The sequence below is a fragment of the Bacillus sp. sid0103 genome, from assembly GCF_019219025.1.
In genome coordinates this window covers 57,672-157,926 of sequence record NZ_JAHUWN010000014.1, presented here as the reverse complement: position 1 = coordinate 157,926, position 100,255 = coordinate 57,672, and the positions used below count along the sequence as shown (strand labels likewise).

The following is a 100,255-nucleotide window of genomic DNA, read 5'->3' as shown; positions in this document are numbered from 1 at the left end:
CCAACAGGAGCAAGCTCCTATTGATTCGCTCGACTTGCATGTATTAGGCACGCCGCCAGCGTTCGTCCTGAGCCAGGATCAAACTCTCCAAGAAAGTTGATTAGCTCATTTTGTTACGTTGGCTTAGTTTCGTAATCGAAACTAAAAGTTATTGTTTGTTTGCACGATTTTGTTTGTTTAGTTTTCAAAGAACAAATCTAGTATTCTTCTTCACCAACCAATCAAGTGATTAGCAACATTTTTTTATTTTAACATAACGTTTATTGGATGTCAACTTCATTCAAAACAATTTAATTAAATCTCTTTAACTAAGTTATTTCGTTTCAGCGACAATGAATATCATACTACCCTCTCACCCATTCGTCAACTATTTCATTTCTATTTTTTATTAATTAAGTAACACTATATTAAACTTTCAGTAATCAATGATAATATAATTCATTCTCGCCTTTTGACTTTAGAGTAAAAGGTGATTTAACCATGAATTGCTGGACTTGCATTAATCATCAATAATTACATACCTATAGAAAAAGATTAAAAATAGGTTTAGATTCCTTTGTATAGGAAAAAATACATTTGTATTTGTGTAAGCAAAAAGGAGATGACACCTGCGTGAGTATGGATTATAAGAAAAGAGAAGATGAAAATATCATTACTCCTGTAGATCATGAGCAATTAAATCAATCGGTTTTGGATGAGAAATTGCCTGAGTTTGATGTAATTGGCACAGCCCTTAACGATGTTTAATTCGTAAAAAACCCTTTGCAAAAAGAGGCATCCTCTCTTTATGCAAAGGGTTTTTTCATCTTTTAATTGCTTTTAAAACGACAGCTTCACCTTGAAATGAGATGACTTGGTCATTAACGATAGAGACCTTAAATTTCTCCTTTATTTTCGGGGATGCATTTTTGATGTAAACGGAAAGGTTCTCTTTTTCACTTTCAGGTAAGTTCATTCGGTTACACCATGATTCATATTTAAAGGTTTTTTCAAAGCGGTGCAATTCATATATTTCAAACCCATTCATTTCAAGCATTCTGAGCCACTCACTCTTTTTCCAAGCTCGAAAATGACTGTAATCCCGACATTTTTCAACTGAATTATAAAAAAGGTCATAGTCATCTTCTTCTGGAACCACATTATCATCAAGTAAAAACTGACCCGATGGCTTTAGAACGCGATACACTTCTGCAACAAACTTATTCACATGAGGGAAATGGTGGGGAGCAATCCGACAAGTGACAATATCAAATAGTCCATCTGAAAACGGAAGATTTTCAGCATCCCCTATTTTAAACTCGACATTTTGATGACCATTCCCTTGAATGAAATGTTTAGCTGCATTTAACATTTCAGGTGTTAAATCCAAGGCAGTAACTTTTTTCACCAACCGAGCAAAAGCATTGGCTGTATGTCCTCCACCCGTCGCAACATCGAGCAGTTCTTCATGGCCGTTGATTGTTGTCATTTGAATAAGCTTTTGTAGGTCTTCCCCATCTTTATGAATTGCACTGCTTACATATGAATTTGCGCTTTTTCCAAACTGTTCCTTCACATCTTTTTTAATATCCATGTCATTTCCCCCTTCGTAAACTTCTATATAATTAACTATAACGGGGTTATTCCATTAAGAAAATGACAGGTATTTTATGATTTACAATAAGAAAAACTAATCGACTTGAACGATCAATTGATTTCAAGAAGAACCGGACAATGGTCGCTTCCCATTACATCGCAATGGATATCCACATTTTTGAGACGTTCACGCAATTTTTCCGATACGATAAAGTAGTCAATTCGCCAGCCAATATTTCGCTCCCGAACTTTAGCCATATATGACCACCAAGTATAAGCACCTTCTTGATCCGGATAAAAATGACGGTAGCTGTCAAGATAGCCAGCAGCAAGTAAAGAGGTCATTTTTCCCCTTTCCTCTTCCGTAAACCCTGAATTGCCAAGATTGGATTTGGGATTACGCAAGTCAATTTCCTGATGGGCGACATTCAAGTCACCACAAAGGACGACGGGTTTCTGTTCATCTAATTCCTTCAAATGCTGAAGGATCCGATCTTCCCAGTCCAGACGGTAACTGATTCTCGCTAAATCCCTTTGTGAATTAGGGGTATAGACATTTACCAAGTAAAAATCGTCAAACTCTAAGGTAAGAATTCTTCCTTCGTCTTGAGAATCATCTGTCCCTACCCCATATCGAACAGCAAGCGGCTTGATTTTGGTAAACACCGCGGTCCCGGAATATCCTTTTTTAATGGCATAATTCCAGAATTGATGATACCCGTCCAACTCCAGAGTAATTTGTCCTTCTTGTAATTTCGTTTCCTGCACACAGAAGATGTCTGCATCCACTTCTTGAAAATAATCGAGAAACCCTTTTTTGACACACGCCCTAAGGCCATTGACATTCCAAGATACTAATTTCATCGTGACAATTCCTTCTCCCTAATTGACAATTTTATTAATTGTTTTTGGAGACATTTTATCAGTAAAGGAGGATTTGGGAAAGTAATATGAATACGTGTTAAAAGGCAGTAGTTAGCTGCCTTTTTTAAATGGTATAAAAAACTTTTCTGCTGATTTTCCGGAAAACAGGTTAGAAGCAGGGACTATTTTTATTTTTCGTTTTTTGAATTCGTCCATAGAGTGGAATACTCCGATTGAACATACCTTCCCTGTTACACCGACATGCCCGATTGCAATTCCTGTTCCTTTGATTTCAGTAACCTTCGCTAGTCTGAGCATTTGTTGCTGGACATGGGAAGAGGAGGAGATATCGTCTAGAAATATATCTCGTTTGAGGATAGGGACACCTAACTCTTTAGCTATTTCCGGAAATTTTGTCTGTGGACTCGTGGCGCTATCGATTATATATAATCTATTTTCCTTAGCCACTTCCACGATTGCACGAACGATTTGTTCATTTTCAACAGCCAGTGAACCCATATGGTTATTGATACCGACAGCATATGGAACATCCTTAATTGCATCCTCGACAATTTGTTTCACTTCAGAAGGTGAAAGATCTACCGTAATGGGCCTTGGTCCTAGCCAGGATCTTTTCCCTTTTTTTGGTTCCATTGATAAATGTATCATCACTTCGATGCCATATTTATGCGCCCATTCCGCATGTTCAGTAGAGTTTTCTTGAAAGGGCATAACAGCTGCAGTAATCGGGATGTTTCCTTCGAGGAAGTCCCGTACTCCACCCATACCTCCACCAAAATCATCAATGATTATCGCAGCCTTTAGTTCTTTAGGTGCCATTTTTTCGGCCGAAGTCGGTTGTTGAAACAATAACATACATACTAGAAATGGAATGAGCAATGAAACATATTTTTTCATAATGACCCCCAACTTGAGTTATTTGAGGTTAAGTTGCCCTATTGAATCTTAATTTAGACAAAAAAAAGAGAGCTGCAAGAGCCCTCCTTAGTTACCTATTCTTCGTCAAATACCTTAACTTCTTCCATTTTATCGCCGTTGCGCATTGCTTTAGCTGTTTCAAGTCCTGAAGTTACTTGACCAAACACAGTATGAACACCGTTAAGATGTGGTTGTGATTCATGAACGATGAAGAACTGGCTGCCACCTGTGTTTCTTCCTGCATGCGCCATTGATAGGGAACCAGGAACATGTTTGTGAGGATTTCCTTCTGTTTCACAATTAATTGTATAACCAGGACCGCCCATTCCAGTACCTGTTGGATCTCCACCCTGACTTACGAAACCAGGAATAACACGATGGAATACGACTCCATTGTAAAAACCTTCATTCGCTAATTTCTCAAAATTTTCTACCGTACCAGGTGCTTCATTTGGGAATAAATCAAATTCAATTTTTTCGCCATTTTCCATTTTTATGTATCCTTTTTTTGCCATTAAAAAACACTCCTTTATGTAAAAATCATTTTTATCATACACTTTTCAATGAAGAAAATAAAGTTTGGCACACCATTTTGTGTCGATTGGTATATTTCTGCCTTGGCTGTGATACTATAATAGTACCCCTTCCGACATTCGCTTGTTGCGGGACACTTAACCACTGTACGGACGGAAGGGGCAAGGTGTAACGAATGATTACATCGCAAAAAGCCGAGATGAAAATCTCGGCTTTTTGTTGTTAACCCTTTCGTTTTCCTATCCAGAAGTAAAATACATAAATCGTCGTTAAAAATAGCAGATACCCAAAAAATGAATAAAGATGTTCCCAGTTTTCCGAGTGTTTAAACAAGCCCATCACTTCTGCTAATTTTTCCATAATCGGCACTAAAAGACTGATAAAAACAATTAAGCCTGCCTTCCCCCATTTATTTACCTGGTCCATAACCCAAAGAAAAACAAAAACCAAAACGGGCAGGACCACTAGAGTAAATGCAATATTAATCGAGAAAATCGTTGGCAGTGGCCTCTTCGGAAATTGATAGAGATGTTTCCCTACGAAAAATAGGTCTAAGTAAGTAGCTAGCAAACTAGCTAAAAACACTGTAGCTAGGGTTGGGTTAGTCCAAAATGGAGATCGCTTTTTTGGCGATGGCTGCAAGTTCGAGTCGTTCAAGTGTTTTACAGTATTCATTTTTTATCTCCCCGTCCATTTTTTCATGGTCCTCAAGTAAATAATCCACTACCCGATCATTTTCAAACCAGTCGCCTTTTTCAGCTTCCGGTTGACTGACATTTTTCCAAGCGTTTTCAAGGCTTGGACTATAAATCTTCCCTGCCCGCGGCCTAAGTTGACATGCTTTAAGACGGGGTTGATAGGCAAACCCTGGAATCCCTTCGTTGATGTTATTAAAAATATGCGGCCAGTAATCCTTCCTTGATCCCGTATGTGGATGCGTTCTAGCCCAATCTACTACATCCATTAAACGCTCCTTTTTGTTAAATAAGATTGTATATAATCTTTTTCCTAGTAAAATTCGTTGATGTAATGACTCAAACTGATGCAGGGTTTGCCCGGCAAGGTTTCTTTTTCCATACGGAAAGAGGATATGATTAAAGGACAGCAGGTCCTGAAGGAGAAATTCAAATTTAGTAAAGACTCCTTTTTGATAAAGTGGATTTTGAACTACACGTTTCTCCAAATAACTTTGTTCATTGACAACGAGCGCGATTGCAAGGATGTAGGGTTCATGATTGAACCAAAATTGATTCCAAATCGTTTCCATAAAGGTAGAAATGCCTAGACAAGCACATAAATGAAACAGTGGTTTATTTTGCTTTAAACTTTCCCTGTACAGCAAAAATTGCGGATAAACATCCTGAAAAATCAGCCAATTGCCTCGTTCTAAAAAAGCAAAAAACATTTCTCTTTCTTTTTTCGAGAGCAAACGGGGGAGGAATTCTCCCTTTAAATCGGTCATATTCCATCCTCCATTGCGAGAGACCATGTGTCCAAGAAACGCCCAATGGATTTCAGGATGAAGAAGGTAAAATTCGAGGTAGGCTTTTGTTCTTGTGACATTATTTAAATTATGCTCCTTGGTCTCTGTTCTGATTTTTTTTAACAGTGCCCCTTCTGCTTTCGTAAACTTTAAAGGCAAATCAGATAGTTTGCTCTTTTTCTTTAATTGTTCCCTAATCGTTTCGAGTGGGGCCTTCTCTCGATTTCTCGTAAAAAATATGGCACATTACCTCCTTTACGAATTCTCCTTCCACCAATGGAATATGTATGAATGTGAATAATTTACTGGGAGAGGAATGAGAACTTACTTATGATCAATACTAGCAATGGCATCGATTGGCTTATTGATAGGCTTCGAACAGATCAAACTCCCGACGGTTCTTGGAACTACCCCTTTGAAACAGGTCTGTCAACAGATGCCTATATGATCATTTTATTGCGGACCTTGGAATTAAATGATGAAGATTTAATTAAAGGCTTGGTTGCGAGAATCTTTAGTAAACAAGAGAAGAATGGGGCTTGGAAGCTCTTTTATGATGAAGGAGACGGTAATCTAAGTGCGACAGTGGAAGCCTATTACGCTTTGTTATATTCGGGGTATGCCAAGAAAGACGACAAACGTTTGCGAGCAGCGAAAAGATTTATTTTATCGAAAGGCGGCTTAGAGGAAGTAAGTATCTTTACAAAAGTGATGCTTTCTTTAACTGGCCAATATGGGTGGCCAGATTTTTCTCCTCTTCCGATTGAATTTATCCTCTTGCCTCGCTATTTTCCAATTAATTTCTATTCCTTTTCGGTCTTCGGCCGGGCCAATCTAACGCCAATTATTCTACTTGCCGACAAAAAGTTTTTTATCAAGACGGTGAAAAGCCCGAATCTTTCAGAGTTACATATACACCGTCATCTGGATAGCGAGTGGTTTCGTTCATCTGAATATCGTTCATTATTTTCGTTTATCAAGGATGGTGTCAAAAAATTAATGGGCCTACCAGAACAGCTCCATCAGTTAGCGGTGGAGCGTGCTAAGAAATATATGCTCAATCACCTTGAACCTGACGGCACCTTTTATAGTTATTTCAGCTCGACTTTTTTGATGATTTTTGCCCTGCTCTCACAAGGATATAAGAAAACAAATCCGGTGATTACAAAGGCCGTGAATGGATTGCTCGCAATGAAATGTGAAATCAACGGTTATCCCCATATGCAGTACACCACGGCAAATGTTTGGAACACTTCATTAATTGGTTATGCCCTTCAGACCGCGGCTGTTGCCACAGACGACCCGATGGTGACGAAAGCCAATCATTATCTGTTAAACCGGCAGCATCACAAATTTGGGGATTGGGTGATTCATAATTCGATGACTTTGCCAGGAGGTTGGGGATTTTCTGATGTAAATACGATGAATCCCGATGTCGATGATACCACAGCGTCACTTAGATCTATTTCAAGAATTATTCCACCTGAACGAAATGCCTGGGACCGAGGAATTGACTGGCTTTTGTCGATGCAAAATGATGACGGCGGCTGGGCGGCATTTGAAAAAAATACAGATACAAACTTATTTGAATTCCTTCCGCTTGAAAAAGGGGAATTTTTACTGACAGATCCCTCTTGTGCAGACCTTACAGGGCGAACCTTAGAATTTTTGGGGAATTACACGAATTTATCAAGGGACCATAAAGCGATTAAGAAAGGGGTCAACTGGCTGCTAAAAAATCAATTGAAGGATGGTTCTTGGTATGGAAGATGGGGGATTTGTTATCTTTATGGAACGTGGGGAGCAATTACCGGGTTAATGGCAGCCGGAATCCCTGCCAGTCATTCGGCCATTCAAAGGGCTGCGACCTGGTTAAAAAGGATTCAAAATGAGGATGGCGGCTGGGGAGAGTCATGCCATAGTGATAGTGAAAAAGTATATGTGCCCTTACAATCAAGCACTTTAACACACACTGCCTGGGCACTTGATGCTCTGATTGCTGCTTCAGAAAAACCTACATCACATATCCAAAAAGGGATCACTTATTTATTATCATCACTTGAAAAAGAAGATTGGACTACCGCTTATCCCAAGGGGCAAGGGATGGCCGGTGGTTTTTACATTCACTATCACAGTTATCGCTATATTTTCCCACTTATAGCCCTTTCCCACTATAGGAATAAATTCGACTCGTGAAAAAATAAAACATCGTTGGGCGGCAAATAAACCCGTCGATGTTTTATTCTGATAGAAGTGGGACAAGCCCTTTATAGATGTCGATAATTTCCTCCATCTTCATTCGAACCAGACCACTCGATGATGGAGCAACGAAGTCAATAACCCCAGGGATAACGCCATTGGTTTGCCTTCCCCACTGAATTACTTTTAACCCGCTGTATTGCTGATAAACTCCCTTTCCAACAAAGCAGACAACCTTAGGCTTAAACTGATCGACCTTCCTCTTTAAGATTTCTCTTCCCTCCGTAAACTCTTCTTTCGTAATTTCATCCGCTGCCTTTGTCGGCCTTTCAACAATATTAGTAGATCCAAATCCTAAATCTAAAAGCTTCGCATCTTCCATTGCTTCATATTTCCGTGGCGTTAACCCTGATTCGTACAATATCTTCCAAAAATGATTGTTTGGACTTGCATAATGATGCCCAAGTTCACTAGAGCGAATGCTTGGATTAAAACCAACAAATAAAACCTTTAAATTTTCCTTGAGATGATCTCTGAGAGGTTTCATCGTATATCTCCTTATTGACTAGCCTTTTTATACTTACCCATTTTACCACTGATATGTAATATTTACTTTATTACATTCTGCTCACTGTACCTAGTGGTAATCAGACTTGCCATTAGTCCCACAATCGCAACGATGACGAGCGAATAAAAAAGTTTCACATCTTGTAGCAGGAACAAACCGGTAATAATGATAACAACATCCATCACAAACATAATCACCCCAACATTCACTTTAGACCATTTGGCGATTAGTAATGCAAGCAGGTCCATACCGCCTGGACTAATATGATTTCGGAGCATTACCCCAACCCCACTCCCAATGATAACTGCACCGACAATTACACTGCTGATAATGGACATATGAACCATTCCATTTAAGGGTTTGAAAAGTTCAATCATAAGACCAGAACATATTGCCCCAATGACACCGTTAATAAAATAAACGGGGTCCGTTTTAAATGCAAACATGTAAACAGGGGTACTCAAAACTATAAAACTGATTCCCACTTTAAAGTCCCATAAATATTTTAACAGCAAACTAATCCCTAAAAACCCTCCATTAATTAGATGCAAAGGTAGAATAAATGCGTTTATACCAATTGCAATCATCGTACTTCCGAATCCGATTACCGCCAATTTTTTCAGCATGTGATCATCCCTTGTCCCAATTCTTTATTACCACATATATGAAAGAATAAGGATCTTCATTCGAAGCATTTCAACTTGTACTACAAAAAGCTTAAAAACGGAGCCACAATGGACTCCGTTTTTTTAAACGATTGCTGTTCGTTTTTCTTTCGATTTTCGAGCTTGTTTTACCAAGGAAACAAGCATAGTTAATAACGGTAAGATCCATAAAAACAGCGCATAGGGCAGATAATTCATGATTGGTATACCGACGATTGTACTGCACATGATGGCAAGGACACTCCATGGTACCACCCCTGGAAATAGCATAGTCGTATCCCCCATGACTCTTGCTAACTCTTCTTTTCCATATTTACTAGACCAATGAGGAAGGAAGGACCTCCCAGTGAGAATGATAGGAAGCGTTTGATTTGCCGCTATTAACGTGATCAAAAAGGTGGCCAGCATCGTTTTAAAGGTGTCACCAGTTAGAGATCTAGATGATTGTAACCACTTATCTAAATAAGGCTGAATGACATTCATTTCTTCCAAAAGACCATTATATGCTCCTGCCAGTGCTAAAAACAGGAGCAATTCGTACATGTGAAGGAACCCACCGCCAAGCCCCTCGACACCATGCCACAATGAGAAAGCGAGTTTTGGCCCTGTTGTTCCGCTGAAAAGAGCAATGACTGCTGCAGACAGAATACTAGTTATAAAGGCATAAACGATACTGATTCTCAAAAGAACAAATGTGATTAAGATGACTGGCGGGATAAATTTAATGACTGAAAGTTCCTTCCACCTGACTTGTTGCTGATTAGAAGCACCTGTTTCAGTGACCAGATAGTCCGCAACTCCATAAAAACAAAAGCAAAGAATAATGGCCGCCAGCGTAGTAAAAAGCATCGCCTTCCATTGTCTTTTTATTGGTAATTCAACCGTATGGGACAAAAGTTGATGGGCACTTGAAAATGGAGAGGTCCGATCGCCAACAAATGCTCCTGAAACCAAGGCGCCAGCCACCATGTCAACTGGAAGCCCGAGAACGATGGCAGTCCCAATTATGGGTATGCCAATTGCGCTTAATGTCCCAACAGTTGTTCCAAGAAGCATCGAAAAGATCATTGCGCTGAGAAAGGATAAGAGAATGAAATGCTCTGGACTAATAAAATGCAGGGCAATTTTCACCATTTGCTGAATGGTACCTGCTAAATACCAAGATGGGAGTAAAAAACTCACTAAGAACAGGATTAAGATGACGATCTTAGTTTTGTTAACACCCATTATACTTATATGTAGAATCTGTTTTATCGTTAACTCTTTACTCTTTGCCAACAAAACAAGCACGAGGTAGCCTGGAAAAAATCCGGCCACAAGCGGATGTTGAAAAATAACGGACCAAACCACCCCTGTTAATGTTATAAGCAAAAGCAACAACACTTGCCTTAGTGAAAAATGAAAATCCATAAGAACCCACCCTTTGTTTACGAAACATATTAATTATAAGGAAAAGTTCCCCTTTCGAAAAGCCAAAGTTTACACACAAAGAGCCGCAAACGGGCGGCTCCATTTTTTATTGCTTTATATTCTATTCCTAAGAGTGGGTTGGTGATATCGTTTTTATGAAGAACGCTAAGTACATCGGAAAGCTATTAGATGATTTCTTCTAGTTGTTGGTAGAGACGGTCACGTTTATTTTCCTGCAGCTCCAATTCATGATAAATTTTTTGAAGCAATTCAAGTTCGATTTTTTCTCCAAGCTTTTGTTTCAGCAGTTGAATTTCTGCTTCAATTTGCTCAATTTTTTCCCCAATCACATCTGCCCCATCTTCTTCCACTTTCGATACTTTTGGCAGGGAATCTTTGGTCAACGTCGGCTTTTCCGTTTGTTTTATCTCAATCGTTGCAACCAGCTTCCCCTTTGCCCAATCATAGTTACCATCGAAGTAATGAACTGTCCCATCTTGGAGCCAGTAAATTTTCGTAAAAAGCTTATTGAGAAAATAGCGGTCATGCGACACAGCTAAAATGGTACCATTAAACTGTTCCAGCGCTTCCTCTAACACTTCACAGGAATCAATATCAAGGTGATTGGTCGGTTCATCCAGAATCAGAAGATTGATATCCTGGTACATTAACTGGGCAAGCCTAAGTCTCATTCTCTCCCCGCCGCTAAGTTGACTTACTTTGCGGAATACCGCTGGGCCGTAGAATAAAAACCGGGCTAAGATATGACGTGCCTCTCCTTCATTGACGACTACCTCAGACCGAAATACGTCAATCAGCTGTTTATCGCCAATATCCGTAAAGACATGCTGTGACAGATAGCCGACTTTTACATTGCTCCCAACCTTTACAACACCTTTATCAGGCTCGATTTCCCTAAGAAGCATTTTTAATAGCGTAGATTTGCCAGTGCCGTTATCCCCGACAATTGCTGTTCGGTCCCTATATTGAACAAGCAGGTTTACTTGGTCAAACAGAGTCCTGTTTCCAAAGCTCTTCGCAATATCCTCCATGACGATCACGTCTTTACCTCTTCGATCATTGGCTTCGAAATCAATCGCCATTTTTTTGACATCTATCTTTGGGCGTTCCAGTTTTTCAATCCGATCCAGTGCCCTTTGCATATTGGTCGCCCGTTTATGAAGGGATGCACTTGGTGGATTTGCGCGGTTTGCCCAGTCACGGAGTCGCTTAATAGCTTCTTTCATCTTTTTTATTTTCTTCTGCTGTTCTTGATATTCCTGAAATTCTCTTAAGAGCCGCTCTTCTTTCTCTTTCACATAGCCACTAAAATTCGTATGGTACAAATCAATATCTCCATCTTCCATTTCCAGCACTTTCGTGACCACCTCATCTAAAAAGTAACGGTCGTGAGATATGAGAATAATCGTTCCCGTATAATCCTTAAGGAAGGCGCCTAGCCATTCAATCGCCTTCAAATCTAAATGGTTGGTCGGTTCATCAAGCAACAGAAGTTCTGGATTTTTCAATAAACTCAAGCCCAGTCCAACTTTGGTTTTCTCTCCGCCGCTTAATGATGCGAAGGTTTTATCAAGCAGATCTGTAATATTCAAGCCGTTTGCAATCCGGTCCAATTGGGCATCCATTTCATAGCCGCCGTTTAAGATAAACTCATCTTGGAGCTTTCCATATTGATCCATTAATCTTTGGAGGGCACCCGGAGCAATTTCTTGTCCCATTTCAACTTCTAAATACTGAAGTTTGGTTTCGGTTGTTATTAATTGCTCAAAGGCTGTTTTTAAAACTTCTTTACTAGTTAGCTCTTTGAAATCAGGTATCTGGGCCAAGTATCCGATCTTTAGCCCCTTTTTCCAATGGATAACCCCTTCATCAACTGTTTCCTGATTGGCGAGTAACTTCAATAACGTCGTCTTACCGCCTCCGTTCCGGCCAACCAGACCAATCCTGCTCCCTTCCTGTACTTCAAAGGATAAATCTTCAAATATACTATTTCCGCCAAATGATTTAGCAATATGATTAACGCTGCAAATGATCATGTTCATTCTCCTTCTTAATAAAAATTAAAATGAACACTCTCTTTAACACATAAATAGCCGCGGGCATCTTTTACGACCCGCGGCTTTTTAAATTGGGCATGAAAAAAGAGTGCAAAAGGTGCACTCTCTTCCTGCCTATTTATAGTGGGTAAAGAGATGTGTTATTGTTCAATATTCATTTTGTAATTTTGAAAAAAGGGCAGACTCCCCCCTTTGAAAACTACACCATGAAAAATTGCACGATAAATATTAAGTGCTTCCAGCCAAAGTAACCGTGCAAAAATAGAACGTTTCATCTCTTCCCCACCTCCGTTTCAAATTAGTTATTTTAATTGTAAATATTTCTAATAACGATTGCAAGCCTATTTTTTCTGATTAATCTAAAAGTTGGGAATCAATCACGCCGATTGGAGCAGGTATTCCGCCAACTCCCGGGTGAATTCCACCAAAACTATGGATTATTCCGCTACACTTCAAAATTTTTCGCCAACTTGTCACTTTTTTCCGCCAACACGCTTAATGAAGGTACATTTTTCGAGAACCCAGCCTTTTGCGGTAGACAAACTTTCTAAAATCATCCTCCTTTAAATTCCCATCGTAGATTAAAAAAAGTAAGGATTGGTATTCAGGGTACCGCTCCATGACAAAAAGGGCGAACTCCTTCCGTTCACCCTTTTGTTTCAATTTAAACTCTACTTGGTTACTAATTTCTTCAATTTTCTTTTCATAATAGGCTTTCGTATCTTCCCACTTTTCCTTGCGCTTCTCCAACACATCTCGAGCATACTCAGGTAATTTCTCAATCACAAGATCAATATAACCTTCTGACCACATAATCATTTTATCTTTTTCAGGGAGCTCAAAGACCATATTCATTAATTCAAGATCATCTACTGTCTCATTTGCTGCAAATTTTCCGACCTTGTTCATCTTTCCACCTCAAGACCAATTTGGAATGGTCTTATCTTACCTCAAATCACGCACCACTATTATTCATTATTTTTGCAGTTAACGTCATCCGCTTTCCATCACGGTAAACTTCAAATTTAATTTCATCCCCTGTCTTAACCTTCGAGTATAAATATTTTCTTAGTTCTGAGGAATTAGCAATGTCAGTGCCATTCATTGATACGATGACATCCTTCGGTTGGAAACCTGCTTTAGCAGCTGCTGAGTCAGGGTCTATATTCATGACCAAAACACCTTTTTTGATATTGTTGGGCAAGTTTTGCCAGTACATTTGCGGAACTTGATCAAGATCGGCAAGTCCTACCCCGAGATATGGACGGTCAATCTTACCATTCTCTATTAATTGATTCACAATTGGAATCAGGTCATTACTTGGAATGGCAAAGCCTAATCCTTCGATACCACTTTCAGAAATTTTTAAACTATTGATCCCAATCACTTGTCCTTGAGGGTTAATTAAGGCACCCCCACTGTTCCCAGGATTGATTGCTGCATCTGTTTGAATAACATTGGTATCCCAGTTTCCAGCAGAGGTTGTAATGGCAATACTACGGTTCGTGGCACTCACAATCCCTTGAGTAACTGTTCTTGAAAGATCGAGTCCGAGCGGGTTACCAATTGCATAGACCTGATCACCCGGACGGAGTGTAGATGAATCACCAAAATTAGCTGTTGAAGTTACGTATTTGGCATCAATTTTTAAGACAGCAAGATCAGTTAAAGCATCAGTACCAACCACTTCAGCTGTCGCCTTTTGACCGTCAAACAAAGAGACTTCAAGTTTCGAGGCACCTTCGACTACATGGTTATTAGTAACAATATAAGCAGAGTCATTATTTTTTTGAAAAATAACCCCCGATCCCGAACCGCTTTCCACACTTTGTGAAGAGTTAGGATTACCATTGAAATTATTCTGTTGTTGCTGATAATTGACAATCCCAACAATGGCTTTAGATACCTTTTCAACCGTATCCGCAATCGAATTAGCAGATGCTGCTGTAGGCTGAGCCACCACTGGTTTGACAGAAGTTCCTTGTTGAGAGATTGCCTCTTGATTCTCTTCTGTCGGGAAATGGTTTTTAATGTAGTCTGTGTGAGGCAGAATCGCTAATGTTAGGACAGACCCAATAACCCCTGCAGCAAGTGTAGACGCAAATCCTTTTGCTTTTCGTTTTTTCGTATTCCTTTCATCCACCTGATGAGTTGTCCGTGCTTGTTCCATTTCTGAAGCTAAACTTGCTTCTCTTGTCGTTTCGAAATCAGTTGTTTCATCTCGAACCTCACGATCCTGATAACTATTTGTTTCTACTGTCAGCGTCGCATCGACTGCATGTGTATTTATTTCAGTATGGCTGACACTGATGGTATCCAATGATGGTTCTTCTGCTTTTATATTTTTAGTCATCTCGGATGAATTTGATTGACTTGTTTCGAATTCCTTTTCATTTTTAAATTCCATCACATTCGATCTCCTTTATGCATGTTTTATCTTGTCTTTACTTTAACGGGTAAATCTTAAGAAATTATTAACAAACTATAACGACTTAAAGAAATAACTGCGAAATTTTGTCCTTTTCGCACAAAAAAGCTGCAGGCACCAGCCCGCAGCTAAAAATTGATTTTTATAGTTTAATGACGAATTTTGTTCCTTTGCCCTCTTCACTGAATACATTAATTTCACCATTATGAAGGAGAACCAATTGCTTAACGATCGATAAACCTAACCCAAATTCACCATAAGGGTTACTAGTCCTTGATATATCAGCCTTATAGAAACGGCGCCAGATGTTTTCTATGTCACTCGGATCGATGCCAATCCCAGTGTCTTCCACTTCGATTATGGTTGACTGGGCCTCAGTTCTCCCTCGCAGCCAAATGGTTCCATCCGTGGTAAACTGAATGCTATTTTTGGTGATGTTAATTAATATTTGAATCAAACGGTCATAGTCAGCATTGACCATGACCTCTGGTTCAGCCTCAATTACAAGTTGATTATTTTTATCCTCTGCTTGTGGCATTAATTGTTCCTGAATAATTTCAAATAACTCCAAGAGCTGAAATTCTTCTCTGTATAACTGTATTTGGTTGGACCGTATTTTGTCATAATCCAAGTTTTCATTAACAAGACGAATCAGTCTTTTTGCTTCTTGACTCACTAGATTTATGCCACGTTCTTTATCTTCTTCTGGTATCATGTCATTTTTCAAACCTTCGATTACTCCGCTAATAGTCGTCAGCGGGGTCCTCATCTCATGAGAAACATCCGATAAAAATTGTCTCCGTCTATTTTCTAGACTTTCAATCTCCTCCATCGAGGTATTAATTTTATCGACCATGTGATTAAAATCATTCGCTAATTCACCAATTTCATCAAAATTGGAGGAAGAAACGTGGACATGATAATTCCCAGACGAAACTAGGGACGTTGCTTCGCGTAGACGTTTAATCCGGTTCACATGAATCCTCGATAAAAACCAACTTAGTAGAAACGACACTCCGAGTGCAATCAATATCGTGTACAAAATAAACTGATTGACACGGTGAATCATTGCACTTGAACCACTAATCGGCGAGGTTAACAAAATCCCACCAATAAAATGTCCCTTTTCAAGATACGGCAATACAACAAAGGTAACCCCTTCTTGGCCGAACCGTTTAAAATCACTATTCACTACCAAGGTTCGACCTTTTGAGATCCGATCCCAATCTTTGTCGGATAAGCCTTGAATAGCCGGGCCCTCTTTTCCGACTGAGTAAAGATTCCCATATTGGTCAAACATACTAAAGCTCATTTTTCTGGTCGCTAAGACAGAACTATAGCGATTAATAATGGACTCCGTTGCTTGCGGCCTTTGTTCAATCTCTGCCAGGATAGACTTTCCATAATTAATCAATTCGTCAGCTTTGTTCTCATAGACTAAATTCTCAACATAATGAGCAAATAAAAGACTCAATACTAAAAAAGCCACAATAATAATACTGATATGACTGAAAAACTGTTGGTAAATGTATCTAAACTTCATCGGTTTTGATTGACTCATCAAACTTATATCCTACCCCCCATACGGTATGGAAGAATGGCTGTGCGGTTGTTTCAACTTTTTTCCGAAGCCGTTTAATATGAACATCGACTGTTCGTTCGTCACCATAGAACTGATAACCCCAAACCCTCTCCAGCAATTGCTCTCTTGAAAACACTTGACGGGGATGTTCAATCATATAATAAAGTAAATCAAACTCTTTTGGTGTTAAGTTTGTAACGGGGGTTCCGTCCACTATCACTTCCCGCGTATTTTTACTGATTCTAAAATGGTCCGTCTGAATATAATCATCATTTCCCTTAGGGACTTGGGTTTGAAACCGACGTGTAACAGCCTTAATTCTTGCCATTAATGTTAGGGGGCTAAAGGGCTTGGTCACATAATCATCTGCACCCATTTCTAACCCGAGCACTTGGTCTGACTCACTATCTTTTGCTGTTAACATTATAATTGGAACAGTATATTTTTCTTGCCTAATTTTTCGGCAAATGGTTACACCGTCCATTCCAGGCAGCATCCAGTCAATAATAAGCGCATCCCATGTACCTTCTTTAATGCGGTGATACCCTTCAAGTCCGTCATTCACAAACTCCCCATCAATGCCTTCCTTGGCAAAAAACATTTCGATCATGGAACAGACACTTTTATTATCTTCAATCACTAATATTTTCAATTTTGTTCAACTCCTACTGAAACATAAAGTATTCTTTTCATTAAGTTTATCTCAAATTTTAAGCATATCAACTATAAATACAATTCTTCCCTACTAATTAATAGTTTGTTCATAGTTTATTAATATTTGGCTCTGTTAAACTTGCCTGTTGATTTCCGCTCCAGGCGAGGCATTTTCCGCGGGCGGCCCGGGGAGCCTCCCACAGGAGTCTTCGCGCCTTCCGCTCCAATCAACGTGGTGCTAAAAACAACAATAAGCTTTAACATAGCCTAATATTTAATGCTTTTTCCACAAAAAAAGAGGCTTGAATTAGCTTCAAGTCCTCTTGCTATGGTTTAGTTCACTTTAATTGAATCCCCTGCAAATAAGGAGACTGCGTTCATACCAAGCATTTTGTCGATTTGTTTTCGGTGATTCCATTCTCACGCATCGTTGGTAAGAGATGGTCAAAAATATGGGCGGGATGCCAGTTCTCCATGATTTCGGTCAATTTACGGTTCTAGAATTAACTTCCCTTGTGTTTTCCGTCCTTGCAGGAGGGTATGAACCTTCGCCGCATCCTCTAATGGGAATACCCCGCCTATGGTAAGCTTTAATTTTCCTGCACCGAGATATGTAAGTAACTCGACTAAACTTGGCTGCAGTAATTCTGGCTTTCTCATAATCTGCGGCAGGAAAAAGCCGATAACCGATTGATTTCTGGCCATCAGTGATGACGGATAGAAGCGGCTCTGTTCTCCGCTTGCAGCTCCGAACACAACAAGGCGTCCAAACGTGGCAAGACATTTGACTGTTTTATTAAAAACATCTCCGCCCACCATTTCAAGGGCAACATTTACCCCTTTACCGCCTGTTGCTGCAAGAACCTGCTGCTCCCAGTCCTGCTCAGTATAGTTAATTAGGACGTCTGCACCCATTTCTCTTGCTAACGCCAATTTTTCATCAGAACTTGCCGTCGCAATGACCTTCCCTGCACCCAATAATTTGGCGAGCTGCACTGCAATTGTTCCAACCCCGCCTGCTGCGGCATGGACAAGAACACTTTCGCCCTTTTCTAACCGGCCCATTGTTTTTAATATATGGTAAGCGCTTAAGCCCTGAAGCGGCAGGGCAACAGCGGTATGAAAATCTATTTGTTCAGGAATGGGTATTAGAGACCGCTCATCGGCTAACGCATATTCTGCATATCCTCCTGATTCTATTAAAGTAACAATTCTTGTTCCAGGTTTTACTTTGGTCACTTGTTCGCCCACTGCAGCGACAACACCAGCTATTTCAGCACCAGGGATGAAAGGCAGCGGTGTTTTGACGACATACTGCCCTTCTCGCCTTGCTGTGTCTGCATAGTTGACACCAATCGCTTTGATTTCAATTAAAACTTCATGACCAGTTGGGACTGGCTTATCCATTTCCACTAAATGTAAAACTTCTGGTCCACCATATTCCGTTAATCGGATTGCTTTCATCATTGTCATCTCCTATTTTCCTTTAAATGCTGGTTTTCTTTTTTCCTTAAAAGCGGTAATTCCTTCTTTGTGGTCAGCTGTTTGCACCATTAACGTCTGGATCAACCGCTCCTGTTCAAGAATATCCTCAAGTGACGAGGTAAATGACTGATCGATCAATTTCTTTTGTTTTCCAAAGGCTTTCCCAGGACCATGAGCCAATTTTAAAGCGAACTTTGTTGTTTCCTCTTGAAGTTTTTCTAGTGGAACTAAATAATTAATCACACCTAGTTGATAGAGACGCTCTGCAGGGATCGGCTCTGCCGTAAAGAAGAATTGTTTCGCTAAATGCGGTCCAATTAATCTCGGAAGCAAATAAGAACCGCCGCCATCAGATATTAATCCAACCTGAGAAAAGCTGAGGGCAAACTTACTGTCCTCCGCAGCAACAATTAAGTCACAGGCAAGCGCTAAATTAAACCCTGCCCCTGCTGCAAACCCATGGACAGCAGCAATAATTGGCTTTTCTGTTTCTTTCATTAGCAAAATGAGTTCATTAAGCTTTCCGATATGCTCGTAAACTTGAATAGAACCTGCTTGCCCCATCATTTTTACGTCACCGCCAGCACTAAAGGAACGGCCAGCCCCTGATAATACCACCACTTGAATATCATCATCAGACTGAGCGTTTGTAAGCGCATCCTTTAATCCTAGAATCATCTCGGGGCTAAACGCATTTAGACTTTCTGGTCGGTTTAATGTCAACGACAACACTGGACCTAATTTTTCAATTACTAAATGTTCTTGGCTCATTTTCATCTTCCTTTCAGTTTTTAGTTCGTTATCTTTCATTAAAATTGACTTATTTTATTAACCAACCACCATCAACCAGTAAATCTGAACCAGTCATATAGGAGGCTTCGTGTGAGGCAGCAAAAGCGATCACATTAGCTATTTCATCAGGATACCCAACTCTCTGTAGAGCTGTGTTTTTTTGGATGGCTCTCACAAAACGGTCATTCTTTAAACCGCGCTCTGTTAATGGGGTCTCGACGAATCCTGGGGATACGGAGTTAACACGGATGTCATAGGGTGCTAATTCCAGCGCTAATGACCTCGTCAAATTAATCACTCCAGCTTTCGCCGCACTGTAATGTGGGATTTCCGCGCCTGCCTGGTGTCCTGATAAGGAGGCAACATTGATAATTGCTCGGTTATGCTCCTGACGCTGTGCCCCTTCAACCATCACTTTACCTAGCGCTTTTGATACTAAAAACACACTCTTCAAATTAACATCCTGGACATCGTCCCACTCTTGTTCAGACATTTCCAATATTCTTGAATTCCTAGAACCTCCGGCATTATTCACCAAAACATGTAAATCACCGTAATAGCGCCCGATATACTCTGCTAATTCTGCAACATCCTCTGCATCTGTACAATCAGCTGGGAAGACTTCTGCCAATGGAATTTTACTTTTTTTATTAATTTCTTCAGCGGTTTCATCAAGCTTTTGTTTCGTTCTTCCTACTAAGATTACCTTCGCACCTTCATTCGCAAGTCTAAGTGCTGTTGCCCTGCCAATTCCACTTCCTGCACCTGTTACTAGAGCAATCGTTTGTACAAACCTCATCAAGATCTCCACCCTTTATACAGAATAAATTGTTTCGACCACGACTTTTCCATCTTGTAAAATTGGAACAATTGAGGTTATGCCTTTGGAAGCAGCAATCCTCATGTCCGGCTGCTGGTCATATTTATCAAGCAATTTTCCAACATAGGAATCTAGTAAAATTTCATATGCATCCGCTTGGCCCTGGTAGAAATATAAGGCCGATTTTGCAGCATCTGTGAGTTCATAGTGACTATTTTTCACGAAGCAATCAATTAAGTACCCTGCCCCATAAAAATCTTCCAAACTCGTTTCTCCTGAATTTCCTGAGCAAATGATGACAATGGTATGGTCCGTTGTTACTTTTTGAATAGCACCGGCAATTGCTGGGTTATTAAGCATGGAGGCAACATAGACTCTATTTGCAGAAGACGATTTTCTTAGTGCAACTGTACCGTTTGTGGTCGATAAAATTAACGTTTTTCCGTTGATCGTTTCTCTGATTAATGTGGGGCTAGGATAAACAAACCCGTCAATCGGTTTGGCATCTAATTCTCCAGCCAGAACACATTCATCCTGGTGATATTGTTTTGCAAGTTCGAGTGCCTCGTTGCTGTGCAAAACAGGAATAACTTCCTTTGCGCCATCTTTTAAGGCCGAAACAATTGTGGTGGTAGCCAGTAGAATATCCAAGACCACTGCTATTTTATTTCCTTCCGAAATCTTCTCTTCCTGGATGTCTTCTTTCTTCATGAGAAGGTGAATCTTTGTCATTCGCACCCAGCTCCTTTTTAAAACCCTTCATCTGCAACATTTGCTGCATGCTGAATTAAATTTTTCACGAAATAATTAAAGTTGGCAAAACGAATATCTAATGTTTGACCTTGCTTAAAGCGGTAATAGATTTGCTGACCAATGACCGCCAATTTAAAATAAGCAAAGGTTAAGTAAAAGTTGAAATTAGTAACATCCCGGCCGCTTTTTTTCGCATAAAGTTCGATAAATTCCTTCCTTGTAATAAACCCGTCATGGATTGCTGTGACCGGCGCCTTCCCTAACCCGTTAATCAAAAGTTCCGAATCATCGCGTTGATTCCAATACCCCATCGCAACCCCAAGGTCTGCAAGCGGATCGCCAACGGTGGTCATTTCCCAATCAAACAGACCCACCATCTCGGTTAACTCTTCATTAAACATGGCATTGTTGAATTTATAGTCGTAATGAATTATTGTTGACTGATGTTTTTTAGGGATATGATCCACTAGCCATTTCTTCAAATGTTCAAAACAATCAATTTCATCGGTTTTTGTCCTTTCATAGCGTCCAATCCAGCCATGAACCTGTCTTTCCATAAAGCCCTCTGGTTTGCTGATTTCAGCCAAACCAGTCTGTTTGTAGTCAATTGCATGTAATTCCACCAGCTTTTCAACCATTACTTCTGAAAGCTGCCGACAAAGATCTTCCGTTACCAATTTCCCATCAGGAAAGGATGTATCGATAACGATTCCATTTTTTCTTTCCATCAAGAAAAAGGGGCTGCCAACGATTGTTTCATTTTTTGAAAATAAAAAAGGCTTCGGGGCAACAGGAAAAAAGGAGTGCAAATCTGAGAGAATTTTATATTCCCTCTCCATATCGTGTGCTTTAGGTGCAACAGGTCCTAAAGGCGGCCGTCTTAATACCGCTTCCCAATTCCCTTTTTTTAGTTGATACGTCAGATTGGAATGACCGGCGGAAAACTGTAAAATTTCAAGTGGTCCACCAGGCAAGTTATTCATGTTTTCTTGTAAAAACGTTGTAAGGGCAGAAAGGTTAAGTTCCTCCCCTTTTCGGACTGGGATGGTATCTTTACTCATTTGATGCGGCATCGGATGCCTCCTCACAATTAAGAAAATCCAAACCAATACTAACCGGTTGGTATTCACATTTTAAAAAAGAGGGGATAATAATCTAGAATCCCCCCTTATACCTTATTTCTTCAATTTTCTTGAATCCCCTTTAAGATCATTTCGACAAAAATCTCGGCTACTTCCTGATCGGAGCATCTTCCATTTGGATTAAACCATTGGTAACTCCAATTGGTTATACCAAGAATACCCATGGTAATGATTGGGACATTTAATTCAGGTCGGAATTCCCCTTTTTCCACGCCCTCACGAATCAGGCTTTCAATGTTTAGACGGAATTGGTCTCTTTTTTGTTCAATTAAGTCAAGGTGTTCAGGACTTAAATTATTCATTTCCCGAAAGAAAATTTTAGCCGCTGGACCTTGAGTGGTAATGCTCGTAATTAGCATATAGACATTAGCTGATAATTTTTCCTTATACGATTTCGAAGCATCATTTAATATTAAATCCTGGTTATAAAGTAAATCATCTATATACCCAAGATGGATATCCATTAGCAATTCTTCTTTACTTGAAAAGTAATAATAGAATGTACCCTTTGTCACACCAAGTGAATCAACAACGTCTTGAATGGACGTTTCGCTAAATCCCTTTTTTTCGAATAGACGGATGCTTTGTGCTGTAATTTTTTCTTTCACATTATGTCCTCGCATTCTCTAATATGTCTATTGAGAATTATATCATAATCAATAACGCCCCTTTAAGCACAAACGAGGATTTCTACAATCTAAAATGTTTTTAGAAATTTCTCAAGACACGTCCTCTACTTATTTCTCACTTCTTCCCTTAAGGCCCGGCGGAGAATTTTTCCCACATTGGTTTTCGGAAGTTGGTCACGGAATTCAACATGGCGCGGCACCTTATAGGCTGCTAGGTTTTGCTTACAATATTGGATGATTTCTTCCTCTGTTACTGTTATATCTACCTTTAAGACTATGACTGCTTTCACATCTTCTCCTCGGTACGGATCAGGAACTCCTATACAAACTGCCTCTTGTACAGCTGGATGTTCGTACAGCACTTCTTCAATATCACGCGGATAAACATTGAAGCCACTCGCAATAATTAAATCTTTTTTCCGGTCAACGATATATAAATACCCATCTTCATCCACCTTCGCAATATCGCCTGTATATAACCAGCCATCCCGGAGGGTAGTGGCCGTTTCTTCGGGCAGATTCCAATAGCCCTTCATAATCTGCGGTCCTTTAATAATGACCTCCCCTAGTTCACCAACAGGCACTTCTTTAGTCCCGGTTGCGACGTCTACAATTTTGTACTCAGTGGAAGGGACTCCAATCCCTACGCTGCCAGGTTTCCGTCCAGAAAATGGCGGGTTACAGTGGGTTGTTGGGGAGGCCTCTGATAATCCGTAACCTTCTAGTATCTTTGAACCTGTTTTCTTTTCAAAGCTGCGCAGCAATTCAAGCGGCATAGGAGCACTGCCGCTGTTACACGTTTTAATACTGTTGATTCCATATTCTTCCGCATGGGGATGACTTGTAATGGCAACATACATGGTTGGAACACCTGGAAAGACAGTAGGCTGTTCATTCTTAATGGTATTTAAAACTTCCTCCAATTCAAACCGAGGAAGCATGATAGACTCAGAGGCTGTATAAATAGATAGATTCATGCAAGAACTCATTCCGAACACATGGAAGAGTGGAATGACTGTTAAATAACGTTCTTTCCCGATTTCCATTTCTTCTTTAAAGAACTCATAACATTGAATAACGTTTGCTAATACATTTCGATGAGTCAGCATCGCACCTTTCGACCTTCCAGTGGTTCCACCTGTATATTGAAGGACAGCAACATCATGCTCTGGGTCCATTTCAATTGGGAGGACGTTGCCGGTGCTTTCCAATAAGAACCTTTCAAAGCTTTTGTCAGGAGCAAAATTATGTCCTGATGGCTGGAGGCTGACTACAATGATGTTCTTAAGTCTGGTAAGAGCTTGAACACTTTTCACCCTTGTATATAGGGCATCGATGACAACAATGGTTTCCGCTCCGGAGTCGTTCAGGATATATTCTAGCTCCCGTTCTACTGACATCGGGTTCACTTGTGTCACAATCGCTCCGGCTGTAAGAATTCCGTAATAAGAAACGACATATTGTGGACAGTTAGGGAGCATGATTGCCACGCGGTCGCCTTTTTGAACCTGATTTCGCTGCAAAGCAGACGTAAAAGAACGGACAAGTGCGTTTAATTGTTGATAAGTAAATTTCCTGCCATAGAATGATAGGGCATTATTGTCAGGATGTTTTTCAGCGGTCTCTTGAAGAATTTGACTTAATTGTTTATTTGGAATCGTGACATTCTTTTCAATGCTGTTAGGATAATGGGCTAACCAGGCTTTCTTTCCACTCATCAAGTAACCTCCCAAATGGTTTTATTAAAATGTTAAACCGCCGCCATCGACAGACAAAGTTGTTCCTGTAATAAACGAAGCTTCATCGGAAGCTAAAAATAACACCGCATTGGCAACCTCGTCTGGTGTCCCAATTCTACCAAGTGCATTAGCACGTGAAATAATGGGCCATTTCCGCTCATTTTGCTTCCAATGATCAATAATCGGGGTGTCAATCACTCCTGGTGCAATGGCATTGACCCTGATGTTGTATTTCCCATATTCAAGTGCAGCATTTTGTGTCAGCATGACAACCCCTGCTTTCGATGCATTATATGCCGACACATATTTCTGCCCTTTTAAGCCCAGTAAGCTTGAGGTGTTAATGATTGCTCCACCTCCTGCTTTAATTAATTCTGGAATGGCAAATTTTATTCCAAGGAAAACCCCCTTCAAATTAATATCTATAACTCGGTCCCATTCATCTTCGGCCAAATCAACACTTCGTACCTCAGAGTTACCAACTCCAGCATTATTGAACAAAATATGTAATGCACCAAACGTGCTAGTCGTGTTGTGGATTAATGCTTTTACTTGTCCTGAATCGGTTACATCTGTTTTAATAAAAATTGCGTCGCCGCCATTTCTTTTTATTAAACTAACAGTTTCTTCACCAATATCAGCATCAATATCTGCAACAGCGACCCGTGCTCCTTCTTTTGCGAATCGGATCGCGGTCGATCGGCCAATACCGCCGCCGCCCCCGGTAATAATCGCTGTTTTTCCTTCTAATTTCATAAATTCCTCCAGCCCTTCATCTCTGTCTTGATCCTATTGATATTTTCTCAATTCAAGTTTGGCTAACTGAGCACGGTGCACTTCATCAGGTCCATCAGCTAATCTTAATGTTCTAGCATTGGCCCATTGTGCCGCGAGTGTAAAATCGTTAGATACTCCAGCCGCCCCGAAAGCTTGAATTGCACGGTCAATAACACGTAACGCCATTGAAGGAGCTACGACCTTAATCATAGCAATCTCTGTTTTCGCTTCTTTATTTCCAACGGTATCCATCATATAGGCAGCTTTTAAGGTGAGCAGCCTTGCTTGCTCAATTTCAATTCTCGAATCAGCAATCCACTCCTGAATGACCCCTTGGCTGGCTAATGTTTTACCAAATGCCGACCGACTCTGAACACGCTTACATAATTCTTCTAAAGCACGTTCCGCGGCACCTATTAATCTCATACAATGATGAATTCTCCCTGGGCCAAGTCTGCCTTGGGCGATCCCAAATCCCTTTCCTTCCCCCCAAAGGATATTCTCCGCAGGGACGCGGACATTTTCATAGGTAATTTCTCCATGACCGTGCGGAGCATGATCGTATCCGAAGACCGGGAGCATCCGCTCAATCTTCACACCTGGAGACTCCAATGGAACAAGAATCATCGATTGTTGTTCATGACGGTTTGCCGATGGATCTGTTTTTCCCATGACAATGGCAATTTTACAACGAGGGTCGCCTGCACCAGATGACCACCATTTTCGACCATTAATAATGTATTCATCGCCATCTCTTACGATGCTGGCTTCGATATTCGTTGCATCTGCTGAAGCAACTGCTGGTTCAGTCATCGAAAAGCAAGAACGAATTTCGCCGGCTAATAAGGGCTTTAACCATTGTTCTTTATGTTTTTCAGTTCCATAACGGACAATGACTTCCATATTCCCGGTGTCAGGAGCACTGCAGTTAAACACCTCTGGCCCGATTAAAGACCTCCCCATAATTTCACATAATGGTGCATATTCCTGATTAGTTAACCCTGCCCCATATTCACTTTCTGGTAAAAATAAATTCCAAAGACCTTCCGCTTTTGCCTTTTCTTTTAGTTCCTCCATAATCGGTGGAACCGCACTCCAGCGGCTTTCTTGATCGTTTAATTGCTGCTCATAAATTCGTTCATTAGGATATACGTTTGCTTCCATAAAAGCAGTTAATTTCTCCTGTAACTCTATCACTCTTTGAGAATATGAAAAATCCAACATTTCCACTCCCTTTCCCATACTAACCAGTTGGTATGTTATACTTATCATTATACCTGTAAATATTAAATATTCAAATTAAATTCAAAATATTCTTTAAAATTATTAGCATTGTTGGGTTTTTCATAAAGGAAGGTCATTGTTCTTAGCTGAGGAGTAGAGTAGGCCAGAAAGTGTCATATGGTTCGATCATGTTGAAATTGACGATTCCTGACCCTAGCAGTTAATATCTTTTTGTAAATGATCTCTTCTGTTTGTTCATTACTTCATAGGATTTTTCAATAATATCTGTTAGTACATCACCTTTATAAATTCTACCTAATTTCAACCCTTGTTGGTAATATTCGACAATTTCATCCAATAGATTCGACGTTTCTTTCGAAATCCGTACGTTTAACTGAATTCTTTCGTTTTCAGACATGGTAATCACTCCTATTAGTTCATTAGCAATCTGCTAGCATTTATCTATACAAATGTTATCATCTATAAATATACTATATTTCTACAATTTTTTCAGTAAAATCAAAAAAATGGTCATCAAATAATGACCATTTTAGTGTGTCTACCGCTTATATGATTACTGATTCTTGTGAAGAACTGTTTATAAAGTGCAATCGCAGCCAATTTTCGAGCAACTTTTCTAATTCGGGATGTAAAGGCAACTCTGCTCCAGCTAAAATATCTTTTTTTGCCGTAAACATTGTCGAAGTGCGGGTAACCTCTTTACAAGAATGCCCCATATTTTCCACTACATAAAATTGCGCATCCTCTTTTACATATAATGGCAGTTCTTTTAGAACCTCTGGATTTGCCTGAATATCACGTGCCCCTGTTATCGCAAGGACCGGGCAGGAAATTTTGGCTAAATCTACTTTTTCATTATAGGAGAAATGCTCTCGCATCCACTTAGCGGGTGTTTTGATTAAATTAACTTTGATCTGATCCTTTGAAGAGTTTAGAACCTTATCAATAAACTTTTGTGCTTGTTTTTCAACTTTGTTGTGTGCCCCTAATAAGCGCAGTAAAAAACCTTGGAATCCTTTCGCATTAATAATGTCTTGGGTTGCTAAATCTCTCTGCCTCTTCAATACTTCGTTCAAGCTTTCTATTGCACCTGAAAGTAGGATTAAACCTCCAATATGTTCTTCCTTGGCTACAGCTGCCGTTCCAATGGTACAGCCTTCACTATGACCAAGAACAATTACCTTCTCAGAGTCCACCTCCGGGAGATTTTTTAAAAATTGAACTGCAGACTGTGCGTCATCCACCAAATCCCATAGACCCGTTGTTAAAAAATCCCCTTCACTTGCACCAACACCACGCTTATCATACCTTAAATTTATAAAGCCAAGTGAGGTTAGGTATTCGGATAATTGGCGGTAAAGTTTTAAATCCATCTTTTTATTTACTTTTCCATTTCGATCCAATTTACCGGAACCTGATATGATCAGGATTGCGGGTGCTTTTTCTTCAAGATTTTCTGGAAAGCATAATGTCCCTTTTAGTGTTACACCGCTTTGAATAGTTACTTCCTTCTCCCCTTTATTCATCTCGATACCCCCTATTTTTCTTTCATTTTTTCAGGAATCATGATTGTGGCAACAGTCCTTCTTCTCCTGCCCTTTTTTGGTTCGTTATTTGTTACTTTTAAATAAACTGCAGCAAGCTCTTTAACAAATTCGGTATACTCCTCTTCACTTAAATAAATGGAAGCCTGCCTGAATGTAACACCATCGGCAACTAGATCAATGCTATCTTGATCTAAATATCGATCATATTCGCCCATTAAATTGGCCATAAATTTAATAAACAGGCTCATGTGTTCATCCCTTGAAAGCTTATTTAAGTCTTCAGGCCCAATGGATACCTTATTTGGATTTTGGATTGAATAAACCTTTTCGATCGTTCCTCTGTTAGGAATTTCACCTACAATATGAATGACTTTCGTTTCAACTAATTTTTTTAAGTTACGGTACAAAGAAGCTTGCGGGATATCTGGAAGGAATTCTTTTAATTGCTGTGCTGTAAGTTGTTGATTAATTAAATACTGGATGATTCTCATTCGAACGGGATGCAAAATAACGTCCACTGTTGATTCATTTGTCATATTGAAATTTGCTCCTATTTTTTTATTATCATTATCAATAATGATAATATTATAATGTTTGATTAATGTAAAGGATAAATTGGTAAATATTTATATCATTTTCTAAAATGTTTGATTGTGTATTTCTGTTTACATGAATTAGCATCAATCTACCAATACTATAGTGAGGAGGGGTTACTGACTATGATTTTTACATTTTTATTAGGGTATTTCTTGATTGTACATCCAATTACTACGCCGCCCGATAACAGTCTTATTATTACAAAAGATGGTGAAACTGTGTCCATTATTAATCGAGAAGATTTTACCTTTTCCCAAACAGGCTTGCCAATACTTAATTCTAAAAAGTACAGTCAATTTTTGGACAACTTAGATAAGAAATTTTCAATTGAACCGAAAAATGCGAACTTGGATCAGTATGGCGCTATTATCCCGGAACGAGCAGGATCTCAAATCCACCGTCAAGCCTTTACGGAACAATTCTATACTTATATTTTTAGTTTTAAAAAGGCTAAGATGGAACTACCGATCCTACCGGTTTATCCAAAGGTGGATAGTGAATTACTTGGTGATATTCGCAGCATGAGAATCGGCCGGTATGTTACCTCTTTTAATCCCCGTAATAAAAAAAGATCTACCAATATTGAACTGGCTACAAACGCGATAAACAATCATGTTGTCTTCCCTGGTGAAACCTTTTCTTTTAACAGAGTGGTCGGAAAAAGGACAGCTGCTAAGGGGTATTTACGTGCTCCAGTCATCGTTAGAGGAGAATTTTCAGAAGACATAGGTGGAGGGATTTGCCAAGTTTCCTCCACCTTGTATAATGCAGTTGACAATGCCGGCATCAAGATTGTCGAGCGTTTCTCTCATTCAAGAAAGGTCCCATATATTCCTCCAGGAAGGGACGCAACCGTTAGTTGGTATGGTCCCGATTTCGAGTTTAAGAATACCTATAACCAGCCTGTTTTAATTAGAGCAAGAACCTTAGGTCATTTGTTAATCATAAAAATTTATTCATCCGAAAATATTAATTACATACCTCGGAAAGTTCCATCTCCCCCATATTAAAAAGTCCGCAACCAATTTGCGGACTTTTTTTTTACCTTTTTTTATTTAGAGCACTCATTAAAAGTTCCTCTGAAAACTCTGTAATTGCAGCATTATCCATTAGATTAAGATTGGTTTTTGGTGTAAAGTTTTTTACAACATTTTGAAAAGGAAGTGCAAGGTCCTTACGTTTTCCCTTTGTCACTCCAAAAACAGCAGCACTTAACCCAATGCCTAATAGAGATGCCCACATAGCTCCTCTACTTTTTCGTTTTCTTGAAAACATTTTGAAAAACGGTTGAACTTTTATTTTCTTCATCTAAAGCACTCCTTCAAATTCAAATGGAAAGGATTCATCCCTTCCATTTCATTAATTTGCTCTTTAATGACAGAGAATATTAGTGAGAAAGATGAACTTAGATAGTCATTTACTGGAATGTTAAACAGTTTACATAATATATAAATTTTTACTTATTGTGATGAATACCTAAATAAAAAGAACCTCTCACCTTTTTTTTACATAAAATGCTACAAGATAAATGAGGTGGTGTCTTTTATTTATGGGAGGTTTAACATATTTTGACTTTCTGGCCAAATTTGGTGTTGGAGGAGCACATCCCGGTGGAATCCCATTAACAAAAAACATTCTGGCTAATGAAAATATTTCCAATAAATCACGAATTTTAGACGCTGGCTGCGGCACTGGTCAAACAGCGGCATATTTATATCAGCATTATTTTGCAAAGGTAGTTGGGTTGGAAATTAATCCAATCATGATTGAAAAAGCAAAGAGACGATTTCAATCCTTGGGCTTACCGATTAGGTTAATTCAAGGATCTGTTGAGAAACTTCCCTTTAAAGACAATACGTTTGATTTCATTTTGTCTGAATCCGTCCTAGCTTTTGTTGACAAACCCGTTGCATTAAGCGAATTTTTTAGAGTCTTAAAAAATGGTGGACGCTTGATTGCAAATGAAATGACAATAAATTCAAAGCTTAGTCAAGGAGAAGAATCAGAAATTATGAAATTTTATGCAGTCGATTCTTTATTGATGGAAGAGGATTGGCGAAATTTATTTAATAAGGCAGGATTCCAAGACATGGTCATAAAAGTGGAGAACATGGACATGAGTCATGGAAATAATACCCCTGAGTTTAATTTCTCAGCAAATTTTGAACCTGAGCTATTTCAAATTTTTAATGAACATGGGAATCTCGTCTTAAAGTATCAAGATATATTAAGCCATCGAATCATAACATGTTCGAAACCATAGTTAGTATGAGGCCTCTCTCCTGACAAGGATGAGTGGCTTATTTATTTTCATAATATTTCTGTTTCAATATGACGAATATAATTATAATCTCGTTGAAAAATATGTGGTGAAAGGAAGGGTGAAACAATGGATAAAACTTTAGGCTACCTAAGAGAAATATTGTCAAATTATACAGATGATCATTCTGTAGGCGGACATATTTACCGTAAACTATCGGAAGGGCACTATACTTCCGAAGGGTCCTTTGTTCGAGATTTAAATCAAAAAGAAATCCATTTTCTAAATAAAATACTTCCAAATGAAATTAGATATGCAAAAGAGGAGCAAGACGAAAAAAGAGCTCATGAGCTGAATGAGGTTTTCGAGCTTTTATTTTAGGGGCTCTGTTAAACATAGCTGTTGATTTCAGCTTCAGGCCATTCGATGTTGACTTACCTTAGGACCTTAGGACGAAGGGACAAGTACACTAGATGATGCGCGAGAGCTGGATTCAGAGAACTTTTCAATTTCTACATTAAATTAATTCATTTCCAATAATTATTAAAAGATGGCAGAATGTTCTGCCATCTTTTTTGGAAATAATTCATATTTTGCATTTTTATTTCCTAGGGAAGCGCAAGGTACGACATTAGGTCTACCAAACACTCCGTAATTTCTGCATTAACCGACATGAAACACAAAGATACTACAAGCAATTTATACTAACTTTCGCAAATTCGTCCTCATAACGACAAAATTAGGATTTTCTTATTATTTTTCTTCCTGCTAATCTAAAAAAAGAAACCATATTCCAGCTTCTAAATAGATATCTCTTCTAATGGATATCCTTTTTCTTAAATCTTCCACCACGAACCTCAGCAATATCCGCTACTGCTAAAAAGGCACTATCATCATTTTCAGTAACTATTTCCTTTAGTTTTGCTTCTTCAAGACGATTGATCACGCAAAAAATGACTTTTTTATCATCACCTGAATATGCTCCCTCACCATTGATATAGGTAACACCTCGACCCAGACGATTCATAATCGCGTCTCCAATTTGTTGGGCATTGTCACTAATGATCCACACTGACTTGGATTCATCAAGCCCTGTAATGGTAATATCAATCGTTTTGTAAGCTACAAAATAGGCAATAAGTGAATACATCGCACGGTCCCAAGTAAACACAAAACCAGCACAAGCAAGGATAAAGAGGTTAAAAAACATAATTATTTCCCCAACAGAAAAAGGAAGCTTTTTATTAAAGAGGATGGCTAAAATTTCGGTACCGTCCAATGAACCACCATACCGAATCACCAAACCGACTCCGATACCAAGCACTATCCCCCCAAATACCGTAGCTAGGAGAATATCTTGTGTAAATGCTGGAACTGGATGAAGTAAGGTTGTTCCAATCGAAAGGATAATGATTCCATAAAGTGTGGATAATGCGAAGGTTTTCCCTATTTGTTTATAACCAATAAAGAAAAAAGGTATATTAAGAATAAAGAGGAACATCCCTAATTTCCAACCTGTTACGTACGAAAGCATAATGGAGATTCCAGTGATTCCACCATCAATGACATTATTTGGTACAAGAAATATCTCGAGTCCTATAGCCATTAAGATGGCACCTAGTGTGATTAATAAAATGCGTTGAAAAATCTTTCTTTTTGTTAACCTTCGATGCTGAATTTTTGCCATAATTGCTTCCTGCTGTTCGATTAAATTCAATTCTTGCATTCCTGACATTATCTGGCCCCTTTCAAAAATAATTTCCTATATCTATTATAACGAATTCACCTCCCTATTTATAATGAAATGCTTTTTATTTCCTCCAGCTATTTAAAAAGGAGCTACTTCAAATTATGAAGTAACCCCTAAATCTAATTAACACCTCAGGAGACCCAACCATGTCATCAGCCACATGATCAATTATCAATCCTTTTAGTCTACCCTAACTAATAAGAGACATGTATCATTCCGCTAATGTGTGTTTGTTCCGTTGAAGGAATTAATTCACATGAATTAATGGAATTCAAATTCCTAAAAGAAACATATTTTTCGGTGATTACCGATTGAAACTCTTTATTCCATCATTTGGTTTCTCAGCTTCTTGGCAATCATCCTTTTTGGAAACCATTCAATAAAACTTTCTACCGATAAATCTAAAACTTTTTCCTTTGATAAGGTTTGCTATGGAATACATAGTTACCAATTATGAAAGGTTTTTGTTTTTCGATTTCGCCTTTCCTTAGAGGTGTAACAATCGCTCCACTTGCCAAATGATTGTTTAGGAATAACCTTACTACTCGTTCGCAACCGGAACGAACACGTCTGGTTGAGCCTCCTAAGATGTTAACTTTGATTTTATCTTTTACACTTATATTATACCTTGCAGTTTTTTGAATTTACCGACTACTTGTGTCAAATATGTGAATTATTGGATATTTAAGTGGATACAGCAAAGGGTAAATTATGAAAACTTAGGATTTTAGAAAGGAATGCATACCCTTATGCTTAAAGCCATTAATAAGTTCGCAAAACACTTTGACACACTAGATGATCTCGACCCAATAATAGAGGCAATTGGTGATGCAAAATTTGTGCTCCTTGGGGAATCTTCTCATGGGACCTCCGAATTCTATTCACTCCGAGCAGAATTATCCAAGAAATTAATTAAAGAAAAAGGCTTTTCTTTTATTGCAGTAGAAGGTGATTGGCCCGCTTGTCAAAGTATCAATCAATACATTAAAGGTTTTAACCCAACGAGTAAGGATATAACTAGAGTTCTTGAAAGTTTTAATCGCTGGCCAACGTGGATGTGGGCAAACCATGAGATTATTGATCTAATTGAGTGGTTGAAGGACTATAACCAACAAAAAAACGGTGCCCATAAAGTCGGTTTTTATGGGTTGGATGTGTATAGTCTTTGGGAAAGCATGGATGAAATTATTCGTTATTTAGAAAGAACAAATTCACCAAGCCTTAAGGAAGCCAAAAAAGCTTTTTCATGCTTTGAACCATTTAACCGCAGTCATGAATCCTATGCTGTTTCTGCAGGATATTTATCTAAAGACTGTACCAAGGAAGCACTTAAGTTACTTGCTTCGATCCAAAAAAACAAATGGAAATTTGATGATGAACAGGAAAACAGCTTAAATATGGAAGTGAACGCCCTTGTTACTGCAAATGCAGAGGAATATTATCGGACGATGGTAAAAAGTGACTCTAAATCCTGGAATGTGCGTGACCATCACATGGTGGAAGCACTCAATTCCGTGATGAACTTTTATGGTGATAAGGCAAAGTGTATTATCTGGGAACATAATACTCATGTTGGTGATGCTCGGGCAACTGACATGAAGGATGAAGGGATGGTCAATGTTGGCCAAATAATCAGAGAGCAAAATGGCGCGGAAAATGTTTTTATTATTGGGTTCGGGACTTACAGAGGCACGGTGATTGCGGCGGCGGAATGGGGAAAAGACTTTCAAATCATGCAGGTACCCCCTGCTCAATTTGGCAGCTGGGAATCACTTTTTCATAAGACCGGTGCTGCTAATAAATATTTACTATTTACGGATCAAAACCGCCATGAATTTAACACTATCATTGGTCATCGTGCAATAGGTGTAGTTTATCGACCAGAATACGAACATTTTGGTAATTATGTCCCTTCGAACATGGGTAAACGGTACGATAGTTTTATTTTTCTGGATCAAACAAAGGCATTGCAACCACTTGTTTTGGAGCATGTATTTATATAAAAAAAAATCTTCCTTCAAACGCAAGAAGGAAGACTTTTTTGTTAATCCACGAGAGGATTTTTAAAATTATCACTTATTTGTATTTTGTTTTCTTTTATTTTATCTTCCACACGCCATTTATGCTCAGCCAATTTATCACTATTTGGTATCTTTATTTCACTGCCATCCGGCATCTCAAAGATATATTGATAAAAACTGGTTGTTCCCTGATGGTTTCTATATTCAATATGTACTTTTGATATTCTATTCCACCTATATTCTTTTTCTTTTAGGCTCATTAATGTATTATAATGAATCCCATCATTATCCAAATAATAATAATTGGTTAAGCTAAGTACAAAAGCAGGTATACTAACAAGCAGCATGACAATCATAATCATTTTAAACCAAAGACTTTCCCAGCACTGTCTAAAAATCATATAGATGGTAAGCATTACGGCTAAATATAGCATTCCACCCATAAACGTGAAATAAGCAGAAAAAGGTGTCGAAAAAAACCAGTGAGATCGAGAAAAATAGAACATGCTTTGATAAGATGCCACCGCAATAAACGGGACAAACAAACTACTGATAAATAATATAATGATATACGCTACCATTTTTACATGATTTTGCTCTGACGTCTCTCTCCGCTTTATTAATTGCAATACTCTTCCCTCCTTAATCCATGTATATTCTTCTTTACCCAGTATTTTTCCAAATATATGGTTTTTGAAATAGTTGACGTGAAAAACATAAGAAAGGTTTCGTCAACAATCAGAAAATTATGGTACTTATTTAAAATCTACTAACGGTTGGTGAAATTATTTTAGTTCGTGCATACATAACCAATGAATTTATCCACATACTATTTTTGTATTTCAATTACATCTAGAAAGAAGGATATCTTATGACTGTTGGAACACAAGTAAAACAAGCATTAGCAGGACTAAAAAGTGCACAAGCAAGTTTTGAAACGTTTGCATTAGCAACTGATAACCAAAATGCAAAGCAACTTTATCAACAAGCCGCACAACAAACACAATCGGTTCTTGATAGCCTTGAGCCACGACTTCAAGAAATTATTAGCGAAGAACCGCAATACAATCAATAAAAGCAGTTTTAGGTTGGCGATTCTGCCAACCCCTTTTTCATTATTGATTTTTTTATGAAAGGAAGTAAAATTTGTGACAATCGCTTCTAATGTCAAGCAATGTCTCTTTACCATTAAGGGAATCGAAGCACAATTGTCTTCCTTCGCCTTAAATTCACTCGATAAGGACGCACAAGCTATTTTTCATGAAGCAACGTTAACAATTGGAGAGGTAAAGAAGGATCTTCAATACCGAGTTTTGGAACTTGAACGACATGAACCCCAATATATGGGTTCATAAAACTTTGAGGTGAGAAACTAATGCCAGACTGGATTTTTATCATAAGTCGTTCATTAATTCTTTTGGGACTCTTATTTATAATCACAAAAGTACTAGGAAAGAAACAAATTTCTGAACTTTCTTTCTTTGAGTACGTGGCCGGTATTACCATCGGTAGTATTGCCGGAGAAGTAGTAACTGGACTTGAAAGTAACATGGGTCATGGAATACTGGCACTATTAGTGTTTGGATTTGTTACTTATCTAGTGAACTACATAGCCATAAAAAGTAAAAAGTTTAGTGATTTCGCTGAAGGTAAAAGTACCGTCGTTATTAAGGATGGAAAAATATTAGAAGAGAACTTAAAAAAAGAAAAATATACAATTGACGAATTATCAGCTCTTCTCAGGCAGAAGAATATTTTCAAGTTCGCTGACGTAGAATTTGCTGTTTTGGAACCGAGAGGAACTTTAAGCGCTTTATTAAAAAGAGAAAACCAGCCCCTTACACCAAAAGATTTACAAATGAAAATGCCTAATGAAAAAGAACCCCAAACTGTCATCATGGATGGGAATATCGTAGATGAATCATTAAGATGTGCGGGTAAAGGCAGAGGCTGGCTCTATACAGAGTTAGAAAAACTAGAAGTTACTCTTGATAATGTGTTTCTAGGACAAGTAGATTCTTATGGAGAGCTCACCGTCGATCTCTATGATGATAAAATTCAGGTGCCAACACCCGCACAACGACCACTTCTGTTGGCAACACTTAAAAAAGTACAGGCTGATTTAGAAATCTTTTCGCTTGAGACAGATTGCGAAAAATCAAGTTCAATGTATAAGAGAAATGCAGCAAAGGTACAAGAAACAATTGACAAGCTTAGTCCATATTTAAACGGTTAACAATGAGAAGATTCACAAAAAACAATCCTTATCAATCTGAATTGATAAGGATCAAACATTTCGAGGTATAGTTTTTTCAGTAATTTTATTCGGTTCATTTTTGGAGTTACTTTTATGCGAAAATAAGCTGTGCAGGATCATTCCTACCATAACAATTACCATTCCCAACCAGGATATCAGCGTCGGGAATGTGGTGTTTAGAAGTAACAATTCTCCAATGACCGCGAATAAAACTTCCACTGATTGTGTTGCCTCAACAGCAGCAAGTTTTTGCATGTTACCTCTTACAAGATCGGTTGCCTTGAAAAAAAGAATGGTTGCAATCACACCTGAGGATACGGCAACTAGAGAAGATTGAAACACTTGTCCTTTGCTTGGTGTGCCAACAGTCATTAAACCATACAGGGATAAAACAATCCAAATAGGCATACTAGCCAAAGTCATACCTAATACACGCTGAAAGACATCTAGCCTTCCCCCGCAAAGATCCATCATTTTTCGGTTTCCTAGTGGATAAGCGAAGGAAGCGATTAACACAGGAAGGACACCTAGTGAGATTGCACCAATCGAAATATGATTGGCCTGTTCGAATTGTATCAAGATAATTCCTAAAAGGATGATCACTGACATCCCTAAGCCTTTAAAAGGAATTTGCCCCTTTTTATGGATTGGTCCTTTTTCTGTCATAATCCTTTCATGAAAAAGTGGAGACAGCAACGATCCTGAGATAATTGTTACCTGCCATGTAGCTGCAATGAGCCATCCCGGGGCGTAGGCTGCTGAAAAACAAATCGGTCCATAAAATAAGCCGAAGCCTACTGTACTCCATAATAGCCAAGGGCCGGGTTGTTTTTTCATCTCATAAAGCAACGGTTTAAGATTTTTTCGACCAATCACGATGATGAAAAGAAATGGCACCATAAAGTAATACCTTAAGGATGCACTCCATAACCAGCTCCCCCCTGCTTGATCCATTGATCTATTGAGAATAAATGTAAATGCAAAAAAGAAAGCAGCAAAGATGCCAAGAATAATCGGACGCATGATTTTTCTCTCCCTCCATTCTTCTATTTTTAATTTGTATATAGTGTATTTTCTATTAAAAAAGGAAAACACTCAAGTTGTTAGCATTTTCTTTTCCGTGCATACAAACTCATTTTATCGCATAAAGTTTTTTGGATACAAATGAAACTTTATTATCTTCCAATCGTAAAAAGGGTGGAATGATATTAATTTAATGGAGTGTGATAAGTATGTTTGGAAAAGTTGCTGCTGATATTTTGGGGTTAAGTGATGTTGGTTCTGTTATTAAGCCGGAGGACTATGATAAGGTAGACGCAGACGATTATGTCATGCATGAAGATAATGAGAAAATTTATTTCCTCATCAAATCAAAATCGGATGAATATTGCTTTACCAACAATGCCCTAATCCATTTAGATGGTACAAGTGCGACCAGCAAAAAGCGGATGCTTCATCGTTATAGTTATGCTACAAACAGGATCTCAGACGTATATCTCGAAACAGCTGGAACGGTTGACCTTGACGTCGAAATTAAATTTAAAATCGGTTCAGCGCCTTTTTCCATTGATGTACATAAGAAACATATTGAGGAAGTAAAGGATTTATATAAAGCCCTAATAAAAATTTCGGAAATCTCACATGAAAATGAAATTTCCCTTCAGTATGCTAAACAAAGCCTGGATGTTGCCTCCACAACATTAGGCCGTGTGACAAGTGCAGACAGTAATTTGGTGGTTCAATTCAAAATGCTAAATCAAGCTGCCTTTCAATGGTTAGAAGACAGCAAAAAGCAATATATGGTCAAGGACTTCGGCTATGTATTTGAAAAGTATATTAATAACTAAAAATGAGTAGGCGCATGAACTCCTTCATGCGCCTGCTCTATTACTTATATTCTATTAAAATATCTTCCAACGGCAATCGTGTTGTATTGAACGCTGGAGCTGCCGCCTTCCCTACTGAAATCAGAACAATTGGGAATAATCGATCTTCAATATTAAACATTTTCGCAAATTTTTCTTTGTCAAATCCACCCATTGGAACAGTGTCATATCCTCTATCTTTTGCAATCAACATCAATTGCATCGAAACTAACCCTGCATCAAATGCTGCAATATTTTTCAAGATATCTTCTGAAGCATATGGGTAAGTTTTATTGGTTCCTTCGATTAATCGGTTCATATTCGCCTCATCCATAAAACCGGCTTCATAGGCACTTCGATATACTTTTTCCACACTTTTATACATTTCCTTGTCACCTAAGACAGCAATAATCGCAGACGCTGTTTCAACCTGCTCTTGATTATTGGCGACTGCTCTAAGTTCCTTTTTGGTTTCTTCGTCTTGAATGACAATAAAACGCCAAGGTTGAAGATTACTTGAAGATGGTGCTTGGGTTGCTTCTTTTAACATATCTTTTATTTCTTCTTGAGAAATTGTAAATGTCGAATCATATTTTCTAACAGAGTGACGTTCTTTAATCACTTCAGATAAAGTTTTTTTAGTTAAGGTTGTTTTCATGAGAGATTTCCCCCTAATAAGTTTAACTTACTAATAGTAAGTACCTTTCGTCAAGAAATTAAACTATGGTATGATATAGTTAGAAAAGTAAAAATGGGGGATTGAATTTGAGTGAACCTAACAACCAAAATTGTATGACTCATTCTGCAGAGGAAATGAAGCATATATGTACAAATTTTCATAATGCGATTGAATTTATAGGTAAACGTTGGATGGGTTCTGTTATTTTTACGCTCCTGGAAGGACCAAAGCGATACCATGAAATTGTATCCTCGATTCCTGGTATCTCCGATCGACTGTTAACCGAACGCTTGCGTGATTTAGAAAATGAAGGATTGATTGTTAAAAGGGTAATTGCCACATCACCTAAAAAAGTGGAATATGACTTAACTCCAGCTGGGAGGGAGCTTGAGGAGGTTATCCAGGTGTTGATAAAATGGGTTAAAAAACGAGATAAATCCCGGTAAACCAAAAAGGCTTGCTCTATATCATAGATGCAAACCTTTTTGGTTTTATGGACTAGGCCGATGAAACAGCCCCATTACCTCAATTGTTTCTGTAATATTAACAAAGGCACAGGAATCGACTTCCGTGATTAAGTTTTTCACTTCATTAAGTTCGTATCTGGAAATGACCGTTATCAATACATTCCGCTGGTTATTTGAATAGCCGCCAACACCATCCATAACCGTTAAACCTCGATACAAATTTTTCAGTAGATGATTTCTCATCTCTTCGCCTTTTTCTGTAATAATCATTAACGTTAATTTTGCATGGTCTGTATAGATGGCATCAACTACTTTACCGGTCACAAAAATAGAAACTAAGGTATAAAGTGCAGAATCCCAATCAAACAAAAAACCACTAATTACTATAACTACCGCATTCATGCCTGAAAGTAAAACACCTATCGGAAAATCTCTTTTTCTTGATACAATCATGCCAATAATGTCAAATCCTCCGGTTGATCCTGAACAACGGAAAACGATTCCGACACCTAAACCGGTTAACGCACCACCAAAAATAGATGAGAGAATGGTATCATCCGCGATTGGGTGAATTGGGACTAAATAAAGACCTATTGAGATAATGATGACAGAAAAAATCGAATTCATGATAAATCTTTTCCCTAACATTTTATATCCAATAATTAATAAAGGAAAATTTAGCAGGAAATTTGCCACTCCAGTATTAACCGGTGAGATCATCCCTAATATCATTGAAATTCCGCTTAATCCGCTGCTCAACACTTCATGTGGAATTAAGAAAAGGTTAAACGCAACCACAATAATCAGAGATCCCAATATCATTCCAACAATTTGCATGGTAAAAATCCTCCTAAAACAAACAGGCATTAATTCTATTTAAAAATAATACCGATTCTCTCTCTTAAAGTAAAATAAAAAATTTATTTAAATAAAATAAATTTTCTGGTTATTAGCAATTAGATTATTCTATATTGACATATCCATAAGAAACCTTATAGTATACTAATATATCAATTTAATTATGATAAAAAATCCTCATCAAACCGATGAGGTAGAGGTCGCGGTCTTTATTAGTAAAGCGGACGAAATGCAAGAGACATTCTTGACTCCGTTTGAAAGGAAAAACTGCCGAAGTGTGCTTTTCTCTCTTTAAAAAGCATGCTGGGGCTGTCTCCGAATAGGAACAGAACTGTCACGATTAGTCCAACCAACTAGTCGTGTTGAGCTATCTTTCGGAAGGTATGATGCGGGGTATTAACAATGCCATCGATTATTCCTCGATGGCATTTTTGTATTCCAAACTCCTTCTCGAAAAAGAAGATATGAGGAGTGAACAATATGCAAACAGCACGAGTATTAAAAGATAGTGAATATACAAATGATACAAGACAACAACAGAATCCACCCGAATTAAAAAGAGGATTAAAATCTCGTCACCTCACGATGATTTCCCTTGGAGGAACAATTGGAACCGGGCTTTTTCTTGCTAGCGGCGGCGCTATTCATAGCGCAGGACCAGGCGGTGCAATCCTTTCCTACTTAGTGATAGGTGTTATGGTTTTCTTTTTGATGCAAGGATTAGCTGAAATGGGTGCCTATATGCCCGTTGCTGGTAGTTTTAGTACGTATGCCACTAAATTTATCGACCCTTCCCTTGGTTTTGCATTAGGCTGGAACTATTGGTATAACTGGGCCATAACCATTGCTGCCGAATTAGCTGCTGTTACGATGATCATGAAATTCTGGTTTCCAGATACCCCTTCATTTATTTGGAGCGGCATCTTTTTAGTGATTATGTTTCTCTTAAACTACCTTTCTGTTAAAGGATTTGGTGAAGCAGAATACTGGTTTTCCTTAATTAAAGTTGTCACAGTGATAATATTTGTTATTATTGGTACATTCATGATTTTTGGTATCATGGGTAATGAAGCACCAGGCTTCAAAAACTTAACGATCGGTGATGCACCATTCCACGGCGGCTTTATGTCGATGCTTGGAATATTTATGGCGGCTGGCTTCTCTTTTCAAGGAACAGAGCTTTTAGGTGTTGCTGCTGGTGAAACAGAAGATCCAAAGAAAGCCATCCCACGTGCTGTTAAACAAGTTTTCTGGCGTATTCTTTTATTTTATGTACTAGCCATTTTAGTAATCGGATTACTCATTCCTTATACAAACGAAAAATTAGCAAGTGATACTATTACTGTTAGTCCTTTTACCCTTATCTTTCAAAAGGCTGGTATTGCGTTCGCTGCTTCGATTATGAATGCTGTAATCTTAACCGCTGTCTTATCTGCGGGTAATTCAGGAATGTATGCCTCAACCCGAATGCTTTGGGATTTGGCCCGCCAAGGGAAAGCCCCACAATTCCTTGGTAAATTAAACAAAAAAGGTGTTCCAGTAAATGCATTAATTGCAACAACCTTAGTGGGCACACTAGCTTTCCTTGCTTCATTCTTTGGTGACGGAACGGTGTATATTTGGTTGTTAAATGCTTCAGGAATGTCTGGCTTTATCGCGTGGCTTGGGATTGCTGTATGTCATTATCGTTTTCGTAAAGCGTTTATCGCCCAAGGAAAAGACCTAAGTTTGTTACCATATAAATCAAAATTCTTCCCGTTTGGTCCAATCTTTGCTTTTGCTGTTTGTGGATTTGTCGTTCTAGGACAAAACTATTCCGCATTCATGGGTGACCATATTGATTGGAATGGCATTTTAGTTTCTTACATCGGCTTGCCATTATTCCTTCTTGTTTGGCTAGGATATAAATTCACAAAGAAAACTAAGGTGATTCCTTTAGAGAATTGTGATCTAAACAATTAATCATTTAAGTAATAGTACGCAAAAATGCGTACTATTTTTTTGTAAATAAAAAACAGACTCTTTTTAGCGAGTCTGTTTTTTTTATTTACTATGCTTTCTTCTCTTCAGAAGACCAAACATATAAATCTTCAATACGGCAATTCAATTCTTTTGAAATGGTCATCGCGGTATTTAAGTTCATTACTTTCTTTGACAAGTAGTCGTTTAGTTGAGTTTGTGGAATATTTGTATTCCTTTCCAAACTTTCCAAGTCCATGCTGTTTTTGGATAATAAATCTTTGAGGTTACTTTTTTTTGCTTTATAAATTGTCAAAATGACACCTCACTTTTATAAAAGCATAACACATTAAGTTTGTTTTTGAAAGGAAGAACGATTTTTCCTTTCCATCTGTGCTTAATTATCCCATAAGTTAGAAATGAGTTTAGGGATTTTATGATATACTAAATAAGGAATAGGTAAAGGGGTGTTAAATTTGAAAAGCTCAAACAATCTATACAAAAACGGACAATCTGTCAACATTATAGAAACGGGCGAAGTCGTCACCATTTTAAAATCACAATATGTAAAAAACATGAAAAGATATTCTTATATCGTTAAGGAACATCCAGAAACCTTCTTCTTCGAAGAAGAATTGAAGAATATTTAATAAAAAAGGAGAAGGCCGATACTGTGCATTGGCCTTCTCCTTTTTTCTATTAAAACTCAGCACTCCCTGTTGTTCTAGGGAATGGAATTACATCCCGAATATTTGTCATTCCTGTGAGGTACATAATTAAACGTTCAAAACCTATCCCATAGCCTGAATGTTTTGTACCGCCATATTTTCTTAATTCAAGGTACCACCAGTAATCTTCTTCATTCATTCCTAGTTCATTTATTTTCCCTGCCAAAACTTCTTCACGTTCTTCACGCTGACTTCCGCCAATCAATTCACCAATTCCTGGTACTAGCAAATCTGTTGCAGCTACTGTTTTGTTATCATCATTTAGCCGCATATAGAAAGCTTTGATTTCTTTTGGATAATCAGTAACAAATACAGGGCGTTTGAACACTTTTTCGCTTAAATACCGTTCATGCTCAGTTTGCAGGTCAAGACCCCATTCTACTGGATAGGCAAATGTTTCACCAGAATCCTTTAAAATATTAATTGCTTCAGTATATGTCACACGGCCAAAGTCTGCAGTATAGGCATTATTTAAGCGGTCTAATAAACCTTTTTCGATAAAGCTGTTAAAGAAATTCATTTCTTCAGGCGCTTGTTCTAACACATAACCGATAACAAATTTCACCATTTCCTCAGCTAAATCCATGATATCTGGCAGTTCAGCAAATGCAACCTCTGGTTCAACCATCCAAAATTCGGCCGCATGTCTTGCTGTGTTGGAGTTTTCTGCTCTAAACGTTGGGCCAAAGGTATAGACATTCCGGAATGCCAATGCAAACGCCTCAGCCGACAGCTGTCCGCTTACGGTCAAATTAGTTTCTTTGTTAAAGAAATCCTTGCTAAGATCCGCTTTACCTTCTTCATTTTTCGGAAGATTGTCCATATCTAAGGTAGTTACTCGAAACATTTCCCCCGCACCTTCTGTATCACTGCCGGTGATAATTGGTGAGTGAACGTACACAAACCCTTTATCTTGGAAAAATTTATGAAGGGCATAGGAAGCAAGTGATCTTACACGAAAAACAGCTGAAAACGTATTAGTCCTTGGTCGTAAGTGGGCAATTGTTCGTAAATATTCAAACGAATGTTTCTTTTTTTGTAATGGATAATCGACATCGGATGTACCTTCAATCACGATGTCAGTTGCTTTAATTTCAAAAGGCTGTTTTGCTTGCGGCGTATGAATAAAATCGCCTTCAACCTTAATTGACGAACTGATTGGAAGTTTGGCAATTTCTTTAAAGTTCACTAACTGCTCATCAAATACAATCTGGACCCCTTTAAAAAAGCTCCCATCATTTAATTCAATGAACCCAAAAGTTTTGGAATCACGAATAGTCCTTATCCATCCAGATAATTCTACCTTTTGGTCAATATAGCTTTCCGTATTTCTGTATAAGTCCTTGATTAAGGCCTGTTTCATTGGTTTTCCTCCTAAATCATATGTAAAAAAGTAAAAAACCTTCCATCCCGATTGGGACGAAAGGTAAAATTCCACATTACTATCATCGTTTTTCTTTTATCCCTTCAATATTATATAAAATACCATATCAAGTAAGCAATTTTCAACAAAATTTCCGGTTTGAAAGTGAATTATTTTAGTTCTGTTGTAGATTCCTTTAAAAACATGCCATTTTGTCCAGTGAATTCCTCATCCAGCCATTCGTGACGGTCAAATAAGGCCGTTTCGCAGTTGGAAAATAAATGATTCGTATCATACCAAGTGATATTTTTAGGAGAGCTGGCACCTGTATAAAAAGCAAGGGCCTGCTCCCGACCAATGTATTCGTCATTTTCGGCGAACTGGAAATAGATCGATGCTGGGGAAGCATTTTTCACATAATAACAAGCATCCAATTTTTTAAGACTTGAAATAAAATACTCATATCGCTCAGGAGGTAAAAAGCCGCGAATTAACATGGCAATGGGGTGCTCGCTTGTTAATTGCATCTCTGAAACCTTCCCATAGCCAGATATCAAGATAAACGTTTTAATTCGATTATCAATACCTGAAAGGATGCCGCCCCATGCAGCCCCAATCCCATGACCGACAAAGGCAATCCGGGTTTCATCTACCTCACGTAGTTTACTTAGCAATGTAACTCCCCTTCTAATATCCATAACGGTTTGAATGTATTTTTGAATATCTGCCATTTCTTCAATCGTTTTTGTAAATTCTTTCTTCCCCCGCGATTTTTGTTGACCATTCCCTCTTAGGTATTGGGCTTCAATTAATAGAGTGATATACCCCTTGGTTGCAAGTAATTGTGCTTCATGGAAAAAGGTCTTCCTATTTCCTTGACTTGGGTGCATAAAAATTAGCGCAGGAAAAGTGCCTATTTTATCAGGTACAAAAAGATAGGCAGATACTTCCCCTTTGAAAGGGCTTTCATATTTAATGTCAAAAATATGAAAACCATCTTTGGGAATTGATTTAATCACCTCAAATCCTGAAAGTGTATCTTCCTTAAATTCAAACATTTCGACCGCCCCCGCGAAGATTCTATAACCTTAATTTATTTGAATTTTCTGATTAATAGAACATTTTCATTCGTTATTCTTATCTTCAAACAAAATACCTAAATTTTTTATAAATTTTCAGAATATTAGCAGGAATAACGTTGCTTCTCGTCGAAATAGTAAAAAAATGTTATTTTTGATTAAAGAGGAGTGGTAATTGTGGATAAGGTAACATGTATTTCCTACCTATTATACAAGTCATCTAAGAATCAAGACATTAGAGAAAAAGCAATCCAATTATTAAACGGAGATGTGTCCATTCGAGATCTTAAAAAGAATGTGTCTATTCAGGCCCATGTGGTCATCGCAGAATCCCTGCTGAAAAAAAATCAAATCGACAAAGATCAAATTCAACTCTTTGCCGAACAATTTATGTATTTAGAAGTATAATTTCTAGGTTGGCAGTTATTGTCCGATTTGTTTTTCATAACAAAAAATACCACTTCCATTTTGCATGGTTGTTGAATTATAATAGTTAAATCCTAATGCTTCCCAAAAGCGTTGTGCTCTTAAGTTCTCTTTTAATACACCAATTCTAACGACTTTCTTACCTCGTTTCAGCATCTCTTTTTCGTAGACTGCAAATGCCTGTGCACCGAACCCATATCCTTGATAATCACCATGCAGCAGTAATAGACCTAACCACGGGTAATGGTCCTTCGGATTTTCTAATAAGTAATCAATTAATCCAATATACGTGTCATCAAGCTTAATAAAGGCACTGATTGAAATAGGATTTAAGAATTCTTCTTCCATGTCAGCAATTGTTCTTGCCTCTTTGCCATTTTCAAAAATATTATATTCTGGATTCGAGTTAATCATTTCGAGCGCAATATACAACGTTTCTTTTTTAACCTCTTCAAAATGCATTAAAATCGGTAACCTCCATTTTATCGTTTTTCTAAAATGATTATATCAAAACTGCATATCTTAGTATCGTTTGTCGAACAATTAATGTCATAATTTTTTAAATTGCTAAATACGTTTTAATTATTGTGTAATTTTTGATTACACTATTTACTCAATTGTATAGAAAAGGAGAATTAATTATGGTCCAGGTTGAAGTAACTGTAACATTTGAAGGAAAAAGCTATTTAACGAATGTCATTGCCCATCGGGAAACATCAGAAGATGAAATATTCCAACTTGCATTAGAGCAAGTACAAAAGCAATGGAAGAAATAAATAAACTCAAAAAACAGCAAATCAAGAAAATGCTGTTTTTTTTGAGTTTTTGCGACTTTACGTTACTATTTTTTGGATTTGACGGGAATGAATCGATCGTAAAGTGGAATAAGATATGATACTTCCAATTAAGGCTAACAGCATATCCCATTGGGTATCCCAGACATCTCCCTGCGTACCTAAGAAGGCCTCAGCGGCTTCTCCTGTCAACAAAGCCACAGTAAATTCTACTAATTCATAGATAGCACTTATAGCTAAACACATACACACTACCGAGACTGAAAGCCATTTGGAATGGTGCAATGGTGAAGTTCTAATCAATAATTCACGGATTATAATTGCCGGGATAAATCCTTGAGCAAAGTGGCCTAGTCGGTCATAATAATTGCGATCCAAGTCCCAAATATCTCTAAACCAATTAAACAACGGCATTTGGGCGTATGTATAATGCCCGCCAATAAATAAGATTGAAGCATGAATGAGGACTAATAAATAAACAAGTGTTGTAAATTGAAAGAAACGATAGGTAAATAATAATATTAATACACCTATCAGAGCTGGAATCACTTCAAGCCACCAAGTGAAGCGATCATGCGGATTAATGGCAGACCAAACAAGGACAGTGGAAAATAGTAATAGAAAAACAATGAGATTTCGATGTTCCTTTAGCAATTAGATACCCCATTTCAGTGTTCATTTGTCGATAGCTTGTATAAAATCAGCAAAGAAAATACTCTTATTAAACCTAAAAGAAACTGTATGTTTCGATAACGAGACATACAGTTTCTTGTTCATTAGGTTTCACTTGGTTGTTCGAATGTGTAAGCATCATTTGGAGTTTTCTCCATTAGGGGACTAATCCCTGACGTGGTAATCAGGTGAAGCTCATGCATAGCCCTTGTACAGACTGTATAAAATAATTTTCGTTCGCTTTCTTCCTTGTATTGGGAACAATCGTACAAAATAACCGCGTCGAATTCAATCCCTTTCGCAAGATAGGAAGGAATGACCAGAATACCTTTTTCATAAGAGATCGTTCCTTTTTCAATCAGATGAAGCTGAATCTCGTTCTTGAGTGCTTCAAAGGCCCTTTTGCTTTCATCAGCCGTTCTGCATATGACAGCAATGGTTCGATGTCCTTCTTTTTGAAATTCGTTTATTTTTCTGACAAGTAATTCTGTAATGCCATCATCGTTAACGACAGTAACTACCGGCTTTCTACCCTTACGGTTAAAGGGTTCAATATTTTCACCACCCTCAATCAAGGTACTGGTAAAGTTGACAATTTCCTTGGTTGATCGATAGGTTTTTGTAAGAACAAACGATTCGATCTCATTTCCGGCGAGGCTTTGGTCGGATAAAACAGTTTCCGCACCAGTGGCACCAGAAAATATTGCTTGATTAAAATCACCTAGCAATGTCATTTTGCTATACGGGAATAGTTGCTGAATAAAAGCAAACTGAAAGGGTGAGTAATCCTGTGCTTCATCAATGAAAATATGCCGAATCGCCGTCTTTGACTTACGTCCTTCAATTAAATCCTGCAGGTATACATACGGGGTAGCATCTTCATAGGGAATTTCCATCTGATTTAATTTTTCCACAGTCTGTCTGCAAATTTGCTCCCATTCAACTGGCAGACTTTCATCCATGTATTCTCCTTTTTTAAATAACTGGCCGTAAACACGAGGAGCATCAATAAACCGTAAACTTTTTACTCGTGTAAATAATGGCTTGAACTTCTCTTTTACCACCATTTCTGCCAATAGTTTTTGCTCCCTTTCAAAATCATCAAATGTATTATCGGAAAATTGATTTTTTTCCTGAAGTTTTTTGAATGCCTCCATAAAATCTTCTTTTTCGAGATATTGGATTTCTTCCTCCACCCAACTCCTCGAACGCTCTTGTCTTACTTTTCTCCTTAAATCCCTTAACAACCATTCCTTAACAAGCTTGATCCGGTTAGGTATGGTAATGTTTTCATCCAACGAATAAAAATAATCATGGATCTCCTTTTTAGAAATCAAAACATCTCCTCTGAATTTTAAATCCCTAAAAATCATTCCCTTTTTCGCTAATCCTTTGGCGTAACGTTCGAAGATATTCTTAAAATCAAGACTTGCTTTAAAGCGGATTCCCTCAACTCTTACATGATAATCATTTTCCTCAATCCCACTTAGCAAATACTCCATTTGTGTAAACGGATCTTCCACATTAAATTCCTTCCCTAATCGAGAATTTAAATATTCCTGAAAAGTGGATTGCTGCATATTATCTTCTCCAAGCTCTGGTAAAACCGTTGCTACATAGCTATTAAATAGAGGGTTTGGCGAAAATAACATAATGTTTTCTGAGTTTAAGGTCCCACGATAACGATAGAGCAGGTAGGCAACCCGTTGCAGAGCTGCAGAGGTTTTACCACTTCCTGCAACTCCCTGGACGATCAATATTTTTGAACGTTCATTGCGAATAATTTCATTTTGCTCACGTTGAATTGTGGCAACAATGCTTTTCATTTGAGTACTCGCGTTGTTCCCAAGGACCTCCTGAAGCATTTCATCTCCAATGGTTACCCCTGTATCAAACATCCCTTTAATTTCTGAGGACCTAATAATAAATTGACGCTTTAAGTTCATATCCCCTTCAATCGTTCCTTCGGGGGTATTATATTGAGCTGGTCCTGGTGAGTAATCATAATAAAGGCTCGATATTGGTGCCCGCCAGTCATAAATCAAGAAATTTTCATCATATTCATCCATCAAGGAGGCAATTCCAAGGTATACCTGGTCCGTTGCTGCATCCCCTTCTTCTAAAAAATCGATTCGACCAAAGTACGGCGAATACTTCAACCTAGACAGCGTGTTGAGATGTTTATCCAACTGTTTATGGGTCCGCTCACGTTCAGAGAGCAATTCAACCTGTTGTTTGATGCTTGCTGCCGTTTCTATTACGTCATCCGGTTCATCTAAATTGACGGTTACATCTTCCCAAAATTCTTTTCGAATCTCGAGTACATCAGCACCTACCTTACCAGCATTTGATTTTAATTTATTTATCTTTTTTTCGATTTCATTTACCACTGAAGTGACTCTAATTTGTTCCATTTGCCAGTCTTTGTTCTGTAAATCGCTCATCCAACCACTCTCCAGATAAAGTTTTGGTCAATTGTTGACAATCGAATAAAATTGTGTTAATGTTATAATAGGTAATTTTTAAACAATCACATAAATAATTATTTATGCCAACTGTCATTCTATCATGCTCCCGCTGCATTTTCAAGGAGATTTTTTTACTTTTTATTACACACGCCTTTTGGGCGTTTTTTTATTGTCTAAATGTCCTTGGACAATGTCTCATTTCCTTCTAACACACCTTCATGCTATACAAATAACTCCTCTTTCACTTGTAGAAATTAAATCTGCCAGTCATAAATATTTATATAGATAGTATTGGAAAACGTAAAAAAAATAAATAAAATCTAATTGACAATAGTTTGGCCAACAACATATAATTTATCTTGAATTAAGTTATTTCAGTTTCAAGATAAATAAATTAAAAACAAACATATAGGAGGAGAAATAAAATGGCACAAACAAAATGGACACTTGATACCACACACAGCAGTGTAGATTTTTCTGTTCGTCATATGATGATTGCAAACGTGAAAGGTACATTCAACAAATTCGAGGCAACGATTGAAGCAGATCCAACAGATTTAACAACTGCAAACATTGAATTTCTCGTTGATACAGCAAGTGTAGACACACGTAATCAGGACCGTGACGGACACCTGGTTTCTGCAGATTTCTTTGATGCAGCAAATCATCCATCTATGACATTCCACTCTACAAAAATTGAAAAAACAGATGATGGCGAATACAATGTTACGGGTGATTTAACTCTTCGCGGTGTAACAAAACCAGAAACTTTTGCGGTTACTTTTGAAGGTCAAGGAAAAGATCCATGGGGAAATGAAAAGGTGGGCTTCAGTGCAGAAGGTACGATTAATCGTTCTGAATATGGCCTCGTTTGGAATGCAGCCCTTGAAACTGGCGGCGTCCTTGTTGCTGATAAAGTAAAAATCAACCTTCAAATTCAAGCAGCAAAAGCAGAATAATTAAGGTTGAACACATAAAGTTTCAGGCGTGAATCACTGAGGAATCCACGCCTGAATTTTTTATTGAATACACCTAAAACTAAACAATTAATCGGTCAAGTTCTACTTTCAACAAATTAGCAAGCTCTAGCATTCCAAATTTTCCTGCTTTCACTTCTGCCTCAGAATTATAATTCGTATTCGTATTGATGTCATAAGTATAAATTTCTCCTGCTGTATTTCGGATAAATTCGATTCCAGCCACTTGAATCAGATTTGCAGCCAGTACCCGCTCATACTTTTTAATAATCGGGTCTGAAAAACCAGCAATAATTTCAAACTTTGGTTTCTCACCCTTTTCCTCACCAACGGGACAGAATAAATCACCAATCTGGCAAGCGTCAGCCGGGCATAATTGAAAACCTTCCGCCGTATCTACCTTGACTGCATATACGAATTTCCCACCGATAAATTCACAGCGAGTAATAAAGCTCTCCGGTGCTTGTATGTAATCTTGAATTAATGTAACGCCGTCTACTGGTTCTTCAAAAGCAGGTCCCTCTACATAGGTTTTTAATCCCTCTAAGGATTGAAAAAGCTGAACACCCAACCCTTTCCCTGCTCGGTTGTGTTTTGTAATAAAAGGTTTACCTATAAATTCAACTGCCGCCTCAAGGATTTGCTCCTTCCCTACTGCAGCAATTGTTCGCGGTGTTTGAATCCCAAATTTATTTAGTTCTAAGTATTGAATAATCTTACTAACTTCCAGTTGAAGTGCACGTGTTCCGTTCAAAACTTTTCGACCATGTGCTTCAAGCCAGGCGAGAACTTGTGCAGCAAATTCGGGTGCAAAGCGGTGCCCTCTTGTATGTGAGGAAGCACTCATCCGATTATAAAAAACCCCTTCTGGAGGTTCTTTTGAAAGATCAAGACGTCCACTGTCTAGATGCCATTCCTCATAGGGCACTTTTATTTCGTCTAAACGTTTCGTTAGATGAATAGTCCAGTCGCTATTTTCATGAATGATATATACTTTTTTCAAAAGAAAAGTACCCCCTCTGTATAATGCTTTATATTAAATTATAATTTTAATTCCCCAATTTGTGAAGGTATGGATCAAATAAACGATTTGTTATGTAAAATAAAGGCTGTGTTAAATGTATTTGTGATATTTTAGTCGTGTTGATCGACGTTCCAGGTGAGAGTCTCCTGCGGGAGTACGGGGCTGGGGAGACCCCGCAGGCGCTAAGGGCCGAGGAGGATCCCCGCAACGCCCGCGAACCGCACGCGCCTGGAGCGCAAATCAACATTCACGTATAACACAGCCAAAATAAAAAAAAGGCTGATTCGAGAATCTGCCTTTTTTTCACTTAGGGACGAATAATGACTCGAGTACCATTCGGAACCATTTCAGCGAGCTGCAATACATCCCGATTATACATTCTCACACAGCCATGTGACACGGCTTTTCCAATTGAACTTGGATTGTTAGTGCCGTGAATCCCGTATCCATGTTTGGAAAGGGAAAGCCATAATACACCAAATGGTCCCCCTGGATTATACTGTCGATTAACAATAACGAATTCTCCTGCCGGAGTATTCGTCAGCATCTTCCCTACTGCGATTGGAAAAATTTTCACTAGTCTGCCATTGTTGTATAATGTAAGGCTTCGTTTACCAACAGATATTAGAATTGAATAGGGTATAGTAGAAGGCTCAGGCAGGCCCGGAATTTGAATTTTTTGGCCCACTTGTAAATGCCCGACCCCAGGATTGGCTGCATAGAGGCGTTGGAGGCTAACGCGATAATTAGCAGAGATACTACCCAGCGTCTCACCAGGCTTAACTGTATGAATCATGCAATCCCACCTTTCTCGTGATAGCATATGCCCAATCAAGTTAGTGGGTAACCTAATTAGGATAGGTTCTAAATGTATGCTATTTGCTCGAAATTTCAAGGTCATAATCATATATAAAAAGGCCGCTGTCCGGGAGTTTGCTCTCGACTATGGCATTATTCAAATCTAAATAGTGGAGCCATATCCGCTCTTTTGTGGTTGACATAAAAGTAATCATTGCTTCCCTTATCATATCTATAATCGTTTTTCCATTCATTAATGTTTAAGGTGATTTCACTAATAGCATTAACAAACAACATGATTTCTTCGTTAGTCATAATCGGATGTAAAGAGAACCGCACCCATCCGGGTTTCTTCGACAAGTCCCCCTGGTTAATTTTTTCAGTAATTTGCATTGAGGATTGTTTATCAATATGAAGGAGATAATGTCCGTAGGTCCCTGCACAAGAGCATCCGCCTCTTACTTGAATCCCAAACCGGTCATTAAGCAGGCGGACAATTAAATTGTAATGGATATTCTCAATAAAAAAAGAAACTATACCGAGACGTTCGGTTTTATGATCAGCTAATAAATGAAGTCCTGGAATTTCTACTAATCTAGGTAATAAAATACTTAACTGTTCCTTTTCTCTTTTTAAGATATTGTCTACACCCATTAGATTTTTCAAATTTAAACATAGAGCGGTTCGAATCGCTTGTAGTATTCCCGGTGTCCCTCCATCTTCCCTAAGTTCGATATCGGAATAATATTTGTGCTCACCCCATGGATTCGTCCATGTCACAGTTCCACCCCCTGGATGGTCCGGAACATGATTAGCATATAATCGAGTATCAAATACCAAAACCCCACTAGTTCCTGGTCCCCCTAAAAACTTATGAGGAGAGAAAAAGATAGCATCAAGTTTTTCCAAAGGGTCCTTTGGATGCATATTAATGGTTACGTATGGGGCAGATGCAGCAAAATCCACTAGGCAGATGCCACCATGTTGATGCATAATTTTTGCTAATTGATGATATGGGGTTTGAATTCCTGTAACATTGGAGCATGCTGTAAAAGAACCAATCTTCATTCGCCTGTTCTTATAGCGATGAAGCAACGTGACCAGCTGGTTACAGTCCACACCTCCATCCTCGTCCGGGGGTAAAATAACTACATCCCCCAATGTCTCGAGCCAGGATGTTTGGTTGGAGTGATGTTCCATATGTGTAATAAAAATAACCGGTCGTTCATTTTCGGAAAGCTGCAGACGCGATTTCCAATGTTCATGTACTCGAATTCCTAATAGTCTCTGAAACTTATTCATGACAGAGGTCATCCCAAATCCATCCAAGATCAGGGCATCATGCTTGTCGGCATTTACATGTTCCTTAATAATTTGTTTGGATTGATTATATATTCCCGTCATCATTAAACTGGTTATATTTGATTCTGTATGTGTATTCGCCATAAATGGTCCAAAGACCTCAGAAATCTTCCGTTCGATTGGACGATAAAGACGCCCGCTTGCCGTCCAGTCAGCATAGATGATTTTCTTTTTCCCATAAGGGGATTCAAATTCCTGGTTGATCCCAATTACTTGTGAGCGAAACGGTTGAAAATATTCCTCAAGGTTATCCGGGATTCGATAGTTTTTACTGCCAATTTTAGCGGTGATCATCTGTTTCACACCTCACAATTTTAAATCCTGTTATTAATATATGCAGGACACAATAGCACTGTTTCTTTAACGACATCTAAAAAAAGCAGTCTAATCAATTGATTAGACTGCTTTTTGAGTTATCGGCGGATGAAGTCATTTCTAATAAGTTGTAATTTTCGCTGATTCTTTTCTTGTGACTTCTTCAATCTTTTGAATAAACATTTGGAAAACACGCCTTTTTTCCTCTAGATCTTTTATGTATTCTTTAAGTTGGTTATAGCTTTCTTCAAATGGTTTATGGTACATGTCTCGAATTTTTTCAATGATTTCTTCGTTTACCGTCGATTGAATCACTTGTTTGGTGATCCCATATTTGTATGAATAAACCTTTAATTCCTGTGCTACTTCATCATATTCATTCGCTATCTCAGTTAAGACTAACGAAATATCATCCTTCCACTCGTCTAGTGACTTTTGTAAGTAGGATTTTGCCATTGTTTCTTCCATGTAAACACCCGCCCTAATAGAGTCTAGATTATGTTTTCACTATTATAACGTTGTTTGATTACATAGAGATTGCGGGCAGTTTACAGTGTCTTTTCATTATCTTTTAAAAAGTAATTGTTCTATCTTTAGTCTACCTTCACTGCTTTTTCGAATTCTTGAAGGGTGGTTGAATATTTTATATAAGTTCGAGGTAAATAGTAGAGTTCATTTTTTAGGCCTGTCATAGAAAAGGGACCTGGCGTGGTAGTGAGTCCATATAGATAATATTTTTTCGTTTCTGCCACCACATGTTCATTGGTATTCCCAAAGGGGTAAGCTAGTGCAATAATGGGTTGCCCTGTTATTTGCTGAATTTTTTCTTTCGATTCCTTTAGTTCATATTTTAGATTTTCCTCTTTGGTTAAATCTGGATGTGTCGCGGTATGTGACTGAACCGAGATGAATCCTGAATTTGCTAACATTTTTAAATCCGCTTCCGTTAAGCGATTTGCTCTTCCGATGAAATCAGATATGACAAAAAAGGTACCTGTTGGCCGAAAATTTTCTTTTGAAAGGTTTTGAAAAATTGAAAACGCATTTAGATTATTTTTGTACCCATCATCAAAAGTGATAAAAATGGGCTTTGGGACAGTTTTAATCTCGTGCCAACGCTCGAAAGTTAATAAGGTATAACCATGATCTCTTAAAAAAATCATTTGTTTCTCAAAGTTTTTAGGCGTTACATATAGCTCTTTTGATCCACTACCGTTAAATTCAGCGATGGAGTGATAAATTAAGATAGGAACTTTTTGCTTTGCTGATACAGTGTTGGGAAGTCCTATAAGGAGAAGAGATAGGAATAGCAAGAACATTTTTTTCATAAATTTGCCTCACTTCTTGTATTTTGATAACTATCTCCTCTATTATTCCTCCTTATTTCTCAAATCAACACGATTAAACACCAAAATTGACCGTATTTGTAATTATATTTGCATTCTAATTAATGTGACTTCCTTTCTCAAAAAATGGTAGACTAAAAACAATATTCTTCGGAGAAGGAGCTGCTTTCATGACAACATACAAAGTTTTATTTTTAGATATCGATGGAACTTTAGTGAGACCTGATGATACAATTGAGGATTCCACAAAAGAGGCAATTTCACAGGTCCAGGCAAAAGGCTTGGAGGTTTTCTTAGCAACTGGCAGACCGCTTCATGAGATAGATGAGCTTGCAAAAGAGTTGAATATTCACTCATTTATAGGATATAACGGCGCCTATGCTATTTATAAAGGTGAGGATATATTTCAGAAACCAATGAATAGCTCAACGATTAAGAATTTCTTAGAAATAGCGAAGGAGAACCACCATGAAGTGGTTTTATATACAAATAGTAAAAACGTATTTACCAATATGGAATCAAAGATATCAATTGCATTTATGCACAAATTTCACTTACATAAAAATGAACCCTATTCTCCTTCGGTCAATAGTGCTGTCTTGGGAATGACACTGGTCAATCTAAAAAAAGAGGATCCTGCTCTTTATCAAAATGAAAAAGGAATCCATTTATCCCAAGTAAATGTCGAGGGAATGCGTCACTGCTATGATGTAATTCGAGACAATGTGAACAAAGGGTATGGAGTTCAAGTCGTGTTAGAGCAATTAGGCATCGCTAAAGAACAATCAATTGCCTTTGGCGATGGAATGAACGATAAGGAAATGCTTCAAAATGTTGGGGAAGGCTTCGCGATGGGAAACGGTCATCCAGATCTTTTTCCATACGCAAAACATAGAACATCAGAAGTAACTGATTCTGGTATTTTTAATGGATTAAAAATGCTTGGTCTTGTTAACTAAATTTTGTGCTAATAAAAATAAGTGCAGAGACTTTCCATTTGAAAGGCTCTGCACTTTTTATAATCCAACCCTAATTGTTCTTTTTATAACTTTGTAAAAATGATCCCAAGTAGTGCGGTAATAACACCAATAACTTGATACCTTTTAAGTTTTTCTTTATAGAGCAAAAATCCAGCCAGCACAACGATTAAACAATTTAAACTTACTACTGGAAAAACAATACTTGCTGTTCCAATCTTAAGGGCATAGAAATAGCAACTATAGCCTAAAATGCTAATTAAACCGACAATAGACCCTACATTCACTTCTGATCTTTGCCACTTTTCCTTCGTCAGCATACTACAAATAATTAAATAAACACTTCCGCCACCATACATCGCAATAAGGATATTCAATGAATTGAGATGTAAATAGGAAGTTGCTTTCATTAAAATCCCTAATAAACCAAAAGATAAAATGGCTAGGCCGACACGAATAATCCATGGAAGATAATTTGTCCGGCTGCTTTTTTCCGTTGAATACTGAATAGCCATGGCCGACCCTAGCATAAAGACAATTCCCATCCACTGAATCAGGGTAATATGTTCATGAAAAACAACTGCTGCACACACAATAGGGAATATAGTATTAGTCCCTACTAATGGCGAAGTTAAACTAGCAGGTCCCTTTTCAAAGGCCTTTGACATTTGGATATTGCCGTTTGCATTTAAGATTCCAATCAAAGCTCCTAGCAGGATCGTAATTAAATTTAGTTGGACGGTTTCATGAACAATCGCAAATCCTAGTGTTAATACAAAGGCTACAAGATAAAAGATAAATTGAATATGTACTTTCGAGACTCTCTTTCCCGTACTCCATTTAAAAATGGTATTATTTGCCCCAAAGCAAATCATCGTAATCAAGGCTGCTGCTATCCACATGTTGCTCCTTCGCTCCCTTTATCATTTTCACTTCATATAATATACCTCCCTGGCACTCCTCTCAATTGTTTTTTTGCGAATATTCGCTATAACGGTGTATTTTTGCAAAAATATGTTGTTATTTCATGTATTCCGTCTTGTTTTGATAGCTTTTGTCATGTTGCAGGAAAAATCAGTACTAGATGGTGAATAACTAACACAAGATGAATAATTTCCTAGATAAATAGAAAGGAATGACGTTTTTAATGAAGACCTATACCTTAAAAGAAGCGGCTAAAAAGATAAATAGTAAACCTGGCATTGTCCGTCAGTGGGAAAAAGATTTTGATGATATGCTTGAGATTCCTCGAACAAAACAAGGGGCCAGAATTTATACTGATTTAGAAATCGACATACTAGTAGAAATTAAAGAAATGTATGAGAATAAAGTAAGGAAGGAAGGAATCAGGGAATGGATGCAAAAAAAACTTCACCCTGAAAGTGAAGTGGTGCAAGAAAAAACAGAAGTCTCACTCGAGGTCATGTCGGAACCCCCTCCACCAATTACCATTCAGGATGCAATTGATGGACATCTTACCATACAGGATGCAATTGATGCACATCAGTTTTTCGAGGCAATGGATACGTACAAGCAAAATTTCTTAAGCGAAGTAAAAAATGAAATCCAGAATGTTGTACGAAAAGAAGTATTAGAAGAAGTAAAGAAGGAAATAAACAAAGGAACGTATACAACAGTTAAGTCAATATCTGACTCTATATATAAATCTTCTGCAAACACCCAAGCTGAAATTCAAGATTTATCAAAGACAATAGAAAAAGCATCTGAACTCTCCGCAGACTCTTTACAATACCTATCTAACAATATTGCGAACGTATCAATAGAGACGTCTCAAGAAATATATACACTCTCCAAGCAGTTATCGGAGACATCAGAGGAATTATCCCATTACGTAGATGTTACCAACAACGAGATCTCAAGTCTAACTGAGGCAATGGCCAAAGAACGTGAATTCTTCCTTGAAGAACGAAATCAGTACCGGCATGAAATCACTCAACGCGAAATAGCCTTTCAACAAATGTTAAACAGCTACCGAGATGTCGCAGCAGCAAAAGAAAAAAAATGGTGGAAATTCTGGACTTAAAAAAATTGAAAAAATCGTTACTCGTGGATTTTTGGGTTTATTTAAATCATTGGAGGGATTCGATATGAATACTAGTGAAGTTGCAAAATTATTAGGTGTATCCACCAGTACTATTCAACGCTGGGTCAAGCAACTCGAGTTACCAATGGAAAGAAATGAGCGTGGGCACTATCATTTTAGCAATGAGGATATCGAAGTATTAAAAAAAATCCATGAACAACTGCAAAATGGTACACTTATCCAAGAAATCACACCATTAAAAGAGAAAAAAGTTCCAAGAAAAGGTGCCGTTAAGACTGTAGAAGACAACCAAGAATTAGAAAAATTGAATGAGAAAGTCAGTAAATTAGAAATTGAAGTCCACTCAAAAGCAGATTCCGTTGTTTCTTATCAACTCCTCCAGCATCGCCGTGAAATAGAAGAATTGCAAATTCAAGTAAATGAATTAACTAAGCAGCTTGATCAATTCCAAACGCTACTTAGTAAAGTCAAATTACCTTCTCAAATTGATGATCCGATTGTATTTGACACAAGTAAAGGAAAAAGAAAAAAGAAAAATATCGTAAGTTCGTTATTAGGTTTTTTGTAATAAACTAAGAGCCGTACAGGTACCTGTACGGCTCTTTTCATATCATAAAGTTCCACTAAATCTTAAGTTCCACAAGCGGCCGAGTATATTTTTTTGTTACATAACTGCCAAGAATTAAACAGATAATCAAGGACAGGATGATAAGTAAAAGATAATGTCCTGAAAAATTGAATAAATTTTTATCTAGAACGGCTACTTCTAGTGTTTTAACAATAAACCCGTGTAACAAGTAGACATACAACGTTCTTTCACCTATTTCCGAAATTCTAAATGAGGTTGAAGGTATAATAGTCATAAATCCAAAAACGACTATTAATGTAAGTAAATATTGGGCTCCTCGAAACAGTCCATCCGACCACTCTTCCTTTCCCATATTTGCATATGAGGTATCACCTAGGAGCCACGGGACTGCGTCATGCGGGAAACTAAACCCTAAAGATAAGAATGTTCCTAGAATAATTGCTAATCCAATTGGCAGTGAGTATTTGGAACGAATCGCTTTTTTCAGTTGATCCCCATTTAGTAAATATCCTAATAAAAAATATGGAAAAAATACAAACGTTCTAGACAGGCTTAAATAACTACCCACATCATCAATAAATCCTATCGCTATTCCCAAACCGATTGCGAAACAAAAGCCCATCCATCTAAATCTGGCAAACACATACAATAACAAATTCCAACAAAACAAACTCAACAAAAACCATAATGACCAATGTGGATTTAAAAAGTCGATCTCAATTCTCGCTTCCTGCCCATTTAGATAATAATAAATGGAATAAAGCAGTTGGAAAATAAAATAAGGCAGCAATATTTTCTTGATCGCCCTTAATAAATAGCCTTTATTTTTATAACCTTTAGCAAAGTATCCTGAGATAAAAATAAAAGCTGGCATGTGAAAGAGAAAAATGACTGTATATAACGTGAAAAGAATTCCGTCTTCTTCTTTTAAAGGACTAATAAGGTGCCCAAAGACGACCAAAAAAATCAAAATAAATTTTGCATTATCAAAATACTTACTCCTTTTTGAAGTTGAAGCCATCCTATCACCCCATTATTAATTGTTCAAAAAGGTATTTTACTATATTTTATTATTTGTCGGTTAGAAAATATTTCCAGACTAAAAACCTGTGAAAATTGTTTTAATTTAGCTTTCGGAACCATTATACATTATTAATATTACAACAATATGATAGCAGAATTACTTTCTATTTCATGGTAATTACGATACCGAAATAACACTTACAAATACCTACGATTATTTTACCATTCACTCCTTAACGAATCCTTAACCTGCTTGTATCATCGGTTTTTGACATAAAAAGAGCTTGGGGTACTCCCCAAACTCTCTTTTATTCCTTATCTATATCGATTAAGTGATTACGAATAATCTCATTATAGTTTTCCTTTATCTTGTCTATCGATAACTTAAATGTGGCAGATAACTGATAAAGGAAATCTTGGTCATACTGAAGCCAAGAAGAATAATTTCTTTTAAGATAAAGCTCAGCATCCGTAAATGTAGTATAGGATTGATCCAGTTTCCTCTGATTATGAATGATACGATACTCACTTTCACTCTTAGGGATAATGTAGGAAATATCGCCCTTTTGATTTTGAAAGGCGGTAAGAGAATTAGGATTTTTTACGTTAAATTCATTCCGATCAGCATCTGGTTTAAGTGGAAGAAGTTCAAACACATTTACAACAAATTGCTTAAATGCTTCACTTGTTAATTCAGATCCTGATGCTTTTGGATGTCCTCCTCCACCGTATCTTTTTGCAAATTTAGCGACATTTATTTCATCGTGAATTGTCCGGAAACCCATTTTCTTTCCGCTCATATTCAGTATGATAATCATATCCATATGTGGGTATAAATTATTTAAAGCATTCCCCAATTCCGATAAATATTGCTCGGCATGAACAATCCCCACACAATAATCATCAATAAAGGATTGGACAATCTGTCTGCTCTTTGAATGAATATAACGGTTGATCTTTTGCTCCTCAATATCAAGAAGCATATTTTCAGTTTCAGATAGCCTAAACGAATCCGTATTTTCCGTTAACCTTTTCAGCATTTCTTCTTCAAACTGCTCTCTATTCCGTATGTAGAATAAATCATTTAACCTTTTCGCTGCTATATTATCGTTTTCATCCCATTCCCAGGTATCGTATTGGCGTACTAATTCAATAAATTCCTCAAGGGCTTTATTTCTCTCCATTTTTCTATGCCTAATTAGGTAATCATAAAATAAGGATGTTGCACAAGTCTTCTTACCCGTATCATATTCAGGAATGACGCTTCCCCATTTGTATTCATTAAAATGCAATGCTGTCACATGGTGATCGATCATTTGAACATGTTTTCCTCGTTGAAACCTTTCCTCGAGTTTCTTCTCGACCTGCTCATTTACCGCCAAATCGGTAATATAGATTTCCACATTTTTATTTTCAGGATTTTTAATTACCGCTTCTACTCGTTGATTTAAATTCCGATAAGAGCAGTAAAATACATGAGCATCATCTCCAAAGGCCAGTTTCGCAATCAGCCCGCATCCTAGTCCATCCAAGTCAATATCCGTAAAAATATACATATTATACCACCATCCATTTTTCACTTCATATCGTATCGTTTGGTTTCAACAAATTTTTTATACAATAAGTTCTTATCATATTTGTTTATTTTAACATACTAGTAAATGTTACAAGCTGCAATTATGACCTGGTGATAGTAATCACAGACATATCGAAATGGATGTTGTATGATACATGAGAGTTTCAACTACAAATAATGAAACGGGGTAATAAATTGAATTTTCCTCAACTGAAAATAGGTCATATGATGCCTAAGGTCCCCATTATGCAAGGCGGAATGGGTGTAGGTATTTCTCTTAGTAAATTAGCGTCAGCAGTCGCAAATGCTGGCGGGATTGGAATTATTTCTGGAACAGGAATCTCAACCGACGAAATGAGATCACATATTCGAAAAGCGAAAAGCCGAATTAAAGAAGCCGGATACATTGGGGTAAATGTTCTATTTGCGATGAATGACTTTGCTGAAAAAATGAAAGCTGCCCTCGAAGAGAAAGTGGACTTTATTATCTCTGGAGCTGGTATTTCAAGAGATATGTATGCATGGGGAAAACAAGCCGGTATACCGGTTATTTCGATTGTCTCGTCAGCCAAATTAGCGCGAATTTCCGAAAGACTCGGTGCTGCAGCTGTTGTTGTTGAAGGCTTTGAAGCTGGAGGACATCTTGGTACTGATCGCCCTATGTTTGATATTCTTCCAGAAGTTGTTGAAGCGGTTTCCATCCCCGTTATTGCGGCAGGAGGAATCATGACAGGTGGAGATATTGCAAGGGCACTTGCAATTGGCGCCTCAGGTGTTCAAATGGGGACACGCTTTGTTGCTAGCCAGGAATGTGATGCACCATTATCATTTAAGCAAAAGTATGTTGATGCAAGGGAAGAGGATTTAGTCTTAGTTAAAACCACCGTAGGCCTTCATGGCAGGGCGATTAATAATCATTTTACAAAATTAATCAGTGGACAAGACAAGTTGAAAATTGCTAAATGCCTTGATTGTTTAAAGAATTGTTCCTACCGATTTTGTACAATGGATTCTCTATTGGTTTCATTAGAGGGTGATGTGGAAAATGGTCTTGTTTTTGCAGGTGCACGAGTGGGTGAAATTCAAGAGATTCTCCCTGTTCAACAAATCATCGACAATCTTACATTAGAATACAATGAGGCTACCCTAGCCTAATTAAATGAGCCAACCGTATCGGTTGGCTCTTCTTATTCCTGTTAAGGTAAATTACTGATTTTATTCTGAATCGGGGTCCGAGGTTTTGGCTCAGGGATCACTTCAGGATAGCCTACTCCCAGAACACCAATGATTTCATAGCCATCCGGGACACGAAGAATCTCCCTGTTTTTTGAGGTAATGCCAATGGATGACCAAAAAGTTCCAACCCCTTCTGCCCATGCTGCTAAATTGAAATTTTGGATAAAACACGCAGTTGCCATTGCGTTTTCCTCTGTTTCTACAGATGTTGCACCTTGCTTTGATAAAATCATTAATACAATTGGTGCGTTTCCAAAATTTGTTTTATGGTTAAGCTTTGCTCTTGTTTCTGTTCCGATAAAATAAATTTCCCATGGTTCCGTCATACGGTGATTGGGTGCCATTGAGGCAGCCTCTAACCATGTAAGAATTGCATGATGGTCAATTTCCGTAGGTTTAAATTTTTTTATGTTTCTGCGCGTTTTAATCGCATCTAACGTATTCATCTCCATATGTCCCCTTCTGTATTAGGTGCTCACTTTATTATCTTATGCATGAATTAATTAACATTGTATAACAAGTGAGTAAAAATATCCTCTCTTGCGCAAAATAATCACCGAGTTAACTTAAAAGGAGGCCTTCTGATGACAAACAGAAATGATAACAGAGAACGGAAAAATAAATATCCTAATAATAAGAAACAAGATGCTGAGTTTTCTAAAGAGACCAGTATTCGTAGTGAAATCACGAAAAAGGATTTACAGAAATAATTATACAGATACTTATCCATACTATTAAGAATACGAACACATTAGCTCGCTAGCCGGCGAGCTTTATTATTTCACTTCTTTACTTTTCAAGCTTATAATACCCTCTTTTTAAGCCGTAATAGCAGAACCATAGTGCTTGAACAAAGAAGAATATCCCCCATATTGGTGCCGGAATAATCCCTGTGATGTGCGCAAGATTAGCAGCATCCCCTGCTGATTGAGGTTGAAATAGGCTGATATACAAGATTTCATAAGCACTTTGGACAGAATCGACCAATAATATCGAGGCAATCAAAAGCAATAAGTTATCTCTAAAGATTTGACTCCCTTTAATGAGTAGAAAAAGAAAGACAACGGCAAATGAACAAAGCCAAAACATACCATATGGATTCCTTACCCAAAAGATAAGATTCAAGCCAATAAAACCTAACAATAGATCAATCAGAACAATCTGCTTTTTCTTACCAATTAATAAAAATGACAGAAACGCCATAAATGAGGCAAAGGTGTATCCTCCTAAACTAGTTAAGAAACTGCCAATCCGAGTTGACTGATGACTATATGTTGCCCCTTCGGAATTCATGAATAATGATATTCTTTCAACATTTCCTCCCAAAAGAGCAATCAATGCATGACCCGATTCATGAAAAAGGGTATTAATGACTTTTACATAGTTTCCTAGAATGGGCACATTAATTAACAAAAAGGCAAACACGAGGAAAAGGAAAAACTTCGCACTGAATTTGTCTCGAACAAAGCTCATAATAAATTCTCCTCTTGGTATCATAATTTTTTCTAACTTCAGTTTAACACGTTTACTTATAACTTTTACAAATTTCAACCAACCGTAAAATCGGTCTTGATTAGACAAAGTAACAACTTTTATGTTAACATTGAGTTGTTGCATTAATACCGAACATTTCTATTAAAAAGGAGGAATAAAATTGATAGAGTTTAAAAACATTGTTAAAAAATATCGATCAAAAACGATTATAAAGCCTTTTTCATTAGAGATTGAGTCTGGTCAGTTGGTTGTTTTTATAGGACCCAGCGGCTGTGGGAAAACTACCCTTCTGAAAATGATCAATAAATTAATACAGCCAACCTCAGGTCAGATTTTTGTCAATGGGACAGAAATTTCGACTATGAATCCGATTGAATTGCGTAGAAATATTGGCTATGTCATCCAAAATACAGGCTTATTTCCACATATGACCATTAAGGAAAATTTGGAGTTGATCCCAAAACTTAAAGGGGAAGATCCAGGTTCCATTGCTAATAAAACAGGAGAGCTGCTCGAGTTGGTCGGGTTAGATCCCAAGGAATTCTTGCATCGATATCCAAAAGAATTAAGTGGCGGTCAACAGCAAAGAATTGGTGTAGCACGAGCCTTTTCAACCAACTCCGAGATTATCTTAATGGATGAGCCCTTTAGTGCCTTAGATCCTGTAACTCGAAGTTCCCTGCAAGATGAACTTTTCCAAATGCAAAAGGAACTTAACAAAACGATTATCTTTGTTACCCATGATATGGACGAAGCTATTAAAATAGCTGATAAGATTTGTATTTTAAAAGATGGGGATATTCTCCAATATGATACACCTGAAAACATTCTTAAAAATCCTGCCAATGACTTTGTCGAAGGGTTTATAGGTAAAAGAAGGGTTTGGAATAATCCTGAATTATTAATGGCCGAAGATATTATGATTCCTAACCCGGTCAAAATTACTTCCAAGCGTACTGTTCTTCAGGCCATTGAGGTTATGAAGGACCATAAGGTAGACAGCCTCATGGTTACTGACAAACAAAATATCCTAAAAGGTTTAGTGACACTGAAAAGCATCCAGTTGTTAAATCGTACCACCTCGATTGAAATGATTATGGAGCAAAATATTCTTTCCGTTTCACAAGATGCAAATTTAATTTCAATTTTAGCGACAATGAATGAACATAAAATCGGGTATGTGCCAGTTGTGAATGATCATAACCAACTAATTGGTCTGATTACAAGAAGTAGTATTCTATCTGCATTAAGCAGTCAATTAATCGATTTGGAGGTGGCCTTTTAATGAGTGGATTTTTGAATTATTTACGCACAAACTATGAGCAAATCATTAATTTACTTGGCCAACATCTATATTTAAGTGTGATTTCAGTACTAGTTGCGATTATTATCGGAATCCCGCTCGGTATATTAATTTCAAGAAAACCAAAGCTCGCGAAACCAATTATCGGCACGACGAATGTAATTCAAGCGGTACCGAGTTTGGCGTTACTCGGCTTTCTTATCCCCTTTGTTGGTATTGGTAGTACCCCAGCCATTATCATGGTTGTACTTTATTCGCTTCTTCCAATTGTTAAGAACACTTACACAGGCTTGACGAATATTGATGGGGAGATTCTGGAAGCCGCCAAAGGTATCGGTCTGACCAAGAGTCAAACAATGAGAAAGGTTCAGTTACCACTAGCCTTCCCGATGATTATGGCGGGTATCAGAATTTCAGCGGTTACCGCTGTTGGACTAATGACGATTGCCGCTTTTATCGGTGCTGGTGGACTAGGGTATCTAGTTTTCTCAGGTGTGCAAACGGTCGACAATTATATGATTTTGGCCGGCGCTATTCCTGCCTGTATTCTTGCACTTGTCATTGATTTTATTGTGGGGAAACTTGAATCCTCACTCTCTTATACAAGCAAACAAACATCAGCAAAAAAGACTGGTAAAACGACTAAAAAAATAATGATTAGTTTTGCTTGTATTGTATTAGTCGTTGCTGGGGCATTTACTGTATATTCAAAGGTCAACGCAGAAGAAAAAATTGTGATTGGTTCAAAAAATTTCAGTGAACAAATGATTTTAGGGAATATGCTTGCTGATTTAGTAGAAAATAAGACTGATATTCAAGTAGAAAGAAAACTAAATCTTGGTGGTAGTCAGGTTGCCTTCAATGCCCTTAAAAATGGGGACATTGATATGTATGTTGAATATACGGGGACAGGATTAGTTAATATCTTAAAGAAGAAGCCACAAAGTGATCCTGATGCTGTTTACGATATTGTCAAGAAGGAATTCAAACAAAAATATGGTTTTGAATTGTTAAAACCGATTGGATTTAATAACACCTATGCCTTAGCGGTTCGAGAAGACACCGCAAAAGAATATGGTTTGAAGACGATTTCTGATTTAGCTAAGGTGAGCAATGAGTTAACCATGGGTCCGACCATCGAATTTCCTAATCGGGAAGATGGATTAATTGGACTTTCAAAAACGTATAATATGAATTTTAAAAACGTTAAAGCCATTGACGGTGGGTTGCGCTATACTGCATTAGACAATCATAAGAGCGATGTCATCGATGCCTACTCTACGGATGGATTACTCGAAGCATTTCATTTGAAGGTATTAAAGGATGATAAACACTTCTTCCCTCCATACTATGCGGTTCCGATGATAAAAGAGGAAACGTTAAAGGAACATCCAGAGCTTAAAAAGGTTATTAATACCTTGTCTGGTAAGTTAACCGATGAAAAAATGCGAAAGCTCAACTATAAGGTCGACAGCCTCAAAGAGTCACCTGCAAAGGTAGCAAAGGAATTTTTAGAAGCAGAAGGTTTATTGGATTAATAGTGAAAAAGGAAAAAGCCGGTCTCAAATGACCGGCTTTTTCCTTTTCCCCCAATGGTTCTCACTCTTGCATAAAGTGAAGAACCCTGTCATAAGTTTCGTCAGCACCAATAATAAGGAGGACATCCCCTTCAAGAATTACTGCATAAGGCCCCGGTGAAATAATTAATTCCCCCTTCCGCTTCATCCCAATAACCGTTCCTCCGGTATTTTGCCAAAACTTCACTTCTGAAATAGTTTTTCCAATATGATTACAGTCCGAAAATACTTCTACCTCGATTGGTGCCAATGGGTTCGTGTGACGAAGTTTCCCTGAGTAGTCCATAATTTTTCTAAGCGTATCAAAGAGTTGTTCATCAAGCTTGTCTCTTTCTGAAATCAGTGAATTCATTTGCTTCTCAAGATCTTTAATACTAGCGAGATTTGAAAACCGTTGAATATATTTGTAAGCATTCTCACGAGATGAAATGATAATTCCACTACCTTTAGTGGATTGGACAATCTCGACATCTTCTAAAATCTTTATGGCTCTTCTGACCGTTTCAGGTGAAACCTTATATTCACTTGCTAACGTAGATCTGCCATGAATTTTTTCGCCTACCTTAAATTTCCCATCGTATATTCTATTTGCTAAATCTATCGCAATCCGCTCGTATGTTGGTATTTGTGCCTTTTGCATAACTTCCTCCACCATTTTCTTAATCTTGGCCTGTCCCTGCTTTACTGTATATGGTTACTTATCAAATATACTCTTTTGGATGTATCTATGCGAGAACAAATATTTCATTTCCACTCAGTTTAACATTCCTTGATTTCATTTGTATTTATGGGACATAATTGTAAGGAAGCTTGTTTAATGGGGTGAAGTATTTGAAACGGAAAGTAATTATTCTTTTAGGTGTTGTTTTTATTCTATTAATGTCTGCCTTATTTGTTTATTACCTTATAAAAGGGGATTCCTCAAGATGGCAAGTAGCCCTTGGCGGCATTCTTGTGAGTGGATTGCCCCTCCTACTAATATTTAAGAAAAAGAATCCTTTTAACCTCCCAATAATAATCGGTTATTATATGTTAATTTTCTGTACATTATTTTTAGGATCGATCGTGAGTTTTTACCTTCATTATAAATGGTGGGACTCTACCATTCATTTTTTTAAGGGTATGTATGTAGGTATTGTTGGTATAACTTTATTTAAATTATTCATCCCGAAAGATGTGCGGAATGATGCTTCAAGATGGATTTTATTTCTTTTTGTTCTTTCACTCTCAGTCCTAGCAAGTGCACTTTGGGAGATCTATGAGTTTGTGGGGGATCAAACGTTTACTCACACCATGCAAAGAGGCGGAAATAAAGATACAATGTATGACTTACTCTGCGGGTTTGCGGGAGGACTCCTAGTCTCCTTTTACGCCTTTGTGCGAAAGCCTAAAGTATGAGAGGAGGAAATTTATGAATAGAAAACTTGTCATCATTTTCAGTTTAATCTATGTCATTTTTATGGCAGCATTAGCCGTCTACTTCTTTTCAAACGATGTAACCTTTAAAGGAACAGTTGCCATTGGAGGAATTGTTTGTGGAGCGGTCCCGTTATTATTGGCACTATTCACCAAACTACAATTCAATTTACCGATTGTTATTTCTTATTTAATTTTCTTAGTTGGTTCTCAATATTTAGGTTCTATCCTAGGCTGGTATGGTCTTGGTTGGTGGGACACCTTTATGCATTTGGTCAGTGGAGCCATCCTTGCTTTTGCGGGAATTGCTCTGTATGAACGATTGATCCACCGAAATGCGGGGGAAAAGATATCACCATGGTTTGTGTTCTTATTTACACTATCCTTTGCAGCACTTGGCGGGGTACTATGGGAAATTTATGAATTCAGCTCTGACCAATTCTTCAATATGACCTTACAAGGCGGCGGAAATAAAGATACGATGACGGATCTAATTGCAGATACCATTGGCGGACTTGTAATTGCAGTGTGGTCAGGAATTCGAACGAAAATTAAACTAAAAAAGTCATAAATGTGGCTCGCTAAATGGCGAGCCCGTTCATTTGAAATGTTTATTTTATCTGACTTAACTTATTTTTTCGATTATTATTGGCACTCCATTAAATACTGCATTTCCGGATATTGGATCGATCCATTGTTCATCCGTCAACAGATTGACATTAACACCATCATGCTGGCTGGCTACCCCAAGACGAGTTCCAGAAAGGTTATGCCCCCACCCATGTGGAAGACTTACCGTTCCCGGCATGATATCATCCGTGATTTCTACTGGTACTTCTATCTTTCCTGTTCGTGACTTCACCAACGCCTTATCTCCTTGCAACAGTCCAAAACTTTCAGCATCACTGGAATGAATCATGAGCTTACATCTATCTTCTCCTTTTACTAGTACCGGAAGATTGTGCAGCCAGGAGTTATTACTTCGCAGGTCTCTTCTTCCAACCAAAAGTATGGTATCCCCTTTTGAATCAAGTGTTTGTCGAAGACGTTCAACATCTTTCGTTAAAATTGGGGCTGCTAATTCAATTTTTCCTGAAGGTGTTTGTAATATCGCTGGAATTCTCGGTTGAAGAGCGCCAAGGTCCATTCCATGTGGATGTTTCTCTAAGATAGTTAAGCTTAGTCCACCAGGATTTCTTCCAAAGTGTTCTCCATATGGCCCGACACGGAGGTAAAAATCAAGCAAACGTTCCGGCCCTTTTCTATTCTTTAGCATGGCGTTAATTTCCATGGCGTTCTGCTCGTAAATTGGTGAATCCGGGTTCTTTATTTCATGTTTGATCAGTTCATCAATTGCAAGTTCATCCAATTTACTAACTATGTCCCCTTCCATTTGTTCCTCACCCACCGCTGCTGCTAAATGAAGAAGAATCTGCCATTCATCTAGTTGTTCTGCTGGAAGGTCAAAAACAGGTTTTGAATAGTGTGCAATATTTCGGATAGCAAGGTTGTAAAAGGTAATATCATAGTGAGAGCGTTCTAATGGTGAAGGAACTGGAAGCAGTACATTGGCATAGCGAGAAGTTTCATTTAGATAACAATCAATGCTGACCATAAAATCAACTTTTTCAAGAGCAGATTGTAAGTGTTTACTATTTGGTGCTGAAAGTGCGGGGTTTCCAGCTATGGAAACTAATGCTTTAATTTGTCCTTGACCAGGGGTTTCAATTTCTTCTGCTAGGCAGGATACGGGAATCTCTCCCAATACCTCAGGAATCTTTCTAACTCTAGTTTGAAAACGGTTGTGTCTTAGCAAGCGAACTCTTTTGGAAGATGCACGTCTCGTGGCTGGGTTAGGAAACATCACACCGCCCGGGCGGTCCAAATTCCCTGTTAGAACATTTACCACATCCAAAAGCCAGCTGTTCATTGTGCCAAAAGGTTGTGTACATGTGCCCATTCTTCCGTAAGCAATCGCTTGAGGTGAACTAGCAAGTTCACGTGCTATACGACGAATGGTGTCTTCTGGAATTCCGCATTTAACGGAAACAATTTCAGGTGCAAAATCCTCAGAAAGGTTTTTAATTTCATCAAGCCCGTTTATATAATCAACCAATTTCCCAAGGTTAACCAAACCTTCTTCGAAAAGTGTATAAATAAGTCCGAATAGAAACAAAGCGTCTGTCCCAGGACGAATAAAATAATGTTCATCGGCTTGCTTTGCTGTAACAGTACGAACCGGGTCAATGACTACTAACTTCCCGCCACGTTCCTTTAGAGCCTTCAAACGTCCTCTCATATTAGGTGCAGTCATTAAGCTTCCATTGGACGCAAGGGGATTGGCACCAATCATCAACAGATAGTTTGTATGATCAATATCTGGAATTGGTAGATTGGCAGCACTACCAAACATGATTTCAGATGAAAGTTGTTTTGGAATCTGATCTAGAGTACTGGCCGAAAAGATGCTCCGGCTTCCTAATGCACGTAAAAAGTTTGGAACATATAACATGCTTCCTAAATTGTGAACACTCGGGTTTCCTAAATAAACAGCGACTGCATTCTTACCATACTCATCGATAACCGAACGAAGCCCCTTTCTTACCTCAGAGAAGGCATCTTCCCAGGAAACTTCTTGCCATTTCTCCCCATTACGAATCATCGGTTTTAGAACCCGGTCAGGGTCTGAGTGGAGTTCCTTTACACTATATCCTTTTGGACATAAATAACCTTTGCTAAACGGATCTAGTTTATCTCCCTTAATATGGACAACCTTTTTTTCTTGTGTATGAATTTCTAACCCACAGGTCGCTTCACACAATGGACACGTCCGATAACTTATTTTAGTAGGTTTACCGATTGATTTTTCGCTTTTCTCCAAAAGACCACTTCTCCTCCCACCTAATGGCTTTCATTTTATATCGACTCCTTTTTCTGTTTTAAAACATTATTACATACTAACCGGTTGGTATAATAATAACATAAAAACTAAATTCATACTATTCGAATTTCAACTTGAAATATTGCTTGTTGAAATAGTAAAAAAGCAGTCTAAAATCACTAGTGAATTTTAGAACTGCTTTTTTTATGCCAATAATGGTGAAATTAAACTGTTACTGCTACAAAAAACTCTTCATAAAGTGCTTGAACTGCTCTTTTTTCGTCTACTTCTTTTACCCCAAACATCATACTCACTTCAGATGAACCTTGGTTTATCATTTCAATATTAATATGTGCTTTCGCCAGTGCTTTGGAGGCCCTTGCCATTGTTCCTACATTGTGGCGCATGCCCTCGCCAACCACCATGATAAGTGCAAGACTATGTTCAAATTTCACTTGATCGACTTGCAGTTCTGTTTCAATCCGTGCTTTAATCGATTTCTCCATTTCTGTATCCATTTGACTTTCACGAAGGATAACAGAAACATCATCAATTCCTGAAGGCGTATGTTCATAGGATAAACCGAAGTCTTCTAAAATACCTAAAAGCTTGCGTCCAAATCCTATCTCACGATTCATTAAGTATTTGCTCACATAAATACTACAAAATCCTTGATCACTTGCAATTCCAATCACAGGTCCATTCGTATTGTCGCGCTCATAAACAATCCTCGTTCCTGGTGCACTTGGATTATTTGTATTTTTGATTTGAACAGGAATGCCTGCTTTGAATGCCGGAACAAGCGCTTCATCATGTAATACGGTGAATCCTGCATAGGAAAGTTCACGCATTTCCCGATAGGTTAATTCCTTTATTTCTTTAGGTTTTTTTACGATGTATGGATTTACAGAATACACGGCATCAACATCGGTGAAGTTCTCATAAAGGTCTGCTTTAAGGGCATTAGCTAGGATCGATCCTGTAATGTCAGAACCACTTCGCGAAAAGGTAAATACCTCGCCTTGTTTGCTGTATCCAAAAAAGCCTGGAAAAATTAGTACCCCTGGTCGTTCGTGCAGCGAGTATAACTGACTGTAAGCCTCCGGCAGAACTTGGGCATTACCCGGCTCATCACTGACAAGTAGCCCTGCTTCTTTAGGGTTTATGTAATGTGTTTCTACTCCCTGCTTACGAAAATAGGCTGCGACCAATTTGGCGTGATTATCCTCACCGCTGGCTTTTAATAAATCCAGAAAGCGATCAGGTTTTGTCTTATCTGCACTCAATCTCTTTGCTAAATCTTCTTGAATTTCAATAATAATATCATGTGACAATAATAATTCTTCGGCGATAGAGCAGTATCTTTCAAGAACAGCTTCAAATTTTTCCCTAGGATCTTGGTTTTGGAGACAAAGTTCTCCACATTCAATCAATAAATCCGTTACCTTTGGATCCTCTGCAAACCGTTTCCCTGGTGCTGAAACGACAACGACTCTTCTCTCGGGATCTGAAACAACAATCTTAAATACCTTTTCAATTTGTTTTCCTGATGCTAGCGAGGACCCGCCAAACTTTACGACCTTCATCCCTACATCTCCCTAATTCTAAAAATATAATCTTAATTTTAAACATATTCAGAAAATAATCAAGTTTTTTCTTTTTGACAAGGACATCTGTGCGCCTAAAATGGACACGTTGATTAAATTTTCCTCGGAATTAGCGAATGAGTTCAATAAAATGGGCAAGGATCCTTGCTGTTAGTCCCCAAATAACTTTTCCATTATAGCGGTAGAAATATTCCTCAATTCCTCTTGCCCGCCAATTATAATTTTCTCCTCCAATGATTAATTCAAATGGAAAGTTTTCCTCTGGCTCTGCCCTAAATTTAATCTGATAAATTTCAGGGTCGTTCTTAATAAAAAATGAAAGTGGTACAGTGAAAATCTCATCAACCTCTGAAGGGTTAGGCACGATTTTTTGAGGATTAATTAAATAGCCGACATAAGGAAAAATCATCATCCCATAAGGTGAAATCATATAATCCAATGGATAAACATCTGTGATTTGCTCTTTGTGAATGCCTAATTCCTCGAATGTTTCTCGAATCGCTGCATCTTTTTCATCACTATCCTGTGCATCAATCCTCCCACCAGGAAAACAAATCTCTCCGGGCTGCCTTCTTAATTTAAGGGAGCGAACTTCTAATAATACGTGTATTCCGTCCTCTTTTTCAATTAGTGGGACCATAACAGCATATTTTGAAAACCTTTCACTGCCAAGGATCTTTGGTGTATGACTTTTTAATTTCGATAAAATTGGATCTAGCTCCATGACTTCACCTCCGTTTAATTTCAAATAACTTACTACTACCATACCATTTTTTATCTGTAGTTTAAAAAAAACAATCCAACTAGTTTGTTGGATTGATTACGAAATATTGTTATTCCTTTTTCTCATACCATGAATACATATAGTTCACATCTTCTATCTTATGTGCGTTTTTTACAATTTTGAGAGGATGGAAGGTATCAATCATAACGGCCAGCTCAAGCGTTTCCTTTTTTCCAATACTCGCTTCCGTTTTGCCCGGATGAGGACCATGCGGAATTCCGCCTGGATGGAGGGTAATGGAGCCTTCCTGCACCCCTTTACGGCTCATGAAATTGCCTTCTACATAATAGAGCAGCTCATCGCTGTTAACATTACTATGATAATAAGGTGCAGGGATTGAATTGGGATGATAGTCATAAAGCCGGGGTACAAATGAACAGACAACAAAATTATTCCCTTCAAAAGTTTGATGGACTGGCGGCGGCTGATGGACTCTTCCAGTGATTGGTTCAAAATCTTCGATATTAAAGGCCCATGGATATAAATATCCATCCCAGCCCACTACATCAAGCGGATGATGTCCTAAGATATGCGAGGATATTTTCCCCCTCGATTTCGTTAAAACCTCAAATTCACCCTTTTCATCGAATGTCGACAATTCTTCCGGTCCACGCAGGTCTCTTTCACAAAATGGGCTATGCTCTAAAAGTTGACCATATTCATTTCGGTACCGTCTTGGTGTTGTGATTTGGCTGAAGGATTCAACAACCAGCATTTTTGTCTCTTCATTTTCGTTTGGGATGACACGGTATATGGTCCCTATCGGAATAATAAGATAATCACCCGGCCTATATGACAGGGTCCCGAACATCGTTTCTAGTTTTCCAGATCCGTAGTGAACATAAAGCAATTCATCGCCATCACCATTCCGATAAAAACTTGTCATTGGAACTGTTACATGGGCTGTTCCAATTAATAAATCCTGATTTCCTAAAATATATTCCCTAGCCTTTAGCGCGTCCCCTTTTGTTGGCACTTTACCTGTGAAAAAATGGCGGTGTTTAAGGGGCTGCTGATCTTCATATTCTGGCAAATAATCATCCACTAATTCCGCTTTCACCACTTCAGTTGGCATATAATGATGATACAAAATCGATTGCGTTCCTGAAAATCCCCGTGTCCCCATTACCTGCTCTCTAAAAAGGCTTCCATCCCCTTTTTTAAACATGGTATGACGTTTGTGAGGTATATTCCCCATTTGGCGGTAATACATTATTTCACCTCTCTTCAGCAATTATTTCATTGTGTAACACACCAAGGAGATCAATCTCCAATTCTACTTGATCACCAGGGACTAGCCAGCGATGCACCTGTTCTCCAAGCTCAAGAATACAACCTGTGCCTACTGTTCCTGAACCAATCAATTCGCCAGGGTATAAGGTAACACCTGCAGACGCCCTTTCGATCATCTCAGCAAAGGAATAATAAAGGTCTTTCATATTCCCTTTTGATAGATGGCACCCGTTTACCCTTGCTTTCATGGATAGATTAAAACCTTTTCCAGATTTATATGGTTCTAACTCATCTTTTGTGACGATCCATGGTCCAATCGAGGTTGAAAAATCCTTCCCCTTGGCAGGACCAAGTCCAACCTTCATTTCCTTCCTTTGCAGATCTCTTGCGCTCCAATCATTTAAAATACAAAAGCCAAAAATATGTTCATCCGCATTTTCTGCAGAAATATTTCTCCCCTCTTTACCTATAATACAGGCCATTTCCAGTTCGTAATCAAGCCAGCTGCACTCCTTCGGCTTGATAATTCCTTCTCCTGGTCCTTTAATGGCAAGATGATTGGAGAAATAAAAGACAGGAATTTCATACCATTCTGCAATCATTTTAAGACCCCTATTTTCCCTTGCCTGTTTCACATGCTGCTCAAATGCATAAAAATCACGAAAACTTTTGGGGATAGGCAGTGGTGCCTTTAAACGAAGTTCACTTAATGGGTAAACGCCTTTTTGTTCTCTGGTGAATTGGAACCTTGCCATCATTTTTAAATTTGCGTCACTATTTTCTAGGAAGTTTAATAGATTATCAGGCAGCAGTCCACTTGATGCTTCATGCATATCAACTGCGTGATCATGGTCTAATAACCACCCCGATCGGATTGTCCCATCCTGTTTTTCAAACGTTATGAATTTCACGACACTCACCTTTTCTAGGTTCTTCTCTCCATTTCAAACGTTTTGGCTAATGGGTCTGTAAAAATGTTTCCAGCCATTCTCCCAATAGGTTTAAGTTTCGCAGAATCAATGCGCCCCTTATCAAACAGGTCATCGTTCACATGAACATGAACCACTTTTCCAATTACTAAGCTTCCTGCCCCAGGCGTATCTCCAAAATGCATTACCTGTTCTAGCTCACATTCTAGGTGGACGAGTGATTCTCTGATCCGCGGTACATTGACCTTGATACTAGGTTCTTTCGTTAAACCCACTTCAACTATTTCATCGACATCCGGACTGAATTCGATCGCACAGTCATTCATTTGTTCCGCGATACTGTTACTCACAATATTAATAACAAATTGACCTGTGCTTTCAATATTTACAAGCGTATCTTTTTTAGCCCCATCAGTTCCCCTTCTCATAGGTGAGAAACAAATGAGCATCGGGTCTGCACAAATCGCCGTGAAAAAACTAAATGGTGCTGCATTAGCTGTCCCCTTCTCGTCAATTGTTGAAACAAAGGCAATGGGACGGGGAAGAATTGATCCAACTAATAATTTATAAGCTTCTCTCCATTCCAGTGTTTTCGGAGAGATTTCCATGATATTTCACCTCACATAATTTTGCTTTAAAAAAGGGAGAAATCACTCTCCCTGGAACCCGTTCGATTTTTTGCCCCTTTAAACCCTTAATATCTATTTTTATAAATTTCCTCGTCTTTCCTGCTCCCGTTCAATTGATTCAAATAAAGCCTTAAAATTTCCTTCTCCAAATCCTCGTGCACCTTTTCGTTGAATGATTTCAACAAATAAGGTTGGACGGTCAACAATTGGTTTGCTGAAAATTTGCAGTAAATATCCTTCATCATCTCTGTCTACTAAAATATTTAGTTCACGCAGCTTTTCAATTTCTTCATCAATCTTCCCAATCCGTTCTCCTAAGGATTCATAATAAGTATCTGGAGTTTTAAGGAACTCAACCCCATTTTTCTTTAAGATGGCTACCGTTGAAACAATATCCTCTGTTAAAATTGCCAAATGCTGTACACCAGGACCATTATAGAATTCAAGATATTCCTGAATTTGTGATTTGCGTTTTCCTACTGCTGGCTCGTTGATTGGAAACTTGATCCGTCCTCCGTTATGCATGACCTTTGACATAAGAGCGGAATATTCCGTTGTTATGTCCTTATCAGAGAAATGTTTCATTTCTTTAAAGCCCATTACCTTGGCATAATATTCTACCCATTCCTCCATTCTCTCTACGTTACCGACCACATGGTCAATCCCAATTAAACCCGCATCTTTTACCGGTAATCGAGCAGCGTATGGTTCAAATCCAGGCAAGAAAGCACCCTGATAATTCTTTCGTTCTATTAACGTATGGATGGTGTCCCCATATGTACCAAGAACGGCTTTTTTTATCACACCCGATGGATCCTTCATTTCAAAAGGGGCAGCAATCGCAATCGCTCCACGATTCACCGCTTCTTCAAATGCCTTCTCGACATTATCAACTAAAAGGGCTATATCCTTTACACCGTCTCCGTGTTTCTTAACAAATTGGGCTACTGAGCCTTCTTCCGTATATGACCCTGTAAGCACTAGTCGAATATTCCGCTGCTTCAAGCAATAGGAAGCGGTTTCACGATTACCTGTTTCCAGACCAGAGTATGCTACTGGCTCAAAACCAAATGCTGTACAGAAAAAGTGGCATGCTTGTTTTGCATTCCCTGTGTATATTTCAATATAATCTACGTCACGGACGGGAAAAAAATCATCAGCTAATTGGTCTCTTCTTACTCTTTTATCTTTCATCTAGAAACCCCCATTATCTAAAAGTAATAATATTCAGAATTAATTCTAAACCAAGGTTCCTTGTCCTATCAAGAATAGGGTGTAAAGCAATAACGCTTTTTTGTACTAAAGACAAGAAGAGGATGGATGTGATATTTCCCGTAAAAACAAAAAGAAACTTACCCATTACGGCAAGTTTCTATCTTAATAACTTTGGAAATATTTTTTAACGCAATCATTAGAAAATAGATATTCAAAAAATTTTTTCTCTTAGGATAGAATGGCCCGATCGCTTGCCATATGTTCACCACGTATCCTTTTAAACTCCGTTAATAAACTTTCGATTGTTAACTGCTTCTTATTTTCCTCACTGACTTCTAAAATAATTTGACCCTTATCCATCATAATTAAACGATTCCCTAAATCAATGGCTTGCTGCATGTTATGGGTAACCATTAACGTGGTCAGTTTATATTTATCAACAATTTCTCTCGTTAAGTTTGTAATTAATTCTGCCCTCGAAGGATCAAGTGCTGCTGTATGTTCATCAAGGAGAAGGATGGATGGCTCTGTGAAGGTTGCCATTAACAAAGATAATGCTTGGCGTTCTCCCCCTGATAATAGCCCGACCTTCGCACTCAGTCGGTTTTCAAGTCCTAGGTGCAATGATTCTAGTACCTCACGGAAATAATCACGTCGCTTTTTTGTTACCCCTTGTCGGAGGGTTCTCAGTTTGTTGCGAGAGTAGGCCATCGCGAGATTTTCTTCAATAGTCATACTTGGAGCCGTTCCAGCCATGGGGTCCTGGAAGACACGTCCGATCATTTTTGAACGCTTATATTCTGACATGCTCGTTACATTTTTCCCGTTAATATGAACATCACCGACATCAGGGATTAACACACCGGAAATAATATTCATTAATGTTGATTTTCCTGCACCATTACTTCCAATTACAGTAACAAAATCACCAGGCTGAAGGGTAAGATTCACATGATCGATAGCGATTTTTTCATCCGGGGTCCCTTCATTAAATATCTTGTGAATTTCATTTAAGTGTAGCATGATTGTCCCCTTTCGCTTGAGCGCTAGCCTGGATGATATTCTTTCGCTCTGATTTTCGACGGGCTTTCCGCTTTTTCTCTTTAGTACCTTCAATGATTTTTGGAGCTGTAAGTGCAATAATAACAATAAGTGCAGTAATTAACTTCATATCTCCTGGATCCAAGAAATCTACACGCAAGGCTAACGTAACAACGATTCGATAAATAATAGACCCGCCAATGACAGCCAGAGTTGTACGAGCAATTGTTTTAGTACCAAAAAGGGCTTCGCCAATGATAACAGAGGCAAGACCAATGACAATCATACCAATTCCCATGCCTACATCTGCAAATCCACCTTGCTGGGCAATCAGTGCTCCTGAAAATGCTACTAATGCATTTGAAAGACCTAATCCTAACACAACTAGAAGATTGGTATTAGCAGAAAAGCTCCGAATCATCCGTTTATTATCTCCAGTCGCCCTAATGGCAAGACCAATTTCTGTCTTCAAGAATAAATCCGTCAAGAATTTAATCACAAATGTAACGATAATCATAAAAATAAGAATTCCCCATGTTTCTGGCAGGCTATCACCAAGACCGACCATCGAGAGAATACTGTTGAAAAAAGAATCTATTCCTGTTTTTTCAAAAAATCCACTGATTTTCGTAAAAGCTGTATCTATATTCAATAAAGGGATATTTGAACGCCCCATAATTCTCAGGTTTATTGAATAGAGTGCAATCATCATTAAAATACCGGAAAGTAAGTTGTTAATCTTTCCAAATGTATGCAGAAGGCCCGTTAAACAACCCGCTGCAAAACCGGCAAATAGGGCCATGATTGTTGCTAGAAATGGATCCGTACCATTTGCAATCATAACCGCTGAAATAGCTGCTCCCGTGACAAAACTACCATCAACCGTTAAATCTGGAAAATCCAGAATACGAAAGGAAAGATAGACGCCCAGTGCCATAATCGCGTAGATGATACCTGCTTCAAATGATCCAAATATGGCTGTAAACATTGAGTTCATCCTTTCTTTAATCATTTAGTCTGCGTCTTTGACGCTTACCTCCATACAATGCTTATGTATGTATCAAAGAGGCAGCCTTCAAAATGAAGGCTCCTCTTTGAAATATGTCATTTAATTACCTTCGTAAAATTCACCCAAACTGCTCCAAGCATCAATAACTGTTAAGCCTTGTGCTTCAGCCGCCTTCTTATTAATGACAAGCTTTAAGCTATTCGGAAGTTCGACTGGAATTTCAGATGCCTTTTTCTTTCCGCTTAAGATATCAGCTGCCATTAAACCAGATTGGTAGCCAAGGTCAAAATAGCTAAACCCACTTGCAGCAACTGCGCCTTTTTTCATGGAATCAAGCTCACCCACAAAAAGCGGGATTTTCTTGTTATTTGCAACAGCAATGACTGAATCAAGTGCAGTAACAACAGTATTGTCGGTTGGAATGTAAATGGCATCCACACGGCCAATTAATGATTCTGCTGCTTGCTTCACTTCTGCTGTAGTAGAAACAGATACTTTTACAAGTTTAGCACTCTTCTCTTTGGCAATCTTTTCGACTTCATCAACCTGAACAACTGAATTTTGTTCACCAGAGTTATAAATAACTCCAATATTTTTCGCTTTTACTTCGTCTGTAATAAAGCTAATGGTTTTCTTTGTTGCTTCTGGATGGTTATCAGTAGTACCAGTAATGTTCTTCCCAGGTTTATCAAAGGCCTCAACCAAACCAGCTCCAACGGGGTCAGTCACCGATGTGAAGATAATCGGAATATCCTTTGTTGCATTCAATGCTGCTGTTGCACTTGGCGTAGCATTCGCAAAGATTAAATCGACTTTGTCCCCAACAAAATTATTAGCAATTGTTTGCGTGTTGTTCATATCTGCCTGAGCATTTTGTTCATCATAGCTTACCTTAATCCCTTTATCTTTAAGGGCCTTTTTAAAACCCTCTGTCGCAGCATCTAAAGATGGATGTGGTGCAAACTGAGTAATTCCTACTTTGAACTCCTTATCTGCTCCCCCTTTTTCTGATCCGCCTGCTGATTCTTTACTACTGCACCCTGCTAGCAGCATCATTCCTGCTAATGCAATCGATAATACTTTTCCATTTCTCTTCATTTAGCTAAATCCCCCTTAAATAGCAAAATACCAATTTTCAAAAAATTAAATATATTAAAAATTATTCTAGTATTTTTTTGAAGGAAATGCAATAGATATGGATAAAATATTTTTTCGCTTTAAAGCAGCATAATTGTATAGCCATTGTTTCATATCGATTACCGATTATTTACAAATAAAAATGCCTCCATTTTTATGAAGGCATTCTGAAAAATTATCGTATCAAAAATATTATTTTACCAATCTCGGGTATTTTCAAGTAAAAGGTCAATTTCAATTTTTTTCACTTTTTGATTATTTTTCTCAGTTGTTAGATTTGATGTTGCTTCTAGTAATTTGTCGATATCGATTAATACAGTACCCATTTCTAACCTCCTGAATGTTAGTTTGTATTTCTTTGATAAATCATTCGTTTTTCCCATTGAATTTATGGGCGTACCATTTCAATTAATCTTAAAAAAAGAGAATAGACTAGTACTTAGTTGGATCATGCAGTGTTTTTCATCTTTGCTCGTTTATCACCCTGATGGAAAAAGTACTTCATCATCGGCGGTGTGACGATCGTTGTAACTAACACTACTATTATTATTACGGCAAAAAGTTCCTGGGGGATTAACTTTGTTTCTAAGCCAATCGTCGCAATAATTAACGCAACCTCGCCGCGTGAAACCATAGCAGCACCAATTCCAAGTGAATTTTCCCAAGAAAATCTTGCTAATTTAGCACCTGCGGCAGCACCGAATAACTTGGTTAAAATAGCAAGAATACTAAGACCAATTATGAGCCCAAAATGTTGAAAGATTCCATCAAAGGTTACTGACAACCCAATCGATGTAAAAAATACAGGAACAAAAATAGAATAGCTGATGGTTTCTACTTTCTTAAATATTTTCTGTTTATAGTCAGTCTGACTAATGGCAACCCCGGCGATATAGGCACCAATAATTCCCGCGACACCTGATAATTCCGCTGCATAAACAAACACGAAGCAAATAATTAATGCAGCTGAGACGAGCGATTCTGTGACCTTTAATGGTGCGAATTTCCTTAATATCCACGGAACCACCTTCCAAGCAACCATTATTGCAACTGTGAAAAAGAGTACCTTTTTTATGATCATCATACTCAAATTTACTTCTCCGCCAGCCATACTCATTAGGAATGCCAAGGCAATGATTACAACGACATCATCTATGACTGCTGCGCCTAAAATGGTTGTTCCTGCTTTTGATTGAAGCTTATTTAACTCTTTAAGTGCTTGAACGGAAATACTTACACTCGTTGCGGATAGTAATAAACCTAAAAATAAGGCTTCAATTAGTGTCAGATTCATCACGATCCCTGCAAGGGAACCTAAAATTAATGGAAAAATAATCCCACTGAATCCTACTAATGTTGCAGCCATCCATGTGCGTCTGAATTGTTGAATATTAGTCTCAATACCAGCTATAAACATCAACAAGATAACGCCAATCTGGCTTAGATCGGTTAATGTTTTCGTATTAGAAATCAGCCCCAAAACAGCTGGTCCTATAATAATACCAATTAATAACTTTCCTAAAACGGACGGCTGACCTAATTTAACGCTTATATCCCCAGCAATCTTTGAGGCAAATAAAATGATCGCTAAATCTAAAATTAAATCCATTCAATCTCCACTCCTTTTATTCAAAAATAAAAGGGTCTGTATTTTAACAGACCCCTTTTGAAATACATAAAAAGCCTGTCAACCAAAGGACATAATAATCCCTTGGTGACAGGCTCCTCCAAAAACAACAGATATTTTATTAATACTATTATAACATTTCTTAGATGAACCTTCAATTAAAAGCATACCGAGCAAAGTATTCGCAACTAATCCCACTTTTTCATTTTCTCGATTACTTTTTCCTTAATAGTCATAATAAAGGTTGTTTCTCCTTTATTTACTTTTTGCTTATTCCATTCATTAAAGCTTGCAACAGTAATTAATAGTAGTCCAGCAATTAATAAATAGAACCACCACGGCATATTCCCCCAGTAGGGTCTTGTTTGCAGAAATACGTTTAGTAATAAAACGCCAGCTCCCACAAAGAAATATGATTTTATTTGTAAGAACATACCAGAAAACAGCGACAACAAGGATAGTGTCCCGATGATAATAGCATCATAAATTGTGTTGCTAGCTAAGCCATCTTGTATTAATAACAGGGAAACGATAATTAGAACTCCCCATTGAACAACTTTTGTAATATCGGTATATCGACCCTTTAAACAACGTCGAATAAAAATAATAAGAATAATAAATGGGAGGACTATCACTTCCCGCTCCCATAGTGACGGAATATTTAGCTCTGCCATAAGTGAATAGTATGGTTGTAATAAATAGGCTCCGCCAAGTATCGTCATAAGAACACAGAAACGTTCTGGAACTCTTTTTCTTTGCAACAAAAGAGAAACCGAGATTAGCACGCCTGGCAAAGCATGCCCCCAAATGTATTCATGACCAAATGTGTACATAAGAGCGAAAAACATCAATGAAACCAGTGTATATCCGTCTAGTTTTGTTTGAATAAGCTTTGGACTATATATGATTAACTTTTTATAAACGAACTGACCAACAATCGACAGAACGATCCCTAAACCTCCAGTTAATAGCATTTTTACCAGCGCAGCTAATTCACCTTGATGTGTGAACTCAATAGTCGCAATAAAAGCTAAGATTAATGGAATAGCCCCTAAAACATCCCAATTGATTTTATGCAAATAAAACAGTATCCCAAATGTATAGACAAGTGTGACAAGATATGGCAGCATATCAAACGGATAGGTAATGACAGTAAACACAATCCCAATTATGGAAAATGGAACTAAATAATAAGCTGTCCGTTTCTTAAACTCATCCTTGGCAAGTAAAGCAAATAAAAGAATAACACAACTCGTGATCGGAAACTCATAGTATCCAAAATCAAAATTGTATACTAAGTCAAACCCTGTTGAAACAATAAAGAATACGGTAGTAAAACTGCCATAGAGAAAACCTTTAATTTTCCATTCTACCTTCGTCAATTTTGTGCTAAAAGCATATACAAACAACGCCAAGATAAAGCTGTAAACAGAGTCTTTCTGAAAAGCAAACCATGTAAATAATAGCTCTAGTGGATATATGCTGTGTCCTACACATCCAAACGCATTTGACAAGTTCAAGTCATTTTTTCGACTGATATAGGCGATTAGAAGCGTGATCACTGCACTAATAGAAGCGATTAGTGAATTTATGGTATGACTTAAAGTAAATTTCAGCAAAATGGCTTGTATGATAGAAAAATACGTGAGCAGTACAGCGATACTTACTAAATATGGGACCCACTTTGTACCAATTTTTTTATACAAATAATAATACATTCCGATTCCAACCAACATTACAAGTGGCTGAGCCCATAGATGATTCATCGGATTAAACAAAGCATGGAAAATGGAAAGTGTGTAGAATGCCTGAGAGGTATATAAAGAGTTTTTATCTAAATGCTTCTCCCCAGCCATTTTCCATATAAAGCTTGTTAATAAAACCAGGATTGCCCCTGTAGCAAAATTAATTCCGTACCCATATTCATTAAGATACACAGAAAAATTACTATTCAATTCTTCTCCAAAGGCTGCCATTGAAAAACCTAGTAAACTAGGAATAATCCATAAAGCGCCTTCCTTAAGAAAAATCCTTGTTTCCTTTTTATAAACTAGATAAGCAGCAGCCATAAAGAGTAATAGCATGACACCAAGTTCCCACCATAATATCAACGAAATCGCCGTCAACATAGCAAGCCCCATGATCGACAAACCGACATCTCTAGAGGCAATCTGAATAATCTTTACGTACTTTGAAAGTTGTGCTATGCCTAAAATATTAAATAGGATAAACCCCGTAATGGATAACTGCAGAGAAAAATGGATGGTATCGAATGGCTCTGTTAATAATGCGATAGTTTCAAACAAGCCAGAAGCCGCAAAAACCGCGCCTAAATATGGAAACAACTCTCTTGAACCATGATGGGACAAATAAATAAAGTTTACGGCAATGATAAAATAGGCCAGCATAAGCACAATCGATGGAGTCCCTGCACGCAGGAAAATTCCTTCAAGGCTTATATAAATAAAGGCTAAACCAGAAATCACAGCACTTGTGTATTGGAATGCTTTATTTAATGTAAATTTATCATTCAAAGCTTTGGGAACGAACACCATTCCAAAACCGATTAATGCATAAATAATCTCTCCAAAATAATTAAGGAAACTATGCTCAATCAATTGATAAGCTCCATAGACAATCATGACACTAAAAATGAAATGATATTCTTTTCGACCGCTTACATACATCATCGATAAATAAATAATTGCAGTTAACAGCAGGTTGAAGCTGTATAGGACCTCATTATCGTATAAAAAAAGCATAAATAGTGTACACAAAATCAGATTTACTTGTACATAAGGAATAAATTCATTTGTAAATAATTTGAATGATTCCTTGTTCTTGAACTGATGATACACAAAAATTAAACTAGCATTGAAAACCATCATACCTAGGTAAAAGAAATCCATCTTTAGATGAAAACTAGCTAATAGAAACGCCATTCCTATAGATATAGAAACAAAGGAAAACCAAACGAATAATCTTGAAGACAAGTTTTTTGCAAATAAATAATACACGATGACCGGCAGCAAACTACCGAGCATTCCGAGTAGATAACGCCCTTCCCCAGATATGGATAAATATGAACCTAATAACCCAAACCATCCAAGCGAAAGAATAAAAATGGGCAAAAATAAACTTCCTAGAACACTAAATGCAAAAGCTGTCTTTTCTATTTTTATTATTTTTTTTGTTAAAAAAGCAATTCCGTAAAATAATAAAGCTACAATTGCTATCGATCCACTTTTCATAATACTTGTCATCGATTCCCAATTACTTGTTGCTACAAACAACCCTCCAATTAATAAGAAGATTACACCAATGTTTAATAACCATGTAATATTTCTTTCCCTAATTTCTTCAGGTGTCATTGTTTTCTTTACTTTTTGAGGTTTTTGAGGTATCGAAGGATGGATCGGCACACTTGCTTCATATTCAGAAGGTTTGGCCTCCATTTCTAATATATCCTTATGGTACTTATAATGTGCACTTGCAACCTTGTCGACGATTGCTTCAGAAAGATAACCTTCCTCGCGGAGTGTGAATAACTCTTTTCTAAAGATTTTCCGATGCTCTTCCCTAATATTTGAATCCATGAAAACCTACCCCCAAACTGACCAAAATGGTAATGGTATCAAATTTCCCTTTATTGTGTAATTTTACACTAAATGATAAAAAATTTCCAATATTTTCTCAAAAATAACGTTTCCCTCAACAATAGTTTTCTTAAAGAATTTACGTTTGGGTAAAATATCTGTATGATGAAAGAGGTTTTATTTAAATAGACGGAGGAAACTATGCTTACATATGATGAAAAGTTAGCAATAATAGAATCGTTCCCTGAATTGGAACGAAAAAATGTTTCTATGGGACGAGTCAATTTTCAATTCGAAGGCAGTGTCACAGATAAGAAAAACATTGTATACCACTTACACCCAAACGGAAATGGATTTGTTTATGCTGGGATGCTGGACAATTATGACACGGACGAAAAAGGGTTGGTAAATATCCGTGATTTCACCGAAGACCAACTTCGTAAGTTGTTAATGGAATCCATTCAATCACTCTCTCCTGTCGAGGTAACGGCTGGTGAAGAAGCCATTATTGGCGATTCAAAAGAAGAGCGCTGGATAGATAGCGAAAATAATCTCCTCATTCTAGTGGAAGAAAATGAATCATGGAATATTTATTTTGGGTTAAACCTTGATGCAACATTCGATACCTATGAGGAAGCTAGGGAATTTTTACAAGAAGAGGGCTTTACTAGGAAATAATTTTAAAAGGCGGTGCATCATCTGCACCGCCTTTTCTTTATTCAAATTCTTTGTCGATCCATTCATCTAGGCGAATAATACTTTGTTTGGCCCGTTCATATTCAATCGTCCGGTAATGATGCATGCCGCCTTCTTCTTCATCCTTTTCATCGGCCCATTTAACAACTTGCTGTAATGGTGTCCTCACAATATCGTTAGATGGTAAAAATGAGTCTGTATGAAATAAAATCGCAAGTGCAATTGTTTTGGCTTTGATTGGATTTTCACCAAGACGGATCAGAAGCTTATGCGCTCTTTCCGCGCCTTTTATCGGATGAATGTCATTTTGCTTATATAAATCATAATCCCATTTTCCATTTTTATACCATGTATAATGTCCCATATCATGGAGAAGCCCTGCCTTTGCCGCAATGTCAACATCCAATTGATGCTCTTTCCCTAATTGAAAGGCATGGTAGGCAACAGCAATCGCATGGGCAAGACCAGAGCGGTTTAAATATTTTTGGGCAATGTGATGTTCAAATATACTCAATAAGGTAACGTCTCTCATGCGATCTCTCTCCTAACTTTTTCAAAATAATATATTTTATTTATTATATGATAACAATTGGTACATGGCTAATTTTTTATTAATATTTAGATTTAAAAAGCAGCAGGCATTCAAAAGCCTGCTGCAATCCTATACACAATAATCTTAACGCTTTGATTTCCTGTAACCTGCTTCCAAGGCTTCTTTTTCTGAACAAAACCAGACGATATTATCAGTTGTGGAATCGTAATAACTGCCGCCAGGCACATGATAGATATGGGAATTAGCATTTCCCTTAATTTTCCCTTTACATTTCAGGTTGATTTCTTGATCATCGCTTGGGTTATTTTCATAATTATTTCCAGATGATGCGTTTGATTGAGTTCCTTTTCCATTATCTTCTTTGGCATTATCGGTATTATACCCATCCTCCTGCGCATAATTTTCAATAGACCAGATGCCAACGCCCTTTTTTTGTGCTTTCTTTTGGATCGCATAAAATTCATCAACATATTGCGTATTTGGCGCATAAATATAGGCCACTCGAGCTAGGCCCTTCTCTAGAAGCATTTCATTAAACATTTTCCCATTCACATAAATATAAGCAAGTAATCGCCCATATTTATCTCTACTTTCACCTAAGCCAGGTTCAATTTCGACTTTGGTCCCAACAGAGAGAATCTTCTTTGTATATTCCGCTGCTTCCGGTCCAAATGGCTGAACCCCTAACCTAGGATGATGGGTCTCAGGAGTATCCACACAAAGCATCCTTACCTTTTCTATCTTGCCATTTAAGTTAATATCAACGGTATCCCCATCTACATTTTTTACAATGGTAGCGGGCAGTAATTTTTTATTACTAGGTTTCTGCTCAACTGATTTGGACGGAGATTGTGAAGGTGTTTTCGAATCGCTTGGTTCATCCGTATTTATTTCGTTATTTTTGCTTACTGAGGAGGTATTTGCATCGCCTTTTTCGCTAGAAGTTTCGCTTCCAGAACACCCAGACAGAATGCAAGTCATAATTACGATTACTGAAATGATAAATTGAAGAATTCTAGTGTTCATAGATAGTTCCCCTTTATGTAATTTCCTAAATAAATTGAAGCAAAATAAAAAAGAGAGAAGGTAACGCCCCCTTCTCTCGTTCATCATGTTACTCTTCTTCTGTTGCTTTGTCACCTTTTGGACCTAAATATTCATAATCATTAGGGTTAATTGGTGTATATCCTTCAGGCTTATAGAACCGTAGTAAGTCTTTATAAACAATTTCATCAGACATATTTAGCTCCATATTAACTTTGCTGTCTACATCCTTACAAATTGTGTCATCTCCTAATAATTCACCAGTTGCAGAGGAGTAACATTTTTCATTAATCTGGATTGCATCGGATGTTACAAAGTCACCGTTTCTAAATAAAGCCCAATTGCGGTGTTGTTTAGAAAGTAAATCGGAACCAAATTCCATATAATCTTTCGTATCAATACCTAATAAATGAAGAACAGTTGGACGAACGTCTACTTCACCGCCAACTTGGTGCTGCACTCCACCCTTTACACCAGGCACGTGAATGAACAATGGTACACGCTGTAATTTAGCATTGATTGCAGGAGTGATTTCGTCCACACCCATAACCTTTGCCATTGCATCATTATGGTTTTCTGAGATACCGTAATGGTCACCATACATAACAATTATAGTATTATCATACAAACCGTTAGCTTTTAAATCATTAAAGAACTGCTCAAATGCCTGATCCATATAGTTTGCGGATTGGAAATATTGGTTTACCACCGTATCCCCATAATCCCCAGCAGGAAAGACTGTATCTTGCGGATCCATTTCAAATGGGAAATGGTTAGACAATGAAATGAATTTTGTATAGAACGGCTGCTTTAAGCTTTCAAGTAATGGAATTGATTCTTTGAAGAAAGGTTTATCTTTCATTCCATAGTTTTTAGTATTTTCATCAGACATACTGTAGTACTCTGCATCAAAGAATTGATCGTAGCCAAATGCTTTATAGATAACGTTTCGATTCCAGAACGTCTTATAGTTTCCATGAAACACAGCTGAACTATATCCCTGTCCTTTTAAAATAGAAGGCATAGCTTGATAAGTGTTTTGGGCCTTATTAACAAAAACTGCCCCTTGTGCCATTGGATATAATGAATTTTCCATCAAGAACTCGGCATCGGAGGTTTTCCCTTGACCTGTTTGGTGATAGAAATTATCAAAATAGAACGTATTATGGTCATGTGCCAATGAATTCAAAAATGGTGTTACTTCCTGTCCGTTTGGCATCTTATAATCAATCATAAAACTTTGAAATGATTCCATCGAAATATATATGACATTCATACCTTTAGCTTTTCCAAAGTATTTTGGATTTGGTGCTGCATAGTTTGCTTTTCGGTAGTTCTCAACATCTGTAATATCACTGCTATCCGCCAATGCTCGTTGACTTGATGATTTGATATTTTGGATGACATCATAAATGGTAAAGTTATACGCACCAAGGTATTTTACTAAATAATTCCTGTCAAAAGAACGTGACAGCAATTGTGGACGATCCTTTTCTGCTAACCCTAAATTAAATAGAAAAGTAGTGATTGAAAATAATAGAACAATTTTATAGGTTTTTCTGTTCGTTACCGTTACTTTCTTAAAAATAGTTAATGCTAATGCAATTAAAATAAATGTATCTGTAAAATAAAAAATATCAAATGGCGACATTAATGAAAGTGCACTGTCACCAAGTTGTCCAGCATTTGTTTTAGTTTGCATTAATACTGGCACAGTAATGAAATCATTAAAGAAACGATAGTAGGCAATATTTGCGTACAATAAGAATGATAAAAGGAAATTTATTATGATCATTATCATCTTTGAATGCTTCTTAAATAGTAATGCTAATCCAAAAAAGAACAAGGCTGAACTTAATGGATTAATTAAAAGCAAAAACTTTTGTAGGTTATTTTCAATACCTAAATTAAATTCAATTTGATAAGCAGCATAAGTTTTGATCCAAAATAATAAAACAGCCGCTGCAAAGAATGTAATATGACTATTTTTTAATGTTTTAGGTAGTCTTATTTTATTCATATATTAAATTCTCCCCTCACTTACCAATTAAGCTTCGGTAAACGAACCTCAATTACTATATCACACTTCGTATAAAAATAAAAACAAAAATCATGCTATTTCTAACTATACTTATCAACAAAAATCTACATCATTTGCTAATTGTTCAGCCGCTTTTTCCCCAATTAACATATGAAATTAAATGATTTCACATCGTGATATACTTTCTATTTCTATGTCATGTCATGGTGGGACATGACTATTTTCAATCCTCAATATTATAAGACGAAGATGATTTCATTTAGTTTCATTTTTTTATATTTAATTGGGCCCTTCACTTAAATACTTATCGCATTTATGTCTTTTGAGGTCATCATTTCTACATATCATAAACCCGTATGTTTGAGGGAGCAATATGAATTTAGTCTTATCTTTTGCTAGTGGGAAGCCACTGATTCTTTGAATGAACTAAGTAAACATTGGAAAGTATATACACAGAGGAAACAAGAAAGAAATTTTAAAAAGGAGAATACTATGCCCAGAATAAGGCCTGAATTTACAAAAAGCCCATATTTTGTTGATGAACCAGGGAATTGGCATTTAAAGCCTGGTGCTCCGAAGGAATTACAAATCGAGCTTGATTATTATCTAAATAGTCTGGGAGATGTTGATGAGCCAGGTACAATCAATGGTATACATATCGACTATCCTTAGGAATGTATAAATGCCCACTATATTATAGAAGAAAGCGGTTGCTTTCTTTACCTAAAAATGAAAACCATACCCAATCAAATGACTAGGAGTGAATATAATGAATGTTAACCGAGTAAAGCAGATTTTGTCATCTTCTGCAGATATTGAAGTCAAATATAATGGTGCATCTGTATGGATTGACCAATTAAATGAAGATGGACATACCGCAACTGTTCATTTACGCGGGCCATTGGAAGAACGATCAGTTGTTGAAATTGGTGAGTTAATCGAAGAATAATTCCTCTAGGAGTTAATGTATTAAAATCTTATCATAATCAAAAAAGTATAAGGCAGGAAAGTATTCCTGCCTTATACCATGTCTTCATTTTCCTTTTCAATATCATTAGGTTCTGGTTGAACTCCTTGAACAATCCCCCCAAGAACCTCTCTATTATTCCTATTGGCATCTTTTCCTGCACCTGGTGCTATATTAGCCATAGGAAGCTGCTCTAATTCTTTACCTCTTGGCATTTTCCTCACTCCTTACTGTTATGGTAACCATTTAGTTTGGAGATTAGTTAACCAACTTTTGGTTAATGATTAATAATGCTGTGCTTTGCTAATAGTTGTAAAGTCATGTCATCCATCGGTGGATTATGTAGCCCTGCTCGCACATCTCTATAATATCGCTGCAATGGATTACTCAAAGAAAGACTTTTTGCTCCAACGATTCTCATTGCCAAGTCAACAATTTCGATTGCCAAATTCGTCACTGTAAATTTGGCGGCCCCTAACGCTGCACTCATTCTTTCCCTATCTTGATCGAATGAAGCATCCCACTGTTTGGCAACTCCATACAAGAAGTACTCCGACTGCATTACTTTCAACTCAATTTCACCCAGTTTTTGTTGGACATTTGGCAAATCAATGATTGGTCCAACTATACTATTTGGTGAATACTCCTTTGCAAATTGAATTGCGTATCTTTGGGCAGCTTTTGCTATGCCCAGATAACATGCTGGTATGTGTAAAAGCCATCCATTCGCTTTTTTAGCTGCCGAACTTAACTTTTCAACTAGATAATCGTTAGGAACCAAACAATTATCCAATAGTAAGTCATGACTTCCTGTTCCCCTTAGCGCGATACTGTCCCAAGTTTCTTCAATATTTATTCCTTTTGTTGTCCGTGGGATCAGAAAATTTGCCACTTCATCAGTTTCTTTAATTGTTGCACTAACAATAAAGAAATCGAGGACAGGTGACATGGTCGTAAATGTTTTTCTCCCCTTTATAACCCAGCCATTTTGACATTTTTCTGCAGTGGTTTCCGGTCTTCCTCCTCGTGTAGGACTCCCTGTTTTCGGTTCACTTTGAGCACTATTGATTAATGCACCATTTTTTACTTGTTCACAAAGATACTTAAAGACCGGTTCCTTCCAAATGTTTTTTTCAGCTAAATTCATCATAATTCCCATATGCCATCCGATGGAAAGTGCAGTTGTCCCATCCCCTTCGGCTATCTTTTCTTGGAGCCGAATGAGTTCATAAAGTGTGATTTCCTTTCCACCATATCTAGAAGGGACAGTTAATGTTGTGTACCCTGTATTTTTAAGATCCTTTATATTGGCATAGGGAAAACTACCTTCAATGTCTATTTGATGTGCTCGCATTAAGAATTGTTTTGCAAGGTTATTCATTAAACCGATTCGTTCATCTATTGTCTGTTTTTTCAGAAAATTCATTTCTATCTCTCCTATTCAAAACCCAAATATTTTTACAAGTTTGTGTCAAATGTGTGTCATAACTCACTGATAGGTACTTCAGATTATTTTATAATACAAGTAGTAAATTTTTTCGGGCCAATGAGCCTCTTTCCTACTATATAACAACAGATAAAGAAAATAATAATAAAAAGGCATTGGATTTGAAGGGGGATTTTTATGAAGCAAGGTCCAAAACAATTATTTATACAAACAGGAAGCTTGGTAGCTGGTTTTATGGTTTGGGTACTTATATCATCCCTTATGCCTTATATCAAGGTAGATATTAAACTTACTTCTTCCCAAATAGCATGGGCAACTGCAGTCCCAGTGATCCTTGGATCGCTACTTCGCATTCCAATTGGCTATTGGACGAACCGCTATGGTGCTCGACTTTTATTTACAATCAGCTTCATAATCCTACTTATTCCTATTGCCTTGTTAAGCTATGCTAATTCTCTACTAACGCTAATCATTGGCGGGTTATTACTTGGGATTGGTGGTGCTGTTTTTTCGGTTGGCGTAACCTCTCTTCCGAAATATTATGAAAAATCAAAGCATGGGTTTATTAATGGGATTTACGGAGCCGGAAATATTGGAACAGCGATTACTTCCTTTTCAGCGCCTGTTCTTGCCAACGCATACGGTTGGAGAAACACCATTAAAATTTTCCTATTAGTTGTCCTATTCTTTGCTCTTGTAAATTTTATCTTTGGAGACAGAAAGGAACGGAAAGTAAACATTTCCTTGCCAGACCAGATCAAAGAGGTATATAAAAATCCAAAACTATGGTTTCTAAGTTTATTCTATTTTATCACGTTTGGTTCCTTTGTTGCCTTTACCATATATTTACCCTCGTTTTTAGTTAATCATTTTGAATTAGATAAAGTGGATGCAGGCTTGAGGACAGCTGGTTTTATTGCTTTGGCAACTGTTTTTAGACCGATTGGAGGTTGGTTAGGCGATAAAGTTAATCCATTTCTTATTCTAATGGCTGTTTTCTTTAGCTTAACTTTTGCAGGATTTCTTTTGTCTTTTACTCCATCACTGCCGATCTATTCTTTCGGTTGCTTATTAGTAGCTTTCTTTGCGGGAATAGGTAATGGCGCAATCTTTAAACTAGTTCCGTTATATTTTTCCAAGCAAGCTGGTATTGTGAATGGGATTGTTTCAGCTATGGGGTGACTTGGTGGTTTTTTCCCGCCAGTTCTTCTCACGATTCTCTTTGATTGGACTGGTCATTATGCCATTGGGTTTATGTCCCTTTCAGAGTTTTCGTTAGCAAGTCTGGTTATCGTAGTGTGGCTATATTACCAAGATAAGCTTGATATTTCAGCGAAGATTGTAAACCATGCTTTAGACGGCATTTGTGTAACTGATGTTCATGGAATTATTCAAAGCGTTAATCCAGCATTCACAAAAATTACTGGCTATAGTCAAAAAGAGGTTGCAGGGAAAACCCCAAGTGTTCTTCAATCCGGTGAACACGGCAATGACTTTTATAAACAAATGTGGGAAAGCTTAAAGACAAACGGTGTTTGGGAAGGCTATATTTGGAATAAACGCAAAAATAATGAAATATACAGAGAATGGCTTACCATTACAGCAATTAAAGATGATGCAGGTGAAACCAAAAACTATGTAGGAATGTTTTATGAAGATGACGAAAAATCCTAGAAAAAGCAGAACAAAAAGAGATCTTTCCCATGAAAGGTCTCTTTTTTCGTTAGCCTATGTTAAAGGTGAATGTTGATTTGATTTTTGCGAAATTCGCGGTACTCATTCAGGAATGTGAGCATGTGAGACCCCTTAGTAATACACGGGCGAGCTGGAGGAAAGGGAGTGAATTTCAGTAAAAATCACCCCTATCGGGTTAAATTATTACAACTTTTTGTCTAACCCCTTGTGTTCACAGTTCGTTCACTGATTTTGTGACGTACGTCACTAAATTCATGTTACCATCTGATTTATATTAATAACACAAACAACAAATCTTTATAAATAAATTTTAAAACAATTTAGGGGGAATAATATCATGGCCCGAATTAATTATTGGAATCCAGAAGACGAAAAATTCTGGAAGACAGAAGGAAAAAAACATGCTCGACGCAATTTATGGATATCCGTACCTTCACTGATGCTCGCATTTATTGTTTGGCAAATTTGGTCCGTAGTAGCCGTTAGACTTAACGACATCGGCTTTCAATTTACGGAAGAACAACTTTTTACACTCGCAGCTATCCCTGGCCTTGTTGGTGCAACACTTCGCTTTGTTTATACCTTTGCAGTTGGCTCGATTGGTGGTAAGAACTGGACCGTTATTTCAACGGCGATCTTAGCCATTCCGGCAATTGGAATTGGATTTGCAGTCCAGAATCCGGACACACCATTTTCAATTATGTTATTACTAGCAGCTCTTTGTGGTCTAGGCGGAGGAAATTTCTCATCATCATCAGCAAATATCAGCTTTTTCTTTCCTAAAAAAGAAAAAGGAACAGCACTTGGAATTAATGGCGGTTTGGGTAATATGGGTGTTTCTGTAGTGCAATTCGTAACACCACTAATTATTACTTCAGGAACTTTTGCACTAGTTGGTGGTAAACAAGTGTTAGCGAATGGCCAGGAAGTTTGGTTACAAAATGCAGCATTTATCTGGGTTATTCCAATTATTATTTTAACAATTCTAGCCATGTTTAAAATGGATAATGTTCCAGGTGCAAAACAATCAGTAGCGGATCAATTTGTAATTGTAAAACGTAAACACACTTGGATTATGACAGCTCTTTATGTAGCAACGTTTGGTTCATTCATTGGTTACTCAGCGGCCTTTCCGCTCCTATTAAGATCACAATTTCCTGAGCACATTTCACTTGCCTTTCTTGGAGCATTAGTTGCAGCAGCAGCAAGACCTGTGGGAGGATGGCTTGCAGACAAACTAGGCGGTGCTAAAGTCACTGCATATGTGTTAGTTATCATGGGCATTGGCGCAACAGGAGTTATTTACTTCTTAAATGGGAAACAGTTTGCAGGGTTCTTAGTATCATTCTTAATTCTTTTTATTGCATCTGGTATTGGTTCTGGCTCAACATTCCAAATGATTCCTAACCTTTTTATTCCAAAAGAAGCAGCACCAGTCATCGGGTTCTCTGCAGCATTTGCAGCGTATGGATCATTCTTTATTCCAAAGCTATTCGGGTGGTCCGTTAAAGCAACAGGCACTCCAGTCACAGCGTTTTACTTCTTTATCGGTTTTTATATTATCTCTTTTGCGCTCAACTGGTATTTTTATCAAAGAAAAGCAACAGCATCTAAAACTCTTACACAGCAGGTCGGTTAATACCGATCTGTTTTTTTAATCTCGCCCTGCGAAATTTGCCTGTTCATTTCCGCTCCAGATGCTCGCTTTCTGCGGGCGGTCCGTAAGTCTCCTCGGTGCTTGGGAGTCGAGCAAGTTCCACCTTGACCCGCTTTCTCCCGCAGGAGTCTCGCGCAATCCGCTCCAATCAACATAGTGGCAAAATGTAGTGACTTTAACAAAGCTTAAATAAAAAAACGCAGAAATTAAACTGCGTTCAAAAATTGTTTATAACCGTTCTATCGCAACCGCACATGCCTTATATTCAGCGGTACCTGAAATAGGATCATACTCATTTAATGTTAACACATTGGTTGGTGTTTCACTCCAATGGAAACTCATAAAAACTAAACCAGGGACTACTTGTTCTGTAATCTTTACCTTCACCTCAAGTTTCCCTCTTCGGGAACGAACCCGAACGACTTCACCATCCATTATTCCAAGTGCAGTTGCATCGTCCGGATGGATGTCAAGGGTCTCCTCTGTTTGTTTCACCTTTACCCCAGAGGCATAATGGCGAGTCTGAGAATGAGTATTATAGGATTCATAGCGACGGCCAGTCGTGAGCGTAAATGGATAGTTTTCATCAGGTAATTCTAACGGGGCCGTATAGTCTACTGGTACAAAAGGTGATTTTTTCGTTGGTGTTTCTTGTTGATGAAATCTCTCATGCATGATAAACGTCCCTGGATGGTTCTCGTCAGGACACGGATAGTGAATACTATACTCTTTTTCAAGCCGTTCGTAGGAAATTCCGCCATACATCTCCCAGGCCAACTTTCTCACTTCATTCCAGATTTCTTCACTATTGTTATAACTCATAGGATACCCCATGAGTGTCGACAATTCACAAAGGATTTCCCAGTCCTCTTTCACATTTGGATGGGAATCTACTGCTTTTCGGGCCCTTTGTATTCTCCGATCTGTGTTTGTATAGGTACCATCCACCTCTCCCCATGAACGCGCAGGTAACACAACATCTGCCATTCTTGCCGTTTCGGTCATGAAAATGTCTTGGACAACCAACAAATCTAGTTTCTCGAACAATTTTTTCGTATGGTTCATATCCACATCAGCAAGAAGTGGATTTTCACCAATAATATAAAGGGCCTTCAGTTCACCCATATCTAAGCGATCAAACGTACGAGTTTGGGTATCTCCTGCTTGCGGGTTTAATTCGACCTTCCATTCCTTTTCATAACGGGCACGATACTCTTCATTTGCTAAACTCATCGCTCCTGCTAATTGGTTAGGAAGACAACCCATATCTCCAGCACCTTGGACATTGTTTTGGCCTCTTAATGGCATAATTCCTGATCCTGGTTTTCCTATGTTTCCAGTCAATAACGCTAGATTAGCGATATCGAAGACATTATTAACACCACAGTGATGCTCTGTTATACCAAGTGTGTATGCAATCATTGAACAACTGGATAAAGCATACTCCCTTGCCGTTTCGACAATATCCTCTGCCCGCAATCCAGTAATCGTTGCCGCATACTCAGGTGTATATGGCTCCACTTGTTTTTCTAGTTTTTCAAAGTCCACTGTAAATTGCTTAATAAATTCAACGTTAAATAAACCCTCTTTAAGAATGACTCGGATAAAAGCATTGATAAGGGCAATATCTGAACCGACATTTATTTGCAAATGACGATGTGCTACTTTAACCATATCAATCTTTCTTGGATCAATGACGATAATTTTCAGCCCCGCTTTTGCAGCCTTTTTCATTCGATTAGCAATAATCGGGTGTGCCTCTGTTGTATTCGAGCCCATTAGAAGTAATACTTCAGCACGGTCAAAATCTTCAAGTGTGTTCGTTGGGAAACCGCTTCCAAAAACAGTTGCCAGACCGGCAACGCTAGGAGCGTGTCAGGTACGGTTACAGCCATCAATATTATTACTTTTAATGACTGTCCTCATAAATTTTTGGGTAACATAATTGGATTCATTCGTGGACCGCGCACAAGCAAACATTGATATAGCGTTTGATCCCCATGATGATTTAATGTGGGATAACTTACTTGCAATGTAATGATAGGCTTCATCCCAAGTTGTTTCAACCAACTTCCCTGCTTTACGAATTAGTGGTGAGGTTAATCTATTTTTTGCATGTACATATTCGTAGGCAAATGCACCTTTTACACATGTTTGTCCTTTGTTGACTGGTGCTTCTTTGTCACCACGGATTTTCATAATTCTGTTGTCTTGAACTTCAAGAACTAAACCACATCCCGTACCACAATAACCGCAAATTGTTTTAACTAAATTTGTTTCACCCAACCTGTTCATTCCCCCTCTAAAAACATTTGTACCTCTATCATCATAATAATCTATATATTCTAAATGTAGATTCCTTTTTTAAAAAATATTTGTCTATTTTTTGACAAAAATGAGTAATAAAAAAACGAGAGAATAGTTCTCCCGTTTTCATGCAATTTTTGCCGGTAATAAAATATTAAAGGTGGTTCCTTTATTTGGTTCACTTTCGACAAATACTTTGCCATTATGGCTTTCAATGATCTTGAAACTTACCATCAATCCTAAGCCGTTCCCATTCTTTTTGGTTGTATAAAAAGGTTCCCCGAGTTTCTTTAATTTCTCTTTGGAAATTCCCACACCTGTGTCTTGAATGGAAATTTGAACATTGTTATCGTGGATGATTGTTTTAACATGGAGATCACCGCCATTAGGCATGGCTTCGATTCCATTTTTAATGAAGTTTAGAAATACTTGTTTTAAACGATTTTCATCACATTCAATTTGAATGATTTCCTGATTGCAATCAAAAGTCAAACGAACATTTTTCTTTCTTGCTTCAAATTCAAGCAGAGAGACGACGTTTTTAATAACTGGAACGACATTTTTTTCTTCTAATTCAACGGCTTTTGGTTTAGCTAATACCATAAAGTCCTCAACAATCGTATTAACGCGTTCAATTTCATCGAGAATAATACCCAAGAACTCCAATCGTTCTGGATCCTTTTCATCCAGCTGTAAGAATTCCGCATACCCCTTCATCGAAGTTAGTGGATTGCGAATTTCATGGGCAACACCAGCTGCTAATTGACCAACTGCTGCCAATTTATCTTGACGATGAAGGACTTCTTCTGTCCTTTTCCGTTCAGTAATATCATTTCGTATTGCAAGGTATTGGTATGGTTTTCCGTGATCGTTCAAAAATGGAACAATCGTGGTGTCCACCCAATAATAGGTCCCATCTTTTGCTTTATTT

At 37.8% G+C, this 100,255-nt stretch carries 99 protein-coding genes, 1 rRNA gene, 1 pseudogene and 1 riboswitch (1 of these 102 running past the window's edge); of the genes and pseudogenes, 30 read left to right on the top strand and 71 right to left on the bottom strand.

The genetic code is table 11. The features are described from left to right. Positions 1 to 94: ribosomal RNA gene (locus KW850_RS16935) — 16S ribosomal RNA — on the bottom strand; the annotation flags it as partial. Positions 95 to 612: 518 nt separating this feature from the next. On the opposite strand from KW850_RS16935, the gene KW850_RS33415 reads away from it, so the two are divergent. Continuing rightward, the gene (locus tag KW850_RS33415) at positions 613 to 747 is read left to right on the top strand and encodes a hypothetical protein (RefSeq protein ID WP_256358304.1); all 135 of its coding nucleotides are present in this window, start codon (positions 613 to 615) and stop codon (positions 745 to 747) included. A gap of 55 nt (positions 748 to 802) precedes the next feature. Here the strand turns inward: KW850_RS33415 and KW850_RS16930 are convergent, their stop codons facing one another. From KW850_RS16930 to KW850_RS16905, 6 genes are all read right to left on the bottom strand, one after another. Then, a complete protein-coding gene (locus KW850_RS16930; protein WP_218348752.1) occupies positions 803 to 1,573 on the bottom strand; it encodes a class I SAM-dependent methyltransferase in 771 nt (256 codons plus the stop codon). A 113-nt stretch (positions 1,574 to 1,686) separates the two neighbouring features. Further along, entirely contained in the window at positions 1,687 to 2,439 is a 753-nt protein-coding gene (locus tag KW850_RS16925) for an exodeoxyribonuclease III (protein WP_218348751.1), read from the bottom strand. Positions 2,440 to 2,550: 111 nt separating this feature from the next. Further along, positions 2,551 to 3,357 carry a divergent polysaccharide deacetylase family protein gene (locus tag KW850_RS16920; protein ID WP_218348750.1) on the bottom strand — a complete coding sequence of 269 codons (807 nt, stop codon included), beginning with the start codon at positions 3,355 to 3,357 and terminating at the stop codon, positions 2,551 to 2,553. 95 nt (positions 3,358 to 3,452) lie between these two features. Then, positions 3,453 to 3,893, bottom strand: a complete 441-nt coding sequence (locus KW850_RS16915; RefSeq protein WP_218348749.1) for a peptidylprolyl isomerase — start codon at positions 3,891 to 3,893, stop codon at positions 3,453 to 3,455. 241 nt (positions 3,894 to 4,134) lie between these two features. Then, complete coding sequence (locus KW850_RS16910; RefSeq protein WP_256358303.1) at positions 4,135 to 4,587, bottom strand: CBO0543 family protein; 453 nt, start codon at positions 4,585 to 4,587, stop codon at positions 4,135 to 4,137. Beyond that, entirely contained in the window at positions 4,514 to 5,635 is a 1,122-nt protein-coding gene (locus tag KW850_RS16905; RefSeq protein ID WP_218348768.1) for a DUF2515 family protein, read from the bottom strand. Before KW850_RS16905 ends, KW850_RS16910 begins: the two co-directional genes overlap by 74 nt. A gap of 90 nt (positions 5,636 to 5,725) precedes the next feature. Between KW850_RS16905 and shc the strand changes: the two genes are divergently transcribed. Next, on the top strand, positions 5,726 to 7,591 hold the full coding sequence (gene shc / locus KW850_RS16900; RefSeq protein WP_218348748.1) for a squalene--hopene cyclase: 1,866 nt from the start codon (positions 5,726 to 5,728) through the stop codon (positions 7,589 to 7,591). A 43-nt stretch (positions 7,592 to 7,634) separates the two neighbouring features. Here shc and KW850_RS16895 read toward each other — a convergent pair whose 3' ends face one another. The 21 genes from KW850_RS16895 to KW850_RS16800 form a co-directional block, all read right to left on the bottom strand. After that, a complete protein-coding gene (locus KW850_RS16895; RefSeq protein ID WP_218348747.1) occupies positions 7,635 to 8,141 on the bottom strand; it encodes a mismatch-specific DNA-glycosylase in 507 nt (168 codons plus the stop codon). Positions 8,142 to 8,203: 62 nt separating this feature from the next. Continuing rightward, positions 8,204 to 8,788 carry a YitT family protein gene (locus KW850_RS16890; RefSeq protein ID WP_218348746.1) on the bottom strand — a complete coding sequence of 195 codons (585 nt, stop codon included), beginning with the start codon at positions 8,786 to 8,788 and terminating at the stop codon, positions 8,204 to 8,206. A gap of 123 nt (positions 8,789 to 8,911) precedes the next feature. After that, a complete protein-coding gene (locus tag KW850_RS16885) occupies positions 8,912 to 10,237 on the bottom strand; it encodes a Na+/H+ antiporter NhaC family protein (protein ID WP_218348745.1) in 1,326 nt (441 codons plus the stop codon). A 185-nt stretch (positions 10,238 to 10,422) separates the two neighbouring features. Next, positions 10,423 to 12,294 carry a ribosomal protection-like ABC-F family protein gene (gene abc-f, locus KW850_RS16880; RefSeq protein ID WP_218348744.1) on the bottom strand — a complete coding sequence of 624 codons (1,872 nt, stop codon included), beginning with the start codon at positions 12,292 to 12,294 and terminating at the stop codon, positions 10,423 to 10,425. A 161-nt stretch (positions 12,295 to 12,455) separates the two neighbouring features. Beyond that, on the bottom strand, positions 12,456 to 12,590 hold the full coding sequence (locus KW850_RS33410; RefSeq protein ID WP_256358302.1) for an RAxF-45 family protein: 135 nt from the start codon (positions 12,588 to 12,590) through the stop codon (positions 12,456 to 12,458). A 220-nt stretch (positions 12,591 to 12,810) separates the two neighbouring features. After that, complete coding sequence (locus tag KW850_RS16875) at positions 12,811 to 13,224, bottom strand: hypothetical protein (protein ID WP_218348743.1); 414 nt, start codon at positions 13,222 to 13,224, stop codon at positions 12,811 to 12,813. 46 nt (positions 13,225 to 13,270) lie between these two features. Continuing rightward, on the bottom strand, positions 13,271 to 14,485 hold the full coding sequence (locus tag KW850_RS16870; RefSeq protein ID WP_374226341.1) for a S1C family serine protease: 1,215 nt from the start codon (positions 14,483 to 14,485) through the stop codon (positions 13,271 to 13,273). 400 nt (positions 14,486 to 14,885) lie between these two features. Continuing rightward, on the bottom strand, positions 14,886 to 16,286 hold the full coding sequence (locus tag KW850_RS16865; RefSeq protein ID WP_218348767.1) for a sensor histidine kinase: 1,401 nt from the start codon (positions 16,284 to 16,286) through the stop codon (positions 14,886 to 14,888). Beyond that, on the bottom strand, positions 16,276 to 16,977 hold the full coding sequence (locus KW850_RS16860) for a response regulator transcription factor (protein ID WP_218348741.1): 702 nt from the start codon (positions 16,975 to 16,977) through the stop codon (positions 16,276 to 16,278). The genes KW850_RS16865 and KW850_RS16860 overlap by 11 nt, the downstream gene beginning before the upstream one ends. A 491-nt stretch (positions 16,978 to 17,468) precedes the next feature. Continuing rightward, a complete protein-coding gene (locus tag KW850_RS16855) occupies positions 17,469 to 18,443 on the bottom strand; it encodes a quinone oxidoreductase family protein (RefSeq protein ID WP_218348740.1) in 975 nt (324 codons plus the stop codon). Between the two features lie 12 nt (positions 18,444 to 18,455). Further along, positions 18,456 to 19,235 carry an enoyl-CoA hydratase/isomerase family protein gene (locus KW850_RS16850; RefSeq protein ID WP_218348739.1) on the bottom strand — a complete coding sequence of 260 codons (780 nt, stop codon included), beginning with the start codon at positions 19,233 to 19,235 and terminating at the stop codon, positions 18,456 to 18,458. Between the two features lie 49 nt (positions 19,236 to 19,284). Then, entirely contained in the window at positions 19,285 to 20,055 is a 771-nt protein-coding gene (locus KW850_RS16845) for an SDR family NAD(P)-dependent oxidoreductase (RefSeq protein ID WP_218348738.1), read from the bottom strand. A 15-nt stretch (positions 20,056 to 20,070) separates the two neighbouring features. Continuing rightward, positions 20,071 to 20,808, bottom strand: a complete 738-nt coding sequence (locus KW850_RS16840) for a 2-phosphosulfolactate phosphatase (RefSeq protein ID WP_218348737.1) — start codon at positions 20,806 to 20,808, stop codon at positions 20,071 to 20,073. A 17-nt stretch (positions 20,809 to 20,825) separates the two neighbouring features. Then, positions 20,826 to 21,902 carry a phosphotransferase family protein gene (locus KW850_RS16835; RefSeq protein WP_218348736.1) on the bottom strand — a complete coding sequence of 359 codons (1,077 nt, stop codon included), beginning with the start codon at positions 21,900 to 21,902 and terminating at the stop codon, positions 20,826 to 20,828. 110 nt (positions 21,903 to 22,012) lie between these two features. Further along, positions 22,013 to 22,579, bottom strand: coding sequence for a TetR/AcrR family transcriptional regulator (locus tag KW850_RS16830; protein WP_218348735.1), 567 nt, complete (start codon positions 22,577 to 22,579; stop codon positions 22,013 to 22,015). A gap of 125 nt (positions 22,580 to 22,704) precedes the next feature. Next, the gene (locus KW850_RS16825; protein ID WP_218348734.1) at positions 22,705 to 24,318 is read right to left on the bottom strand and encodes a long-chain-fatty-acid--CoA ligase; all 1,614 of its coding nucleotides are present in this window, start codon (positions 24,316 to 24,318) and stop codon (positions 22,705 to 22,707) included. 24 nt (positions 24,319 to 24,342) lie between these two features. Beyond that, on the bottom strand, positions 24,343 to 25,095 hold the full coding sequence (locus KW850_RS16820) for an SDR family NAD(P)-dependent oxidoreductase (RefSeq protein ID WP_218348733.1): 753 nt from the start codon (positions 25,093 to 25,095) through the stop codon (positions 24,343 to 24,345). A gap of 33 nt (positions 25,096 to 25,128) precedes the next feature. Next, entirely contained in the window at positions 25,129 to 26,337 is a 1,209-nt protein-coding gene (locus KW850_RS16815) for an acyl-CoA dehydrogenase family protein (protein ID WP_218348732.1), read from the bottom strand. 223 nt (positions 26,338 to 26,560) lie between these two features. Then, positions 26,561 to 26,758: a hypothetical protein gene (locus KW850_RS16810; RefSeq protein ID WP_218348731.1), complete on the bottom strand. Its 198-nt coding sequence runs from the start codon at positions 26,756 to 26,758 to the stop codon at positions 26,561 to 26,563. A gap of 148 nt (positions 26,759 to 26,906) precedes the next feature. Beyond that, complete coding sequence (locus tag KW850_RS16805) at positions 26,907 to 27,887, bottom strand: alpha/beta hydrolase (protein WP_218348730.1); 981 nt, start codon at positions 27,885 to 27,887, stop codon at positions 26,907 to 26,909. 11 nt (positions 27,888 to 27,898) lie between these two features. Further along, on the bottom strand, positions 27,899 to 28,444 hold the full coding sequence (locus KW850_RS16800) for a helix-turn-helix domain-containing protein (protein ID WP_218348729.1): 546 nt from the start codon (positions 28,442 to 28,444) through the stop codon (positions 27,899 to 27,901). Positions 28,445 to 28,627: 183 nt separating this feature from the next. On the opposite strand from KW850_RS16800, the gene KW850_RS16795 reads away from it, so the two are divergent. Then, on the top strand, positions 28,628 to 29,515 hold the full coding sequence (locus tag KW850_RS16795; RefSeq protein WP_218348728.1) for a VanW family protein: 888 nt from the start codon (positions 28,628 to 28,630) through the stop codon (positions 29,513 to 29,515). A gap of 31 nt (positions 29,516 to 29,546) precedes the next feature. Here the strand turns inward: KW850_RS16795 and KW850_RS16790 are convergent, their stop codons facing one another. Next, complete coding sequence (locus KW850_RS16790) at positions 29,547 to 29,813, bottom strand: hypothetical protein (protein ID WP_218348727.1); 267 nt, start codon at positions 29,811 to 29,813, stop codon at positions 29,547 to 29,549. Positions 29,814 to 30,054: 241 nt separating this feature from the next. Here KW850_RS16790 and KW850_RS16785 point away from each other — a divergent pair, with 241 nt between their 5' ends. Beyond that, positions 30,055 to 30,768, top strand: coding sequence for a class I SAM-dependent methyltransferase (locus KW850_RS16785; protein ID WP_218348726.1), 714 nt, complete (start codon positions 30,055 to 30,057; stop codon positions 30,766 to 30,768). Positions 30,769 to 30,894: 126 nt separating this feature from the next. Then, on the top strand, positions 30,895 to 31,146 hold the full coding sequence (locus KW850_RS16780; RefSeq protein WP_218348725.1) for a sigma-G-dependent sporulation-specific acid-soluble spore protein CsgA: 252 nt from the start codon (positions 30,895 to 30,897) through the stop codon (positions 31,144 to 31,146). Positions 31,147 to 31,582: 436 nt separating this feature from the next. Here KW850_RS16780 and KW850_RS16775 read toward each other — a convergent pair whose 3' ends face one another. Next, the gene (locus KW850_RS16775) at positions 31,583 to 32,491 is read right to left on the bottom strand and encodes a YitT family protein (RefSeq protein WP_374226340.1); all 909 of its coding nucleotides are present in this window, start codon (positions 32,489 to 32,491) and stop codon (positions 31,583 to 31,585) included. 773 nt (positions 32,492 to 33,264) lie between these two features. On the opposite strand from KW850_RS16775, the gene KW850_RS16770 reads away from it, so the two are divergent. After that, entirely contained in the window at positions 33,265 to 34,518 is a 1,254-nt protein-coding gene (locus KW850_RS16770; protein WP_256358300.1) for an erythromycin esterase family protein, read from the top strand. A 41-nt stretch (positions 34,519 to 34,559) separates the two neighbouring features. Here KW850_RS16770 and KW850_RS16765 read toward each other — a convergent pair whose 3' ends face one another. Further along, on the bottom strand, positions 34,560 to 35,165 hold the full coding sequence (locus KW850_RS16765; RefSeq protein WP_218348722.1) for a hypothetical protein: 606 nt from the start codon (positions 35,163 to 35,165) through the stop codon (positions 34,560 to 34,562). Between the two features lie 242 nt (positions 35,166 to 35,407). Between KW850_RS16765 and KW850_RS16760 the strand changes: the two genes are divergently transcribed. The 3 genes from KW850_RS16760 (at position 35,408) to KW850_RS16750 (ending at position 36,772) form a co-directional block, all read left to right on the top strand. Next, a complete protein-coding gene (locus KW850_RS16760) occupies positions 35,408 to 35,611 on the top strand; it encodes a DUF1657 domain-containing protein (protein ID WP_218348721.1) in 204 nt (67 codons plus the stop codon). Between the two features lie 73 nt (positions 35,612 to 35,684). Continuing rightward, on the top strand, positions 35,685 to 35,891 hold the full coding sequence (locus tag KW850_RS16755; RefSeq protein ID WP_218348720.1) for a DUF1657 domain-containing protein: 207 nt from the start codon (positions 35,685 to 35,687) through the stop codon (positions 35,889 to 35,891). Between the two features lie 20 nt (positions 35,892 to 35,911). After that, the gene (locus KW850_RS16750) at positions 35,912 to 36,772 is read left to right on the top strand and encodes a DUF421 domain-containing protein (protein WP_218348719.1); all 861 of its coding nucleotides are present in this window, start codon (positions 35,912 to 35,914) and stop codon (positions 36,770 to 36,772) included. 51 nt (positions 36,773 to 36,823) lie between these two features. Here the strand turns inward: KW850_RS16750 and KW850_RS16745 are convergent, their stop codons facing one another. Further along, positions 36,824 to 37,816 carry a DMT family transporter gene (locus tag KW850_RS16745; protein WP_218348718.1) on the bottom strand — a complete coding sequence of 331 codons (993 nt, stop codon included), beginning with the start codon at positions 37,814 to 37,816 and terminating at the stop codon, positions 36,824 to 36,826. Positions 37,817 to 38,025: 209 nt separating this feature from the next. Here KW850_RS16745 and KW850_RS16740 point away from each other — a divergent pair, with 209 nt between their 5' ends. Then, entirely contained in the window at positions 38,026 to 38,640 is a 615-nt protein-coding gene (locus KW850_RS16740; protein WP_218348717.1) for a PH domain-containing protein, read from the top strand. 40 nt (positions 38,641 to 38,680) lie between these two features. On the opposite strand, the gene KW850_RS16735 is transcribed toward KW850_RS16740, so the two are convergent. Next, positions 38,681 to 39,316, bottom strand: coding sequence for a nitroreductase family protein (locus KW850_RS16735; protein ID WP_218348716.1), 636 nt, complete (start codon positions 39,314 to 39,316; stop codon positions 38,681 to 38,683). A gap of 107 nt (positions 39,317 to 39,423) precedes the next feature. On the opposite strand from KW850_RS16735, the gene KW850_RS16730 reads away from it, so the two are divergent. Then, positions 39,424 to 39,783, top strand: a complete 360-nt coding sequence (locus tag KW850_RS16730) for a winged helix-turn-helix transcriptional regulator (RefSeq protein WP_256358299.1) — start codon at positions 39,424 to 39,426, stop codon at positions 39,781 to 39,783. A 45-nt stretch (positions 39,784 to 39,828) separates the two neighbouring features. Here KW850_RS16730 and KW850_RS16725 read toward each other — a convergent pair whose 3' ends face one another. Next, the gene (locus tag KW850_RS16725; RefSeq protein WP_218348715.1) at positions 39,829 to 40,641 is read right to left on the bottom strand and encodes a YitT family protein; all 813 of its coding nucleotides are present in this window, start codon (positions 40,639 to 40,641) and stop codon (positions 39,829 to 39,831) included. Between the two features lie 207 nt (positions 40,642 to 40,848). Then, a riboswitch (Lysine riboswitch) is annotated at positions 40,849 to 41,040 on the top strand. 102 nt (positions 41,041 to 41,142) lie between these two features. Between KW850_RS16725 and KW850_RS16720 the strand changes: the two genes are divergently transcribed. After that, the gene (locus tag KW850_RS16720; RefSeq protein WP_218348714.1) at positions 41,143 to 42,624 is read left to right on the top strand and encodes an amino acid permease; all 1,482 of its coding nucleotides are present in this window, start codon (positions 41,143 to 41,145) and stop codon (positions 42,622 to 42,624) included. 88 nt (positions 42,625 to 42,712) lie between these two features. Here KW850_RS16720 and KW850_RS16715 read toward each other — a convergent pair whose 3' ends face one another. Then, a complete protein-coding gene (locus tag KW850_RS16715) occupies positions 42,713 to 42,937 on the bottom strand; it encodes a helix-turn-helix domain-containing protein (protein WP_218348713.1) in 225 nt (74 codons plus the stop codon). A gap of 160 nt (positions 42,938 to 43,097) precedes the next feature. Between KW850_RS16715 and KW850_RS16710 the strand changes: the two genes are divergently transcribed. After that, a complete protein-coding gene (locus tag KW850_RS16710) occupies positions 43,098 to 43,271 on the top strand; it encodes a hypothetical protein (RefSeq protein WP_218348712.1) in 174 nt (57 codons plus the stop codon). A gap of 49 nt (positions 43,272 to 43,320) precedes the next feature. Here KW850_RS16710 and asnS read toward each other — a convergent pair whose 3' ends face one another. Next, complete coding sequence (gene asnS / locus KW850_RS16705) at positions 43,321 to 44,712, bottom strand: asparagine--tRNA ligase (RefSeq protein WP_218348711.1); 1,392 nt, start codon at positions 44,710 to 44,712, stop codon at positions 43,321 to 43,323. Positions 44,713 to 44,882: 170 nt separating this feature from the next. Further along, complete coding sequence (locus KW850_RS16700; RefSeq protein ID WP_218348710.1) at positions 44,883 to 45,770, bottom strand: alpha/beta hydrolase; 888 nt, start codon at positions 45,768 to 45,770, stop codon at positions 44,883 to 44,885. 198 nt (positions 45,771 to 45,968) lie between these two features. On the opposite strand from KW850_RS16700, the gene KW850_RS16695 reads away from it, so the two are divergent. Then, positions 45,969 to 46,199, top strand: a complete 231-nt coding sequence (locus KW850_RS16695) for a hypothetical protein (protein ID WP_218348709.1) — start codon at positions 45,969 to 45,971, stop codon at positions 46,197 to 46,199. A 15-nt stretch (positions 46,200 to 46,214) separates the two neighbouring features. Here the strand turns inward: KW850_RS16695 and KW850_RS16690 are convergent, their stop codons facing one another. Further along, positions 46,215 to 46,679, bottom strand: a complete 465-nt coding sequence (locus tag KW850_RS16690) for a GNAT family N-acetyltransferase (RefSeq protein ID WP_218348708.1) — start codon at positions 46,677 to 46,679, stop codon at positions 46,215 to 46,217. Positions 46,680 to 46,858: 179 nt separating this feature from the next. On the opposite strand from KW850_RS16690, the gene KW850_RS16685 reads away from it, so the two are divergent. Then, complete coding sequence (locus tag KW850_RS16685) at positions 46,859 to 46,993, top strand: BA3454 family stress response protein (RefSeq protein ID WP_218348707.1); 135 nt, start codon at positions 46,859 to 46,861, stop codon at positions 46,991 to 46,993. A gap of 57 nt (positions 46,994 to 47,050) precedes the next feature. On the opposite strand, the gene KW850_RS16680 is transcribed toward KW850_RS16685, so the two are convergent. Beyond that, positions 47,051 to 47,665, bottom strand: a complete 615-nt coding sequence (locus KW850_RS16680) for a DUF2238 domain-containing protein (RefSeq protein ID WP_256358298.1) — start codon at positions 47,663 to 47,665, stop codon at positions 47,051 to 47,053. Between the two features lie 122 nt (positions 47,666 to 47,787). Beyond that, a complete protein-coding gene (helD, locus tag KW850_RS16675) occupies positions 47,788 to 50,127 on the bottom strand; it encodes an RNA polymerase recycling motor HelD (protein WP_218348706.1) in 2,340 nt (779 codons plus the stop codon). A 449-nt stretch (positions 50,128 to 50,576) separates the two neighbouring features. Between helD and KW850_RS16670 the strand changes: the two genes are divergently transcribed. Beyond that, complete coding sequence (locus KW850_RS16670; protein WP_218348705.1) at positions 50,577 to 51,110, top strand: YceI family protein; 534 nt, start codon at positions 50,577 to 50,579, stop codon at positions 51,108 to 51,110. Positions 51,111 to 51,189: 79 nt separating this feature from the next. Here KW850_RS16670 and KW850_RS16665 read toward each other — a convergent pair whose 3' ends face one another. The 5 genes from KW850_RS16665 to KW850_RS16645 all read right to left on the bottom strand — a co-directional run bounded on the left by KW850_RS16665 (position 51,190) and on the right by KW850_RS16645 (position 55,955). Beyond that, positions 51,190 to 52,131, bottom strand: coding sequence for an ATP-grasp domain-containing protein (locus KW850_RS16665; protein WP_218348704.1), 942 nt, complete (start codon positions 52,129 to 52,131; stop codon positions 51,190 to 51,192). A gap of 328 nt (positions 52,132 to 52,459) precedes the next feature. After that, a complete protein-coding gene (locus KW850_RS16660; RefSeq protein WP_218348703.1) occupies positions 52,460 to 52,948 on the bottom strand; it encodes a L,D-transpeptidase family protein in 489 nt (162 codons plus the stop codon). 155 nt (positions 52,949 to 53,103) lie between these two features. Continuing rightward, entirely contained in the window at positions 53,104 to 54,606 is a 1,503-nt protein-coding gene (locus KW850_RS16655; protein WP_218348702.1) for an aminotransferase class V-fold PLP-dependent enzyme, read from the bottom strand. Positions 54,607 to 54,747: 141 nt separating this feature from the next. Further along, positions 54,748 to 55,095, bottom strand: coding sequence for a hypothetical protein (locus KW850_RS16650; protein ID WP_218348701.1), 348 nt, complete (start codon positions 55,093 to 55,095; stop codon positions 54,748 to 54,750). A gap of 125 nt (positions 55,096 to 55,220) precedes the next feature. After that, the gene (locus KW850_RS16645) at positions 55,221 to 55,955 is read right to left on the bottom strand and encodes a polysaccharide deacetylase family protein (RefSeq protein ID WP_218348700.1); all 735 of its coding nucleotides are present in this window, start codon (positions 55,953 to 55,955) and stop codon (positions 55,221 to 55,223) included. 188 nt (positions 55,956 to 56,143) lie between these two features. On the opposite strand from KW850_RS16645, the gene KW850_RS16640 reads away from it, so the two are divergent. After that, positions 56,144 to 56,932: a Cof-type HAD-IIB family hydrolase gene (locus KW850_RS16640; protein ID WP_218348699.1), complete on the top strand. Its 789-nt coding sequence runs from the start codon at positions 56,144 to 56,146 to the stop codon at positions 56,930 to 56,932. 83 nt (positions 56,933 to 57,015) lie between these two features. Here the strand turns inward: KW850_RS16640 and KW850_RS16635 are convergent, their stop codons facing one another. Then, positions 57,016 to 57,852 (bottom strand): DMT family transporter, encoded by an 837-nt coding sequence (locus tag KW850_RS16635; RefSeq protein WP_218348698.1) that lies wholly within the window; start codon positions 57,850 to 57,852, stop codon positions 57,016 to 57,018. Between the two features lie 245 nt (positions 57,853 to 58,097). Here KW850_RS16635 and KW850_RS16630 point away from each other — a divergent pair, with 245 nt between their 5' ends. Continuing rightward, positions 58,098 to 58,994, top strand: a complete 897-nt coding sequence (locus tag KW850_RS16630) for a MerR family transcriptional regulator (RefSeq protein WP_218348697.1) — start codon at positions 58,098 to 58,100, stop codon at positions 58,992 to 58,994. A 64-nt stretch (positions 58,995 to 59,058) separates the two neighbouring features. Then, positions 59,059 to 59,583 (top strand): MerR family transcriptional regulator, encoded by a 525-nt coding sequence (locus KW850_RS16625; protein WP_218348696.1) that lies wholly within the window; start codon positions 59,059 to 59,061, stop codon positions 59,581 to 59,583. Positions 59,584 to 59,638: 55 nt separating this feature from the next. On the opposite strand, the gene KW850_RS16620 is transcribed toward KW850_RS16625, so the two are convergent. Together KW850_RS16620 and KW850_RS16615 are read right to left on the bottom strand one after the other, a co-directional pair. Beyond that, the gene (locus tag KW850_RS16620; RefSeq protein WP_218348695.1) at positions 59,639 to 60,625 is read right to left on the bottom strand and encodes an acyltransferase family protein; all 987 of its coding nucleotides are present in this window, start codon (positions 60,623 to 60,625) and stop codon (positions 59,639 to 59,641) included. A 310-nt stretch (positions 60,626 to 60,935) separates the two neighbouring features. Further along, positions 60,936 to 62,183: a DHH family phosphoesterase gene (locus tag KW850_RS16615; RefSeq protein ID WP_218348694.1), complete on the bottom strand. Its 1,248-nt coding sequence runs from the start codon at positions 62,181 to 62,183 to the stop codon at positions 60,936 to 60,938. Between the two features lie 197 nt (positions 62,184 to 62,380). Between KW850_RS16615 and KW850_RS16610 the strand changes: the two genes are divergently transcribed. Then, positions 62,381 to 63,358 carry an NAD(P)H-dependent flavin oxidoreductase gene (locus KW850_RS16610; protein ID WP_218348693.1) on the top strand — a complete coding sequence of 326 codons (978 nt, stop codon included), beginning with the start codon at positions 62,381 to 62,383 and terminating at the stop codon, positions 63,356 to 63,358. A gap of 41 nt (positions 63,359 to 63,399) precedes the next feature. Here the strand turns inward: KW850_RS16610 and KW850_RS16605 are convergent, their stop codons facing one another. Continuing rightward, the gene (locus KW850_RS16605; protein WP_218348764.1) at positions 63,400 to 63,885 is read right to left on the bottom strand and encodes a nitroreductase family protein; all 486 of its coding nucleotides are present in this window, start codon (positions 63,883 to 63,885) and stop codon (positions 63,400 to 63,402) included. Between the two features lie 138 nt (positions 63,886 to 64,023). Between KW850_RS16605 and KW850_RS33405 the strand changes: the two genes are divergently transcribed. Beyond that, entirely contained in the window at positions 64,024 to 64,149 is a 126-nt protein-coding gene (locus KW850_RS33405) for a hypothetical protein (RefSeq protein ID WP_256358297.1), read from the top strand. Between the two features lie 79 nt (positions 64,150 to 64,228). Here KW850_RS33405 and KW850_RS16600 read toward each other — a convergent pair whose 3' ends face one another. After that, positions 64,229 to 64,912: a M50 family metallopeptidase gene (locus tag KW850_RS16600; RefSeq protein WP_218348692.1), complete on the bottom strand. Its 684-nt coding sequence runs from the start codon at positions 64,910 to 64,912 to the stop codon at positions 64,229 to 64,231. 181 nt (positions 64,913 to 65,093) lie between these two features. Here KW850_RS16600 and KW850_RS16595 point away from each other — a divergent pair, with 181 nt between their 5' ends. Both KW850_RS16595 and KW850_RS16590 read left to right on the top strand, forming a co-directional pair. Then, the gene (locus KW850_RS16595) at positions 65,094 to 66,218 is read left to right on the top strand and encodes an ABC transporter ATP-binding protein (protein ID WP_218348691.1); all 1,125 of its coding nucleotides are present in this window, start codon (positions 65,094 to 65,096) and stop codon (positions 66,216 to 66,218) included. Further along, positions 66,218 to 67,774 (top strand): ABC transporter permease/substrate-binding protein, encoded by a 1,557-nt coding sequence (locus KW850_RS16590; RefSeq protein WP_218348690.1) that lies wholly within the window; start codon positions 66,218 to 66,220, stop codon positions 67,772 to 67,774. Before KW850_RS16595 ends, KW850_RS16590 begins: the two co-directional genes overlap by 1 nt. Positions 67,775 to 67,835: 61 nt before the next feature. On the opposite strand, the gene KW850_RS16585 is transcribed toward KW850_RS16590, so the two are convergent. After that, the gene (locus tag KW850_RS16585; protein WP_218348689.1) at positions 67,836 to 68,453 is read right to left on the bottom strand and encodes a GntR family transcriptional regulator; all 618 of its coding nucleotides are present in this window, start codon (positions 68,451 to 68,453) and stop codon (positions 67,836 to 67,838) included. Between the two features lie 191 nt (positions 68,454 to 68,644). Between KW850_RS16585 and KW850_RS16580 the strand changes: the two genes are divergently transcribed. After that, positions 68,645 to 69,211 (top strand): DUF2238 domain-containing protein, encoded by a 567-nt coding sequence (locus KW850_RS16580; protein WP_218348688.1) that lies wholly within the window; start codon positions 68,645 to 68,647, stop codon positions 69,209 to 69,211. Between the two features lie 13 nt (positions 69,212 to 69,224). Continuing rightward, a complete protein-coding gene (locus KW850_RS16575) occupies positions 69,225 to 69,800 on the top strand; it encodes a DUF2238 domain-containing protein (RefSeq protein ID WP_218348687.1) in 576 nt (191 codons plus the stop codon). Between the two features lie 54 nt (positions 69,801 to 69,854). On the opposite strand, the gene KW850_RS16570 is transcribed toward KW850_RS16575, so the two are convergent. The 13 genes from KW850_RS16570 to KW850_RS16515 all read right to left on the bottom strand — a co-directional run bounded on the left by KW850_RS16570 (position 69,855) and on the right by KW850_RS16515 (position 86,917). Beyond that, positions 69,855 to 72,110, bottom strand: coding sequence for a molybdopterin oxidoreductase family protein (locus tag KW850_RS16570; protein WP_256358296.1), 2,256 nt, complete (start codon positions 72,108 to 72,110; stop codon positions 69,855 to 69,857). A 224-nt stretch (positions 72,111 to 72,334) separates the two neighbouring features. Then, positions 72,335 to 73,696: an aspartate kinase gene (locus tag KW850_RS16565; RefSeq protein WP_218348686.1), complete on the bottom strand. Its 1,362-nt coding sequence runs from the start codon at positions 73,694 to 73,696 to the stop codon at positions 72,335 to 72,337. A gap of 130 nt (positions 73,697 to 73,826) precedes the next feature. Next, positions 73,827 to 74,441: an NUDIX hydrolase gene (locus KW850_RS16560; RefSeq protein WP_218348685.1), complete on the bottom strand. Its 615-nt coding sequence runs from the start codon at positions 74,439 to 74,441 to the stop codon at positions 73,827 to 73,829. A gap of 109 nt (positions 74,442 to 74,550) precedes the next feature. Then, positions 74,551 to 75,714 (bottom strand): homogentisate 1,2-dioxygenase, encoded by a 1,164-nt coding sequence (locus KW850_RS16555; protein WP_218348684.1) that lies wholly within the window; start codon positions 75,712 to 75,714, stop codon positions 74,551 to 74,553. 4 nt (positions 75,715 to 75,718) lie between these two features. Further along, positions 75,719 to 76,645, bottom strand: coding sequence for a fumarylacetoacetate hydrolase family protein (locus tag KW850_RS16550; RefSeq protein ID WP_218348683.1), 927 nt, complete (start codon positions 76,643 to 76,645; stop codon positions 75,719 to 75,721). A 14-nt stretch (positions 76,646 to 76,659) separates the two neighbouring features. Next, complete coding sequence (locus KW850_RS16545) at positions 76,660 to 77,271, bottom strand: flavin reductase family protein (RefSeq protein WP_218348682.1); 612 nt, start codon at positions 77,269 to 77,271, stop codon at positions 76,660 to 76,662. Positions 77,272 to 77,370: 99 nt separating this feature from the next. Beyond that, on the bottom strand, positions 77,371 to 78,486 hold the full coding sequence (gene hppD / locus KW850_RS16540) for a 4-hydroxyphenylpyruvate dioxygenase (protein ID WP_218348681.1): 1,116 nt from the start codon (positions 78,484 to 78,486) through the stop codon (positions 77,371 to 77,373). Between the two features lie 249 nt (positions 78,487 to 78,735). Then, the gene (locus tag KW850_RS16535; RefSeq protein ID WP_218348680.1) at positions 78,736 to 79,530 is read right to left on the bottom strand and encodes an ABC transporter ATP-binding protein; all 795 of its coding nucleotides are present in this window, start codon (positions 79,528 to 79,530) and stop codon (positions 78,736 to 78,738) included. Further along, a complete protein-coding gene (locus tag KW850_RS16530) occupies positions 79,514 to 80,536 on the bottom strand; it encodes an ABC transporter permease (protein WP_218348679.1) in 1,023 nt (340 codons plus the stop codon). The genes KW850_RS16535 and KW850_RS16530 overlap by 17 nt, the downstream gene beginning before the upstream one ends. A gap of 120 nt (positions 80,537 to 80,656) precedes the next feature. Beyond that, positions 80,657 to 81,655, bottom strand: a complete 999-nt coding sequence (locus KW850_RS16525; protein ID WP_218348678.1) for an ABC transporter substrate-binding protein — start codon at positions 81,653 to 81,655, stop codon at positions 80,657 to 80,659. Positions 81,656 to 81,891: 236 nt separating this feature from the next. After that, positions 81,892 to 82,020: a hypothetical protein gene (locus tag KW850_RS33400; protein ID WP_256358295.1), complete on the bottom strand. Its 129-nt coding sequence runs from the start codon at positions 82,018 to 82,020 to the stop codon at positions 81,892 to 81,894. Between the two features lie 122 nt (positions 82,021 to 82,142). Further along, a complete protein-coding gene (locus KW850_RS16520) occupies positions 82,143 to 83,303 on the bottom strand; it encodes a cation:proton antiporter (protein ID WP_218348677.1) in 1,161 nt (386 codons plus the stop codon). Between the two features lie 206 nt (positions 83,304 to 83,509). Next, positions 83,510 to 86,917, bottom strand: coding sequence for a hypothetical protein (locus KW850_RS16515; RefSeq protein ID WP_218348676.1), 3,408 nt, complete (start codon positions 86,915 to 86,917; stop codon positions 83,510 to 83,512). Positions 86,918 to 87,118: 201 nt separating this feature from the next. Between KW850_RS16515 and KW850_RS16510 the strand changes: the two genes are divergently transcribed. After that, positions 87,119 to 87,595 (top strand): hypothetical protein, encoded by a 477-nt coding sequence (locus KW850_RS16510; protein WP_218348675.1) that lies wholly within the window; start codon positions 87,119 to 87,121, stop codon positions 87,593 to 87,595. 37 nt (positions 87,596 to 87,632) lie between these two features. Here the strand turns inward: KW850_RS16510 and KW850_RS16505 are convergent, their stop codons facing one another. The 3 genes from KW850_RS16505 to ltaS form a co-directional block, all read right to left on the bottom strand. Next, positions 87,633 to 88,145 (bottom strand): HD domain-containing protein, encoded by a 513-nt coding sequence (locus KW850_RS16505; protein WP_218348674.1) that lies wholly within the window; start codon positions 88,143 to 88,145, stop codon positions 87,633 to 87,635. A gap of 144 nt (positions 88,146 to 88,289) precedes the next feature. After that, the gene (locus KW850_RS16500) at positions 88,290 to 89,192 is read right to left on the bottom strand and encodes a thermonuclease family protein (RefSeq protein WP_218348673.1); all 903 of its coding nucleotides are present in this window, start codon (positions 89,190 to 89,192) and stop codon (positions 88,290 to 88,292) included. Positions 89,193 to 89,280: 88 nt separating this feature from the next. Beyond that, complete coding sequence (gene ltaS / locus KW850_RS16495) at positions 89,281 to 91,230, bottom strand: lipoteichoic acid synthase (protein WP_218348672.1); 1,950 nt, start codon at positions 91,228 to 91,230, stop codon at positions 89,281 to 89,283. A gap of 513 nt (positions 91,231 to 91,743) precedes the next feature. On the opposite strand from ltaS, the gene KW850_RS16490 reads away from it, so the two are divergent. Together KW850_RS16490 and KW850_RS16485 are read left to right on the top strand one after the other, a co-directional pair. Beyond that, on the top strand, positions 91,744 to 91,923 hold the full coding sequence (locus KW850_RS16490) for a hypothetical protein (protein WP_218348671.1): 180 nt from the start codon (positions 91,744 to 91,746) through the stop codon (positions 91,921 to 91,923). Between the two features lie 97 nt (positions 91,924 to 92,020). Beyond that, positions 92,021 to 92,200 carry an H-type small acid-soluble spore protein gene (locus KW850_RS16485; protein ID WP_218348670.1) on the top strand — a complete coding sequence of 60 codons (180 nt, stop codon included), beginning with the start codon at positions 92,021 to 92,023 and terminating at the stop codon, positions 92,198 to 92,200. 71 nt (positions 92,201 to 92,271) lie between these two features. Here the strand turns inward: KW850_RS16485 and KW850_RS16480 are convergent, their stop codons facing one another. Together KW850_RS16480 and KW850_RS16475 are read right to left on the bottom strand one after the other, a co-directional pair. Beyond that, the gene (locus KW850_RS16480) at positions 92,272 to 92,433 is read right to left on the bottom strand and encodes a hypothetical protein (RefSeq protein ID WP_218348669.1); all 162 of its coding nucleotides are present in this window, start codon (positions 92,431 to 92,433) and stop codon (positions 92,272 to 92,274) included. Positions 92,434 to 92,495: 62 nt separating this feature from the next. Then, entirely contained in the window at positions 92,496 to 93,644 is a 1,149-nt protein-coding gene (locus KW850_RS16475) for an acyl-CoA dehydrogenase family protein (protein ID WP_218348668.1), read from the bottom strand. A 198-nt stretch (positions 93,645 to 93,842) separates the two neighbouring features. On the opposite strand from KW850_RS16475, the pseudogene KW850_RS16470 reads away from it, so the two are divergent. Further along, positions 93,843 to 95,339 (top strand): annotated as a pseudogene (locus KW850_RS16470) (MFS transporter). 358 nt (positions 95,340 to 95,697) lie between these two features. Further along, complete coding sequence (locus KW850_RS16465; protein WP_218348667.1) at positions 95,698 to 96,999, top strand: NarK family nitrate/nitrite MFS transporter; 1,302 nt, start codon at positions 95,698 to 95,700, stop codon at positions 96,997 to 96,999. A gap of 246 nt (positions 97,000 to 97,245) precedes the next feature. Here KW850_RS16465 and fdhF read toward each other — a convergent pair whose 3' ends face one another. Continuing rightward, positions 97,246 to 99,312 carry a formate dehydrogenase subunit alpha gene (gene fdhF / locus KW850_RS33385; RefSeq protein ID WP_374226339.1) on the bottom strand — a complete coding sequence of 689 codons (2,067 nt, stop codon included), beginning with the start codon at positions 99,310 to 99,312 and terminating at the stop codon, positions 97,246 to 97,248. A gap of 138 nt (positions 99,313 to 99,450) precedes the next feature. Further along, positions 99,451 to 100,255: the final stretch of a PAS domain S-box protein gene (locus KW850_RS16450; RefSeq protein WP_218348665.1), read on the bottom strand. It continues 1,352 nt past the right edge of the window; 805 of the gene's 2,157 nt are visible here — the last part of the coding sequence; the start codon falls outside the window, past its right edge — the gene reads right to left on this strand; its stop codon occupies positions 99,451 to 99,453.

Excerpts from the sequence above, each read along its gene's own strand:
- KW850_RS16525 (WP_218348678.1), bottom strand. The coding sequence starts at position 81,655 with ATGAAGAGAAATGGAAAAGTATTATCGATTGCATTAGCAGGAATGATG.
- KW850_RS16615 (WP_218348694.1), bottom strand. The coding sequence starts at position 62,183 with ATGTATATTTTTACGGATATTGACTTGGATGGACTAGGATGCGGGCTG.
- abc-f (WP_218348744.1), bottom strand. The coding sequence starts at position 12,294 with ATGATCATTTGCAGCGTTAATCATATTGCTAAATCATTTGGCGGAAAT.
- KW850_RS16575 (WP_218348687.1), top strand. The coding sequence starts at position 69,225 with ATGAATAGAAAACTTGTCATCATTTTCAGTTTAATCTATGTCATTTTT.
- KW850_RS16630 (WP_218348697.1), top strand. The coding sequence starts at position 58,098 with ATGAAGACCTATACCTTAAAAGAAGCGGCTAAAAAGATAAATAGTAAA.
- KW850_RS16865 (WP_218348767.1), bottom strand. The coding sequence starts at position 16,286 with ATGAAGTTTAGATACATTTACCAACAGTTTTTCAGTCATATCAGTATT.
- KW850_RS16620 (WP_218348695.1), bottom strand. The coding sequence starts at position 60,625 with ATGGCTTCAACTTCAAAAAGGAGTAAGTATTTTGATAATGCAAAATTT.
- KW850_RS16535 (WP_218348680.1), bottom strand. The coding sequence starts at position 79,530 with ATGCTACACTTAAATGAAATTCACAAGATATTTAATGAAGGGACCCCG.
- KW850_RS16485 (WP_218348670.1), top strand. The coding sequence starts at position 92,021 with ATGAATGTTAACCGAGTAAAGCAGATTTTGTCATCTTCTGCAGATATT.
- KW850_RS16565 (WP_218348686.1), bottom strand. The coding sequence starts at position 73,696 with ATGAAGGTCGTAAAGTTTGGCGGGTCCTCGCTAGCATCAGGAAAACAA.
- KW850_RS33410 (WP_256358302.1), bottom strand. The coding sequence starts at position 12,590 with ATGAAACGTTCTATTTTTGCACGGTTACTTTGGCTGGAAGCACTTAAT.
- KW850_RS16515 (WP_218348676.1), bottom strand. The coding sequence starts at position 86,917 with ATGGATTCAAATATTAGGGAAGAGCATCGGAAAATCTTTAGAAAAGAG.
- KW850_RS16855 (WP_218348740.1), bottom strand. The coding sequence starts at position 18,443 with ATGAAAGCAATCCGATTAACGGAATATGGTGGACCAGAAGTTTTACAT.
- KW850_RS16840 (WP_218348737.1), bottom strand. The coding sequence starts at position 20,808 with ATGACAAAGATTCACCTTCTCATGAAGAAAGAAGACATCCAGGAAGAG.
- KW850_RS16505 (WP_218348674.1), bottom strand. The coding sequence starts at position 88,145 with ATGAGAGACGTTACCTTATTGAGTATATTTGAACATCACATTGCCCAA.
- KW850_RS16930 (WP_218348752.1), bottom strand. The coding sequence starts at position 1,573 with ATGGATATTAAAAAAGATGTGAAGGAACAGTTTGGAAAAAGCGCAAAT.
- KW850_RS33405 (WP_256358297.1), top strand. The coding sequence starts at position 64,024 with ATGACAAACAGAAATGATAACAGAGAACGGAAAAATAAATATCCTAAT.
- KW850_RS16915 (WP_218348749.1), bottom strand. The coding sequence starts at position 3,893 with ATGGCAAAAAAAGGATACATAAAAATGGAAAATGGCGAAAAAATTGAA.
- KW850_RS16510 (WP_218348675.1), top strand. The coding sequence starts at position 87,119 with ATGCTTACATATGATGAAAAGTTAGCAATAATAGAATCGTTCCCTGAA.
- KW850_RS16775 (WP_374226340.1), bottom strand. The coding sequence starts at position 32,491 with ATGCAAGAATTGAATTTAATCGAACAGCAGGAAGCAATTATGGCAAAA.
- KW850_RS16795 (WP_218348728.1), top strand. The coding sequence starts at position 28,628 with ATGATTTTTACATTTTTATTAGGGTATTTCTTGATTGTACATCCAATT.
- KW850_RS16655 (WP_218348702.1), bottom strand. The coding sequence starts at position 54,606 with ATGATCACCGCTAAAATTGGCAGTAAAAACTATCGAATCCCGGATAAC.
- KW850_RS16780 (WP_218348725.1), top strand. The coding sequence starts at position 30,895 with ATGGATAAAACTTTAGGCTACCTAAGAGAAATATTGTCAAATTATACA.
- KW850_RS16500 (WP_218348673.1), bottom strand. The coding sequence starts at position 89,192 with ATGAACACTAGAATTCTTCAATTTATCATTTCAGTAATCGTAATTATG.
- KW850_RS16660 (WP_218348703.1), bottom strand. The coding sequence starts at position 52,948 with ATGATTCATACAGTTAAGCCTGGTGAGACGCTGGGTAGTATCTCTGCT.
- KW850_RS16530 (WP_218348679.1), bottom strand. The coding sequence starts at position 80,536 with ATGTTTACAGCCATATTTGGATCATTTGAAGCAGGTATCATCTACGCG.
- KW850_RS16885 (WP_218348745.1), bottom strand. The coding sequence starts at position 10,237 with ATGGATTTTCATTTTTCACTAAGGCAAGTGTTGTTGCTTTTGCTTATA.
- KW850_RS16635 (WP_218348698.1), bottom strand. The coding sequence starts at position 57,852 with ATGTGGATAGCAGCAGCCTTGATTACGATGATTTGCTTTGGGGCAAAT.
- KW850_RS16725 (WP_218348715.1), bottom strand. The coding sequence starts at position 40,641 with ATGCAAATTGTTGGAATGATATTGGGATCTCTGATTATTGTGGTTGCG.
- KW850_RS16465 (WP_218348667.1), top strand. The coding sequence starts at position 95,698 with ATGGCCCGAATTAATTATTGGAATCCAGAAGACGAAAAATTCTGGAAG.
- KW850_RS16610 (WP_218348693.1), top strand. The coding sequence starts at position 62,381 with ATGAAACGGGGTAATAAATTGAATTTTCCTCAACTGAAAATAGGTCAT.
- KW850_RS16670 (WP_218348705.1), top strand. The coding sequence starts at position 50,577 with ATGGCACAAACAAAATGGACACTTGATACCACACACAGCAGTGTAGAT.
- KW850_RS16745 (WP_218348718.1), bottom strand. The coding sequence starts at position 37,816 with ATGCGTCCGATTATTCTTGGCATCTTTGCTGCTTTCTTTTTTGCATTT.
- KW850_RS16480 (WP_218348669.1), bottom strand. The coding sequence starts at position 92,433 with ATGCCAAGAGGTAAAGAATTAGAGCAGCTTCCTATGGCTAATATAGCA.
- KW850_RS16770 (WP_256358300.1), top strand. The coding sequence starts at position 33,265 with ATGCTTAAAGCCATTAATAAGTTCGCAAAACACTTTGACACACTAGAT.
- KW850_RS16750 (WP_218348719.1), top strand. The coding sequence starts at position 35,912 with ATGCCAGACTGGATTTTTATCATAAGTCGTTCATTAATTCTTTTGGGA.
- KW850_RS16790 (WP_218348727.1), bottom strand. The coding sequence starts at position 29,813 with ATGAAGAAAATAAAAGTTCAACCGTTTTTCAAAATGTTTTCAAGAAAA.
- helD (WP_218348706.1), bottom strand. The coding sequence starts at position 50,127 with ATGAGCGATTTACAGAACAAAGACTGGCAAATGGAACAAATTAGAGTC.
- KW850_RS16645 (WP_218348700.1), bottom strand. The coding sequence starts at position 55,955 with ATGAAAAAAATGTTCTTGCTATTCCTATCTCTTCTCCTTATAGGACTT.
- KW850_RS16835 (WP_218348736.1), bottom strand. The coding sequence starts at position 21,902 with ATGCCGCATCAAATGAGTAAAGATACCATCCCAGTCCGAAAAGGGGAG.
- KW850_RS16810 (WP_218348731.1), bottom strand. The coding sequence starts at position 26,758 with ATGTCTGAAAACGAAAGAATTCAGTTAAACGTACGGATTTCGAAAGAA.
- KW850_RS16850 (WP_218348739.1), bottom strand. The coding sequence starts at position 19,235 with ATGAGCCAAGAACATTTAGTAATTGAAAAATTAGGTCCAGTGTTGTCG.
- KW850_RS16735 (WP_218348716.1), bottom strand. The coding sequence starts at position 39,316 with ATGAAAACAACCTTAACTAAAAAAACTTTATCTGAAGTGATTAAAGAA.
- hppD (WP_218348681.1), bottom strand. The coding sequence starts at position 78,486 with ATGAAAGATAAAAGAGTAAGAAGAGACCAATTAGCTGATGATTTTTTT.
- KW850_RS16890 (WP_218348746.1), bottom strand. The coding sequence starts at position 8,788 with ATGCTGAAAAAATTGGCGGTAATCGGATTCGGAAGTACGATGATTGCA.
- KW850_RS16650 (WP_218348701.1), bottom strand. The coding sequence starts at position 55,095 with ATGGAAGAAACAATGGCAAAATCCTACTTACAAAAGTCACTAGACGAG.
- KW850_RS16590 (WP_218348690.1), top strand. The coding sequence starts at position 66,218 with ATGAGTGGATTTTTGAATTATTTACGCACAAACTATGAGCAAATCATT.
- KW850_RS16700 (WP_218348710.1), bottom strand. The coding sequence starts at position 45,770 with ATGTTTGAATTTAAGGAAGATACACTTTCAGGATTTGAGGTGATTAAA.
- KW850_RS16605 (WP_218348764.1), bottom strand. The coding sequence starts at position 63,885 with ATGAATACGTTAGATGCGATTAAAACGCGCAGAAACATAAAAAAATTT.
- KW850_RS16820 (WP_218348733.1), bottom strand. The coding sequence starts at position 25,095 with ATGAAATTAGAAGGAAAAACAGCGATTATTACCGGGGGCGGCGGCGGT.
- KW850_RS16805 (WP_218348730.1), bottom strand. The coding sequence starts at position 27,887 with ATGAATAAAGGGGAGAAGGAAGTAACTATTCAAAGCGGTGTAACACTA.
- KW850_RS16600 (WP_218348692.1), bottom strand. The coding sequence starts at position 64,912 with ATGAGCTTTGTTCGAGACAAATTCAGTGCGAAGTTTTTCCTTTTCCTC.
- KW850_RS16685 (WP_218348707.1), top strand. The coding sequence starts at position 46,859 with ATGGTCCAGGTTGAAGTAACTGTAACATTTGAAGGAAAAAGCTATTTA.
- KW850_RS16895 (WP_218348747.1), bottom strand. The coding sequence starts at position 8,141 with ATGAAACCTCTCAGAGATCATCTCAAGGAAAATTTAAAGGTTTTATTT.
- KW850_RS16585 (WP_218348689.1), bottom strand. The coding sequence starts at position 68,453 with ATGCAAAAGGCACAAATACCAACATACGAGCGGATTGCGATAGATTTA.
- KW850_RS16640 (WP_218348699.1), top strand. The coding sequence starts at position 56,144 with ATGACAACATACAAAGTTTTATTTTTAGATATCGATGGAACTTTAGTG.
- KW850_RS16910 (WP_256358303.1), bottom strand. The coding sequence starts at position 4,587 with ATGAATACTGTAAAACACTTGAACGACTCGAACTTGCAGCCATCGCCA.
- KW850_RS16800 (WP_218348729.1), bottom strand. The coding sequence starts at position 28,444 with ATGACAAATGAATCAACAGTGGACGTTATTTTGCATCCCGTTCGAATG.
- KW850_RS16555 (WP_218348684.1), bottom strand. The coding sequence starts at position 75,714 with ATGTATTACCGCCAAATGGGGAATATACCTCACAAACGTCATACCATG.
- KW850_RS16825 (WP_218348734.1), bottom strand. The coding sequence starts at position 24,318 with ATGAGTGGAAAGAAAGCCTGGTTAGCCCATTATCCTAACAGCATTGAA.
- KW850_RS16625 (WP_218348696.1), top strand. The coding sequence starts at position 59,059 with ATGAATACTAGTGAAGTTGCAAAATTATTAGGTGTATCCACCAGTACT.
- asnS (WP_218348711.1), bottom strand. The coding sequence starts at position 44,712 with ATGAAACAGGCCTTAATCAAGGACTTATACAGAAATACGGAAAGCTAT.
- KW850_RS16845 (WP_218348738.1), bottom strand. The coding sequence starts at position 20,055 with ATGAGGTTTGTACAAACGATTGCTCTAGTAACAGGTGCAGGAAGTGGA.
- KW850_RS33400 (WP_256358295.1), bottom strand. The coding sequence starts at position 82,020 with ATGGGTACTGTATTAATCGATATCGACAAATTACTAGAAGCAACATCA.
- KW850_RS16545 (WP_218348682.1), bottom strand. The coding sequence starts at position 77,271 with ATGGAAATCTCTCCGAAAACACTGGAATGGAGAGAAGCTTATAAATTA.
- KW850_RS16475 (WP_218348668.1), bottom strand. The coding sequence starts at position 93,644 with ATGAATTTTCTGAAAAAACAGACAATAGATGAACGAATCGGTTTAATG.
- KW850_RS16720 (WP_218348714.1), top strand. The coding sequence starts at position 41,143 with ATGCAAACAGCACGAGTATTAAAAGATAGTGAATATACAAATGATACA.
- KW850_RS16875 (WP_218348743.1), bottom strand. The coding sequence starts at position 13,224 with ATGAACAAGGTCGGAAAATTTGCAGCAAATGAGACAGTAGATGATCTT.
- KW850_RS16920 (WP_218348750.1), bottom strand. The coding sequence starts at position 3,357 with ATGAAAAAATATGTTTCATTGCTCATTCCATTTCTAGTATGTATGTTA.
- KW850_RS16785 (WP_218348726.1), top strand. The coding sequence starts at position 30,055 with ATGGGAGGTTTAACATATTTTGACTTTCTGGCCAAATTTGGTGTTGGA.
- shc (WP_218348748.1), top strand. The coding sequence starts at position 5,726 with ATGATCAATACTAGCAATGGCATCGATTGGCTTATTGATAGGCTTCGA.
- KW850_RS16560 (WP_218348685.1), bottom strand. The coding sequence starts at position 74,441 with ATGGAGCTAGATCCAATTTTATCGAAATTAAAAAGTCATACACCAAAG.
- KW850_RS16870 (WP_374226341.1), bottom strand. The coding sequence starts at position 14,485 with ATGGAACAAGCACGGACAACTCATCAGGTGGATGAAAGGAATACGAAA.
- KW850_RS16740 (WP_218348717.1), top strand. The coding sequence starts at position 38,026 with ATGTTTGGAAAAGTTGCTGCTGATATTTTGGGGTTAAGTGATGTTGGT.
- ltaS (WP_218348672.1), bottom strand. The coding sequence starts at position 91,230 with ATGAATAAAATAAGACTACCTAAAACATTAAAAAATAGTCATATTACA.
- KW850_RS16520 (WP_218348677.1), bottom strand. The coding sequence starts at position 83,303 with ATGGATTTAATTTTAGATTTAGCGATCATTTTATTTGCCTCAAAGATT.
- KW850_RS16925 (WP_218348751.1), bottom strand. The coding sequence starts at position 2,439 with ATGAAATTAGTATCTTGGAATGTCAATGGCCTTAGGGCGTGTGTCAAA.
- KW850_RS16490 (WP_218348671.1), top strand. The coding sequence starts at position 91,744 with ATGCCCAGAATAAGGCCTGAATTTACAAAAAGCCCATATTTTGTTGAT.
- KW850_RS16760 (WP_218348721.1), top strand. The coding sequence starts at position 35,408 with ATGACTGTTGGAACACAAGTAAAACAAGCATTAGCAGGACTAAAAAGT.
- KW850_RS16690 (WP_218348708.1), bottom strand. The coding sequence starts at position 46,679 with ATGCATTTTGAAGAGGTTAAAAAAGAAACGTTGTATATTGCGCTCGAA.